Source organism: Halorussus caseinilyticus (assembly GCF_029338395.1).
Classification (GTDB): Archaea; Halobacteriota; Halobacteria; order Halobacteriales; family Haladaptataceae; genus Halorussus; species Halorussus caseinilyticus.
The window spans coordinates 1,227,825-1,334,651 of the sequence record NZ_CP119809.1 but is presented as its reverse complement, the minus strand read 5'-3'; the positions used below and the strand labels follow the sequence as shown (position 1 = coordinate 1,334,651).

Here is a 106,827-nt window from a genome sequence, read left to right as displayed (position 1 = left end):
TTCGCTCGGTCGTTCGCGTTCGGTGTCGAAAGAAGCGGACGATTTCAGTCCGTCGGGGACTCCATCTGCGACTGCAGGTGTTCGCCAATCCGTTCGGTCTCGGCCTTGAACGTGTCGAGGTCGTACTCTTGGGCGTGAATCATCGCGCTCCACCGGGAGGTCATACTCGACAGCGCGACGAGTTCTTCGAGTTCTTCGTCGGTCGCGCCGTGGAGTTTGGCCGCGGCCCGGTGGAAATGGACGCAGTACGGGCATTTGATGTTCGACGCCACTGCCAAGCCGATTAGCTCCCGGTACTTGGCGGGAATCACGCTCTCGTCGAGGGTGTACCGCTTGAAGGTCGGCCACTCGGCGACGAGAGTCTCGTCCGGTATCCCCTCGAAGAACCCCGGCATCGTCCCGAGCGTCGCTTCGATTTCCTCCTGTATTTCCGCGTATGTCGTGTTCGTTGCCATCTTCAGTTACCTCTCGGTGCCGGTGCGTCTCGAACCACGACCCAGAACAACATAATTATTCATTATATAAGTCCGGGACGTATTCATCAACTCTATTACCTCTTTCGGAAGAATCACCGGACGAGGCGAGCCTCACTCCTCGCGTTTCATCTCGGTGTCGCCCCGGCCCACCCAGTCGGCGAACGTGCCGTCGATGAGCGTCTCGGCCTGCTGTTCGACGTACTCGCGTTGCATCCCGTACACCGCCTCCTCGAAGCTCTCGCCGCCGTCGAGTCGGTCCCGGACGCGTTCGCGCTTCCAACTCGCGGGAGTCAACCGGTGGCGGGCGCGCTGGCGGAGCGGATAGAGATACTTGGCGGCTTGCTCGTCGCTGAGACCGCGGGACTGGAGTCCGTCTTTCGCGTGGGCGAAGATGTCCTCGTACACCGCCTCGTGGTCGGTGGTCTCCTCGCCCGCGTTCGTAATCCAGTAGAGGTCGGCGTCGAGTCCCTCGCGCATCGCGTCGTAGAAGTTGTCCTTGGCGACCACCCAGTCGAGGTGCCGGACCGGGTGTTCGCGCCGGAACATCGACTCCACGAGTCCGGCGAACGCGGCCTGAAACGCGATGGAGTCCCGGACCGTCGGTTGGGCCGCGATGGGTCGGAACTCGATGCGCGCGTTGGCGTCCGACCGGGTGGCCCCGCCGAAGACGGGTCGGACCCATCGCCAGTACGTGCCGTGTTTGAGCCTGAAGTGGGCGAACTCGTCGTCGAAGCGGTCGCTCGTCTCGACCGGCATCGGGACGATGGTGCGGTCGGCGGCGATTCGCTCTACGGCCTCCTCGACGCTCGCCACGTCGCGGGGAAATCGCACCTTGTCGGCGTCGTCGCCGTCCCGGTTCAGGACCGTCTCGAAGACGCTGATGCGGTGTTCGTCCCACCCGTCGGCCAGAATCTCCTCGGGGTCGGCGTCGTCGGCGTAGAGGTCCGGCGGGAAGAACGGCGAGTTGACCCCGAGCGCCAGCAGGGGACCCGCGATGCGAATCGCGTACTGGAAGTAGGTCGGCAGGTCCCGCGCGTGGGGCACCTGATAGTGAGGCTGAATCGAAGTGATGAGGCTCTCGGGCATCACGGTGTCGGCTTCGAGGTCGATGTGGGGAGCCTCCAGTTTCATCCCGGCCTGCGCGTCGGAGTTCGCCATCGCGTGGTAGCGCACCGAGTCGCTCATGTTCGAGGCGATTCGGATGCCGCGGTCGGCCACGCTATCGGTCAGATACTCCCGAGCGGTCTCGCCTTCGGGCGGGATGGTCCACATGGCATCACTGACCAGTCGCATCCCCTCGGCACCGGTTCGCTCCTCGGCGGCCGAGAGTCGGGCTTTCACCTCGGCTTCTTGGGCCGCCAACCCGTGCTGGTTCAGCGGTTGGGGACTGGTGGACATCTCGGCGTTGTGCAGGCCCAACTCCTTCTCGAAGCCGATGAGTTCGAGGAGTCGCCGGGGAACGCGCTTCAACGCCGTCGTCTCGTCGTCTACCGCGTAGAATTCGTACTCGAAACCGATGATTGCCTGCGGGTTGTCGAAGGTCCCGTCGTCGATTTCCTCGACGATTACGTCGGCTTCTGCTTCGACCTGCGATTGAAACTCGTCGGGGTCCACGGAAAGCACGTCTTCGACCTGCACCGCGAGGTCGGACTCGGGCATACCCGATAGGTCTCACGGGGTTCCCTTGAATCCACGGGCCATCGGTCCGTCAGGGCGTCTCGTCCGTCTCTCGGCGTCCCGGCGCGGCACCCGGCGAGAGACTGCTCGCGACCCGGAACAGCGCGAGGTCGAAGGCGACGAACGCCACGCCGACGATGCCGCCGACGCCGAGCGCGAGAAGCGACCCGATTCCGGCGAAGACGAGGAAGTAGAAGACTGCTCCGAGAGTCGGGTCGGCCACCGGAACCGCGACGACGACCAACAGCGCCCAGAGGAAGAGGACGCCGTTGACGCCGCCCCACTTTCCGCCGACCCCGACGACGGTGAACGCCGAGGCGTCGGTGTCGTCGGCCACTTCCCGGAGGGCCCGCCGAGTCGTCCACCACGTACTCGCCCAGAGCGCGAGGTAGAGCGCGAGACCGACGAGGGTGTCCAGACCCCCGAGCAGGTCGCCGAGCGGTCCGGCGAGGTAGAGGGCCGCGACGAGGACGGCGACCAGCGCCGCGGTGTGGAACGACGCGAGCGCCCAGACCACGAGGGGGTCGTCGGTGAACGGGTCCGAATCGGTCCCGACTGGGGTCCCTTCACCCATGCGCCAGCACCTCCGCCAGCGCGACGAGGACGGCGAGCGACACCGCGGTTCCGGCGTAGGCGACCCGGAGCGTCCGCGTCGGGTCCGTCTCCGGACCCGACGCCGTGGTCGCGTCGGCGGGGATGGCGGTCGGTTCGGTGGGGAGACACCGCCGGACGACGAGCGTCCGGACCAGCGAGAGCGCCAGCACGCCTATCAGGAGCAGTAGCTTCGCCGCGAAAATCGTCCCCCAGCGCGTCCCCGCGGAGGGGACGTAGGGTGCGAGACTCCCGAGGTTGCCGACGCCGGTCATCACGAGGACGCCCGTCGCGGCCCAGAAGCCTCGTTCGTAGGCCGCGGCGGTTCCCGCCGCGGCCGAACTCGATACGTCGTCGCGTCGGAACAGCCACCACGTCAGGGTCGCGCCGCCGAGGGCGAACGCCATGCCGAGGACGTGGAGCGTGCGGACTGGTAGCATCTAGCGTTCCCCCTGCGGGGTCTCGGGGGTGGACCGTCCCGTGGCGTCGGTGGTGGAGGGCATCGCCCGTGACTGGCACACGCAGGCGCGAAAAGTGTTGTCCCCGGCCCGGAGCGTCGAACCCGTCCGACGCCGAGAGTCGAACCGTTTAATCCGAGGTGCCGACTAGCTTCGGGCGATGGAGTTCGGGGAGTTCGCAGACACGGCCGCGGAAATCGAAGCGTTGAGCGCCGACACCGACATCGCCGAGCGAGTGACGGCCCTTTTCGGGAGCGCCGGAGGAGAATCCGCGAGCGACGGCGACCTCCCCGTGTTGGCCCGGTTCGTGCAGGGGCGGGTCTTCCCGGCGTGGTCGTCCCGAACCCTCGACATCGGCCCGAACTACTGCTACGAGGCCGTCGCGCGGGCCGCCGGGACCAACGTCTCGGCCGACGACGTGGAGGCGCGACTCGCCGACGTGGGCGACATCGGCGAGGTGGCCGCGAGTTACGACTTCGGCGGCCAGCAGGGTCTCGGAGCCTTCACCTCCGGCGGGCGAGCAGACGGGTCGGGCGACGACCTGACCGTCGCGGAAGTCGCCGCGGAACTGGACGCCCTCGCCGCCGCCGAGGGGTCGGGGAGCCGAGACAAGAAGATAGACATCCTGTTCGGCCTGTTCAACCGCGCGAGCGCCGAGGAAGCCCGGTACCTCGCTCGCCTCGTCCTCTCGGAGATGCGCATCGGTGTCGGCGAGGGCACGGTCCGGGACGCCACCGCGCGGGCGTTCGAGGTGCCCGTGGAAGCCGTCGAACGCGCCTTGCAGGTCTCGAACGACTACGGCGAGGTGGCGCGGGTCGCCCGCGAGGACGGCGAGTCGGGACTCGCGGCGATGGACCTCGAACTCGGCCGCCCGGTGCAGGCGATGCTCGCACAAGCCGGGACCGTCGGAGACGCCGTAGACGACTGGGACGAGACCGCGGTGGAGTGGAAGTACGACGGCGCTCGCGTCCAGATTCACCACGACCCCGCGGGTCTCGACTGGGCGGGCGAGGGCGAAAGCGCGGAGTCGAGAGCGGTCGCCATCTTCTCGCGGAACATGGAGGACGTGACCGACGCGCTCCCGGAAGTCGTCGAACACGTCGAGGCGAATCTGGACTCGCCCGCGATTCTGGACGGCGAAGTCGTCGCCACCGAGGACGGCGACCCACTCCCGTTTCAGGAGGTCCTGCGGCGGTTCCGCCGGAAGCACGACGTGGAGCGCGCCCGCGAGGAGGTGGCGCTGGACCTGTTCGCGTTCGACTGCCTCCACGCGGCGGGCGACGACCTGCTCCGGGAACCCCTCGCGGAGCGCCACGACCGCCTCGAATCGGTCCTCGACGCGGGCGTCTCGTCGCTGTGGGTCACGGACGACCCCGAGGAAATCGCCGACGTGGAGACCGAGGCGCTGGAGGCGGGCCACGAGGGAATCATGCTCAAGAATCCCGCTTCGACCTACTCGCCCGGACGCCGGGGGAAGAACTGGCTCAAGCGCAAGCCCGACGTGGAGACGCTGGACCTCGTGGTCACGGGCGCGGAGTGGGGCGAGGGCCGCCGGGCGAGTTTCCTCGGCACCTTCCTGCTGTCGGCGCGCGCCGACGACTCGGGCGAGTCCTTCGAGACGCTCGGCAAAGTGGCGACGGGCATCACCGACGAGGAACTCGCGGACCTGACGGACCTGCTGGAACCGCACGTTCGCAAGCAGGACGGCCAAACCGTCGAAATCGCGCCCGAAGTCGTCTTCGAGGTTGGCTACGAGGAAATTCAGGCGTCGCCGACCTACTCGTCGGGGTACGCCCTGCGCTTCCCGCGGTTCGTCGGCGTCCGCGAGGACAAAACTCCCGAGAGCGCGGACTCGCTGGCGCGCGTGGAGCGACTGGCCGACGAGCAGTGACCGGGTTTTCAGCGTGAACGCGCGCCGAGTCGGACAACGACCCCGGCGCGTGCGGGCGCGGCCCGCGAGTGGCCGCGCCCACCCGCGCGAGGTCGTCGGCGCTGTGCGCCGACTGCTCGGCAGACGCGGGTTGTCTGCCGGTGGATGAGCATCGCAGAGAGGAACGACCGAAGGGAGTGACGACCGAGACGCGCAATCGGTTGGGGAGGCGTGTGGCCTGCGGTCGCGGTGCGGTGCGGTTCTGATTGGCTCAAGCCCGAAGCTAGCTCTCTCGATTTCCCGGTCCACAGTAACGTATCGTCTCGACCGAAGCCCCCGAAAAGTCGTTCGCGTTCCGGAAACCCCCATCACGACGAGCTATTCCCCGCTCCGGACTGTCACCACGACGCGGACGTGACAATTACAGACCGTTGCGAAAGACGTGAAAACGTTTCTCTAAGAATTTGATAGCTATTCCTCTCCGCGCCAGTAGTCCACGTCGTCGTCGATGTCGTAGTAGCCGTGGACGCTCCGACGCCCGCGTCCGCCCGGCGGCGACCCGGCGAACACGCCGACTTTCCCCGAGTCGGGGTAGACGGTCACGTCCGGGTCGTCCATCGTGGAGACCATCAGGTAGCGCAGGGTGTCGTCGCCGTCGTTGACGACGCGGTGGGCACTGCTCTCGTCGGCGGGGAGCGCCACGTAGTCGCCCTCGGTCAGCGTCGTCGTCTCGCCGCCGAGTCGGAGCGTTCCCTCGCCCGCGAGAACGTACATCGCTTCCTCGTTCCCGGTGTGGTAGTGGTACGGCCACGAGCGTCGGCCCGGCGGAATCTCGTACAGACTGCACCCGAGTTCCTCGCCGCCCGCGGCGTCCCCCAACTGCTTTCGCCGAAACTCCGCCTCGCCTCGTTCGGTGGTTGACCAATCGAGTGATTCCTCGTTGATTTTTCCCATACCGGCCGCGACGGACCGAATCGTGATAATACCGTGTCGTCTATCCGGAGACTGTGACGGCAAGCGCCCCTACGCGCCGCCCGGCCGTCCCGTCGCGGTGACGTAGATACCCGCGAGGACGACTGCGCCGCCAGCGACGGTGAACGCGTCGGGTATCTCGGCGAGGAAGACGAGTGCCAGCAGGGTCGAACCGACCGGTTCGCCCAGCAAGGTGACGCTGACGACGCTCGACTCGACGTACTTCAGCGCCCAGTTGATGACCGTGTGACCGAAGATTCCCGGACCGACCGCCATGCCGACGAAGAGTAGCCACTCTTCGAGGGGGTAGGCCGTGAGCGCGACGGTAGTCCCGTCGGCGAGTGCGACCCCGAGCAGGACGACTGCGCACACCGAGTAGACGACGGTGACGTAGGGGACGAGCGCGACTCGCTGGCGGAGCGACCGACCGGCAAGCACGTAGCCCGCGGCCATCACCGCGCCGACGAGCGCGAGGGCGTTCCCGTAGAGCGGGCGCGCTCCGGCGAGTACGGCCCCCGAGACGAACCCGCCCAACGACATGAACGCGATTCCCGCGACGGCGACGAGGATGCCGCCGACCATCCGCCGGGTGATGGTCTCGTCGAGCAGGACCGCCGCGCCCAGCGCGACGAACAGCGGTTGGGACTGGACGAGCGTCACGCTGGCGGCGACGGTGGTCCACTCCAGACTCTCGAACCACGTGGCGAAGTGGGCCGCGAGCGCGACCCCGGTCACGACGGCGACGAGGGCGTCGCGGGCCGACAGCATCCGGAGGTCCTCGCGGTAGCGCGTGACCGCGAACGGCGCGAGCAGGAGCGTGGTGAAGACCACGCGATACAGCGCCTTGACGACGCTCGGGGCGTCGCTGAACCGGACGAGGATGGCGCTGGTGCTGATGGCGACGACGGAGACCATGAGTGCGGCCATCGGGGGAATTCGCTCTTCGAGCGTAACCAACCACGTCATCGTGCCGGAAGTCGGACGGTGACTGTTTAGTCGGACCGGTTTTACGTGCGCTCTCCAAAGCCGACGCATGGACCGCGTCGGTCTCGCGCTGGTGTTGGTGTCGGCCGCCGGATTCGGAACGCTCGGGGTACTCGGGGAGTTAGCCGCGGCCGCGGGACTGTCGATTCCGACCGTGCTGGCGTTCCGGTTCCTGCTCGCCACGCTGGTCGTGTGGCTCGTCCTCGGCGCGCGCGGCGACCTTCGCCCCCTTCGGGGTCGCGCGTTGGCGGCCGGAATCGCGCTCGGCGCGGTGGGATACGCGGCGATGAGCGGTCTCTTCTTCTGGGGCCTGACGTTCATGACCGCGGGACTCGTCGGTATCGTCCTCTACACCTACCCGGTGTTCGTCGTCGGCGCGGCGGCGGTGCGACTCGGCGAACCGGTGACCCGCCGGACGGTGGCGTCGCTCGGGGGCGCGCTCGCGGGCGTGGCGCTCGTGACGGGCGCGGACCCGGCCGGGGCGGACCCGCGCGGGGTCGCGGTGGTCCTCGCCGCCGCGGTGGTGTACGCCGCCTACATCACCGCGAGTCGGATGACGCTGGCGACGGTGGACCCGCAGGTCCTCACGGCCCACGTTCTCCCCGCCGCCGCGGTGTCGTTTTTCGTGTTCGGCACCGCGACGGGTCGGCTCTCGACCCCAGCGACCGGCTACGAGTGGGGGATAGTCGCCGCTATCGCCGTCGTCGCTACGGCGGTCCCCATCTTCGCGTTCTTCGCCGGACTCCGGCGAATCGGCGCGAGCGAGGCCAGCATCGTGAGTACCGTCGAACCGGTGGTGACGCTGTTGCTCGGCGCGGCGGTGCTGGGGGAACCGATTACGGCCGCGACGGTCGTCGGGGGTGCGCTCGTCCTCGGCGGGGTCCTGTTGGTCCAGACCGGTGCGGAGTCGTGACTCTCGGCTGTACGCCTTGGCTCAGCCGTTTCCGGGTAGTCGGGCTGGCGGTCCGCTCCGGCCCGCGAGCGACCGCGCGAAACGCCCGCGACGAGTTGGTCCCGCCTTCTGGTTTAAACGTTCGTGACCGGCGCTTCGCCGACCCTTCTGGTCCGGTGCTTCTCCGAACTTTCAGTCCCGGCGCGTGCGGGCGCGACCGCTTGCGTGTCGCGCCCATTCGCGCGAGGTCGTCGGGAGCGGAGCGAGTGAGCGAATCGGTTGGGGAGGCGTGTGGTCCGCGGTCGCGGCGCGGTGCCGTGCGGTTCTGGTTGGCTCAAGCCCGTAGCTAGCTTTACCGTCACTCGGACTCCCGTCGTTGTTCATCTCTGTTCACCGTCGTCGCCATCTCACCGCTGTTCTCTCGGTTCCTGATAGAAATATATATCTTTTCTAAAGGAGCCAGTATACAACCAAAGCAATTGAAATTGTTTTTGAAACAAACATAGAGACGTGTCGCTTTCGTCCTTCAGACGTATCCCGACTCCCGGAAGTACGCGACGAGAACCACCGTCACCGCGAGCATTCCGACCATCACCGCCGGGTAGCCGTAGGTCCACCCGAGTTCCGGCATGTTGTACGGCCCGCCCGAGAAGTTCATGCCGTAGACGCCCACGACGAACGTCAGCGGCAGGACGATGGTCGCCACGACGGTCAGTTTCTTCATCACTTCGTTGGTCGAGAGCGACAGCGAGTTGAGGTAGATGTCGCGCGCGCCGCCCGCCAAATCGCGGTAGGTCTCGGTCAGGTCCACGAGTTGGACGAGGTGGTCGTACACGTCCCGATAGTACTTTTCGGTCGTCTCCCGAATCTGGTCGGGGTCGCCGCGCGCGAGGTAGCCGATGGCCTCCCGCGAAGGCCACAGCAGTTTCCGAAAGGAGAGCAACTCCCGCCGGACGTTGTTGATGGTCTCCAGCGTCTCGATGTCGGTGGCGGTCGTCACGTCCTCTTCGACCTGTTCTATCTGGTCTTCGATGCGGTCCAGCACGTCGAAGTAGGCGTCCACGATACCGTCGGTGACTCGGTAGGTAGCGAAGTCCGGTCCCTGTCGGAGGATGCGGCCCTCTTCGCGCACGACCATCTCCCAGACGCGTTCGACCGCCTCGACGGACTCTGGTGACATCGTGACCAACCAGTCGTCGCCGACGAAGAAGCCGACCGACTGCTTTCGAATCTCCTCCCGAAACGTGGTCTCGCCGCGGCTCAGTGCGGCCGTCTTCAGCAGGACGAACGTGTGGTCTTCGAACTCCTCGGTCTTGGGTCGGACGCCGTTGCGAACGTCCTCGACCGAGAGCGCGTGGATGTCGAACGCCGCCGCGACCTGTTCCATCTCCGCGGCGCTCGCGTCCGACACCCGGACCCACGTCGTCCCGTCCGCCCCGCGCGCCGCCCCGAGGTCCTCGAACGTCGTCGTTCTCTCGGGAGTGTAGGTCACTGCTTCAATCGTCACGTCGAATCGCCTCCGTCACGCCGACTCACCTCCGTAGCCGATTGCCAGCAGGGTGATGCCGACCATCACGCCCGTCACGGAGAACGCCCGGCCGGGGTACGGCGACGTGAGACCGGCGACGTAGCCGACCAGTCCCGCGGCCGTGAGCGCGCCTCCGGCGACCAGCGCCGTATCCATACATTCGGTGACACGCCCGACCGAGAAAAGCGTTGTCGGATACGTTCGAAGTCGTGTTCGAGAGGGGATTTCGTCGGAGAAAGTCGTTTCTCGTTCGCTCTGCACCATTTACTGAGCCGTGACGACTGCGGGAACCACTGTGACGAACGTCTCGAAATCCCCCGCCTTGTCGGTTGATTCAGCGGGCGTACCCGTCGGTTGGTCGGCCGGTCGTCGCCGGTGGGTTGGTCGGCCGAGAGTCGTCGCCGGTGGGTTGGTCGGCCAAGCGCCGTCTCCGAAGTCAGATGCTCGTCGTCGGAAAATCCGGATTAGAAGCACGCTACTCGCCGTGTTCGACGCCGCGGAGGAGGCGATAAACCTTCTCTTCCTGTCCGGGGAGCTTCTGGGGGTAGACCGCGAGCGCGATTACGTAGTCGCCCTCGTGTTCGACCTTCGTGACGTGGACGGCGGCGTCGAACTGGATGCCGGTGGCCGTCGTCACCGTCGCCTCAAACTTCGTCACTTCGGTCGTCTTCCCGAGCATCGTGCGGTTCTGCGTGCTCACCTTCCGAACGTCCTCGACGCTCTTCAACTGCGAAGTGAACTGCTCGGCGAGTTGCCGGTTGTCGTACTTCCCGAGAGGGTTGAACGACTTTCCGAGGACTTCCACCTTCGGACTGGCGAAGGTAGCGAAGACGGCGACCTTCTGGTCGCCGACCCCCGGCAATCCGACTCGCTGGTGGTACTCCGAAATCCAGTTGGTCACTTCGACTTCCTTGCTCTGACCGGCCGCCGAGAAGGTCCGCGAGACTTCCATCTTCTCGGTGCTGTTGTGTTCGTATCCGGTCTCTTGGAGGGCGGCGTCGCCGACCGTCGCCTCGGACGCGGCGAACGTGACCGGTCCCGAGAGAACGCCGGTACATCCGCTGGCGAGAACCAGCGCGGCGACCAAGACGCCAGCGACTGCGCTGCGTGTCATGGTACTGGCGGGGTAGACAGTCCGAGATTATCAACCCAGTGGCTCCGTCTCGGTCCCGTCCTCCGAGCGAGTGCCGCCGAGTACCGTACAGTATTATCAATTGATATAATCGGTGGAGGTATACGAGTGGTTTTACATATCCAGCATATGCCCCTTCCGTCAGTATCTGCTGTCTCTCTTCGGAAGTCGCGGTACCGATGGGTCGTCTTCCTCGTCGGTGTCGTCCTCGTCGCTATTCCGAGTTCCTACCTCCTTCTCGTTGCGTTGGGTCCGGTCGAGTCGGACCTCCCGCCGTCCGGGTTCGTGCTGTTGGTTGTTCCGGGGGCGGTCCTCGCGTACCTCGGCTACTCGGTCCTCATGGGCGACATCGCCTCGGACCACTACCCGCTGGTCGCTCGCCACACCATCAGCGGCGTCCTCGCGTTCGACTTGCTGACGCTCCTGTTGATACTCTACCCCGGCATCGAAATCGGCGAGCGGTTCTTCTCGTTCGGTCTTGCCTCGTCGGTCGGGGGCATCGGCGGCGCGTTGCTCGGCATCCGGGACGCCCGCCTCATCGAGAACGTCCGGGAGGCCCAACGCGCCAAGACCGCCGCCCGGACCGCCGAGCGAGAGCGCCAGACCCTCTCGTTTCTGAACAACCTCCTGCGCCACGACGTGCTGAACGGCGCGAACGTCATCCTCGGCTACGCCCAACTCCTCGAAGACCAAGGCGACGGGACCGAACCGCGACACCTCGACACGATTCAGAACCGGAGTCGAGCCATCATCGAACTGGTCGAGAACGTCGGACTGCTCATCGACGCCCGCACGACCGAACCCGAGTTGACGCCCGTGGACCTCACCGAGGTACTCCGAGAGGAACTCGCCTCGGCCCGCCAGACCCACCCGGACGCCGAGTTCGACGCCTCCGTCCCGGAGGGTCTCCGGATTCGGGCCGACTCGCTCGTCTCGAACGTCTTCGAGAACCTGCTGAGCAACGCCGTCGAACACAACGACACCGAGACCCCGCAAGTCACCGTCGAAGCCGAGACCCGCGAAGGCGAGGTTCGGGTCCGCATCGCCGACGACGGACCCGGCATCCCCGACGAGGAGCGAGAAGACCTCTTCGAAGCCACCGAGCGAGGCACCCACGGGTTGGGTCTCCACTTGGTCGGGACGCTCGTGGACCGCTACGGCGGGAGCGTGACCGTGGCGGACAACGAACCGCGCGGGACCGCGTTCGTCCTGCGATTCCGCCGACCCACCGACGAGTAGTCGGGCGGGCGCTCACTCCAGTCGGAACTCGACTCCCGAGTCGGTGTCTTGGACCTCGACGCCCAGCGCTTCGAGGTCGTCGCGGAGTTCGTCGGCGCGTTCGTAGTTGCCGGACTCTCGTTCCTGTTCGCGCACCCCGAGGACGAGTTCGACTACTTCCTCCAGTAGTTCGACGTTGCCCTCGCCGTCGCCCGCCAGCGCGAACCCGAGGACGCCCTCGCCCAAGTCCTCGAAGGTCTCGACGGCCTCCCGGAGCGCCCGGTAGTCGTACTCCTCGCGGTCGCCGACGTGCTTGTTGACCGCGCTGACGAGTTCGAGGAGCGCGGTGATGGCCTCGCGGGTGTTGAAGTCGTCGTTCATCGCTGTCTCGAACTCCTCGCGGGTCGCGTCCACCGCCTCCCGGAGGTCGGCGTCCTCGACCTTCGTTCGGGCCTCGGTGCCGTCCACGGCTTCGACCGCTCGGTCGTAGCCTCGTTCCAGTCGCTCCCAGCGTTCGACCGCCTCGGCCAGCGTCTCCTCGCTGTAGGTCTGGCGGTTGTTGTACGCCGTCGAGAGCAGGAACATCCGGATTGCGTCGGAACCGAACTCGGAGACCGCGTTCCGGACCGTGAAGTAGTTCTGGAGGCTGGACGACATCTTCTCGCCGCCGGTCTCCAGCAGGCGGACGTGGAGCCAGTAGTTGACGAACTGCTCGCCGGTGGCGGCCTCGCTCTGGGCGATTTCGTTCTCGTGGTGGGGGAACACGAGGTCCTGCCCGCCGACGTGGAGGTCCAGCGTCTCGCCGAGGTGGGTCATGCTCATCGCCGAGCATTCGATGTGCCATCCCGGACGACCCTCGCCCCACGGCGACTCCCACGTCTGGCCGCCCGACTCGGCGTCGTCGGGGTGGGCCTTGCCAGCCTTCCAGAGCGCGAAGTCGGCGGGGTTGCGCTTCTCCGAGCGTTCGTCTTCCTCGCCTTGGGCCTCCATCTCCTCGACTTTCTGGTTCGAGAGTTTGCCGTAGTCCTCGAACTCCGTCACGTCGAAGTAGACCGACCCGTTGGACTCGTAGGCGTAGCCCTTCTCGACCAGCGTCTCCACGAGGTCGACGATTTCGGGGACGTGTTCGCTCACGCGGGGGTAGACCTCCGCGCGCTTGAGGTTGAGCGAGCGCATGTCCGCGATGACCTCCGAGACGAAGTGGCGGGCCACCTCGTCTTCGCTCTCGCCGAGTTCGTCCTCGCCGACGCGCGCGACGATTTTCTCGTTCACGTCGGTGAAGTTCTCGACGTGGCGCACGTCGTAGCCGAGGTGGTCTAGCCATCGGTGCATCACGTCCACGTGGACCCACGACCGGGCGTGCCCGAGGTGCGCGAAGTCCGAGACCGTCAGTCCGCAGTAGTAGAGAAGTACGGAGTCGGGGTCTTGGGGTTCGAACGGTTCCTGCTCACCTGTGAGAGTGTTCGTCACTTGGAGCGTCATTGGCGACTAGTAGCCAGAGCGACCGTTTTAAAGCGTCGGTAGGCGCACTACGCGCCGATTACCGGGCGTCGGGAGTGGCCGTCTCGGGCACCCGCTCTACCGCGTCCTCCACGACCCGAACCGCGTCCGGTCCGTCGCGGCGCTCTACGGCGACCAGTAGCGCGCCGTCGGCGACCCCCGCCGCCCGGACCTCCACGCCCGCCGCGTGCAGGCGAGCGAGCGCGTGCGCGAGCGTCAGCGCGTCCACGTCGCCCGACGCGAGGACGCCCGTGAGCGACCCCGCGCCGGGCGCGAGCGCGGTCCCGCCGACCGCGAGCAGGGGGTCGGCGTCGTTCGCGTCTTCCGCGCCGTCCGCATCGGCCACTTCTCCCAGTCCGCTCCGCATCGAGACCCGCGCGTCCCGCGCGTCGGTTTCGCGGTCGGGAAGCGACTCGGCGAACCGCCGGAGCGCGGTGGCAATCGACTCCGTGTCGCCCTCGACCTCCTCGGAGAGAAATCGCGCCGCCGCGGTGTAGTTGACGACGCCCGCCCGGAGCGCGGCCACGAGGAAGGGCCGACGCCGTGCCGCTTCACGGGTCTGTTCGGCGAGTGACATGCGCGAAGCGACGGAGGCGACGAGCAAAAGCGATGTGGTGCGTTCGGGGAGTCTAGACAGTCGTAACTACGAACGTCTCGAAAGCCTCCGTCTACTCGCTACGCATCGGTGGACGTGTGAGTGCGACCGCAAGAGTCGTAGCGAAGAACGCCTCGAAAGCCCCCGCCCCTTATCCACCCGACGGCGGGTGGTCGGCCGAGCGTTCGCTGGTGGTTGGTTCGGCCGGGCGCGTCCCACGGTTCGGTCGGCCGGTGGCGCGCTCCGTCGGAGCGCGCCACCGGGACATAGATTCACGTTGCTTTGAGAACTGTATAGGTATGTTTAGAAACGGATTTCGTTTTCCAAAGACTTCTCGAACGTTCCGAGCGCGCTACTCCAGCAGTAGATACCCCGCGGCCGCCACGCTCCCGAGGACCGCAAGCGCGCCGACGAGGACCGCCACGCTGTCCGAGAGCGTGGCCGACCCCGCGGCGACTGCGAGCGCGAGGACCCCGAGCGCGGCGACCGGCGCGTTCTCCCGGAGCGAGAGGTCCGGGAGTTCGACGCCGCCGCCCTCCGAGTCCGCGGACGAGTCGTCCACCGGAGCGGCGAGCATCTCGTCCACATCCACCGCGTCGTCGCTGTCTTCGGGTTCGACTATCGAGACGGCCACGTAGTCGGTCTCTGCGCCGTGGCCGGTCACGATTTTGAGTTGGCCCTCGACTGGCCGGGGACCGTCCTCGACTTCGACGCTGACCTGCCGGGTCGAGTCGGCGTCCACGAAGTGGTTGTTCGCGGGGATGGACGCCACCCGCGAGAGTTCGTCGTCCAGATGCAGGTGGACGTGGACCGGCGCGTCGCCGTTGTGGAGCAGTATCGGAAACGAGTCCGTCGCCTCGAACGACGCCCGCGTGTGGATGTCGTGGAGTCGGTCGTCGTTGAGATTGACGGGGAGACTAGCTGGCACGCTATCGGCACCTCCAACGGAGAGTAGAAAAAACTACGCCTCCACGTCGCGCATGTCCGGCGGCAGGAGGTTCGGAATCCCGTCCTCGACGGGGTAGGTCTCGCCGCACTCGGTGCAGGTCAGCGTCCCGTCGAGGACCTCTTCGCCGTCGGTCTCCGTCGCGTCGAGTTCGAGTTCCTGCTTGTCCAGCGGACAACAGATGATGTCCATCAGCGACTTCTTCATGCTACTGTCTGTGGGTGGGTAGGGCAAAAGCGTGACGGGTTCGGTGGCACACCTCGGCGACTCTTCCCGACGACTCCTCGGTCACGCCTCCGGAACTTCGACCTCTCGGTCTTCTCCGTCCGTTCGGTTCCCCGTAACTTCTTCGGCGAGTCGTTTCGCAAGCAGTCGGGTCGCCGCCTCGTGTTCTTCCTTCCGGCGCTGAATCTGGTACGGGCCGATTTCGTCCGCCTCGTACGCCTCGAACCGCTCCCGGAAGCCGTGACGCTCCGCGAGGTACTCGTGGGTCTGTGCGAGCAGTGCGTGAAGGTAGATGAGTTCGACTTTGCGCATGGTTGCGCGACGGGCGTAACCGGCGAGTTCGACGGAGATAGTTCTCCGGTCGGGTCCGTACATCCCCCGGAATGCCCTTCGGTACCAGTGTACGCACTCACGGTCTTAAGCCTAACCGCCGACGCCGCGAGAGCTATCTAGAAGTAGAAAGAAGCGCGCTCGTTCCGTCTATTCGAGCGGGTTCTCCAGCACGACGGTCTCCTCGCGGCCCGGTCCGACGCCGACCGCGTAGAGGTCGGCGTCGAGTTCGTCGCTGAGGTATTCGAGGTAGGTCCGAGCGTTCTCCGGGATAGCGTCGTAACCCTCGTCGGCGACGGTGCTCCAGTCTACGTCGTCCCACCCGTCGAAGGTCCGGTAGTTGGGTTCGCAGTCGGCCCATCGCTCGGTCGTGGCGGGCACGGTGAATCGTTCCTCGCCGTCGAGGTCGTAGCTGTGACCCACCTTCACCTCGTCGAGACCCGCGAGTACGTCGATGTGGTTGACGGCCAGACCCGTGAAGCCGTTTGCCCGCGCGGAGTGGCGGAGCATCGGCACGTCGAGCCATCCCACCCGGCGCGGGCGACCCGTGACGGTGCCGTACTCGCCGCCCTCCTCGCGGATGTACGTCGCCAACTCTTCGTTCTCGCCCTCGCCTTGCTCGTCGTATCCGGGCGTGTCACCTTCGACGCCGCCGAGTTCGGTCGGGAGCGGGCCGCTCCCGACGCGCGTGAGGTAGGCCTTCACGATGCCGACGATTTCGCCGCCGCCGACGACGCCGGGACTGAGACCGGTTCCCGTGGCGGCCCCGCCCGCGGTCGGATTCGAGGAGGTGACGTAGGGGTAGTTGCCGTGGTCGATGTCGATGAGAGTGCCCTGCGCTCCCTCGAACATCACTTCGTCGCCGTCGTCCAGACGCTCGGCGAGGAACTCCCCGGAATCGACGGCCATGTCGTTCTCCGCGAGTCGCTCGCCGTAGCCTTTGTACTCGTCGTAGAGGCTTGCGATGTCGAACTCCTCGCCGGTCTCGACGCCGAACACCTCCTCGGCGAGTTGCTGTTTCTGAGGCACGACGTACTCCAGTTTCTCGCGGAGACCTTCGGGGTCCAGCAGGTCGCCGATGCGGATACCCCGTCGGCCCATCTTGTCCTCGTAGGTCGGCCCGATGCCTCGGCCGGTGGTCCCGACTTCGCTGTCGGAGTCGCTCTTGGCCTCCTCCTCGATGCCGTCCAGCACGCGGTGGTACGGGAAGATGACGTGCGCGCGCCGGGCGACCCGAACGTCGGGGTCGAGTCCGCGCTCGCGCAAGTCGTCTATCTCCTCGAACAGCGTCGAGGGATTGACGACGCACCCGTTGCCGAGGACGCCGACCTTCCCGCGGACCGCGCCGCTGGGAACCAGCGATAACTTGTACTCCGTGCCGTCCTCGACGACGGTGTGGCCTGCGTTGTCCCCGCCCTGATAGCGGGCGACCACGTCGGCGGCGTCGCCCCAGAGGTCCACGACGCCACCTTTTCCCTCGTCGCCGAGTTGCGAACCGACGATGGTTACGGTCATTACGCGGATTGGTTCTCGCGCACTCCCTAAACCGATTACGGTCTTTTCGCCGACTTGATGCATATACGTGAATAGATATGCCGACTCGGAGCGGGAAAGCTACAGTAACGAGGATATGAGGTACCCGTTGTCAGACCGATAATGCTATATGCGACGACGCCACATCTGTTAACTACTCGCACCGAACGGCGGCGGGTTGGTCCTCCGTCGGCCCCCCGTCGGACAGCAACTTTTAAAAGTCTCTAAGACAAGTTAACACATGCCATGATAGATAGACTTGAGAAGGAAGTCGATATGTTGGAGCGCCATCTGCAGGTTCTGAAGATGGTCATCGAGAGCGAACCCATCGGCATCGTGAAGATGTCGAACGAGACAGGTTACCCGCACCACAAAGTTCGATACTCCCTCCGCGTCCTCGAAGAGGAGAACCTCATCGAGCCGTCGAGTCAGGGAGCTATCACGACCGAGCGAACCGAGGAGTTCGTCGCCGAACTCGACGACAAGATAGACGAAATCTCGGAAAAGCTCGAAGAGATGAAAATTAGCGAAACCGCCGAAGCCGAGAACTAGAGTTCCGGCACGTTCAGGTGGAAGCCACCGCTCCGTGACTCCACGAGACAGAGGTGGTATCCCCGCTTTCGGGAGAGTTTTACGAAGCTCTCTCTCTTTTCACGGCTTAGGAACCCGCCGGAAGTCGCGGACTCGGCGGTTTCGAGGGCCTCCGGTTCGAAGAAGCTCTCGGTGACTTGGAACGCCCCCGAGAGTTCGTCGTGGGCGTGGGCGACGCCCGACGAGGCGTCCACGAGCGACCCCATCATATCGCCGGTCGTGGGGTCGCGCGACCCGTTGAGGTCGGCGACGACGAGGGGGTTTCCCATCCGGTCGCGCATGATGATGTCGAACGACTCCTGTCGGTCGTCCTCGTCGGTGCCGGTAGCGCTGACCGACCCGTGGAGGTCCACCCGGTCGATTTTGGGAATCGACTCGTAGAGGTCTTTCAGACCCCCGCGATGTCCGGTCTCGCGGATTTCGTACAGGAGTTCCTCCACGACCCACGAGACGAACTGGTACTCGAACGACCCGGTGAGAAACTCCTCGAACGCCGCGCCTTCGACTTCAACGTCGTCGGTCTCGAACTGAGTGTGATGTTCGAGTCGGAGGTTGGCGTTCACCTCGTCGGCCTCTACTTTCCCTTCCGCGGCCTCGTCTAACGTGGCTTTGCCCTTCGACTCGTAGCGCACGAACAGGTTGGTGCCGTCGAACGCTTGGGACCGACTGAGCTGGCGGCCCGCGCTTCCGGAGGTTGGCGACTCGGTGTGTTCGAGTTTGGCTTCGAGTCGTTCGACCTCTTGGCGGAGGGCGTCGCGTTCGCGCTTGTACTCGTTGCGCTCGGACTCGACGTTCGAGAGTCGCTTCTTGAGTTGCTCGACCTGCTGTTTGCGCTGTTCGAGTTGCGACCGGAGTTTCTGGATGCGCTCGCGCGCTTCGTCTCCGGTCTCGCCCGACTGCCGTTCGCTACCGGACGCGCCCGACCCGACCTTCGACTCGGCGGGCGTCCGACCGGACGACCCGGTGCGCCCGGCCGACGTGCGGTCCGCGCCGTCGTCCGACCGAGGTCCGCCCGCTGGCGTCGTCTCGGTCGCAGGCGACTTGCTCCCCGTCCGGGACTGCCCGCTGGCCGAACCCGAACCCGTCGAGTCCGCCGACGCCGCGGCGTCGGCGGACTCCCGCTCTGGGACGCTCCGGTCCCGTTCGCGTCGGCCGGTCCCTCGCTCCGGTCGGGGTCCAGCGAGGGGATAGTCGTGGTTTCGCGCCACTCCGCTTCGTCCTCGAACACGTCTTCGTCGGCCACCCCTCGCCGTCGGCGTCCGACTCGCCGTCGGACGCCGAGTCGGGGGTCGCGTCGACGCTCGGCCCGGACTGCGGAGTCGCGGTGGATTCGACACCCTCCCCTGCGCTCGCGGCGTCAACGCCGGAGTCCGCGCTCGCGCCCCCGCTACGTCGCTCGTCCGCGCGGGCGGGGTCGTCCGCGCTCGGAGTCGTGCGCTCGCTCGCGCCCGCGTCGCTCGTTCGCGCGTCGGATTCCGACTTCGGCGCGGCGTCGCCGCGGTCGGTCTCGTCCGGTCGTTCGCCCGCGGGCGGCCGGGTCGCCGCGGACTGACCGCCGGGAGACTGGTCGGCCCGCCCGCCGGGACTCCCCGCCTCGGGCGGTGAGTCGGCAGGGCCAGCGCCGCCGGGAGTCGCGTCGGTTCCGCTCGACCCGGACGCGCCGCCGGACGGCGCACCTGCGCCCGTTCCACCGGTGGCCGCGTCCGTCCCGCCCGACGCCGCGCCCTCCGTCTCGTCGGGTTCGTCCGGTTCCTCGGGTTCGGGTACGTCGGTGACTTCGATTTCCACGTCCCGAACTTCGTAGATGCCCACCTCGTCGTTGGCGCGTTCGAAGGCGTCGTCGCCGGTCACGACCTGTTCGCTCGCGCCGACGAACGCCACGCTCATCGAGCGTCCGCCGTAGTAGGCCACGTAGTAGTCCCCGCTCAGGACGTTCTCGCTGAGTTCGACGTATCCCGTGAACTTCCCGCTGGTGAGCGTCGAATCGACTTCCGACAGCGGCGTGTCGTTCGTGTAGTACTTTGCTTGCGTCTGGCCGCCTCGCTCCTGCATGCTGAACACGAGCGGAAGCGACGGGTGAGGCGCGGCGTAGGCGGTGCCGTCGGCGTCCTCGAAGTCGTCGAGACTCCCCTCGAAGACGCCGATTATCCTGCCGTTGAGCATGAATAGCCACGCGCCACCGGCCCTGACTGCCCCCGAGAACTCCCCGTCGGAGAGTTCGCGCAGGCCAGCGAACCCGTCCGTGAACGGACGGGTCTGCCAACTTTCGACCTGCTCGACCGTGCGCGTTTCCATATTACGAGGAAGCCACAAGCCTCTCAAATATCTTGCGGCCCGGACTTCTACCGCGAACGCGACACGAGCGCCGGAACGTCGTCCGTTCGAGGCGCTCTCGCTCGTCGCTGGCGCGACTCGCTCGCGGGCGACCGACGGCGCTCGGAGCCAACACTCGACGGCAAAGAGCAATACGTAATTATCTCAGAGAAATATAAATAGTGTTTTAGCGTGTATTTCTATTTCTTTCGAGTCGTCGGCCTTCGGAGACTCCGGCGGCCGAGACCCGGCGAACGGCCGTCAGTAGTGCCAGTCGAACTCGTGGAAGTCGGGGTCGCGGCCCTCCACGAAGGCGTCCCGGCCCTCCTTCGCCTCGTCGGTCATGTAGGCGAGTCGGGTCGCCTCGCCCGCGAACACCTGTTGGCCGACCATCCCGTCGTCGGTGGCGTTGAACGCGTACTTGAGCATCCGCATTGCCGTCGGACTCTTCTCGTTCATGGTCTCGGCCCAGTCCAAGGCCACGTCCTCCAACTCGTCGTGGGGGACCACCTCGTTGACCATGCCCATCTCCGCGGCTTCCTCGGCGTCGTAGTTCTTCCCGAGGAAGAAGACTTCGCGGGCCTTCTTCTGGCCGACCTGTTTGGCGAGGTACGCCGACCCGAACCCGCCGTCGAACGACGCCACGTCGGGGTCGGTCTGCTTGAACAGGGCGTGTTCCTCACTGGCGATGGTCATGTCGCAGACGACGTGGAGACTGTGGCCGCCGCCGACGGCCCATCCGGGCACGACGCAGAGGACGGGTTTCGGAATGTGGCGAATCAGGCGCTGGACTTCGAGGATGTGGAGTCGGCCGCCCTTCGCGGCTTGGTCCGTTTGGCCGTCCTCGCCCCGGTATTCGTACCCCTCGTCACCGCGGACCGTCTGGTCGCCGCCCGAACAGAACGCCCACCCGCCGTCCTTGGGCGACGGCCCGTTGCCCGTCAGGAGGACACACCCCACGTCGGTCTGGCGTTTCGCGTGGTCGAGCGCGTCGTAGAGTTCGTCCACCGTCTTGGGTCGGAAGGCGTTGCGGACCTCCGGCCGGTCGAACGCGATGCGGACCGTGCCCGAATCGACCGCGCGGTGGTAGGTGATGTCGTCGAACTCCGGTCCCGCGGACTCCCACGCCTCGGGGTCGAAAATCTCGGATACCATGTGTCGGCGTCGGTCCGGGACGCCCAAATAGGTTCCTCGTTTCCGCGCCGACCGCACGACGAGAGTGAGAACTGGTAACGTCCACGTCGGGTCTTGGTGGCGGATAATAATTTCATCTGCTTTCGTTATATAGGTTTAAATTGATTTTCATCAGACGTTATAAATTTTCTTCCGAAGTCCGGCCATTACGTCCGGTTGCAACATGTCAGAACGCACCCGCCGTTCCGCGCTGAAGGTGATGGGTTCGACAATTGCACTCGCGGCCGTTCCCGGCACGGTGAACGCCGCGAGCGGATGGGCCTCCGCGTCGTCTCCCGTCCAGACGACCCTCCACGACGTGGAGTACGCCGACACCGGAGCGTACGCCGTCGGCGGCGGCGGCGACGTGGTCGAACGAACTAGCAACGGATGGCAGAAGATACTCGACGGCGGTGCCAGCGGCGGCGGCAACGACCTGTTGGGTTCGGACGTGACCGACGACGGCGAACGCCTCTGGTTCGTCGGCAAGAGCGGCGAAGTCGGCGAGTACGACGTGAGTACCGGGTCGCTCACGGACCGCTCGAACCCCCTCGATTCGGGTAACAACTTCTCCGATGTCGCCGTGACCGGAAACGCGGGGTCGGCCAACGTCTTCGCAACCGACCAGTCGGGCAAAATCTTCTACAACTTCGACAACGGGACGGCGGGCAAGTGGCACTCGGTCACGCCCGGAAGCGGTGCCGCGCTCCCGGCCATCGACTTCTTCGACCTGAAGGACGGCCACGCCATCGACACGAACCAGAAGGTGTTCGAGACCACCGACGGCGCGTCGTGGCAGGCTATCGGCAACAACGACGCTGGCGTCACCTTCTACGGCGTGGACTCCGACGGCTTCGACGACGTGTGGGTCTGTGGCGGCAACGGCACGGTGTTCCACTACGACGGCGCGAACTGGACCCCGACCGGTCTCGGCAACCCCGCGCTCCGGGACATCGAAGTCACGACCGACGACGGAGACGGCTACGCGGTCGGTGACGGCGGCGCGGTCTTCGACCTCACCAGCGGAACGTGGTCCCAAGACGACACCCCGACGGGCGCGAACCTGAAGGGCGTCGTCCGCGGTAGCACCGACATCGCGGTCGGCGCTGGCGGGACGATTATCGAGAACTGAGGTCTCTCGATTTCCGGGGAGCGAACTTACTTCACGCCCGGCGCGTGACCTACCGTCATGACCGACGCCAGCGAGCGCGAGACCGCCGCCCGACTCGCCGACCGGACCCGGAGCCTCGAACGCTCCAAGATTCGCGTGATGTTCGGACTCGCCGAAGAGGTCCGACGCGAGTCCGACCGCGAACTCGTCCGCCTCGAAGTCGGCGAACCCGACTTCGGCACGCCAGACCACGTTATCGGCTCCGCGGCCGACGCCGCGCGCGAGGGCGCGACCCACTACACCGAGAACGCGGGCATTCCGCCGCTCCGGGAGGCAATCGCCGACACGATGGCCCGCGAGAGCGGCGTCGAGTACGCGCCCGAGCAGGTGACGGTCAAGAACGGCGCGATGGAAGCCCTCTCGCTCTCGATGCTGGCGCTGGCGGGACCCGGCGACGAGGTGGTCGTCCCGACTCCGGCGTGGCCCAACTACGTGAATCAGGTCCAGTTGGCGGGCGCGACCCCGGTGACGGTTCCCCTGTCTGCCGACTCCGGATTCGACCTCGACCCCGAGCGAGTCGCGGCCGAAATCACCGACGACACCGCGGCCGTGATTCTGACCAGTCCCTCGAACCCGACCGGGCGGGTCTACGACGAGGACGCCGTGGCGGAAGTCGCGGCCGTCGCCGCGGCCCACGACGCCTACCTCGTCGCAGACGAGGTGTACGGCCGCCTGACCTACGACCGGGAGTTCCGCGGCGCGGCGTCCTACGTCGAGAACCCCGAGAACGTCGTGACTATCGACTCGTGTTCGAAGACCTACGCGATGACGGGGTGGCGACTCGGATGGCTCGCGGGACCCGAGCCGGTGGTCGATGCCGTCACCAGCGTCGGCGAGAGTACCACGGCCTGCCCGTCGAGCGTGAGCCAACAGGCCGCGCTCGCCGCCCTGACCGGGCCACAGGAACCAGTCGCCGAGATGAAGGCGGCGTTCGAGGAGCGCCGGGACTACGTGGTCGAGCGCGTGGCCGAGATGCCGGTGGTCTCGTGCCCCCGGCCGGAAGGCGCGTTCTACGCCTTCCTCGACGTGAGCGATTTATCCGGCGGGAGCTTCGAAGTCGCCGAGCGTCTCCTCTCGGAGTACGGCGTCGTCACGGCCCCCGGCGACGGGTTCGGTGACGCCGGGGAGGGGTACGTCCGGGTGAGTTTCGCCAACAGTCTCGACCGCATCGAAGAGGGATTCGACCGCATCGAGCGGATGGTCCGGGACGAGCGTTAGTCGTCCATCGCGTCCATGCACTGGCCGATGAAGGTGCCGTGGATGGCGAACACCTCGCCGTCGAGTGCGACTGCGGTACCGCTGGTCTCGTCGTGAGGGAAGTGCATCTCCACGGCGTCGTCGAACGACCGGACCGTGCAGTTGAGCGGGCCGTGTTCGTAGAGGCTCTCCTGATGCGGTTTCTCGACGGCCTCCAGTCGAACGTCGCGGACGACTTGGTCTATGTCGTCGTCGGTGTACTGGTCGGCAACGTCTTCGCGGACGTACAGCACTTCGCCGCCGTCGTCGTCGTAGTAGATGACGCTCCGCAGGTGGTCGCCGACGCGGTTTCGCAGGAACTCAGTCAGGGCTTCGGAAGAGGTCACTGACATACCAATCACTCGAAATTACAGGCTGTGTCGTATTAATCTTGCCGCGGTTTTCACTACGTAGAATCCGTCGTGGGATTCAGGGAAGGCGGTCGGCGACCCGCGCCTCCAGCGTCTCGCGGAACCGATGGCTCGCCTCGGCGTCGGTCGTGACCTCGATTACTCGGGTTCCCCCGCTCCCGACCGACTCGCGGAACGCCGACCGGAACGCGCCGAGCGTTTCGACGCGTTCGAAATCGAGGTCGTAGAGGTCGCCCGTCGCCTCGAAGTCCAGACCGTGGGGCGTCCGGAACTGCTCGGTAAAGGGTGGGTCGAAGTCCTCGATGGGGAGCATGTGGAAGATGCCGCCGCCGTCGTTGTTGATTTCCACGATGGTCGCGTCCACCCCGCACCGCGCGATTGCGAGCAAGCCGTTCAGGTCGTGGTAGTACGCCAAGTCGCCCGTGACGACGACGAGGGGGTCGTCGGTCGCACTTCCCGCGCCGAGTCCGGTGCTGGTGATGCCGTCGATACCGCTCGCGCCCCGGTTCCCGAGGACCGAGAGGTCGGCCGGTCGGGGTTGGCCGAACCGGTCCAAATCTCGGACCGGCATGCTGTTCGAGACCATCACGGTGGCCGGGTCGGGCGCGTATTGGGCCACCGCAGAGAGGACGCCGCCCTCGAAGAGTCGCTCGTCGCGGGCGTCGGCCACCAGCGACCAGTAGTCGCGCTCGGCGTCCGCGAATCGGTCGCGCCACGCCTCGTCACCCTCCGAACCGACCGCTTCGGCCAGTCTCCGGGCGAGTCGCGTCGGGTCGGCCGCGAGCAGGTCGGTGGCCGTAAAGGTCGCCTCGCGCCACCCGCCCGCGGGGTCCACGAGGAACTGGCGGGCGTCGGCGGCCTCCAGATACTGCCGGAGGACCTTCGAGGTGGGCGAGGCACCGAACCGCACGACCACCTCGGGGTCGGGCCACGAGTCGCCGACCGCGCCGAGGTAGCCGTCGTACCCGCCCGCGACGAGCGCCCGCGACCGGTCGCCGTCGGCGACCGGTCGCTCGCCGCTCGCAAGGAGGGCGGCGTCGTGGCCGAACCGGTGTCCAGAGAGCGTGTCGGCCAGAATCGGGAACCCGGTCGCCTCGGCGAGTTCGGCGAGCGCATCGCGGTCCGGCGCGGGGAGACCGGAGTCGGTCGCGGGCGCGTCCGCGGGACCGACGACGAGCAGACCCCGGTCGGCCGCCTCGACTGCTCGCCGGACCTCCCGGAGGTCGGTCCCGGCCAACTCCGGGTGGCCCCGCGCGGTCCGGACGAACGGCCGATTCCCGTCGCTCCCTGCCCGACCTTCGGCCGCGAGGGGTGCCTCGTCAGCGAAGTCCTCGGGCACGTCGCCGGGGACTTCGACCGGTTCGAGGGGCTTGCGGAACGGGACGTTGAGATGGACCGGACCCGGCGGGACGGCGGTCGATTCGGCAACTGCGCGGGCCGCCGTCGTCCGCAGGGACCGGAGCTTTCGGGTCTCGGGTTCGGGTTCGGGCAGGTCGGCGTACCACCGCACGGCGTCGCCGTAGAGCTTCTGCTGGTCGATGGTCTGGTTCGCGCCCGAGTCCCGGAGTTCCGGCGGGCGGTCGGCGGTCAGGACCAGCATCGGGACGCGGGCCTGATTCGCTTCGATGACCGCCGGGTGGAAGTTCGCGGCGGCAGTGCCCGAGGTGCAGACCAGCGGCGTCGGTTTCCCGGTTCGCTTGGCCCGGCCGAGCGCGAAGAAGGCCGCCGACCGCTCGTCCAGATGCGAGAACACCTCGATGTCGGGGTGGCGAGCGAACGCGACGGTCAGGGGCGTCGAGCGACTGCCGGGCGCGAGACACGCGGCGTCGATTCCGGCGGCGGCGAGTTCCGCGACGAGCGTTCGCGCCCAGAGCGTGTTTCGGTTCGGGGCGTCGGTCGAGTCGTCGCGGTCGCTCATCGTTCGAGTTCGTCCAGAATCGGCCGGTACTTCAGTTGGACCTCCTCGTACTCCTCGTCGGGGTCGCTGTCGCCGACGATGCCGTTTCCGGCGAAGAGGGTCGCCGAGTCGCCGTCGGTCACGGCCGACCGGATGCCGACCGCGAAGGTGCCGTCGCCCTCCGCGTCGAACCACCCGACGGGAGCGGCGTACCACCCGCGGTCGAACGTCTCGGTCTCGCGGATGGTCGTGAGGGCTTTCGCGGGCGGGAGACCGCCGACAGCAGGGGTCGGGTGGAGCGCCTCCACGATGGAGAGAACGTGGTCGCTGTCGGTCAGGTCGGCCTCGATGGGGGTCCAGAGGTGCTGGATGGTCGCCAGCTTTCGGACCCGGCGGTCGGCGACTCGGACCTCGCCCGAGACCGGCGACAACTGGTCGCGGATGGTCTCGACCACGAGACCGTGTTCGTGGGCCATCTTCTCGCTGTTCTCGATGCTAGCTTCGAGTTCGGCGTCCTCTTCGGGGGTGTCGCCGCGGCCGACCGACCCCGCGAGGGCGTCGGTCTCGACGGTTCGGCCCCGGAGAGTCGCCAGTCGCTCGGGGGTCGCGCCGAAGAACGCGCCTTCGGTCGTCGGTTCGAAGCAGAACCGGAAGCAGTCGGGGTACGACTCGCCGAGGCGTGCCAGCGCCGCGGGCACCGACACCTCGTCGGCGAGTTCGACCGCGAGGGCTTGGGCCAGCGTGACCTTCCGCAGGTCGCCCGCCTCGATGCGGGAGACGGCGGCGCTGACCTGCGCGGCCCACTCCTCGCGGGTCGTGGTGGGTTCGGCGGCGACGACGCCCGGCGGGTCGGAGTTCGTCCCCTCGGGCGCGTCGGTCAGCGTCTCGCGGACCTCGGCGAGTTCGCGCTCGACCGCCTCCGGGGTCGTGTCGCGGTCCGAGACCGTCAGCCACGTCTCGCCGTTCGCGCGGGTCAACTGGGTTCGCGGCAGGACGAACTCGGCGGCCCCGAACCCCTGCCACGGCGGGGACGGGTCGTGGTCCTCGTGGAACGAGAACCCGCCGAAGAGTCGGGGGCGCGCTCGGTCGGGTCCGTTGTAGTCGAGTTCGGCGAAGAGGTCGTCTGCGTCCTCGCGGACCTCCTCGAACCGGTCGGTTCCACTGGCCGTGACGCGGGCGGCGGTGCCGCCGCCTGCGAACTCCGGGCCGTAGGGACTGGTCCAGTACGTCCGGGGTGCGTCCCGCCCGGCGAGAAACGGTCGGGGGTCGCAGTCCGATAGCTCGCAAGCCCGGCTCACGAGGGCGGAGCCGGTCGGTTCGGCCGACACCTGTCCGTCGCGGGGCGGAGACTCCATTCAGTCGAACTCAGGAGGCGGGAGCCTTTAGTCTAACTGAATCGCTCGTGAGGGGTTCGGTTCCGGCGACAAATAACTATGTTTCTCTGCGCGTGCGAGAGCGAAGCGACGAACGAGCGAAACGGACGGCGACCGAGCGACCGGAGGGAGCGAGGGAGCGACGATACCCGCACTCGGCCGACCAGACCACACGACGCGCCCGGCCGACCAAACCACGGGACGCGTCCGGCCGACCAGACCACACGACGCGCCCGGCCGACCACCTGCCGTCGGGTGGATAAAGGGGCCGCCCGCTCGCGGCCGAAGGCCGTGGTCGTCTCAGTGACCCCTCTCGAAGGTGAGCGAAGCGAACCGGAGAGATGTCACTGAGCGACCGCGAGCGGGCGGGGGCTTTCGAGACCTTCTTCATCGGGGTTTCTGCGGTCTCACTCCCGTTTCAGACGACGTGTAGCGAGCGGGAGGTCGAAACGCGACGACCACCGAGAGAGAACAATACGAACAACCCTTTAAGAACCCTATATATTTCTAATAGAAAGGAAAATATTTCTCAAAGCCCGCTCTACCAGTCTATTCCGACGAAAGAGAATCCCCCGTTTCTAGCTGTACCGCTCTTCGTTCCACGGGTTCGCGGAGTTCGAGTACCCGCGTTTCTCCCAGTACCCTCGCTCGGGTTCGGTCAGGAACTCGACGCGGTTCACCCACTTCGCGCCCTTGTAGGCGTACTTGTGGGGCGTGACGACTCGGAGCGGACCGCCGTGTTCGCGCGGCAGTCGGTCGCCGTCGAACTCGTAGGTGAACAGGACTTCCTCGCGCATGCAGTCGTCGAGCGGTAGGTTCGTCGTGTAGTCGTCCATCGCCGAGAACATGACGTGAACCGCGTCGTCGTGAACACCGGCCATCTCCGCGAGGGCCGGGAACGTGACGCCCGTGAACTCGCAGTCGAACTTGCTCCACCCGGTCACGCAGTGGAAGTCCTGACTCTGCGTCTCGGTCGGCAGGTCGCAAAACTCGTCCCACGAAAACGACAGTTCCTCTTCGACTGCGCCCGTGACCGTGAACTCCCACGTCTCGGGGTCCCAGTCGGGCGTTCCGCCCTTCGAGAGGACCGGAAACTTGCTCGTCTTTCGCTGACCCGGCGGGAGACGTTCGCCGTCGAACTCCTCGTGGAGGTCGGTTACGTCCGTGACGCTCATGTGGGCCACTGGGCGTCGGACGCAGGTAGATGTATCGACTACGTACGGACGAGAGCCGACCCCGACGCAGAGACCGCAACGCGCCAATCCAACGCGACGTTTCTACAGTATAGGCCCGACCTATTTCGAGTTGCCAGTGCTGTTCGGCAGTATCGACTCAATAACAAAGGCCCGCCTGTCCCAAAACGTAGTCCGCATGGCAACAAAAGAACGACGCACGGCTGGTCAGGACCAGACCGTACAGACCGCCGAGGAGACCGCGACCGACGTGACGGTCCTCGCGGCGGCGACTTCGACGCTACTCGCACTCCACCAGTTCTTCGTGCGAGGTAACCGGATGCAGGGTCTGTTCATCGGTCTCTGGCCGCCGACGATTCTGGCCTTCGCCAGTTACTACAACCAGAAGCGAATCGAGAAAGCGGTCACGGCGCTCGGTCCGAACCGCATCATCAACTCCATCGAGCAGATGCTCGGCAACCGCTGAAACCGCGACTGACGCCATTTTTCGGTTTTCCTAATCCACGGTTGAGTATCGAATAGAGCAACATATATTCGGGAATATGGAGCATACGTTTCGATACCCTCAACCTTTCTTTCACTTACGACCGAAATGGTTCGTCGTGACCCGTTCTCGTCCCCGTCAGACTTAAGAACACCCCTCCCGAAGCCACCAATGTTCCAATGCCGAAGGTAGAGATAACTATTCCGGAACATCTCGAAATGCAGATCGCCCAGATGGTAGAACAGGGCGAGTTCGTCAACCGCGAGGAAGCCATCGAGGACCTCCTCTCGACGGGTCTCAAGGCCTACAAGACGAGTGGACCGATGGACGACGATGACCGCGAACCCGGCCTCGAAGACGAAGGTATGATGGGCCACGAGGACGAGTACGTCTTCTAACCATCTCTTCTCGGAGCGTGCGAAGCGTTCTCAGAAACCCTTAAATCAGATACTTCCTTATCCACGGACATGCACAAGGACGAACTTCTCGAACTCCACGAGGAGATGGTACTCATCATGGAGTACTTCCAAGACCAAGAGCGCGTGACCGACGGCCTGTTCGACCCCTACGAGGAACTCGACGTGGACCCCTCGCACGTCCACAAGTCCAAGAGCGAACACAAGCACGCCGTCTTCGTCCTCGGGAACGCCCTCGCCACCGCGATGAGCGACGACGAGTTCAGCGAGGCGGGGCGCATCGGCAAGCGCATGCAGGAACTCGCCGACGACGCCGAGTCGAAAATCTGAGCGCCGACGCTCTTCGACCGCCGCCACGAGGCGCACTGCACTCCTTTACTCGCTACTCTTCTCGGATTCTTCTCCGTCCGCTCGTCCGAAGGTTTACGTACCGGACCGGGACCACCTCGGGGTACGCCTCTCGGCGTTCCAGCTTCCTTCGCCCGCCGATTTAAGCCTCTCAGGGACGAACTCGGAACGATGACCGACAACGTTCGGGAGTACGAGGTGGCCGTGGTCGGGGGCGGACCGGCCGGTCTCACGACTGCGCTGTACACGACGCGGTTGGGTCACGACACCGTGGTCGTCAATCGCGGCGGTGGTCGGGCCGCCATGATGACCGAGACTCACAACGTCATCGGCGTCACCGAAGACGTGTCCGGAAACGAACTTCTCCGGACCGCCCGCGAGCAGATTCGACACTACGGGGCCGACTACCTCAGGGAATTCGTGTCGTCGGCCGAGCGCACCGACGACGGTCGTTTCCGCCTCTCGACCGGGGACGAGAGCGACGGTGACGTACCCGATTTCCTCGCAGAGCGCGTGGTGCTTGCGACCGGATTCACCGACGAGCGACCCGACCCCCCTCTGCCGCCGACCGGTCGGGGCCTCCACTGGTGTCTCCACTGCGACGCCTACCTGTTCGTGGACGAACCGGTGTACGTGATGGGGACCGGCGAGTCGGCCGCGCACGTCGCGATGATTATGCTCAACTTCACCGACGAGGTGGACCTGTTGACCCGCGGGGGCGACCACGAGTGGAGCGACGAGACCGACCGCCAGTTGCGCGCCCACCCCGTCGAAATCGTGGACGCGGGAATCGTCGGGATGGAGAAAGACGACGACGGGTGGCTGGCCGGGTTTGAGTTCGAGGACGGCCAGTTCCGGAAGTATCGCGGCGGCTTTCCGATGTACGGGTCGAACTACAACGCCGAACTCGCTGACCGACTCGGGTGCGAGCGAAACGACGACGGCACCGTGGCGGTCGGCGACGCTGGCGAGACCAGCGTCGCCGGAGTCTACGCCGTCGGCGACCTCACGCCCGGCCACAACCAGATTCCGGTGGCGATGGGCGAGGGCGCGAACGCGGGCATCGACATCCACTACGGACTCCGGGAGTTTCCGAAGTCCGTCGAGGAAATCCAGACCGAGGGCGACGTGTCGCCCGACGAGGTGCCGGGAATCTCCGAGAAGTTGCGCGAGGCGGCCCGCGAGTTCCGGGCGTCGGGCGACGACTGACGCGCCCGGACGCGCTCCGGCTTTAAGTGATTCCCGCGACAAGGAGTAGATACGAGCGAGGTGCGGTTCTCCGGGGAGTTTCTATCCGCCAGCCTCCGGCCCGTCGAAAACCGTAGGTGCTATTGTTCGCTCGTCGTAACCGTCCACTAATGAGCGACATGGCTACCGAACACTCACGACGCGAGGCGTGGCTGATGGCCGCCCGGCCCCACACGCTCCCGGCGGCCGCCGCGCCGGTCGTCGTCGGGGTCGGTCTCGCCGTTCACGAGGGTCTGTTCGCGCCGCTCCCGGCGCTGGCGGCCTTCCTCGGCGCGGCCCTCATCCAAATCGGCACCAACTTCGCCAACGACTACTACGACGCCGTGAAGGGCGTCGACACCGACGAGCGCGAGGGGTTCACCCGCGTCACCCAGTCGGGTCTCATCCCGCCGAACGAGGTCAAGCGCGCGATGTACGCCACCTTCGCGCTGGCGATACTGGTCGGGGTCTATCTGGTCTGGGTCGGTGGCCTGCCAATCCTCGTCATCGGACTCGCCAGCGTCGTCTCGGGCATCGCCTACGCCGGGGGTCCCTACCCCCTCGGGTCGCACGGACTCGGCGACCTGTTCGTCTTCGTCTTCTTCGGCGTCGTCGCGGTCACGGGCACCTTCTACGTGCAGGCGGCCAGCGTGTTGTCCGGGGCCTTCCCGACGGGGATTCCCGAGGGGACGGTGACGTTCGCGGCGTTCGTCGCCAGTCTTCCGGTCGCGGCCATCTCCACGGACATCCTCGTCGTCAACAACGTCCGGGACCTCGAAACTGACCGCGAGGCGGGCAAGAAGACCCTCGCGGTCCTCGTCGGGTACACGGCCAGTCGCGCCGAGTTCGTCGGCCTGCTGGCGCTCTCGTACGCCGTGCCGGTCTGGTTCTGGCTCGCGCGAGGGTTCTCCCCGGCGGTCCTCTTGCCCCTGCTCACGCTTCCCTACGCCGCCTCCATCGGGCGGACGATGCTGACCGACACCTCCGGCGAGGCGCTGAACCCCGCGCTGGAGCGAACCGGAAAACTGCTCGCGGGCCACTCGGTGCTGTTCGCCCTCGGGTTGCTCGCCTAATCATGCACGCCGAACTCCGCCCCTTCTCGCTCCCGCTTGCCGACCCCCTCGACACGGCGCGAGGGACCATCGAGCGCCGCGACGGCGTGCTGGTCAGACTGGAGACCGAGGAGGGCGCGGTCGGCGTCGGCGAGGCCGCGCCGCTTCCGGGGTGGACCGAACACTACGACGAGTGCGAGTCGGTCCTCGCCGACGCGACCACGGCAATCGAGCGGGCCGACGACCCCCAGTCCGTCGTCGCCGACCTGCTGGCCGACCTCGATTCGACCCCGGCCGCGCGCCACGCGCTCGACCTCGCGCTCGCGGACCTGCGCGCCTCGCGCGAGGGCGTCCCGCTCTACCGATTTCTCGGTTCGGAGACGCGCGTCGAGAGCGTGCCGGTCAACGCGACGGTGGGTGACGCGCCAGCGGACGAGACGGTCGCCGAGGCCGAGTGCGCGGCCGACGCCGGATTCGAGTGCCTGAAGCTGAAGGTCGGCGCGCGTCCGCTGTCGGCCGACATCGAGCGAGTCGAGGCCGTGAGCGAGGCGCTCCCCGAAGTCGAACTCCGGGCCGACGCCAACGCCGCGTGGACCCGCCAGCAGGCCCAGCAGTTTTTCGACGCCGCGGGCGACCGACTCGCCTACGTCGAGCAACCACTGCCAGCGACCGACATCGCGGGGTTGGCGGCGCTCTCCGGGCCGGTCGCGCTGGACGAGACGCTCGCCGAGGTCGGATTCGCGGACGCCCTCGACGCGAATCCCGAGGCGGTCGTCCTGAAGCCGATGGCGCTTGGCGGTCCCCGGCGGGCGGTCGAAATCGCCGAGCGCGCCCTCGTGGAGGGGATTGCGCCGGTCGTGACGACCACCATCGACGGCGCGGTGGCCCGGACCGCCGCGGTCCACGTCGCGGCGGCGATTCCGGAGGTTCCGGCGTGCGGACTGGCGACGGCCAAGTTACTGGCGACGGACCTCGGTCCGGACATCGCGCCGGTCGCCGACGGCCGGGCAATCGTCCCGCAGGGCGAGGGCAACGGCACCGCGGACACGTGGAGGTACGATGACTGACGGGAGCGGCGCGGGAACTGCCGCGCCGACCCGCGACTGGTTGGCCCACCGCGCTCGGGTCTCTCCAGAGGCGACGGCGCTCGTCGAGGCGGACGACGGTGAGCAGACCGACGGACGACGGTGGACCTACGCCGAGTTGGACGCGGCGGTCGAGGGGACCGCGGGCCGACTCGCCGCCCTCGGCGTCGGGGCGGGCGACCACCTCGGCGTGCTGATGGAGACGCGGGTCGCGTTCGTCCGACTGGTCCACGCCGCGATGCGCCTCGGCGCGGTTCTGGTCCCGCTGAACGCCAGACTCGCCCGGCCGGAGTTGGCGCGGCAGGCAGAAGTCGCGGACCTGCATCTGGTCGTCTGCGAGCGAGCGACCGAGGCGGACGCGGTGGCGACTGCGGACGCCACCGCGTCCGCGACGGGGACCGCGGTCCCCGTCGCGTCGGTCGATTCGCCGGAGACCGAGGGGGTCGCCGCGCTCGCGGAGCGAACTCCCGCCGACTTCGACCCGGCGTCGTGGTCGTGGGCGGACGCCCAAGCGATGCTGTTCACCTCCGGGACCACGGGCGACCCGAAGGCCGTCGAGTTGGCGACGGGCAACTTCCTGTCGAGCGCCGTGGCGTCTGCGTTCCGACTCGGCGTGACGCCCGACGACAGGTGGTTGCTCTGCCTGTCGATGTACCACATGGGCGGGTTGTCCGTGGTCCTCCGGTCGGCGCTCTACGGGTCCACGGTGGTCCTCCGAGAGGGCTTCGACGCCGCGGACGCGGCGGACGCCATCGCCGAGTACGAGGCGACGGGCGTCTCGCTGGTGCCGACGATGCTCCGCCGGATGCTGGACGCCCGAGGTTCGCTGGCCGACTCGCTCCGGTTCGTCCTGTTGGGCGGCGCGCCCGCCTCGGAGGAACTGCTCGCGCGGTGCGAGGACCGCGGCGTGCCGGTCCACCCGACCTACGGCATGACCGAAACCGCCTCCCAAATCGCCACGGCCCGGTCCCGCGAGGCGTTCGCCCACCGCGGGACCGTCGGGCGGCCACTGCTCTGGACCGACCTGACCGTGGTCGGCGACGGCGGCGACCCGCTTCCGGCGGGCGAGGCGGGCGAACTCGTCGTCTCCGGGCCGACGGTCACGCGGGGTTACTACGGAGATTCGGCGGCCACGTCCGACGCTTTCGGCGAGTACGGCTTCCACACCGGCGACGTGGGCTACCGCGACGAGGCGGGTCGGGTGTGGGTGCTGAACCGCCGCGAGGACCGCATCGTCACCGGCGGCGAGAACGTCCACCCCGGCGAGGTGGTCGAGGTGCTTCGGGACCATCCCGACGTTCGCGACGCCGCCGTCGTGGGACTGGACGACGACGAGTGGGGCGAGCGAGTCGCGGCGCTGGTGGTTCCGGCGGGCGGTGCGGACCTCTCCGCGGACGACGTGACGGCCCACTGCCGGGACCGACTCGCGGGGTACAAGCGACCCCGGACGGTCGGGTTCGCCGACGCACTCCCGCGGACTGCCTCGGGGACGGTAGAGCGCGAGGCAGTTCGGGAACGGCTTCGGGGCGTGGATTGCGGAAACGGAAGGTAGACGAGCTGAAGTAGGTGTTTTTCGTGTTCTGGTGACGCAAGGGTGTCAGTTGGGTTGCGGTGTCGTGCGATGCGGTCCTCATCGGTTCGAGCCTGAAGCTAGCTTTCTGCCGTCGTGATGCTGTTTCCGTGTGCCGTCGTGACGACTCCAGTTCGGAGAAGCTAGCTACTGCCGACTCCTATCAAACCGCACCCGCACCGCAACCGCGGGCCACGTCCTCCCCAACCGACTCCTTCACTCCCTTCGGTCGTTCAGTCGTCCCTCGCGCGGTCGGCGCGACACGCTTCGCGGTCGCGCCGGCGCGCGCCGGTCGAGAGGCAAACACATCTGAATGTTAGAAAAATAAATACATTTCCTAAGAAAATGATTTTATTTCTCCGTTCGAAACCCAGACGAACACCTCACACGACCCACTCACGACCACCGACAGAATCGACCGCGCCCGCGACATTTTAGCCCGACAAGCGCGTAATCTCGGACGTGTGTACCCTCATCCTCGCGTGGCAGGTGTTCGACGGGACGCCGATAGCCGCCGCCGCTAACCGCGACGAAGCGCTCGGCCGACCCTCGCGGCCGCCGAGAGTCCTCGACCGGGACCCGACCGTCGTCGCGCCGCAGGACGAAGAGGCCGGAGGAACGTGGATAGGCTACAACGACGCGGGCCTGTTCGTCGGCGTGACGAATCGGCGGTCGGACCTCGCGGGCGAGCGTTCGCGCGGCCTGCTGGTGCGCGACGCGCTGGCGCGGGAGTCGGCGAACGACGCGATTTCGTTCGTCCGGAACGAACTCGCCGACCGCGAGTACGCCGGGTTCAACCTCGTCGTCGCCGACGCCGAGGAAGCCGAACTGCTGGAGTGGGACGGCGTGCTTCGCTCGACCCACTTCGACCCCGGCGTCCACGTCGTGGTCAACGAGGGCTACAACGGCGAGGCCGCCAAGTCCGCCCGCGTTCGCGAGGCGGCCCGACCCGACGGCGAGATGACAGTCGAGACGTGGTTCGACGGCGTGACCGGCGTCCTCCGCGACCACGACTTGGAGACCTGCGTCCACGGCGAGGGGTACGGCACCCGGTCGTCATCGCTGGTCGCCGTCGAGGAGTCGGGCGACGGCCGTTACTGGTTCGCCGACGGCACGCCCTGCGAGACCGACTACGAGGTCGTCGCCGCGCCCGACGAGGACGGTCAGTTTTAAACCGCTCGGGGTCCGTGGTTGGGGTATGGCAGTATCCGAGGAGGACCTCACCGACGCGGAACGCGCGGGGCTGGAACTCGTCCGGGAGTCCGGCGGTATCCACCAGAGCGACTTCTGGAAGGAGTTGGACGTGGACTCCCGGAAGGGCAGTCGCATCGTGGAATCGCTGTTCGAGAAGGGACTCGTCCAGCGCGAGGAGACCATCTACGAGGGACACAACACCTACCTCATCACGCCCGCGGCCCGTGACCTCGATTTCTCGCTTCTGATGGCGGGCGACATGCTCTCGCCGTTCATCGGCGAGGAGGAAGTGGACGCCGAGAGCGACGCCTTCTCGCAGTGGATTATGAACCTCGCGTACAGCGAGTGAGGTTCGGCGGTTCTTCTTAGCGGTTCTTGGCGTTTTTGTGGTCGAGTGCCGACAGCGACGACCGAATCGTCGGTCCCTTCGGCAGAGTCGAACGATTGGGTTCGGACAGAAAACATTTATCGAGTCGGTCTGACGCCCCAAGTGCATGTCCCGAAACCAAGCAATCGAAGCCCTCAGCGAACGGCCTCGTCTGGTCGGCGCACTGTTCACTGCATCCATTCTGCTGATGAACGTCGGGAACGTCCTCGCGGTCGGCGGCGGCGGCAAGGCCGGACCGTAAGTCGCCGTCCGCCGACTCACGCCCCGCAGTCGATTACTCCGTTTTTCCGCCGTCTCCATCGTCCGCCGCCTCCACCGCTGGCAGTCGCCGCACCACCAGCGCGGGCGTCACCGATTGGGTCGAGACCTGCTCGGACACCTCGCCGAAGAACCGCTCCTGAATCGACGGCTTGCTCTCGCCCATCACCACGAGGTCGGTTTCGCTCGCGGCCTCGGCGAGCGTCTTCACGGGCGTCTCGGAGACGACGATTTGCTCGGTCAGGCGCGCCCGCGGGACCCCGGCGGCGACCAGCGACTCGACTGCGGCGTCGATGAGCGCCCGTCCCGCCGCTCGCTCGTCCTCGGCGTCGGCGACGTGGTAGAGGGTCGCGGTCGCGTCGGTCGCTTCGAGGAGTCGGGCGACGAGCGCGACGACGCGCTCGACGTTGACCTCGCCCCGGAGCGGAACCAGCACGTCCTCGACCACCGGTGCGGGGTTGTTCAGCAGAACGGCGTCGCAGGACTCCTCGACGGCGACTCGCTCGAACGTCTGCTCGGGTTCGTGGGTGAACACGATGCGGGTCTCGACGGTACCGCCGACTTCCTCGAAGGCCGCCACGAGGTCGGCCAGTTCCTGTTCCATCCGTTCTTCGAACTGCATCCGGGCCTGTCCCGGCGGCGTCTGCTCGGGCAGGGCGTGGTAGCCGACCAGTTCGACCGGAACCGTCGAGAGCGCCGCCACGAGCGCGGGCGCGAGGCTCTCGCCGTCGAGGACCGCGAGCGGGACCAGCACCTTGGGTTCGTCGGGGACGTTCATAAGGCACCTCGGAGTCGCACGTCTGCCGCGTACAGGCGGTACCATACGCCCGCGCCGACCATGATACTGACGCCGACGACCTGCGAGAGCGGTTGCATGAACGCGACCAGTCCGAAACTCGCCACCGCGCCGAGAACCGGGACGAGAGGGTAGCCCGGCACGGTAAACGACGGGTCGTACCAGTCGGGGTCCGACCGTCGGAGTCGGACCAGCGCCACGCACATCAACCCGTACATCACGAGGTGGAGGAACGACGCGACTTCCGCCAGCACCTCGACCCGGCCGACCGCCACGAGCAGGAGAACCGGCCCGCCAGCCAGCAACAGCGCGACGTGCGGGGTCCCCCACCGGAGGTTGACCTCGCTCGCGCGCCGGGGGACCAGCGCGTCCCGACTCAGGGCGTAGAGGGCGCGCGACGAACTCAGAATCGAGGCGTTCGCGCTAGACACCGTGGCGAGCAGTCCCGCCACGAGGATGGCGACGGCACCCCCGGCCCCGAGCAGGTCGCGGGCAACCGCGACGATGGCCGTCTCGCCGAACGCCGAGAGTTGCGCGCTCCCGAGTGCGCTCGTCGCCACGAAGATAGTCACGACGTAGAGCGTCCCGACGGCGAGGACCGACCCGACCATCGCCAACGGAAGGTTCCGTGAGGGGTCTTTGATTTCGCCAGCGACGGTCGCCACTTGCGCGAACCCGAGGTACGACGTGAACACCAGCGCCGCCGTCGTCACCACCGGGAACGGGCCGAACGGCAGGAACGTCTCGGGTGCCGTCTCGCGGCCGAACACGCCGAGCGCGTCGAAGGTGCCGTAGGTCAGGAAGCCGACGAGGACGACGACCAGCAGGCCGACCACCGCATTCTGGAACTTGGCGGCGTTCTCGGTCCCGGTGACGCTGATGGCGGTCAACAGGACGCCGAACGCCAGCGCCAGCGGCGTGACCGGACCGACGCCGCCGACCGGAACCCCCACCTCGACCAGCGCGGCCACCGCGTACTGGCCGAACCCGACGAGGTAGAACGCCGAGGCGAACACGAGTCCGAGCCAGATGCTCAGGCCCACGACGGCCCCGAACGCGGTCCCCATCGCCCGCGAGACGAAGTAGTAGCCCCCGCCGCTCCGGGGCATCGCCGTCGCCAACTCCGCGGTCGGCAGGGCCACGAGCAACGCGATTGCCGCGCCGATGGCAAAGGAGAGCGCCGCCGCGGGACCGGCCTCTCCGGCCGCGAGACCGGGGAAGACGAAGATGCCCGCGCCGACCATCGTCCCGACGCCGATGGCGATTCCCCCGCCGAGACCGATGGTGCGCTCCAGTTCCACGCCGCCCTCGTGGACCGTTGCTTCGGGCGTCGTCTCGCCTTCTTCGGGGTGAACGCCTTCCTTCTCGGGGTTCGGCGGTGGGGAGGATTCTGCGGTCTCGCTATCGGTCATACGGTCTCTCCGACGCCGACCGACTAATTTCTGTGGCCGGAAGACCGGATAGTTGCTGGCGTCGAGTAGACTGAAACAGCTTTTCAGCAACAAAAATTATGCGAAAGTAGCAACGGGATTTCAGATATGCCACCTCGTGACATCACGAACGCCTTAAGCGAACGGCCCCGTTTGGTCGGAACCCACTACAACACTTTTTATATAACAAGTTGCCCTTCGGTCCCGACAGACTCAGTTCTCCACCGCGCTCCCGACCCGGATAATCTCCTCCTCACCGAACGCGGGACCGATGAACTGAATCCCGACCGGAAGCCCGTCGGTCTCGCCCGCGGGCACCGAAATCGCGGGCAGGTCCGCGAGGTTCACCGGGACCGTGTTGGCGTCCGCGAGGTACATCTGGAGGGGGTCGTCCAGACTGTCGCCGACCTCGAACGGCGGGGTCGGCATCGTCGGACTCGCAAGCACGTCCACCGACTCGAAGGCCTCGTCGAAGTCCTGCTTGACCCACGCTCGGGCGTCTTGGGCCTGCTTGTAGTACTTGTCGTGGTACCCCGCCGAGAGCGCGTAGGTGCCCAGCAGGATGCGCCGTTTGACCTCCTCGCCGAAGCCTTCCTCGCGGGCCTTCGAGAACGTCTCGTTCCAGTTGCCGTCGAAGCCTCCGGAGTGGCCGTAGCGCACGCCGTCGAAGCGCGCGAGGTTCGAGGACGCCTCGGACATGGCGATGACGTAGTAGGCTTCCACCGCGTGTTCGACCGAGGGGAGCGAGACTTCTTCGACGGTCGCGCCCTGCGCTCGGAGGTCGTCCAGCGTCTCCTCGAATCGGTCTTTGACGCCCTCGTCCGCCCCCTCCACGAGTTCGGTGGGGACGCCGATGGTAGTGCCCTCAACGTCGCCCGTCGCGGCGCTGGCGTAGTCCGAATCCTCGCCCTCCTCGCGGGTCGTCGCGTCGTTTCCGTCCGGGCCGCTGATTACGTCCAGAAGCGCGGCGGCCTCTTCGACGGTGGGCGCGAGCGGACCGATTTGTTCGAGGCTGTTGGCGTAGGCGACGAGTCCGTAGCGCGAGACGAGTCCGTAGGTGGGCTTGATGCCGACGACGCCGCAGAAGGCGGCCGGGTTCCGGATGGACCCGCCGGTGTCGCTCCCGAGCGCGAGGTCGGCCTCGCCCGCGGCGACGGCGGCGGCGCTTCCCCCCGAGGACCCGCCGGGGACGCGGCCCGGTGCGACCGGGTTCTCTGCCGCGCCGAACGCCGAAGTTTCGGTGGTCGAACCCATGCCGAACTCGTCCATGTTGGCCTTGCCGACGATGGTCGCGCCCGCCTCCTTGAGTCGGCGGACGACGGTTGCGTCGTAGGGGGGCACGTAGTCGGCCAGCATCTCGGAGGCGCAGGTCGTCCGGACGCCCTCGGTGCTGATGTTGTCCTTGACCGCGACGGTGCTGTCGGCGAGGGGACCGTCGGACTCGCCTTCGATGGTCTCCTCGGTGATGAAGATGTTGTGGTCTGCGCTCATGGTTAGTAGACTGGTAGTCGGTGGTTACGAGACGTTCGGTCCCTTGAAGTAGCCGTCTTCGGTCTCGGGGGCGTTCGCCAGCGCCTCGTCCTGACTCAGGCACTCGCGGGCTTCGTCCTCGCGCATGACGTTCACGAGTTCTGTCTCGCGTTCGACCTCGGGTACCTCGTCCAGCGTCTCGAAGTAGTCGAGGATGTCCGCGAACTGGTCGGTGAACCGCTCGACCTCCTCGTCGTCGAGTCCGACGCGCGCGAGGTCGGCGACGTGACGGACCTCCTCGGGACCGGGAGACGTATCGCTCATGTTCGTCACAACCCGTGGCGCGTCGGTAAGGGTTTCGATACCGACCCCTCGAACCAAGTATTAAAGATTGGTGAATCGAGGGGGCGGAAGAAAACTCGGAGACACGAGAGTGAAGGCCCGAGAACCGCCGATACGCGCCGGACGCGAAATCGGAAGAACCGGTCGTTGCCACAGTCTTTAAGTACGAACGGCTACAACTAGGGAACGTCTTCTGAATCCCGTCGTCCAGCCGTCCCGTCTGTGGAGTACCGGCGCATCTACCGATGGCTGTCCCATTTAACTTCCAACATGACCGAAACACGCACCCGAAATCGAACCGACGAGCGAGCCACCGAAGAGATTGACCACGAACGCGAGCAGAACCGCTGTCCGGAGTGTAGCGGGAAGCTCGTCTCCGACGACGAACGCGGTGAGACGGTGTGCGGTGAGTGCGGTCTCGTCGTGGACGAGGACCAAATCGACCCCGGTCCGGAGTGGCGGGCGTTCGACGCCAAGGAGAAAGACCAGAAGAGTCGGGTCGGCGCGCCGACGACGAACACGATGCACGACAAGGGTCTCTCGACCAACATCGGCTGGCAGGACAAGGACGCCTACGGCAACTCGCTGGGGTCACGCCAGCGCGAGAAGATGCAACGCCTGCGCAAGTGGAACGAGCGGTTCCGCACCCGCGACTCCAAGGAGCGCAACCTCAAGCAGGCGCTCGGCGAAATCGACCGCATGGCCTCCGCACTCGGCCTGCCGGACAACGTTCGAGAGACCGCTTCGGTCATCTATCGGCGGGCGCTCGACGAGGACCTCCTGCCGGGCCGGTCCATCGAAGGGGTCGCAACCAGCGCGCTCTACGCGGCGGCCCGCAAAGCGGGCACGCCGCGGAGTCTGGACGAGATTACCAACGTCTCGCGCGTAGAAAAGGACGAAATCGCCCGGACGTACCGCTACGTCGTCCGGGAGCTGAACCTCCAGATTCAGCCCGCCGACCCCAAGAGCTACGTCCCGCGGTTCGTCTCGGACCTCGGGGTCAGCGACGAGGTAGAGCGCCGCGCCCGTGACCTGCTCGACACCGCGACGGAGAAGGGCATCCACAGCGGGAAGTCGCCGGTGGGTCTCGCGGCCGCCGCCGTCTACGCCGCCGCACTGCTCAGCAACGAGAAAGTGACCCAGAGCGAGGTCAGCGACGTATCCGACATCAGCGAGGTCACGATTCGCAACCGCTATCACGAACTGCTCGAAGCGAAAGAAGACGCCATCGCGCCCTAGATAACTGTTTTACGGCGAGCGGTCCGGTTCGAGTCGCACGTCGAGTAGCTTCGGCTCCGCGCTTCGAGGGGTGTTCGTCTTCTTCTCGACCGAGTAGAAGTATAAAATTGTTTGTTTAAGAAATATAAACCCATGCTAAGAAAACGTGTAGTTGTCCGAAAGCAGGCGCGCTCGGCCGACCAACCCATCGGAACGCGCTCGGCCGACCAACCGACAGGGGTGGATAAAGGGGCCGCCCGCTCGCGTGCAGTTTAGTCGCCTCCGCGGGCCACTATTCGAGCGAGCGAAGCGAGCGAGAATATCCCGCGGAGCGACCGCGAGCGGGCGGGGGCTTTCTGGGCGTTCTTCCTCGCAGTGACTGTGGTCGCGGTTGCAGTGCTGTTGCGGAGCGAGTATTTCTGAATCCCCTCCGCGACGAGACCAGCGACGACAGGAACGACTCCGACGACGCCGACGACCGCACGAACAGCAGAGACGATGCCGACGAAAACAGCAGAGACGACGACCGTACCGACGACAAAAATCACAACGACAACGACAAAGACCGCAGAGACGACAACAGCCACAGCAACGGTCGAGACGCTGACTCCGACGACCCCCCGAAGCCGAGAACCATCACTTAATCCATCCGAGCGACAACCCGCGACCACGAATGACGACGCCGAGCGAGACCCTGACCGTCGAACTCACGTTCTACGCCACGTTCCGCGAGGCGGTGGGCCGGAAGTCTCTCACCCGCGAACTCCCGGCCAGCGCGACCCTCGGGGACGCGCTGGCCGACGCCGCCGAGGAGTACCCGGACCTCGACGGCGAGATACTGGACGAGTCCGGAGAACTCCGCCACGGCGTCCGTGCGCTCAAGAACGGCCGGGAGAGTGCCGACGCCGACACCCGCCTCGAAGACGGCGACGAGGTGAGTTTCGTGACGCCGATTCACGGCGGGTAGCCCGACGGGGGACCACGCGCTCGTGCGTCGGGACCACGCGCTCGTGCGTCGGGACCACGCGCTCGTGCGTGGTGCGGCCGTCCGCGCGACCCTCCGACCCTGCTCAGTCCGCGTTCGCCGCGCCCTCGTCGCCGGAAATCCGGCTCTCGGGAACCGTGCCGTCGTCGTTCCAGCCCCGGACCTCGTAGTAGTCGTCCAGCGCCGACTCGAACTCCGGTAGGTCGTAGGGCAAGTCGTCGTCGCCCCGGTCGAACCCCCGCCGGTTGTTGAAGTGGCGTTCGAGTTCCACGACTCGCGCGCCGATTGCGAGCAGGTCGTCGTGGTCCGCGCCGAAGAGGGCTTCGAGGCGCTCTTCGCCGACGTAACTGCTGGAGAACGCACAGACGATGCCGCTGTCCTTGAACGCCGCGGCGTTCTCGGACTCCGCGAGGAACGAGGCTTTCCCCTCCAGACCCTCGGGGTCGAGTTCGCCCGCGTACTCCGCGCCGAGAATCTCCGAGTACATGTGGTCGGCCCCGCTGTTGGACGTGGCGTAGGAGAGACCTTGCCCGTTGATGGCCCGGCCGTCGTGGGCCGCGAACTCCAACCCCTTCGAGGTCCAGTTTTCGACGCCCAACTCGTCGTGACACCGGTCCACGCCCTCCGCGAGCAAATCGCCGACGCCCTCTCTGCGGGCGATTTTCTCCACGAGTTCGTGGACCAACTCGGCGTTGCCGAACTCGTCTTCGCTGGCGAGGTACGCCGAGACGGTGACGCCCGCCGAGATGGTGTCGAGACCGAGTTCGTCGCACAACTCGTTGGACTTCATCACGTCCACGATGTCGCCGACGCCCGCGTTCGACCCGAACGCGAAGACCGTCTCGAACTCCGGTCCCTCGGTTTCGAGACCGGTCTCCTCGTCTCTGGTCGGAAGCTTGCACCCGAACGCGCACTGCGAGCAGGTGCCGCGCTTGTACTTCTTTTCCTCTACGGCGTCGCCGCCGATGTTCTCGGCGTCCTCGAACTCCATCTCCGAGAAGTAGCGCGTCGGGAGCGAGAACTCGTCGTTGATGAACTCGGTGCCGCCGGTCGTCCCCTGTCGCTTCATCGAGTCGTCGGCGGTCGCGGCGTCCCGGTGGATTTCGGCCTGCACGTCGGGCACCTCGATTTCGGGCGCGGAGTCGCCGTCGAAGCTGACGCACTTGAGATTCTTCGCACCCATCACCGCGCCGAGACCGCCGCGACCGAACGCCCGCGTATCGGAGGTCATGACGGCCGCGAACCGGACTTCGTTCTCGCCCGCCGGTCCCGCGGTCACGAGGTGTTCGGACCCGAGTCCGCAAGACGCCTCGACGTACTCGCTGGTGGCCGAGACTTCCGCCCCTTCGAGTTCGGGCACTGCCTCGAACTCGACGCCCTCGTCGGTGACGTGGACCGCCAGCAACTCGTCGCTCTCGCCGACGAACTCCACGACGGGGTGGCCCGTCTCCACGAAGTTCCGTGAGAGGAACCCGCCCGCGTTGGTCGAGCGAATCCCGTCGGTCAGCGGTGAAATCGCCGTGGCGTTCATCCGCCCGGTGAAACTCATCCGGGACTGTTGGAGCGGTCCCGACGAGAAGTAGAGGCGGTTGTCCGGGCCGAGTGGGTCGGCGTCGAACGGAATCCGGTCGTGGGCCAGTTTGGTTGCGACGCCGCGACCCCCGACGAACGATTCCAGTACGTCCTCGACGTTCTCTTCGCGGGTCTCACGCTCGCTCAGGTCGATGGTCAGGAGCGTCCCTTTGGCGCGTAACATCTCTACCGGGGGTTCGGACGGAAGCACGTAAATCCGGGGATTGCGGTAGCCGACTCGACTCGGGGAAGTCTGAAAGGTGCGGACCGCCTACGTCCGAGCATGGGGGAAGACAAAGACATCAGCGACGTGGCGGGGCTTCCGGACGAACTCGGAATCGACGAGGACCTCGGTCGAGCGGAGCAACAGCTCTCGGTCAGAGTCGAAGAGCGAACCTACGGGAAAGCGATGACCATCGTGGAGGGGTTCGACCGGTCGTCGGTGGACGTGGGCGAACTGGCCTCGACGCTCAAGAGCAATCTCGCCACCGGCGGGACCGTGGACGACGACCGCATCGAACTACAGGGCGACCACCGCGAGCGCGTCGACGAGATTCTGCGCGACGAAGGCTTTCGGGTCGAGTAGTCGGACCCGGTGTCGGCAAACGCGCGCGATTCCGTAAGTTCTTGGACTCGTCGGACGCGAGTAGGCGTATGCTCCCGCGAGTTCACGTCGTCGCGACCGGCGGAACGATTGCAAGCACGCCAGACGAGGGCGGCGCGGCCCCGAGTCTCGACGGCGAGGACCTCCTCGTCTCGGTTCCGGACCTCTCGGCCTACGCCGACCTGAGCGTCGAATCGGTCTCGCAGGTGCCCGGATTCGACGTGGACTTCGGAATCATGGCGGAAGTCGGCGAGCGCGCACGCGCCGCGGTCGAGGACGGTGCCGACGCTATCGTCGTGACCCACGGCACCGACACGATGGCCGAGACCGCCTACTTCCTCGATTTGACTCGCTCGCTCCCGGTTCCGGTGGTCGTCACGGGCGCACAGCGCCGACTGGACGAACCGAGTTCCGACGCGCCCGCGAACCTGCTGGCGGCCGTGCGCGCCGCGACCCACGGGCGGGTCGAGGAGGGAGTCTACCTCGCGTTCGACGACGAACTCCACGCCGCCCGCGACGTGCGGAAGGTCCACTCGCACAAACTCGCGGCGTTCGCCTCGCCGAACGACGGGCCGGTCGCCACGCTGACCCGCGACGGCGTTCGGTTCCACCGCGACCCCGAGAGCGAGTCGGTCTACCTTCCGACGACGGAAACCGACGCCCGCGTCGAGATGGTAGTCTCGGCCGCAGGCGTGGACGGAGCGCAGGTCACGCGCGCGGCGGAATCCGGTGCGGACGGTATCGTCGTCGCCGGGACCGGACTCGGGAACGCGACGACCGACCTCGGCGAGGCGATTGTCGAGGCGATGGACGCGGGCGTTCCGGTCGTGGTGACCTCGCGGTGCGGTGCGGGCGCGACCGGCGCAGTCTACGGGACGGCGGGCGGCGGCCAGACGTTGCAGGACGCGGGCGCGATTCCGGGCGGGGACCTCGCGCCGTGGAAGGCCCGCGTGAAACTCGCGCTGGCGCTGGAAGCGGTGGACCAAGAAGATGTGGACGACGAGGTGGCGGACTACTTCGCAGAATCGTCGGCGTGACCGTCCGCGGTCGCTGACTCGGCTATCGGGAGTTCGACGGTGAAGACGCTCCCGTCGGGTCCAGTCTCGGCCAACTCGACGGACCCGCCGTAGCGTTCGACCAGCGTCCGGACGAGATAGAGACCGAGACCGTGTTTGGCCCCGGTGTTGTCGCCGCGTTCGAAGAGCGTCGTGTGTTGGTTCGCCGGAATCCCCGGCCCGTTGTCGGCGACTCGGACGACGGCCGAGTCGCCGACTCGTTCGACGCTCAGACGAACCTCCGGCGAGTCGGCGTCGTTGTGTTCGACCGCGTTCCGCAGGAGGTTCGAGAACGTTCGCGGGAGGAGTTCGTCGGCCAACACGAACACGTCGTCCGGTATCGACGCCTCGACCGTCACGGACTCGTACGTGTCCCGAAGTTGGTCCAGTTCGGCGTCGAGTATCTCCGAGAGGTTCGTCGGGTCCAACTGGGCAACGTCAGACGTGGCGTCTAACAACACCTGCACGTCCCTGATGACCTTCGTCATGTCTTTGCCCTGCCTGTGAATCGTTTCGAGTTGCGCTCTGGTGGCGTCGTCGAGGCTCTCGTCTTCGAGCAGTAGCGACGCGTAACCCACGATGACGTTCGCGGTGTTCAGCACCTCGTGGCGGAGGACGCCGTTGAGGTAGTCGAGCCACTGGCGCTGGTTTTCGGCCTCTTCAGCCCGTATCGCGGCGCGTTGGGCTTCGAGTTCGCGCTGGATGGCCCGCGCCTCGATGTAGCCGACCAGCAGGCCGGTCGTTCCGCCGACGCTCGCCGCCCATCGTCCCCACGAGACCCGGAGCGCGAAGGTGTCGAACGACGAAATCGCCATCATGATGCTGTTGATGAAGAAGAAGAAGGCTAGCCCGCCGAAGACCCACTTCACGATTCGCGGGTAGCGACTCGGTGGAAGGTCGCTCCGGGCGAGGTGATAGCCGCCAGCTACGAGCGGCAGGATGAAGGTCACGGCGATGAGCAGGTCCGCGAGAAAGCCGTTCGAGTGAAAGTTTTGACCCTCGTAGAGAATGAGACGTTCCCCGACGTAGACGAGGAACAAGACGCTACCGAGACCGGCGACGAGCGTCGGTAGTAACTTCTCGCTCCTCCGCCGGAGCCAGTTACGTTTCAAGTTCATATTCTCGTAATTTATATCCGTCTGTGATAGGTCTTGTTGATTGTCACCATACTAGACAGAGACACGCGAACGAACGTCACGTCAGGTATCGGCGTCTCTGTCCGGTGAATGTCCCGATTCGTGTCGGTAGCGACTGTCGAGCGGCGTCGGTTTTCGAAGACGTATAATCGAAACTAGATATATTACTCGCCGAACTTTTGGCGTTCCTCCTCTCGAAGCTCGATGCGTCGAATCTTCCCGCTGGAAGTCGTCGGGAGTTCCTCGACGTACTCGATGCGGCGCGGATACTTGTACGGGGCCGTCTCCTCTTTCATGTACGTTTGGAGTTGGTCGGTCAACTCGTCGTCGCCCTCGTAGCCGTCGGCGAGGACGACGTAGGCTTTGACGACGTTCCCGCGTTCGTCGTGGGGGCTTGCGACCGCCGCGGCCTCCGCGACCGCTTCGTGTCCCACGAGGGCGTCTTCGACCTCGAACGGGCCGATGCGGTAGCCCGACGAGATGATGATGTCGTCGGCCCGGCCCTCGAAGAAGAAGTAGCCGTCCTCGTCCATCCGGGCGAGGTCCCCGGTCCGGTAGTAGTCGCCGTGGAAGGTTTCGGCGTCGAGGTCTGGTTTCTCGTAGTAGCCGTCGAAGATGGCGGGACTGTCCACGGGGACGCCGATTTCGCCGGTCTCGCCGGGTTCGACCTCCTCCTCGTCTTGGGTGTCGAGCAGGGTCACGTCGATACCGGGCACCGGCTTGCCCATGCTTCCGGGTTTCACGTCGATGCCGGGGTAGTTGGTGACGAGGGCGACGGTTTCGGTCTGGCCGTAGCCGTCGCGGGGGGTGACGCCGAAGGCGTCCTCGAACTCCTGAATCGGTTCGCGGTTGAGCGGTTCGCCCGCCGAGACCGCCTCTTCGAGCGCGAGGTCGTAGCCCGCGAGGTCGTCCACCTGCGTGAACATCCGGTACTGGGTCGGCACCGCACAGAGGCGGGTGACCCCCTCCTCGTCCATCAGGTCGAGGAACGTCTCGGGGTCGAAGTCGCCCTCGTAGACGAACTGGGGCGCGCCGGTCGTCAGCGCCACGCCGACCGGACTCCAGAACCACTTGGCCCACCCGGTGCCGGTGGTCGCCCAGAGCAGTTCCTCGGAGAAGTCGGTCTCGCTGGTGACGCCCCACCAGTACGGGCCGTTCACGAGTTCGAAGCACCGAAGCCACCGGTGGCGGTGGAGGACGGGTTTGGGTTGGCCGGTCGTTCCGCTGGTGTAGTTGATGGACATCGGGTCCTCGGCGGCGAGGGCCGGTCCCTCGTGGTCGGCGTCGTGTTCCGCTACGAGGTCCTCGAAGGCGTGCCAGTCCTCGCGCTCGACGGTCTCGCCCTCGGCGGAGAGGACGACCACGCGCGAAATCGGCGTCTCGGAAAGAATCGGTTCGACCATCTCGGTCAGGTCCTCGTGGACGACGACGGTCTCGGCCTCGCAGTCGTTCGCGCGGAAGGCGAGGTCTTTCGGCTTGAGCATGGCCGAACAGGGGACCAGAAGCGCGCCGCGGGCCAGCGCGCCGACTTGGATGGCGAAGGCGTCGGGGTGGCGCGGGAACAGGTGCATCACCCGGTCGCCCTCGCCGACGCCGAGGTCGGCCAGCGCGTTGGCGAACCGGTTGGCGTCGTCCCGAATCTCGGCGTAGGTTCGCTCGGCCTCGCCGCCCTCGTCGTCGCGGAACCGGACCGCGAGTCGGTCGCCGAACGACTCGGCGTGGTCCTCGACCACCGCCGGTACGTTGTAGTCGTCCGGGATGTCCCACTCGAATGTCTCGCGTTCGCGCTCGTAGTCGAGAGGCATATCCTGAATCCTCGACAGACGGATATTTCATTGTATCGCTCGTTCCCGAATCGCGGGAGTGCGCCGCGACGGAAACCGTCGCGGCGCAGAGACGAGACCGACCGGCGCGACGACTTCAGACGGCGCGTCCGCGCCTCGACAGGCCGACCAGAAGCGCACCCGCCGCGAGGACGAGGACGGCGACTGCGAGCAACAGCGACGTGTACTGCAGGGTGAGTATCTGCGGCGCGAACAGAATCAGCGCACCGAGAAAGAGGAGGACTGCCCCGCCCCAGAGTTGCGTGTTGTCGTCCATGCAACCGGTCTCGACGCCCGGCCACTTAGCTTCGGGTGCCGAAACTCGTCTACGGCCGTCACGGTCGGGAGTGCGTCTAGACAAATGTATCTCGTTCCGAAACAAATAGTTTAGTTTCTTAAATAACGATTTACATTTCTCGCCGTCGCGCTCACACCGGACGCCCGTCGCCCGCGGTGCCGACCAGCACGGCACCGGCGGCCAGACCCAACACGGCAACCGCGCCCGCCGTCCCCGCGAACGGCAGGCCGAGCGCGACGGGTCCGAAAAGCAGGACGGTCCCGAGCGCGACGAGTGCGATTCCACCCCGGAGACGTGTGTGGTCGTCTACCATGCTCGACGGTACGACGGCGCGGGGTTTGGTTCCGACTCCGGACACGTTCGGCCGACCGGTCCGACATGGCAACCCCTAAGTTTTAGGCCGACCTAACTCGTCCCGAATGGAACTGACTCGTCGGGACGCGCTGGCCGCACTCGCGGCGGGCGGCGTCGCCGTCGGCACCGGCGCGGTGCTGACGGGCAATCCCTTCGCCGACGACCCCTCGCCCGAAGACCGGATGGCGTCCCTGCTGTCGCTCGCGGAAGTCGTCTACCCCTCGCCGGTCTCGGGCGTCGAGGAGTTCGTCCGGACCTACGCGCTCGGCCGAGTCGAGGACCGACCCGAGTACCGCGAGGGGGTGGTGGCCGCGCTCTCGACGCTCGACGAGTACGCCCGGACGTGGCACGACGACGACTTCCGGGAGTTGGACGCCGAGACCCGCGAGTCCGTGCTGGACCAGATGGGCGTCGATACCGCGAGTCCCGACCCAGAGGGGAGCGACCCGGCCCGGGTCCGGTACTTCCTCGTCAACGAACTGCTGTACGCCCTCTACACCTCGCCGACCGGCGGGAGACTCGTCGGCATCGAGAACCCGCAGGGACACCCCGGCGGGACCGGAAGCTATCGGCGGGGGCCGAACTCCGACGGAGGCCGAGGATGACCGACCGAACCCCGTCGCCCCGTGCGGACGTGTGCGTGGTCGGGGCCGGACCCGCGGGCGCGCTCGTCGCCCACCGACTCGCCGACCGGGGCCGCGACGTGGTGGTTCTGGAAGCGGGCGAACGCTTCGACTTCGCCGACCGAAAAGAGCGCATGGAACGGGCGATTCGACCCGCCCACGGCCCGCTCTCGGTGTGGGAGATGGGCGGTCCCCGAGACCGGTTCACCTCCGGCGGCGAGTGGTTCTACCCGCTGAACGCCGCCCGCGTGAAGGGCGTCGGCGGCACGACGCTTCACTGGCAGGGGATGGTGATGCGCCTCCACGAGTCGGACTTCGAGCAGTGGCCCATCGACTACGACGACCTGCGGCCCTACTACGCCGAGGCGGAGCGAGCGCTGGGCGTCTCGGGCGCGGACGACAACCCCTACGCCCCGCCCCGAGAGGAACCGTACCCGATGTCCGCCTTCCCGCCCTCCTACAGCGACTCCATCTTCGCCGAGACCTGCGAGCGACTGGGGGTGACGATGCACTCGGTGCCCAACGCGCGAAACAGCGAGGGCTACGACGGACGGAGTTCGTGCGTCGGGTACGGCACCTGCAAGCCGGTGTGTCCCTCCGGCGCGAAGTACTCGGCCGACCACCACGTCGAGAAGGCGGAGGCGGAAGGCGCGCGAGTCGTAGACCAAGCCCCGGTCCAGCGCCTCGAACACGACGACTCGGGCGAGCGCGTGACCGCGGCGGTCTACGCCACGCCCGACGGCGAGACCCACCGACAGGCGGCCCGCGAGTTCGTCCTCGCGGCGGGCGGCGTCGAGATTCCGCGCCTCCTGCTCCTGTCCGAATCCGGTCAGTACCCCGACGGTCTCGCCAACTCCTCGGGCGCGGTCGGCCGGTACTTCATGGACCACCTCTTCGCGGGGATGGGCGGGACGATAGACCGCGAGACCCGCCAGAACCACGTCGGGTTCATCACCAGCGAGTGCCACCAGTTCTACGACGACCCGACGAGAGGGACCGAGGGGTCGGCGGGCGGGATTCCCGAGTGGTCCAACGAGAGCGGCGAGAAGGCCCCCGACAGCATCAAACTGGAGTTCTTGAACTACGCCGGTCCCTCGCCGGTCGAGATGGCGCTCTCGGGCGAGGAGTTCGGCGACGACCTGTTGGACACTCTCCGGGAGAGCTACGGCAACTCGATTGCGATGGGCGGGTTGGTCGGCCAGCGTCCGCGCAAGGAGAACCGCATCACGCTCGACCGCTCGACGACCGACGACCACGGGAATCCGGTGCCCGAAATCCACTGGCGGGTGGACGACCGGACGGAGGCCAGCATCCGGCGGGCCAACGAGATTCAGCGCGCGATTCTGGACGAGTTGGGCGTCGAAGTCTCGTGGTCGGTCGGCCCGTCGAACACCGGCCCGGCGTGCCACCACATGGGCACGACCCGGATGGGTACCGACCCCGACGAGAGCGTGGTGAACCCGCGACTCCGGACTCACGACCTGCGGAATCTGTCGGTTGCGTCGAGTAGCGTCTTCGTGACCGGCGGCGCGCTGAACCCGACGCTGACAATCGCGGCCCTCGCGCTGAAGGCCGCCGACCACGTGGACGACCGGTTGTGAGGTGCCGCTCCCGCCCTGTCGCTTAAGAGGTTCGACGGCTTACTTCGCTCCGATGCCCAAAGTTCAACTGGACGAGGAGACGATAGAGCGCCTCGACAGCCTCCGGGTCGAAGACGAGTCCTACGACGAAATCGTCGAGGAACTCATCAACATCTACGAGGCCGAGGAGCGCACGCTGTTCCACGGCGGAGACTACAGCGGCGACTGAGTGTCCGCGAGTACCGTCTCGCCCGCCCGCACCTTCTGGCCGCGCTCGACGGCCACGTCCCCGAGACCGACCGATTCGGGGAGCAGAACGTCGGCGCGACTGCCGAACGAGACGTGGCCGAGTCGCTCGCCGCGGCCGAGTTCGTCGCCGGACTCGACGTAGGGGTGGATGCGGCGCGCGAACGCTCCGGCGATGAGCGTCACGTCGTGGTCGGCGAAGCGGACGTGGAGTTTCTCGTTTTTGTCCGACTCCTTCGAGAACGCCGGGCGGTGCTTGCCGGGTTCGTGTTCGACCGCCTCGACACGCCCGCCTAGCGGCGCGCGGTTGACGTGAACGTCGGTGACGTTCATGAACACGCCGACCCGAACCCGGTCGCCCTCCTCGCGGACGACCGAGACCCGGCCGTCGGCGGGCGCGAGGACGCCCGAGTCGGGCGGCGTCCGGTCGGGGTCGCGGTGGAACAGCAGGGCACCGACGCCCAACAGGGCGAATCCGAGACCCCACGCCCGCGACCGGTCGCGGAGTCGAGCGAGTATCGCGGCCGGAACCGCGAGCGCGAACCCCGCGAGGGCGTAGCGCCACGCGCCCGGCGCGAACCGGTCGGAATCGGGGTTCGGCGGCCGCTGTTCGGGGGACTTCTCTCCGGCCATCAGTTGCCCGCGGCCTCGCGGACCTTCGCCCACTTGCCCTGCGATTCGAGTCGTTGCTGGAGTTCGCTCGCGTACTCCTGAGCGAGGCGACTCGCGGCGTCCACCCGGTCTTGGTCCACGCCGCCACCGCCGCCGCCGAGACCGAGGGCGTCTTTCACGGAGTCGAAGACGCCGCCACCGCCGCCCTGCTCGCCGCCACCGCCGCCAGCGCCCGCCATGGAGTTCATCTGGTTCCGGATGTTCTCCAGTTCGGGCATCACCTGCTCTACTTTCGAGGTGTCGGCGACGATGCGCGCCTGCTCGTCGTCCGACGGGTTCTCGATTTCGAACTCCACCGCGGTCATGATGAGACCCCACTCCTGCCGGGAGAACTGCGAGTCCGTGACTTGCTGTGCGAACTCCTTATCGACGGCCATCCGGTCGCCGACAACGAGGTCCTGCCACGCGCGTTCGGTCATACCCGACCTATTCGGTTGGGGAGGGTATGAGGGTTTTCCTACTCGCCGCGTCTGCGTCCCGGCCTTCGCCGAGACTGAAAAGAGAGCCGAGTTCGCGGTCCGGTCCGGTCTCAGAACGCGCCGCTCTCGACCGCGATACTGGCTTTCAGTTCGGACTTCAGCGCGTCGTGGACTTTACACAGTTCGTTCGCCCGCGCGACCACCTCGTCGGCTTGCTCGTCGTCCATCTCCGTCTCGGTCCGAATCGTGAACTCGACGGCCTCCAGTTTGTCGTCGTCGTTCAGGTCCCCGCTTACGTCGATTTCGATGCGACCGAGGTCGCCAACGTCGCGCTGTTCGGCCCCGACGCGGAGCGCGGGTACGTAGCACGACCCGTAGGCCGCGAGCAGGATTTCGAGCGTGTCCGGGGCCTCCTCGCCGGTCGCGTCGATGGTGAGGTCGAAGTCCCGGATGTCGTTGTCGGCCTTGTACCCCTCTTTCGAAATCGTGATGACGTTCTTCGACATGCGTCCCGAACGTCGCCCGCCAGACCCCTAAGGTTTGCTCTCAGGGCGAAAACGAGCGCGACCGGCGAGAGACCCGCTCAGCGGGGACGCCATCCGCGAAGGAACGCCGCGGAGAGACCGCCCGCCGAGAGACCGAACGGGATGCTGACGGTTCGGACGACCACCACCGCGGCGGCAGTCGCGGGTGCCGGTGCGCCCGTGACGACGGCGAGCGCGCCACCGAGGAGTACGTCGTACGCGCCGACGCTTGCCGGGACCGGGACGACGCTGGCGACCTGCGGGAGCGGAATCAGCGCGACGATTGGGAGCAGACCGACGGGGGTTCCGGTCCCGGCGAGCGCGACCCAGAGCGCCGCCGCGGTCAGCAGTTGTTCGAGGACCCCGCCGAGACCCACCAGCGCGACCAGTTCCGGTTCGTCGCGGAACCGGACGACCCGCGACCAGAACCGGTCGAGGGCGCTCGCCACGACCGACCGGTCGTGAGGCGTCTCCCGGTACAGCGACGAAAGCCGGGCGACGACCGGGCCGAGGAGAGCGACGAGGACCCCGGAAATCCGGTCGCGCGACCGGACCGCGAGACCGCCCACCGCGACCAGACCCACCAGCGACCCGCCGAGCGTGACCGCGACGAACCGCGCGGAGGGCGTGCCGACGAGGAGAACGACCGCGAGGACCGTCGAGACGAGCAGTTGGCTCCCCGACTTGACGTACTTGGCGACGCCCCGGACCCCGAGCGCCTCGCTGTAGGTCGTCCCGGTCGTGACGCCGATGAACCGGGCCATGATTGGTTCGGAACTCACCGGACCCGCGGGACTCAGCGTGTCGAAGAAGTCCCCGGCGAGCGCGAACTGGACGGCTTGGCCGGGAGAGAGACCGTCTCCGAGGGGGTTCACCGAGGCCCAGACGCCGATACCGTCGGCCAGACCCTCGGCGACGACCAACGCGACGACGACCGGGACCGCCCACGGCGCGATTGCGGTCGCTCGCGTTACCACGCTGTCCACGCCGACGAACCGGAGGTAGGCGACGAAGGCACTGCCGCCGAGCGTGACTCCGACGAGAAATCGGACTACTCGCCGCATCGTGGCACCATACGCGAGGGAGTTCCCGACGGACCGTTTACAGTTTCTATGAGTTATATATACGTCTAAATACGGATATTTATCCGTTGGTCGGGAAAAAGCGACGAGCGGCGAACGAACCGCCGCCGGAGTCAGTAGTCCAGTTCCTCTCCGAGGTCGAACGTCTCGTCGCCGTCGAGAATCCGGACTTCGGCGTCGCTACCCGTCCCTTTGACCTCCTTGCGGAAGTCCTCGGGGTCCTGTTCGATGGGCGGGAAGGTGTCGTAGTGCATCGGGAGGGCGTAGTCGGCGTCCACCCAATCGACGGCGATGGCGGCCTGCATCGGTCCCATGGTGAAGTGGTCGCCGATGGGCACCGCGGCCACGTCGGGTTCGAGGTACGGGCCGACGACTTCACGCATCTCGGTCTGGAGCGAGGTGTCCCCGGCGTGGTAGAACGACTGGCTCTCCGCGTCGGAAATCTGAGTCGGCTTGGTGTCGCTGACGACGAACCCGGCGGGCATGCCGCCCGACGCGCCGTAACTCGTGTCCATGCCGTTGGTGTGGTCGGCACGGACCATCGTGACGAAGGCGTCGTCGCACTCGACGGTGCCGCCGAGGTTCATCCCCATGCCGCCGACGGCCTCGAAGTCGCCGTACTCGTCGCGGCAGTACTCCACGACCTCGGGCGTGGCGACCAGTTTCGTGCCCTCGTAGCGGTCCACGTCGCCGATGTGGTCGGCGTGGCCGTGAGTCAACAGGAGGTAGTCCGGGTCGAGTTCCTCGGGGTCGGTGTCGGTCTTCGGATTGTCGAAGAAGGGGTCTACGAGCAGGTCGGTCTCGCCGACTTCGACGTGGAACGTCGAGTGGCCGTACCAAGTGATTTTCATGTGCGGGCGAAACTACACCCGTTTCACACTTAAAAGATGTTGGCGCGGGGCGTCGTTCGAGGAGAATCGCACCGAACGTCCGGCGACTTCCGCGGCCCGCCGCCAACCACTTTGCGCTCGGCGGCGAACTCCTCGGCGTGCAAGTAACCGCCCACCGAGGCTTCGGCGACCAGCATCCCGAGAACACGGTTCGGGCCGTCCGACGCGCCTCCCAGTTCGCGGGTGCGGTCGAAATCGACGCGCGGCGGTGCGCCACCGGCGAACTCGTGGTCTGCCACTGGGACGACGTGGCGTTCGTCACCGACGGGACGGGCGAGGTGGACGACCTCTCGGCGTCGAAACTCGCGGACCTCCGCGTCGAGGAGTCCGACGCGGGCGTCCCCCTGCTGACCGAAGCGTTGGCGGCGATTCCGCCGAGCGTCGGTCTCAACGTCGAGGTGAAGGAGACTGGCATCGTGGCCGACCTGCTGGCCGCGCTGTCGGGCGTCGAGAACGACATCGTGGTCTCGTCGCTCCACCCCGACCCGCTCTGGCGGACCCGGATGCTGGACGAGTCGATGCCGCTGGCGTTCAACTTCGACGTTCGACCCGAGGCCAACTTCCGGACCGCCGAGGCGCTCGACTGCGAGTACGTCAACCCACACTGGACGCTGTGTCTGGCGACCGACCTCGTGGACCGCGCCCACGACGCGGACATGGCCGTCCACGCGTGGCCGGTCGGGTCACGGACGCTCGCGTGGGCGCTGGTCCGGCGGGGAGTAGACGGCGTGATAGCGACGCAACCGCTGTGAGTGCCGGTCCGGAGATAGAAAAACCATTGTTAGATAAATAAATAAAATTGCGAGAGAACGGAAAACATTGCTCGACGACTGACCGGTCCCGATTGGGACCGGTCAGTCGTCGAGCAACCGCTCGTTCCCGTTCACGCTGTCGAGAATCACGTCGCCGTCGGGTCGCTCCGCCAACCAGAACAACTTGTAGGCGTCGGCGACCCGAGCGAACTCCACGTCCGGCACGTCGCCGAGAATCGACGTGCGGAGCGTCCACTTGAACACGGCGTCTCGGGCCTTCTCGTCGGCCTGTTCGGGCGAGAGTTCGCTGGGCAACACCAGCGCGTCCTCGACCGTCCGGGTCTCGAACTCCGGCACGGTGTCGGCCCGAAGCGCGAGCCGCCGCGAGCAGTCCACGCTGACGACCCGCCGGTCGCGCCGGGGCGACAGCAGGGGTCGGTCAACTTCGACTTCGGTCTCGTACACCCGGTAAGGGTAGGCCACCGCACCGACTCGGCCGGTCGATTCGACTTCCTCGCGGACGATTGCGGGCGGGAAGACGGGGAGTTCGGCCTCGTCGTGTCGCTGACCGACCATCGGGTGGTCGCTCGCGTCCGGGCGCTCGCGCCCGGACGCTCGCTCGGGGTCGGACGCCGAGTCAGCGCCGTCGCTGGAGTCGGCGGCGTCAGCGCTCATCGTCGTCCCAGTATCCGGAGGCGGCGACGTGGCCGCGGATGTTGTCGCCCTCGGTCACGACCTTCGGCGAGGTGTCGGTGGCGCTCCCGCCGTCGGTGGCGTAGTCGGGAACGCCGTCGCCCTCCGACGAGGAGATGACCGCCGACAGGGGCTTGTCGAACACGTCGAAGTGGTCGTCCACGTCGCCCGGCGGCGTAGTGAACAGCGAGACGACGACCAGCGTGGTCGCCGACAGCACGAACGCCGGGAACAGGCCGTAGACGGTGACGAGACCGTACCAGAACGCCGCGGACTCCGGCGGCATCATGCCGACGGCCTCCAGCACGGTCGGGAGTTGGGTCCACAGAATCATCGTTGACGTGCCGACCACCATGCTGGCGGCCGACCCCTTCGCGGTCACGCGCTTCCACCAGAGCGTGGCGATGACCGTCGGGCCGATGGCCGCGCCCAGACCGCCCCACGCGTAGTCGAGGACCAGCGTGTAGATGGGCGTGTCCTTGGCGAGGTAGGCGAACGCGACGCTCGCGGCACCTAGACCGAAGGTGACGTACCGCGAGTACTTCACCAGTTCCTGCTCGGAGGCGTCCTCGTTGACGAAGCCGTGGTACACGTCCTCAACGACTGCGCTCGTCGCGACGAGCAACTGGGAGTCGGCACTGGACATCATCGCCGCGAGCGCCGCCGCGAGGACGATACCCGCGACAGCGCCGGGCAGGAGGTCCAGCGTCAGGCGCGGCATCGCGTTGTCGGGGTTGGCGAGCGCACCCTCACCGAACATGGCGATGGCGTACAGGCCGACCAGCGCCGCGCCCACGTACGCGACGAACATGAACAACTGGGCCACCAGCGCCGCGAGGCGGACGTTCTTCACCCGGTCGATGCCCATGAACCGGACCATGATGTGGGGGTTACCGGGCACGCCGAGACCGATGGCCGCGTAACTGATGACGCCGAAGACGGCGGCCCATCCCGCGGTTCCGGCCGTGATGCTGGTCATCGACGACCCCGCGGTGGCCGCGACATCGGCGAACGGCAGGCCCATGTCGGTGAACGCGATGACGGGCAGGAGGATGAACGCCGCGAGGATGATGGCCCCTTGGAAGTAGTCCGACCACGCCACGGCGAAGTAGCCGCCGAGGAAGGTGTAGCCGATGACGATGACGCCGCCGACCACGATGCCGACCCACGGTTGGATGCCGGTCAGAATCTGAAGCAGGGTCCCGGCCGCGACGATTTGGGCACCCACGTACCCGCCCTCGAACAGCATGAGGACGATTGCCGAGATGCCTTTGACCGCGCCGGTGTCGTCGCCGAGTCGGGTGGCGAAGAAGGTGGGGAGCGTCACCGACTGGACGAGTTCGGTGTACTTGCGCAGACGCTTGGCGATGCCCGCCCACGCGAACAGGTCGGCGGGAATCATCCCGAGACCGTTGAGGAACGCCATGATGCCGGTGCCGTAGGCGTCCGCGGGCACCCCAAGAGTCAGCCATCCGCTCATCTCGGAGGCGCGCTCGGAGAACCCGGTCACGACGGGACCGATTTCCCGGCCACCGATAACGTAGTCGCCGACCGAATCCATGAACTGCGAGGAGTAGAGTCCGATGCCCAACAGGGCCAGTAGGTAGACGCCGAAGGTGCCGAGGACCCATATCCCGGCGTCCCCCGCGATGCCGCCGCTACTCTGCATGGTCCACCTCGTCGTAGCGCTCGCGGAGTTGTTGCTCGCGCTTCCCCTCCCAGACATAGTAAACTATCAACATCACGAAAAATACGGCGTACGGTCCGACTAAACCGAGCCAGTCAATCGTACTCATGGCAGGCATTATCGGTGAAACCGTAATCAAACATCCTATTTTTGTCTTTCGGTGTGACTGGAAACTTCGGCGTCACGGCGTTCGAGAGGGCATTTTTTGCATCAAAACACTCATTTTTATATTATCACGTCGGCGAAACAACGCCGGACAACTCGAGACCCGTGGAACAGCGGTTTTACGTGAGAGACCCGACAGAGCGGTATGGACATCGATACCACGCGACGTGCGCTCGTCGCCGCCATCGTCGGCGGCGGGGCCGTCGGGGGTTCGCTCTCGCCGGTTCGGGGTTATCTCGACCGGTTCGCGCCGTTCTCGGGGTCGGCGTGGCGGGACGCGACCGACCGGACGAACCGGCAGGTCGAGAGTCCCTACGGTCGGGCGACGGTGCGCTACGACGATTACGGGACTGCGCAGATTGAGGCCGACGGCGAGCAGGCGCTCTACTTCGCGGTGGGGTACGCACAGGCCGCCGACCGACTCTTCCAGATGGACCTCCAGCGACGGGTGATGGCGGGCCGACTCTCGGAGGTGGTCGGTGAGCGCGCGCTCGACTCCGACGAGTTCCACGTGCGGATGGACTTCGCGGGCGGTGCGGAGGCCAACCTCGAACTCCTCGACGGGACCCCGACCGGCGCGGCGCTCGAAGCCTACTGCGAGGGCGTCAACGCCTGCCGCGAGCAGGAGGCCCTTCCCCTCGAATTCGGCCTGCTCGACTACGAACCCGACCCGTGGACCCCCGCCGACACGATGCTGATGGAACAACAGATTTCGTGGGGGCTGACCGGGAGTTTCTGGACGCTCCGGCGCGAACTGCTGGCCCGAAAACTCGGTGAGGAGACGGTCGAAGAACTCTACCCCTTCCGGATGGACCACGACGCGCCAATCATCCGAGACGGGAGCGGTCCGGCGACTGCGACTCGCAGTCGCCGGACCGCTCCCGTCTCGGGGAACACCGTCGAACCCTCGGGGGAGTTCGCCGACGCAGACCTGCTCGACTGGCTTGGAGACTTCGAGTCGCCGCCCGGCGTCGGGTCGAACAGTTGGGTGGTCTCGGGGAGTCAGACCGAGAGCGGCAAGCCCATCGTCGCCAACGACCCCCACCTCACGCTGATGGCCCCGCCGGTGTGGTACGAGATGAACCTTCGGACCGACGACGTGAGCGTCCGGGGGGTCACTTTCCCCGGCGTCCCGTTCGTCGTCATCGGCGAGAACGACGCCGGAGCGTGGGGGTTCACCAACTCCGGCGCGGACGTAATCGACTTCTACAGCTACGAGACCGACGACGCGGGCGACCGGTATCGCTACCGCGGCGAGTGGCGCGAGTTCGAGGCCGAGGACCGGACGATTCCGGTCGCCGACGGCGAGGACCGAACCGTCACGGTCCGGAAGACGGTCCACGGTCCGGTCCTCGAACGCGAGGGCCAGCGAGTCGGCGTCTCGTGGACCGGCCACACCGCGACCCGGACCTCGCTGGCGGTCCACGAGTACAGCGAGACCGAGGGGGTCGAGGACTTCCTCGCGGCGACCCGGAAGATGGACCTGCCCACTCAGAACGTCGTCTACGCCGACCGGGAGGGAAGCACCCTCTACTACGTGACGGGCAAGATTCCGATTCGCACGGTAAACGGCGAAGAGGTCTGGGGCACCCGCGTCTTCGACGGGTCGGCGGGCGAGGCCGAGTGGGAGGGCTTCGAACCCTTCGGTGTCTCGTCGTGGGAGGGGTTCGTCCCGTTCGAGGAGAAACCCCACGTCCTCAACCCCGACTACCTCGGCACCGCGAACCAGCGAGTCGAGGACGACCCCGAACACTACGTCGGCGAGCGGTACGCCGCACCCTACCGGGGTCGGCGACTCTACGAACTGCTCGACGGGCGGGCCGACTCCGAGAAGCCGATGGACCCGCAGTTCATGCGCAGACTCCAGCGAGACGCGAAGTCCGCGCGGGCCGAGCAGTTGCGCGAGGAACTCGTCGCGGCCGCCGAGAGTCGAGGACTCGGTGACGTTGCCGAGACACTCCGCGATTGGGACGCCCGGATGACCCGCGACTCGCGCGCGGCGCTCGTCTTCGTGAAGTGGTTCGAGCAGTTCCGCCGGGAGACGTTCGCCGACGAGTTCGACGCGAAGGACCTCGGCGAGGAGTACTACCCGAACGACTGGGTGCTGGCGGCCCTGCCCGACGACAGTCGATGGTTCGGAGACGAGGGCAGGCAGGCGGTGATGGGCCGGGCGCTCGAAGCGGCCATCGAAGGAATCGAGGACGGCGCGACCTACGGCGACTACAACACCACCGCGTCCATCACCCACCCGTTCGACCAGTCGTTTCTGAACTATCCCGAGTACCCGACCGACGGGTCTGCCTACACGCTGAACAACTACCGGAAGGAGTCGGCGGTCGGGAGCAGTTGGCGGATGGTGTGTCCGATGGCCGACCGCGAGCAGTCGGTGTGTATCCTGCCGGGGGGCAACTCCGGCGAGTACTTCTCGGACCACTACGACGACCAGTTGCGACTGTGGGCCGACGGGAAGTACAAGTCGATGCGCCGAGAGATGGCGGGCGAGCGCGCAATCTCCTTCCAGAAGTCGGAGGGAAGCGATACGCGGGAGGGCGACGAATGAGCGTCGCTCGGGCGTGGTTGCGGGAAGTTCGGTCCGACGCCAGAGCGCGGTGGGCCGGACTGCTCGCCGGAACTGTCGTCGGACTCGCCGCGGCGTGGGTCCACTGGTACGGGTTCCTCGTCGGCGGCGCGCTGGTCGGTCTGGTCTCTGCGGACGCCAAGCGCGGCCTGCTGGCCGGAGTCGGGTTCGGCTTGGTCGCGTGGGCCGTCTTCGCGGGACTCGTGGCCGCGAACGGCGGACTCGTCGCGTACGCCGGGATGGGCCGACTGCTCTACCTGAGCGTCGGGATTCCGGTCGGGTTGGCGGCGCTCGGGTCGCTGGTCCGCGGCGTCGTCTGAGAACCAGCAAAATCTTCTTATTTTTCGGACCGGGCGTCACGAGTAGTGGCGGTTCGCGCCGGAACGCGACGTGTCAAACTCCGCGAGGTGGAACCGTCGCGGTATGAGCGACAGCGAGTCACCCGACCACTGCGACCACGGACACGACCACGAGGGGCCGGGGTACGCGACCCCACAGGCCGCCATCGAGGAAGCCGAACGAGAGCGAACCGCCTACGTCATGGGTATCTACACCGGCACGGGCGTAGACGCCCCGGACTTCGTGGGCGTCGTGGACCTCGACCCCGAGTCCGACACCTACGGCGAAGTCGTCAACCGCGTCGAGATGCCCAACGTCGGCGACGAACTCCACCACTTCGGTTGGAACGCCTGTTCATCGTCGTGTCACGTCGATGGACTCGAACGCCGACACCTCGTCGTGCCGGGCCAGCGGTCGTCGCGCATCCACGTTCTGGACACCAAAGACCGGCGCGACCCGGAGATTACGACGGTCATCGAACCCGAGGAGGTCTTCGAACACGACCTCTCGGCACCCCACACGGTCCACTGCATCCCGGACGGCCAGATTCTCGTTTCGATGCTCGGGGACGCCGACGGCGAACTGCCGGGCGGGTTCCTCGAACTCGACGAGAACTTCGAGGTTGACGGCCGGTGGGACCCGCCGGGCGAAATCGAGATGAACTACGACTACTGGTACCAACCGCGACACAACGTCATGGTCTCGACGGAGTGGGCCGCGCCAGAGACCTACTACCCCGGGTTCGACCTCGAAGACGTGGAGGCGGGCAAGTACGGCCGGAAGATTCACTTCTGGGACTGGGCGGAAGGCACGGTCGAGCAGACCATCGACTTGGGCGAGGAGGGCCAGATTCCGCTGGAAGTCCGGTTCCTCCACACCCCGGAGGCGGCCCACGGCTACGTCGGGACGGCGCTCTCCTCGAACGTGTTCCACTTCTCGAAGGACGGCGGAGACGGCGACGGCGCGTGGAGCGCCGAGAAGGTCATCGACGTGGAGGCCCGCGAACACGACGACTGGGACATGCCGGTTCCGGGTCTCGTGACCGACCTGCTGGTCTCGATGGACGACCGCTATCTGTTCTTCTCGAACTGGCTCCACGGCGACGTTCGGATGTACGACGTGAGCGACCCCGCGAACCCCCGACTCGCCGACCGCATCTGGGCGGGCGGCACCTTCGGCCCGAGTCACCCGACCGGCGAGGACGACCGCGAAGTCGTCGGCGGACCCCAGATGCTCCAGTTGTCGCTCGACGGCGAACGCCTCTACTGGACCACCTCGCTGTTCTCGTCGTGGGACGACCAGTTCTACCCCGAGGAAGCCGAGAAGGGGTCGGTCATGCTGAAGGCCGACGTGAACCCGCGGAAGGGGACGATGGAACTCGACGAGGACTTCCTCGTGGACTTCGGCGACCTGCCGGACGGTCCGGCCCGCGCCCACGAGATTCGGTGGCCCGACGGCGACTGCACCAGCGACGTGTGGCAGTGACCGCGTACGAAGTCGAACTCGTCGGGCGCGACACCGACGCCGACGCCGCGGCGTCGGCGTCGGGAGCAGGGTCCGAATCAGCGTCGGAAGCGGAGTCGGGTTCGGAAGCGGGGCCAGCGTCGGCGTCGGTGGTCCTGACCGCCGACGCCGACGAGACGGTGCTGGCCGCGGCCCGACGCGAAGGCGCGGGTCTCCCGTTCGGGTGTCGGACCGGCGCGTGCGCGACCTGCACCGGGCGCGTCCTCGACGGCGACCTCGAACACGTCCGCCCGCCGCGCGGTCTCAAGGCGCGCCACCTCGAAGACGGGTACGCCCTGCTCTGTATCGCCGAACCGCGGTCGGACTGCCGCATCGAAGTCGGCGCGGCGGTGGCGAACGACTTGGTGTCGAACCCGTGGAAGTGATGGAGCAGTATCCTCCGTCCTTTGAGCTGTATATAAATTTGTTTTAGCAATTTATAGACGTGTTTAGCGTTGATATACGTTCCTCGGAGCGGTGATTCGTCACGACCACGAAATTCCCGATTTTCGAAGACATCGGTCGCTCCGCTACCGAGTTAGAGCAAGAGTCGAAGAACACCGGCAGTACCAAGCGTGAAAACCGCGAGTACGGTTAAAATCCGGTCGCCCCTCAGAACGTCGAGAGTTCGCCGTCGATGACGCGCTGAGTGATGGAGGTCACGTCGGCGAGTTCGCTGTCGATGATGTCGGTCACGTCGTCCTCGATGTCCGCGATGGTCACGCCGTCCTCGGTGACGATTTCGGCGTCGGCGACGTGCGGTTGGTCGATTGGCCGACCGATTTGGCTGAGCAGGCGAATCCGGAGGTCCCGGATGCCCTCGACTTCGGCGACGACCGACTCGGCGATTTCGGTCCCGAGCAGGTTGTAAATCTTCCCGATGTGGTTGACGGGGTTCTTGCCGGAAGTGGCTTCCATCGACATCGAGCGGTTGGGCGTGATGAGACCGTTCGAGCGGTTGCCCCGGCCGACCGATCCGTCGTCGCCCATCTCGGCGCTGGTGCCGGTGGTCGTCAGATAGATGTTCTCCTCGCCCTCGCCGTCGCCGTCGGCGGTGTTGACGTAGACGCTCACGTCGCGGTCGGTGTACTCGTGGGCCACCTCGCGGACGAACTCCCGGACGGCCTCCACCTTGTCGTCGTAGTCGGCGCGGTCCTCCACGTATCGGTCTATCATGGCGGCGGCGACGGTGATGTCGATGTCGTCGCCCTCGCGCTTGCCCATGATTTTCACGTCCTGTCCGAGCGCAGGGTGGTCGTCGGCGAACTCGCCGTTGAGACGGTGCTCGGCGTTCAGCACGATTTGTTCGGTCTCGGTCAGGGGCGCGTGGCCGACGCCGAAACTCGTGTCGTTTGCCATCGGGACGGTCACGCCGTCCTCGCCGAAGACCTCCTTGAGGTCGCCGCTGCCCTCGCCCAACTTCACGTCCACCACGATGTCGGTGCCGAACTCCAGTTCGGGGAAGTTCTCGCCGAGGTAGTCGCGGGCCGCTTCGAGCGCGATGGTCTCGGTGGGGATGGTCTCGCCGTCGTACTCCTTGGTCGCGCGCCCGACGATGAGGAGGTAGATGGGTTCGAGCATCTCGCCGCCGCCGAACTCGGGGTCCGACCGTCCGGCGACGAGTTGGGTCTCGTCGGTGTTGTAGTGGAGGACCTTCCCCACCCGGTCGAGGTAGGCGTTCGCCAGCGCCTGCGAGACGCTCTCGGCGATGCCGTCGCAGATGGAGTCGGGGTGTCCGAGACCCTTTCGCTCGACGATTTCTATCTCTTGGTCTTCTACTGCGGGACGGTCGATGGGTTCGACCTGAATGTTCCGGTCAGTCATTGCTCGTTCATATCCGGTCACGGATTCTATAACTTGCGGAAACGAAGAGGGGTATCGGCGATTACTTCCGGTTATCACGCGATTTGGCAACAATTGCCGAAAAACGGGACAGCCGCCAGTCTCGGCGCTTCGTTGGCGGGTTCTCGGGTCTCGGGCGTCCGTCCCCTTCGGCGACCGGTGGACGACCCCTACGCGGACGACCAAACGGACGGCGTTCGAGACTACTCGTCGCCCTCCAACAGCAGACCGAGGTAGGAGGTCCGAATCTGGTCGTCGGGGTCGAGTCCGAGGTCCCGCAACACTCCGAACGCCTTCTCGCGGGCCGACTCGACCGACGCCTCGCCCTCGACTTCCGTCTCGACTTCCACGAACTCGCCGAGTCCGTCCACCGCGTCGAGCGTGACCGTGTAGCCGTCGAGGGCGAACCGCTCGCGGTCCTTGCGGACCGTCGCGGCGGGGTCGAACCCGAGCGACGCGAGGATGTCGTCGGCCGCCGCGCCGTCCTCGACTTCGGTCTCGACTTCGCGGCGGGTCTTCGACTCGGCTTCCACGAGCGGCCCCTTGTAAGTAAGTTCGGCGAAGGAGTCGCTATCGGTGGGACTCTCCCGGCGGACGCGCAGAGCCTCGTCGGTCTCGGCGAACTCGCGGTGGGGCGCGTCGTAGTAGGTGTCTACCTGCGTGACTTCGTTCACCGGTTCGGCCCCGAGTTCGGCGAGGCGTTCGCGGACGGTGGCGTGGTCGGCCGGGACCTTCAGTTCGACCTCGTACATTCGTACCTCGGCGTTGGCCGCGGCGCGGTTTCGGGGTTGCGCTTTCGCCGACGAATATTTATTACAACGGAATGACGAGTGAACGCCATGACAACCTCCGATTCGATTTTCCGCTCGGACTCCGACGACCACCCGTTGGTGACGGAGTTCGCCTTCGTCGTCGGTGCGGCGGCCGTGTTCTCCGTCGCGTTCCGCGCCGTCGCCGTCGTCTCGTACAGACTCCGGGAACTCGTCGCCCCGCCCGGCAGACTGCTGGCCGATGGTCTCTTCCACGGAACAGTGATGCTCGTCGTACTCGGACTGGTCGTCGGCGCGTACGCGACGTGGCGGGGTATCGACGTTCGTCTGACGCGACCGACCCGCGAGGACCTGCCAGCAGTCGTCGCGGCGCTCGCAGTCCCGGCCCTCCTCGTCGCGCTCACCGCGCTGGTCGGCGGTGCGACCGGCGCGTCGTACAGTTCGCTGGCGCGGACGAGTTACGCCGCGGACGTGGCGCTTCGGCCCGTTCTCGTCGTCACCGGTCTCGGCCTGTTCGTCGGCGTGCCGAGCTATCTGTTGCTCTGTCAGGTCGTCGTGCAGGGGAGTTTCGGGCGGGTCGTCGGCGGTGACGCCGCCGCGGTCCTGACGACGGCGACGGCCGGGTTCCTGCTGGTCGGAACCGGCGGCGGGACCGGTCTGTCGGCGTTCCCCGACCGGGGACGACTCGTCGGCGCGGCCCTGTTCACCGTCGCCGTCGGGGTCGCGGCGTACGCGATTGGTCGGACCGAGCGTCCGTGGGTCCGGTACCTCGCGGCGGTGCCAGCGTTGGCGCTCGCCGCCACAGTCGTCGTCTCGGCCGTCGCCGCGGTCGAGTCTCCGGCGGGTGCGCTGTTCGCGGGCACGCAACTCGTCGTCCTCGGACTCGCGGCGTTCACCTACGAGCGGACCGACTCGCTGGCGGTGCCCGCGCTGGCGTACCTCGGCATCTCGCTGGCCCACGACGCCGCCGTGTTCGCCGCCGAGACGGGAGTTCTCGGATAATTCCACATTTCCTATAAAGATAGCTGCGTTTTCCTACACCTTCGAAAAGAGGCTATAAGATGGATTTAGATTTCTCCCAGCGCGGCGGCGAGGCGGCGAGGCGGCTGAGGCCGCCTCGCCGCCGCGCTCGCTCGACTACTCGAGTTGAATCGCGCGCTGTTGTTCGTGGGACCGGTAGATGGCGTCGATGACGCGCTGGACCTCTAGCGCTTGGTCCACGGTGTTGCGGGTCGGGGCCACGCCGTCGCGGACCGCCTCGAAGAAGATGCGCTGTTCGGCCTTGTGGGGGTCCTCGTGGCGGGTCTGTATCTCGGAGTCCGAGAAGTGGTCGGTCCCCTGTCGGCCCGACTCGTAGATGGTCAGCGAGTCGTCGGCCTTGTCAAAGTTCGCGCCCGCTTCCGTCCCGCGGACGATGAACTCCTCGTTGGGCGAGCGATTCGCGGCCCACGCCACCTCCAGCGAGAACGTCTTGCCGCCCTCGCACCGCACGAACGCGCTCACGGAGTCGTCCACCGAGAACTCGCCGGTCTGGGCGTCTTCGCCCCACATTTCGAGGTAGGCGTAGTCGTCGCGGGACCCGAACTGCGACCGGATGGTGCCGCTGACCTCTCGGACCGTCGGGAAGTCGTGGAAGTGAAGCGCGAGGTCGATTGCGTGGACGCCGATGTCGATGAGCGCGCCGCCGCCCGCGATGTCGCGGTTGGTGAACCACGACCCGCGGCCGGGAATCCCGCGGCGGCGGATGAAGTTGGCTTCGACGTGGCGGGTCCGTCCGAACCGGCCTTCCTCCTGATAGGACTTCACGACTTCGACCGGGTTCCGGAAGCGGTTGTGGAACCCGACCATGCAGAATCCGTCGGCGTTGCGGGCCGCCTCCGCGATGCGCTCGGCGCTTTCGAGCGAGTGGGCCAGCGGTTTTTCGAGGAGTACGTCGAGTCCGCTCCGGAGCGCCGACACCGCGTACTCCTCGTGGAACTTGTTGGGCGTCGTGACGATAACTGCGTCCACCTCCGCGCTGTAGAGGTCCTCGTGGCTCTCGAACGACTCCACCCCGTACTTCTCGGCGAATCGAGCGCGAGCGTCGGGGTTGATGTCCACTCCGCCCACGATGTCCACCCGTTCGAGGTCAGAGAGACGGTCGGCGTGATAGTGTCCGATGTTCCCCAGACCGACGAACCCGACTCGAACCGGCTCGTTCGTTCTAGACATAGTTACTAGTGGTAGCCAACCGTGAATCGTTGTTAGGCTTTTCTGTTCGGCCGTCTATCAGTTCGTGGGAAGCTAAACCCGGTTGATTGGTCGAACGCCGTCCGCGGGTCGGTTCTGCCGTGTTCGTCGTCACCGGGTCATCGCCTCCTGTCAGTACAACTGTCGTTCGGTCTCTTCGCGTTCGCTCTCGCGTTCGGCCTCTCGCTTCCGATTTCGGCGGGCCGCCACCCACGTCCGAATCGCCGGGAGGAACTTGTTCTTGCAGTCCAGCACGAACGAGACGATACCGTACGCCCAGAAGAAGAACAACAGCGTCCCGGCGAACAGGTAGAACCATCCCAGCGTCGTGACCATCAGTCGTCGCCCTCCGCTTCGGTCTCGGTGGCGCTCGGTTCGGCCGCCGCGAATTCGAGGCTGTGACTGATGGCGTCGCCCGTCTCGGTGTCGAAGAGGTGGACGCGCTCGCGGTCTAAGACCACCTCCACGTCTTGGTCGGCTTCGATGTCCGAGGAGGGGTCTACGCTCATCAGGAGTTGGTTCTGCGGTGCCTCGGCCTCCGGGTCGGTCTCTATCTGCGGTTCGGAGGCGTTCCCCGTGAGGAGGTAGACGAATATCTCGTCGCCCATCGGTTCCAGCACGTCGGTCTGAGCGGGGATGGGTTGAGTCGGATTGGCGACTCCCTCGCTGGCCTCGCGGAGGTACACGTCTTCGGGTCGGACCCCGAGCGTCAGGTGGTCGCCCTGCGCGACCCCCGAGAGTTGGCCGGGGTCGAACGCCACGTCGAAGTCCGGCGTCGAGAGACCGCCGGACGTGACTTCTCCCTCCACGAAGTTCATGCTCGGCGACCCGATGAATCCCGCGACGAAGAGGTTGGCGGGTTCGTTGTAGCAGGTCAGTGGCGGCGCGATTTGCTGGAGTTCGCCGCCGTCGATGATGGCGATGCGGTCGGACATGGTCATCGCCTCGGCTTGGTCGTGGGTGACGTAGATGATGGTAGTGTCCAACTCCTTGTGGAGTCGCTGGAGTTCCGTCCGCATGTGGACCCGGAGTTTCGCGTCCAAGTTCGCCAGCGGTTCGTCCATCAGGAACACCTCGGGTTCCCGGACGATGGCCCGCGCAATCGCCACGCGCTGGCGCTGGCCGCCCGACATCTCGTCGGGCATCCGTTCCAACATTCCCTCCAACTGCACGATGTCCGACGCGCGTTCGACCCGCCGGTCGATTTCCTCCTTCGGGTAGTCGCGCAACCGCAGGCCGAAGCTGATGTTGTCGTACACGTCCATGTGGGGGAACAGCGCGATGTTCTGGAACACCATCGCTATCCCGCGGTCCTTCGGCGGGAGGTTCGTCACGTCCCGTTCCGCGATAGTGATGGTCCCCTCGCTGGGGATAGTCAGTCCGGCGATGGTCTCCAGCGTCGTGGACTTGCCACACCCCGACGGGCCGACGAGCGTGACGAACTCGCCGTCCTCGATTTCGAGGTTCATGTCGTCTACTGCCGTTACGTCCGCGTAGCGTTTGGTAACGCCGTCCAAGATAACTTTACCCATTGTGAATCACTCCTTGAGCGCTCCTGCGGTGAGTCCGCTGACAATCTTCTCCTGTGCGACGACCACGAGGATGGCGACGGGCAGGACTCCGACGATGCTCGCGGCGGCCATGAGATTGTACAACTGCGTGTACTGTCCCTGATAGCTCAGGATGCCCCACACTATCGGTGCCCAGTTCTGCGCCTCGCCCGATGTCATCAGGAACGAGAAGAAGAACTCGTTGTACACCGAGATGAACGTCAGCACGCCCGCCGTCGCCACGCCCGGCGCGGACAGGGGCATGATGACCCGGAACAGCGCGCCGAGTCGCGTCGTCCCCTCGATGCGCGCGGCGTCCTCCAGCCCGTCCGGAATCTGGCCGTAGAACGTCGAGAGGATGAAGATGGACAGGGGCATGAACAGCGCGCTGAACGGGAGCATCATCGCGAACGGCGTGTTGAACAGGCTGGGACTCGACACGCCCAACACCGAGACGTTCCCGGTGAACAACCGGAACAGCGGGATGATGAACGCCGCTGGCGGGAAGTACGACACCGCGAGGATGAGCAACATCAGCGGACCCTTCCCCGGAAAGTCGAGTCGGCCGAACACGTAGCCCGCGAGACTCGCCAGCACCAACACGACTGCTGTCGTGGCGATGCCGAGGACGAAGCTGTTGAACATGTAGAGGTGGAACGGAACCGTCGTGAACACCTCCACGAACGCGCCGGGGTTGAAGCCGTTGGGAACCGGCGGGAAGCCGAAACTCGTGATGGCCTCGTTGGGCGTCAGCGCCAGCACGACCAGCCAGTAGAACGGGAACAGCGTCGTGAACAGGAAGAATATCATGGCGACGTAGAACATCGCCCGATACACCTTCTGGGGGTTCTGTATCGCCGAGTCTGCCCACCGCGAGAACGCGCCTTCGTTGGAATCTGTTTCCGTAGCCATCGTTAGCCTCCTGTCTCCGTATCCGCGTACTTGACGATGTACACCGAGACCACCAGACCGATGAGACCCGCCGTGATGAACGCGACGGCCGCGGACGTGCCGTACATCCGCGACCCGCGGAACGTCGTGACCACGAGACACGACAGCGACGGCACGGTGTTACACCCGACGACGGTCTCGATGAGACCGTAGATGCGCATCGCGCCGATGGTCCGGAACAGCATCGCCACCAGCACCGACGGCAGGACCAGCGGCAGGGTTATCATCCGGAACTGCTGGAACTTCGACGCCCCGGCGACCCGACCCACGTCGTAGAGACTTCGGTCCACGCTCTGGAGTCCCGCGAGGATGATGAGCGCCATGAACGCCGAAGTCTTCCACACGTCCGCGACGATAAGGATGATGAGCGAATCCACCGAGTTCGACAGCGGCGTCTGGGTGAAGATGCCCCACTGCTGGAGCGGGTCCACGAGGAAGCCGATGTTCGGTTGGAACAGCAGGAAGAAAATCATCCCCTGAATCACGATTGGCACCGCCCACGGGATGATAATCGCAACCCGAACCCACCGCCGACCTCGGAAGTCTTGGTCCAGCACCAGCGCCTGTGCGAACCCGACCAGCGTCTCGAAGAAGACGCTGACCAGCGTGAAGATGAGCGTCACGGTGAGCGCGCTCTGGAACGGCGTGGCCGGGTCGAAAAACGGCCGGACCAACAGCGCGTCCCGTTCACCGGTCAACAGTGCGACGTAGTTCTCTAGTCCGACGAACTCGCCGAGCGCCTCGCTCCCCACCAGATTGTCCGCGAACAGCGACATCCGGAAGGTACTCAACAGCGGCCAAAACGCGATGAGACCGAGCAACAACAGCACTGGCGTCAACAGCAGGTACGCGAACTGGGTGTCGCTCAGGTTCTCCATCCACCGAACTGCCGCGACGTACGGGCCCGACCGTTCGGAGTCCCGAATCCCCTCTTCAGATGTTGCCATGAAGATTTTGATGTTTTCGTGGATTGCTTACGCGCTCGATTCGATGGCTTCGAGTTGGGCCTTGAGTTGGGTCATCGCCTGCTGGGGCCTACCGCCCTGACCAAACGCCCCGTTGACCTGCTGGGAAATCTTCGACGACTGAGAGGGCCACACCGCGGTAACTGGCCGCGGGATGGCGTTCTCGCCAGCGACCCGCAGTTGGTCCACGTACCGGCCCATGACCGGCACCTGCCTCGCGCGGTCGGAGTCGAGCAGTTTCGGCTCCGGCGGGAGGAACCCGAGGACCTCGAAGAGTTTGTACTTGAACTCGTCGCCCATCATCGCCTTCAGCACCTCGACTGCCGCCTCCGTGTTGTTGGAGTTGGGATTGACCGCGTTGTGCCACCCACCCAGCGCCGCGACCGGTCCTCCGGTCATCGGGTACTTGGCTTCCTGTTCGGTCTTGGCGTAGGGAATCGGCATCACGCCGAGGTTCTGGCCGAGGGCGTCTTCCGCGCCGCTGATGTTAATGGCGTAGGGCCAGTTGCGGTGCATAACCGCGTCCTTGTTGGTGAACGGCTTACGCGAGGGTTCCTCGGTCCACTGCATCACTGCGGCCGGAGCAATCTGGCCCTGATAGTTGTTCAGTGTGTTGTTGGCGTTCGACCCGTGGATGAACGTCCGAACCATCTTGATGGCGTTGACCACCTGCGGTTCGTCCACGGTGATGGGTCGATTGCCCACCGGACCGAACAGGTTCTCCGCGGGGTTGCCGAAGTACGCGCCGCCCCAACTCGACATGAACTCGTTGAAGTCACAGCACGACAGTCCCTCGTAGGCGTTGCCTTGGAAGGTGAAGCCGTACTGAACCTCGTTGTTGTTCATCGCTTCCTTGGTCACCTGCGAGAACTTCTGCCACGTCATCGAGTTCTGCGCCCACGTGTCGAAGTCCGACTGCCCGTACCCGGCGTTCTTCAGGTACTGCTTGTTGTACTGCATCGTCGGGAAGTCGGGGAACAGCGGAACGGCGTACAGGTCGCCGTTCGGTCCCTTCGCAGTGGAGACGCTGGCCTCGAAGTACTGGTTTTCGAGTTCCTGCATGCGCTCTTGCGGGAAGGCCCCGGACTTGCTCAGGTTGAGAAGCTGATTCCGGACGATGAACGGAATCGTCCATCCGCTGTCCACGTACAGAATGTCGGGCTTGGACCGGCCCGCCGACAACCACTGCTGGTACTGCGCTCGGCGGTTGTCGGTCACCGATGGTCCCGAGAGAATTTTCACCTCGATGTCCTTCGAGAGACCGTTTTCGTACAAAATCGGCTGTAGCTCCTGATTCCACGTCTCTCCTTTAAAATCGGGGTCGGTGGCCCACTGGAGCGTCGTCTTCTGACCCTGATTCTCGACGTTGCCGACCGTGGCTCCACCGTCGTTTGCCGTGTTGCTCTCTCTGTCTTGTGGCTGGTCGCTACCGGTGCAACCAGCGATGCCCGCCGCGACACCCGATGCACCCACTGCCCGAACGAACTTTCGACGCGAGACTCCCCCGTCTCGGTTACTGTCGTCGGGTCCATGTGAACTACTGTCAACCATTCCACTACGTATCACGGCGTTTTCCCATATATACCCTAGTGATAGTAACTACATCTGTTGTTACAAATCGCACATCGGTAATGTGTGGTTTCCGAACCGGGTTGTGTGGTTGTGTAGTGCCTAAAGTTCGAGGTCCGGTATCCGACGGTCGAAAACCCCCACCTCAACTCGTCCGGCGTAACGGCGTCGAAACGGCGGCCTACGTCGGGACGAAACAGTCGCAACTGTTGTCGATGCGCCAAACGAGGCTTACAAGTCGGCTATCTTCCGCGACCATACCGGGTCTTTCGGCCCTTCGAGCCGGTCTCGTTCGTCGTCCGACAGGGATACGTCGAGCGCCGCGACGTTCTCTTCGAGGTGGTCTACGCTCCGCGGACCGACGATGGGTGCGTCCACGACTTCCTTGTGGAGAAGCCACGCGAGACTGACCTGCGCGGGCGTGACGCCCTTCTCGTCGGCGATTTCCCGCGCCGCGTCGAGTACGGCCCAGTTCTCGTCGGTGAATCGCTCGTAGGTGTGTTCGTCGGTCGCGGCCCGGCCCGCGTCGGGTTCGGAACCGCGGTCGTACTTGCCAGTCAGGAACCCGCCGCCGAGGGGACTCCACGGGATGACGCCGACACCCTCCTCGGCGCACACCGGCAGGACGTTCTCCTCCTCTTGGCGGTCCGCGAGGTTGTACTGGGGTTGCATACAGGTGAACCGGGCGTAATCGTTCACGTCGCTCTCGTAGAGCGCCTTCGTGAACTGCCACGCCGCCATCGTGGACGCGCCGATGTACCGGACTTTGCCGGTCTCCACGAGGTGGTCCAGCGCGTGGAGGGTCTCTTCGACCGGGGTGGTCTCGTCCCACCGGTGAATCTGATAGAGGTCGATGTAGTCGGTGCCGAGGCGTTCGAGGCTTCCCTCCACTTGGTCGAGGACGTGCTTGCGCGAGAGACCTTGCTTGTTCGGTCCCTCGCCCATCGACCCGTACACTTTCGTGGCGACGACCAACTCCTCGCGGTCGTACTCTTCGATGGCGTTTCCGACGATTCGCTCGCTCTCTCCGTGAGAGTAGACGTTCGCGGTGTCGAGGAAGTTGATTCCGAGGTCGATTGCCCGGTCGATGATTTCGTGGCTCTCGTCCTCGTCGGCTATCATCCACTCGCGGTCGCTCCCGAAGTTCATGCACCCGAGGCAGAACCGCGAGACTTCGAGTCCGGTGTCGCCGAGGTTCGTGTACTCCATTTCGGCCATGCCCCGGCGTACGACGAGGCCCGGTAAAACGCTACGGGGCCGCGGGGACGCTCACGCGTTCGACCGCGGACCGACTGCTACGCGCGCTCTCGGAAAGCCTCAAGCCACGGGAACCCGATAGCCCGGACATGCCGTCTCTCTACGAACGACTTCGGAACGACGACTACACGGGCGAGCGCCGGTGCTGGCCCTGCACTGCGGTCAACGCCGCGATACTGCTCGCCGCGTGCGCAGGGGTCGCGCGCCGCCGCTCGCGGTCGCTCGCGGCCGCGGCCGGTCTCGGTGGCGCGGCGGTCATCGCGCTTCGAGGGTATCTTGTCCCCTACACGCCGCGGTTCGCGCCGCGACTCGCCTCTCGGCTACCGGGCGAGTTCTTCGACCACGGCGACACCGCTCCGACCAGTCCACCGGGCGCGCCCGAGTCGTCGGCGTCACTCGGTGACGCCGACGACGATGACGACGAAGGTGAGGCGGGCGAAGAAGTTCTCGCGGCGCTCCTCGACGCTGGCGTGGTACTCGCCGACGAGCAACGGGTGTCTCTCGACGACGACTTCCGAGCGGCGTGGCGCGACGAGATGCGAGACCTCCGAAACCGGGACGACGAGGCTCTCGCGGCCGCGCTCCGCGCGGCCGCACCCACGGGGCAGGAAGTAGATGTGGTGACTCCGAGCGGATGGCTCCGTCAGGACGACACCCGCTGGTTCGTCGTCTCCGACGGGAGCCACGACCCCGCGAACGAGAACTGGCTCTCTCGGCCCGTCGCGCTCTCGGAGGCCGCCGCCGTGCGGACGCTGGCCGACGACACTGACCTGTCCGAGGGCCGCCGAGCGCAGGCCGCCGGACCGCTCCGGACCTTCCTCGAACGCTGTCCGGCGTGCGACGGAGCGGTCGAAGAGACGACCGAAGTCGATTGCTGTGGCGGTCCGGGCGGGGCCAGCGCCGACGCGCCCGACGAGGTGCTGGCCTGCGGCGACTGCGGCGCGCGACTCTACACCTTCGAGTAGTCGGCGTCGGGCGTCGCGGGTAACTGTTGCTCACCGCGCGGGCGGACTGTTCCGACCGATTCGAATCTCGTGGGCCTCCACGTCTTCTAGCGCCGCGACCTGACCGCCGACCGTGACCACGCCGCTGTCGGTCTGAACCTTCATCCCGGCGACTCGCTCGCCCGCCTCGAACGAGAAGCCGACGACTTCGCCCTCCACGATGCGGGTCTCACCGGTCTCGATGTCCCGGCCCTCGATGTTGGCGTAGAAGTCGCCGTCGAGTTCCTGCAACTCTTTCACGCACCGCCGGATGGAGGCGTAGCGGCGGGGGAACGGGCGGTCCTCGCCGTCGGCCGCGAGGGTTCGCTCGGCGGTGGTCCAGAGGACGGTGCCGAAGAATCCGGAGACGAGGAAGCCGAGCGCCGACCGGTTGAAGATGACTCCGTAGCGGTCCTCGTCGTCGCGCAGGGCGTCTTGGGTGGCGTAGATGGAGTACTCGCCGTCGGCGACGGCGATGACCGGCGTGGTGATGCCCCGGCGGGCGCGGGCAGTCGTCGCAACGTCGAGGTAGTCGAACTCGTCGGGGTCGGGCGCTTCCGAGGCGGGCGTGACCAACAACTCGACGCTGACGCCCGAGTCGATGGCGTCGCTGAGGTCGTCTTCGAACCGCTCCAGCAGGTCGGGGGTCAGCGAGAGCGCGACTTCGAACTCGGCGGCGGCAATCACGTCTTCGAGGTAGCGGAGGATGGTCGAGCGCGACTTGACCAGCGAGACGGCCTCGGTGTCGCGGGCGGGCGCAGTGTAGCGCGCTTCCAGTTCCGAGACCATCTCCATCAGCGACGACTGGACGCCCGAGAACGCCTCTTCGGGGTCCACCGCGATGACTTTCATCGGCCGGGATTCGCGCAGTTCCACGAGTCCGCGGTCGCTGAGGCTCCGAACCGTGTCGTAGACGCGGGGTTGGGGGATGTCCGTCCGGTCGGCGATTTGGCTCGCGGTCAAGTCGCCGTGTTCGAGAACGGTGAGATAGGCGTCGATTTCGTACTCGCCGAGGTCGAATCGGTCGCCGACTTGCTCTATCGTCACACGCAGGTCGTCGGAGGTCATGTATCTGGAGACACACGCGAGGGGTAAATGATTTATCCGGTTTCGAGTAGCACTCGTTTCCGAAAACGCGTTTCATCCTCCGCGTATATTCTCCGCGAGCGAGAGACACGAGAAGATGGCCGAGAGAATCGCGAAGATGTCTCAAGAAAGTACAGATGTTTCTAAGGAGAATTAAAAGCAGTCTTTCGTGGTCGAACTGACGCGGAGTCGGCACGCCACGAGTTCGTCCCGGCTTCGCTTATAAACCCTCGGGGCGCGCCCGCGGGAAGGTTCTACATGTACATCCGGCCTTCCGGTCCCTCGGTCTCCGCACGCTCCGAGAGTCGCTCGGCGAGGTCCTCGTAGTAGCCCTGCACCTCGGTAGCGAACTCCTCCAGCGGTCCCGTGTCGATTTCGAGGTCGTAGATGGACTGCACCGCGTCGAGCAGTCGAATCGCCGCTTCCACGTCGGGCGCTTGGGCGTGGACCGGCGTGACCAACACCGCGGTCCGGAGGTCCGACTCCATCCCGCGGGCCACCAACTCGGCGTTCATCCCGTCGAGGAACCCTTTCCCCATCGCGGGAATCTCGGCGTCGGCGAGGCGGTGGTCCCGGTAGTCGTCGGTGGCGACGTAGAACACCTGATGCTCCTCGGGCGCGTGGAGAATCGTGACGCCGTGGAGGACCGCAATCTCGTCGATTCCGCCGGTCTCGGTCCACTCCAGCACCGCCTCGCTGAACTGTTGGGCTGCCCACGCCGGGACGAACAACTCGCCGACGAGAACCGACAACCCGGCCTCCTCGTGGGAGAAGACCCGCGTGTGGTGTCGTGGCCGGCCGTTCTCGAACGGCGTAATCGCCGGGAGTTGGTCGGCGGTGATGTGGCCGACCTGCTCGAATTCGAGGCGGTCAACGAGGTAGTCCACCGCCGTCAGTCCGGCGAGTCCGAACTGCGAGAACCCCGCGACGACCGTCTCCTGCGGGTTCTCGGCCGTGATTTCGAACGAAGCCCCTGCCGAACGCGGTTCCCCACTCATGCGAACGAATACGGCGAAATGGGCCTTAGCTCTTTGCAGGCGCACGGTCGCGGTTCTGCGCGGAGGCGCGCTACGCGCGCCGGAGCGGAGTCGCCGAGCCGGACTGTCCTATCAGCCTGCGCCCACAGCCTTCTTGCCCCGCCGTGTTGCGGGTAGGGCCGTGAATCGACCACTCAGCGAGGACGACGAGGGCAAGCGAGTCGTCGGACCCGACGGCGAGGAAATCGGCACGGTCGAGAAAGTGGACGCTGGCGTGGCGCACGTCCACCCCGAGTCGTCGGTGTCCGAGTCGGTCCGCGAGCGACTCGACTGGAGCGACCGAGGCGACTACACGTTTCAGGAGACCCACGTCGAATCGGTGACGGCCGACGAAGTGGTGTTGAGCGAGTAGGTCGGCGGTCTTCCTCTCGCGCCGAGGCGGAAACCCGTCTCAGACGAACGAGAAGCCCAACAGCGCCCACACCGCCAGCGCGAAGCACGGGAGTCCGAAGCCCAGAAACGCCGCGAAGCTCCACTTCTTGACGGTGTTGCCGTCGAGTGGACCGAACGGAATCATGTTGAACCCCGCGAGGAGGAAGTTGATGCGGACGCCGAGACCCGCCACGTCGCCGAGCATCCCGCCGAGGAGCAACTCCAGCGGGAAGAACGCCATCCCGAGCGCCACGTTGGTCAGCGGTCCGGCGACGGCGATGAGACCGTGTTCCCGGAGCGTGGCCTGCCCGCGGTGGTAGACCGCACCCGGCGCGGCGAAGAGGAACCCCGCGAGCGCGCCCGCGACGGCCAGAAACAGCATGCCGTAGTCGGCCCGGAACTCCGCGACCTGTCCGTACCGAATCGCCGTCACCTTGTGGGCCATCTCGTGGAGCAGGAAGCCGAGTCCCGCGGTGACGAGACTCGCCGGGAGCAGGCCGAACAGAATCGCGGGTTGGTAGAGAAGTGCCTGTCCGCCGCCACCGAAAAAGAGCGCGAAGGCCACGCTCAGGGCCGCCCACGCGATGGCGATGTCCAGCAACTCGCGCGTGCTGAACCGGATGGTTCCGACCTTCATGACAGCGTATCTACGATGAGGTCGGCGCTGTTCTGTGCGCCCTGTATCATCAGGTTCGTAATCTCGCCGACGCCGCCGATTTGGGACCCCAGAAGCGGCAGGACCACGAACGGGAACGCGAAACTCGCAATCATGCTCCCGACGTTGGTCATCGCAACGATGGCGATGAGTCGGAACAGCGGCACGTCGAGCATCTGGCCGAGGAGGTCGCGGAGCGGCGTCTCCTCGTCTTTCATGAGTTCGTTGAGCGTGGCGATGTCGCCGACGTTGACCGAGGTGTACTTCAACTCGACGTACCCGGCGAACCACCCCGGCGCGAGCAGTGGGTTGACGCTGGTGAGCCACGCGACGGCGCCGCCGACGCCCGCGGAAGTCCAGCGCGCGCCCGCAAGCTTCGCCAGTCCGAACGCGAAGACGCCGTTGAACAGGAACCACGCCGCGAACACCTTCAGGAGGAAGCCGTCGCGGACGCCCGCCATGAACAGCAGGAAGAAGAACGCGAGGAAGCCGACGGTCATCAGGTAGCCGAAAATCTTGAACAGCGAGAATCGGCTTCCCGACTCGGTACCCACGAGGTCCTCCATCGGCGGCAGGCGCTCGGGGTGGTCGAGGTACTCCTCGATGCCCGCGCGGTGGCCCGCGCCGACGATTGCGACGACTTCGTGGCCCGCGTCCCGGAGTTGGACGAGGTTGTGGGCGATGAAGGCGTCGCGCTCGTCGATGAGGGCCTCGGCCCCGCCGGGGGAGAACTGGCGGAACTCCTCCATCATCGCCGTCACCACGTCGCCGTCGGTCAGTTCCTCGATGTCGAACTCCTCTTCGTCCTCGGGGTCGCCGATGCCGACCATCGCCAGACAGAGTTCCCACACCATCCGGAGTTTCTCGAAGAAGGACATCCGCGCCCAGAACCGCTGGATGGTCGTCTGGATGTCGCGGTCCACCAGCGCCACTTCGCTTCCGACGCCCTCGGCGGCGTCGATGGCCGCCTGCATGTCCGCGCCGGGTTCGATGTCGAAGCGGTCGCCCATCCGGGCCTGCACGTACGACAGCATCCAGTAGGCGATGAACTGGAAGACGGTGTTGCCTTTGAGCAGGTCGGAGGGTTCGAGGTCTTGGGCCACTTCGCCCTGCATCTGGCGGTACCGGCCCTCGTCGAGTTCGACCGCGACCACGTCGGGGCGCTCTGCGTCGATGGTCTCGCGGACCTCCTCGACGCTGTCTGCGGAGACGTGGGCGGTCCCGACGACGTGGACGCTACCACCGCCGTCTCCGGCGTCCAACTCGGCTGAATCGCTCATCGTTCGCCTTACACGCTATCCCTTTTTACCGTTGTCGGTGCCCGAAGAATTACCAACCGGCCGAGAGTTACGGCGGTTCTCGGGACGGCGTAGCACGGCCCGCTCGCTGAGAACGACGCGTTACTCGGGAGAAATCGTGCAATAACAATTGCCCGCGTTCCACGAGTACACGAACGTCTCATGAACCGGCGACGATTCCTCGGGTGGGCGACCGTGGGCGCGACAGTCTCGCTCGCGGGGTGTCCGGCCCTCGCGGTCCGGAACGTCCGTGTCCGGGGCCGGTACCCGGCCGACGCCAGCGGGTTCCATCTCGCGGTGGAGTCCGAGGACGCCGCGGGACTGGTCGAGAACGTCTCGGTCCCCGGCGGCGGTCCGCAGGGCGGGATGTCAATCGGCGCGTTCGTGGACTGGCGGCACGCGGGCGAACTCACACTTCCGCAACTGCGTCTTCGAGGGGTTCCCGAACAACGGACTCTACGCCTCCGCGCCCGGCGGCGACGGGAGTCTGCGGGGGTTCGGCGGCGTGGTCCGGGTCCTCGGGGGTCGCTACCGGAACAACAACATCGCCAACGTCCGCCTCGGCGGACGCGGCGCAGTCGCACGCGGCGTGACCATCGTGGTGGACGAGGTGCCGCCGTACAACGAACTCAACGCCAGAGGGTTGCTCTTCCGGAACGGGCGCGACCACCGGGTCGAGAACTGCCGCGTCGTCCTCGGCGAAGACGCGGGCGAAAGCCTCGGCGCAATCGTCTTCAACCCCGACGCGGGCCGGGTCTCGGTCCGGAACAGCGACGTGGAGATGGACCGCGACGGGATTCCGGCGGTGTACGCCCCGCCGCCCTCCGCGAAGGCCCCCGACGAGACCGGCCCGGTGTTCGAGAACGTCTCGATTCGGGGCACCGCGGGCAGGGACCGAACCGTGGACGTGGCGGGCAGGGACCGGACCGAACTCCGGGACTGCCGAGTCGTCCAGTCGGGCGACGACCGGGGCGGCGTTCGGTTCGCCCGGTCGGACCGGTGTCTCGTCGCCGGGACGACCATCGACGTGACGGGCGACGCGATACTCGACAGGCGGTCGTCGGTGAACCGGCGCGGCGTCGAGGTGGTGAGCGCGTGATGTTCGAGAACGAAAATTCGTTCCGAAGCAATCGAAAACAATTTCGAGATGAACAAAATCCTGTCCGAAACGACGCGTCGCTTCCCTCGCTGTCGGTCGTCGTCATCGCCCGCAACGAGGCCGACCGCATCGACCGGTGTCTGCGCGTGGTCCGGTCGGCGACCGAGGCGTTCGACAGCGAACTCGTCGTGGTGGACTCTAACTCGTCGGACCGGACCGTCGAGCGGGCGACCGACCACCCGGCGTCGGTCCTGCGAATCCCGACCGACGACCTCTCGACGCCCGCGGCGGGCCGGTACGTCGGCGGCGCGTTCGCGGCGGGCGAGCAGGTGCTGTTCGTGGACAGCGACGTGGTGGTGGCGGACGGATGGCTCGAAGCGGCGTCCCGGCGACTCGCGGCGGACCCGGACTCGCGGGCGTCGGCGGGCACCTCGGCGAGACCGGTGAGGCCAGCGAACCGGCGACCTACCGCGAACCGCTCCGGCGCTGGCGTCGGGGCTTCTTCCACGGAGTCGCGGACGCGCTCTTCCGGTCGGCGTCGTCGCCGGGCCTGCTCGTCGCCCACCTCCGACACCTCCGCCACTCGGTGGTTTCGAGTTGCTGGCTCGCGGTCGGACTGGCGGCGCTGGTCGCGCCGCCGGTCCTCGCGACGTGGATTGCGGCCTCGGCTCTCGGCGTCGTCGCGCTGGCGCGGACGCAGGGTCTCGCTCGCGCCTACCACCTCGTCTCGTTCTGGGTCCTGCTGTCGGCCGCGGTCGTGAGCCACGACTGGCGCGCGCCGCCCGGCCGCGAGCGGTACCCGCTCGACCGAATCGAGGCGGTCCGGCGCGGGCCGGAACTCGCGGTCGGCCGCGAGTTCCGGCCCGAGGCGCGGTGCGGTGGCGGTCTGCGGTGCCGTGCGGTGGCGGTGCGGTCTCCCTGTCGTCGGCTTCAGTAGCGGTCGCAGTCTGCGGTGCTGTGCGGTCCAGTTGGTTCGAGCAGTCACTAACGTCTCGCGGCCGACTCCGCCCGACCGCGGCCGATTCCTCCCGCCACGTCGCCGCCGCCTTCGTCGCGCCGCCGTCATAAGCCACGACTAAAGAAACGTAGTTCGATGCGAGACGAAGGAAAAGGTTTCTTAGAGAATTACGTAGTTGTCCGAGGTCGCACCTTCGACATCCCGAACGACGAGGCGGAAGGCGAAAACGGGATGACGCGCGAGCGAGACGGTTCGACCGATGTCCGACACCGCGACGCTGATGGACTCCTACACGGAGATGACGGAACTACTGTTGCCCAACGACACCAACAACCTCGGGCGGGCGCTCGGGGGCGCGGTCCTCCACTGGATGGACATCTGCGGGGCCATCGCCGCGATGCGGTTCTCGAACTACCAGTGCGTGACCGCCTCGATGGACCACGTAGATTTCATCTCGCCGATAGACCGCGGCGAAGTCGCTATCGTGGAGGCGTTCGTCTTCGCTACCGGTCGGACTAGCATCGACGTGAAGGTAGACGTGCGCGCCGAAGACCCCCGCGAAGGCGAGGAACGCGAGACGACCACCTCCTTCTTCACCTTCGTCGCGTTGGACGAAGAGGGAACGCCGACCGAAGTTCCTGACCTCGACTGCCCGACAGAGAACCAGCAGGCGCTCCGGGACGCCGCGCGCGAACAGCGCCGCGAGCAGTTGGCCGCGGTCGCGGAAAAAATCGACGACGAGGGATAGCTACGCTTCGGTGGTCGTCTCTTCTTCCTCGCCGTCCATCTCCACCGTGGTCGTCTCTTCGACCATTTCGGTGGTCTCTGCGGCCTGTTCGGTGCCGTTCACGTCAATTTCGAGGAAGAGGCTCAGCGACTCGTTCGCTGGCGCGTCCTCCGGGCTGGCGTACCCGGCGACGAATCCGGTGTACGCGTTCCCTTCGAGGAGACTTTCGTTGAACGTGGCGACGACGGTACCGTTATTGTCCTCGGCCGCGGGTCGCACTTCGAAGGTGTACACGCCGTCCTCGACGGTCGTGTAGTCGGTCGCGTTGCCGAACGTCGCGTTGTCGGCCACCGCGTCACCCGACTGCTGGAAGGTCACGTCGACCGGACCCGCGTCGGGCGAGGCGTGGACGAGACGCACCGACGACTGGTTGCCAGTCGGCGCTTCGGTGGCGTCCGAGAGTACGGTGACTTGGAACTCTTCGGTCGCGTTCTCGGAGACCTCTCCGGCCGCCATGACGGTGTACTTCTCGTTCGCCTCGACCGAGACTTGCCCTTCGAAGACCGCGGTCTCGTTCTCGGCCGTGACGATGGTCACGTCGTGGTCGCCCGCCGAGAGGTCGAGGTACTCGGTCACGTCACTGTACTCGAGGTCCTCGACCGCCGTCTCGCCATCGACCTGTACGTTCACCGCCGGTGCGTCCGGCGACATGTGTGCGACCCGAACCTGCGCGTTTCCTTCGTCTTGGGTCAGCGACGCGACCGTCCCTGCGCCCAAACTGGCGACGACCAGAAGCGCGACGCCGACCGCGACTGCCCGTTTCAATGTCGTTCTGTTCGCTGTCATGCTCCGGAACAGTTCGCAATTCGACACGCTATAAAGCGCGACGACCGTCCAAGCACGTAATCTCCGACGAAGCGGCACAACGGAACGATTCCCGTCGTTAGGCCCGATACAGGTCGCTCGAAATCTCCCTTACCTCGAAAAATTCGGCGTCTGCCGACGTTCGGTCCCGTCGCGTGCCGTCGCTCCCCGTCGTCCGGTCTACGATTCGGCCGTCGTCTCGTTCATCATCGCCCCGCCGCTATCGACTGCTACGAGGAGGTCGAAGGGCACGTCCGCCGGTGCCTCGTCGGGCGAGAGATACCCGGCGGCGACTGCCGAGTACGTCGTCCCGCCCTCCACCGAAACGTCGAAGGTGGTCACGACTTCGCCGTCGTTGTCCTCGGTCGCGGGACGGACTTCCAGCGTGTAGTCGCCAGCGGGCACTTCCACGTAGTCGGTCGCGTTGCTGAACGACACGTTGTCGTAGAGGACCGCTCCCGACTCCTCTACGGTCACGTCCACGGCGGGCGCGTCCGGCGAGGCGTGAATTAGTCTGACCGAGGCGTTCTCGTCGCTCGGCGTCTCGAAGTCGTCCACGTAAATCTCGGGTCGGAACGTCTCTTCGCTGACCTCGCCGACGGCCGCGACGGTGTACATCGTCCCGGCCTCGACGCTGACGGTCCCTTCGAAGACGACCGTCTCGTCCTCGCTAGTCTGAATCGTCACCGTTCGTTCGCCCGCGGGCACCTGCAAGTAGTCGCTGACAGTGCCGAACTCGACGCCTTCGAGAACGGGGTCGCCGTCCACGAGAACGTCCACGGCGGGCGCGTCAGGCGAGAGGTGGGCCACCCGCACCTGTGCCGCGCCCGAGTCGGTCGCTCCGACGGTCGCTACCCCTACCCCCACGAATCCCGTCAACACCAGCAAGACGACGCCGACCGTCGCCATTCGTCGTGTCGTGTGTGTCTCTATCTCGCACATACTGCGGACGGTTCTCAGGACGAATCTATCATAAATCGACGGGACCATTCACGGCGTAACGGGCCGTAGAGGGCGTCGAAATCCGGATTACGCTGGTCGGGCAGACCCCGACGATTTCGGCGTCGTCGTGCGGAAATCGCCCGCGAACTCGGTGCTGATTCGTCCGGGAAGGAACGCTTATCGGCGTCGCTCCCGTATCCGGCCAGCATGGGACTCGACGTGGCGCCACCGGACCCGCCCGAACTTGCCGAAGAGACCGACATGCAGGAGTACGAGGACGTGGAGGTGCGCGGCGACACCGAGTATCGCCGACCCGAACTCGAGGAGTTCCTGCGCGAGGGCGCGTGGAACGAGGCGTTCGGCGAGTGGTCCGAACACACCGACCTCGAAGCGTCGGAGTTCGAAATCGCCCGCGAACTCGACCTGTTCCGCGAGTTCGACTTCTTCTGGGACGACTTCGCCGACCGGGTGGGCTACCACGCGCCCGGTATTCCCGAAGACTGGAAGGAACGCGACTACCACCCGGACCTCGACTCGTGGAATTCGGTCTCGGGCATCAACGCCGCGATGACCGAACTCGGCCAAATCGTCTGCGACGTGTTGGAATCCGATTACATCGACTGGGAAGCCGACTACGAAGCGCCCGAGGACCTGCCGGACTTCGAGACCTGACTACGCGTCCACCTTCTCCGGATACTTCTCCGGCACGCCGAATCCCGCCTCGCGTAGCGTCGCGTGCGCCGAGGCGAGCGCACGCACCCACTCGCGCCCCCGGCCGGTGCGCGCGCGGGCGGCGTAGCGAATCGGCGACCCGCGAATCGTCCGGTCGGGCAGGTCCGCGCTCGCGGCGGCGTACTCGTCGGCGAGTCCGGGATTCGAGAAGTCGATGCGGTCCGGTAGCGCGAGGTGGGGCAGGTCGTGTTCGACCGCCATGTTCCGGTAGGCGAAGGCGGCGTCGATGCCGCCCGCTTCGAGCGTCCGGAGGAGTCCGGTCTCGGGGAAGACGCTCGTCCGGGCGAGGACCGACTCGGTGTCGATGCCCTCGGCGAGGTCCAGCGCCATCACGGTCCGGTAGCCGAGGGGGTCTCGGGCGGGGTCGGTCCGGCCGAGCGCGAGGTCCGGGTCCGCCAGAAGCGCGCGCCAGTCGTCGTACTCTCCCGCCACCGACTCGCCGACGGCCACCACCAGCGCGTTCGTGGCGAAGCAAGTCACCCGGTCGGCCAGACCGGAGAAGAGTCGCGGGTCGGCGAGCGCAACCGCGTCCGGGTCGCGCAGGCCGTCTTCGAGCAGGCGACGGCAGGCCACGCTCCCGTGGGCCTCGACGCTCGCGTCACCGATTTCTCCGGCAATCTGTTGGAGGCTTCCGGCCACGAGGACGTTCGCCGGACGGGACTCGGAACCGGTCTCGTCGCCGTCCGACCGGACGGCGACGGTCCCGACGCCCGCGACACTCCCGACTGCGAGCAAGCCAGCACCCCGCCGGATGACTTCACGGCGACTCGACACGAAGGTAACGACAATACATCACTTGAAAAGGTTTGCGTAACTGGAAGCGGTTACTCTCGGCGGTACCGTGCGCTCGGCCGGTCCGACGAGCGAACGGTGGCAGTTCACCGAGAAAACGGTTTCAGTTGCTCTAAGCAATATTTCTCGTTCTCTAACTACGGTGTAGCTACCTGCGCCTCGCGCAGTCGCGCGCGACTGCGCGAGGCGTCTCGCCGACGAGTAGCGTAGACTCGTTCGCGTCTCGGTCTGAGACGACGGCAAAAGTAGAGACCGAACCGCCCGCCGGATTCGTCAGAATCCGGCTTCCAACCGCTCGATGAGTCCCTCGTTGCCCACGTAGACCGGCGTGCGCTGGTGAATCGCCTCGGCGTCGGCGTCGAGGAGCGACTCCTCGCCGTTCGAGGACGCGCCGCCCGCGGACTCCACGACGTACGCGATGGGGTTGCCCTCGAACTGGAGGCGGAGTTTGCCCTCGGGCCGAGACTCCAACTCGGGGTAGGCGAACACTCCGCCGTAGGTCAGCACCTGATTCACGTCGCCAATCATCGCGCCGCCGTACCGGAGTTTGAGTTCGTCCTCGATTTCGCGGGCGTAGTCGCCGAACCGGTCGGTCCAGTCGGGAACGCGCCCGCCGAACCCGTAGACGGTCGGGTCCTCGGGGAGCGTGAGGTCTTCGGTGACCGCCCTGCGCGTGCCGTCGTCCTCGACGACGTACTCGGTTACGTCGCCGTCGCGGGCGACGACCATCGTCGTGATGGGTCCGTAGAGGACGTACGCCGCGGCGACGAGGTTCCGGCCGCTGGCGGGGAGTTCGGCGTCGTAGACCCCGAGGACGGTCCCCATCGAGTTGTTGGGCTTGAGGTTCGAGGACCCGTCGAGGGGGTCCACCGTGACTCCGTACCCCTCCCCGCACTCGACGACTCCCTCGCGTTCCTCGCTGGCGAACTGGCCCACGCCGTCGATGGCGGTGAGTCGCTCGGCCAGCAGTTCGTCGGCCCACACGTCGGCGGCCAGTTGCGTCTCGCCGCTGGCGTTCTCGGCGTCGGTCTTCCGGCGGCGTCCCGCGAGTCCGTTCCGGATTTCGGGCGCTGACCGGGCGACGACCCCGATGGCTTCCGAAATCGCGTCACTCATTCGTCGAGTGCTTCGTCGGCGGTGGCGTCCTCGAAGATGACCTGTTCGAGCGCGTCGAGGATGCGCTCGGGTTCGTCGCGCTGCCAGACGTTCCGGCCGACGGCGAGACCGGACCCGCCCGCGTCCATCACGGCCTCGACGCTGGAGAGGAACTCGTAGTCGCTGACCTTCGACCCGCCGCTCATCACGACCGGCATGTCGCCCGCGGACTTGACGGCCCAGTCCATCGACTCCCGCGTGCCGGGGTACTTGACCTTCGCCATGTCCGCGCCGATTTCGAGCGCGATGCGGGTGGCGTAGGCGATGACGCTCTCTTTGGTGTCGTTCTTGAGACCCTGCCCGCGGGGGTACGACCACATGACGACCGGCAGGTCGTACTCGCTGTGGGCCTCCTCCTGCACGTCGCGGAAGTCCTCGTACATCTCCTTCTCGTGGTTCGACCCGGAGTAGACCGTGTAGCCCACCGCGTCGGCCCCGAGTTCGGCGGCGTACTCCACCGACCAGTTCTGCGGCGAGTGGGGTTCGCCCATCCAGAGGTTGCTCGTCCCGTTGAGTTTCGCCAGCAGGTTCACCGAGTCGTCGTAGGAGGGGTAGTACGTCTCGGCGACCCCCTTCTGGACTGCCAACGACGTAACCGCGTCGTGGGTGGCGATGTCGAAAATCTGCTCGGGGTCGAGCGTCTCCGGCACCGAACTGAAGTCCGCGGAGGGTCCGTGTTCGAGACCGTGGTCGTAAGCGAGGATGAGCGCCTTGCCGTCGCGCGTTACCGGGGAGTCTTCGAGTGGTATCATCCATTCCAATCTCCGGTAACATCACATAAGAGTCTAATGGTCAGCGCGCTCCCTGTGAGAACGTCGCAGAGCCAATAAAACGCCGGAAATGGCGACTTGAATACGTTTTGGGAATCTGGTGACTTACTACTCAGATAGTAAAAATCAGGCGAGGTCCCGAGCGTCGTCGCGCCACTGGGAGACGCGCTCGGTGTCGAGTCCCAACGAGTCGGCGACGTGTTCGGGGTCGGCGGTAGCGAGACTCCGGACCGACGTGACCCCGCCGTTGGCGAGTATCTCGGCGATTTCCTCGTCCACGCCGGGCACGTCGGTCACGGGGTCGGGTTTGCTCCGCTCGCGCCACGCCGCCTCCGCTTCCTCGGCGGCCCCGCTTCCGTCCGCGGTGGCCTCGCCGGTCGGCGTCCAGTCGCCGCTGGTGGTCTGGGTGGTCTCGGGTTCCGACGACTCCCAGTCGCCACTGCTCGCGGCGACCCATTCGCGTTCGTCGTCCTGAAGCCCTCGAATCTTCTCGGAACGCTGTTCGAGCGAGTCGTCGTCTTCGTCGCTCCCGCCGAACGACCAGTGCAGGGAGTGTATCTTTCGAAGGCGGGTGGCGACGCCGGGGTTCACGCCCGCGTCGATGAGCATCTCGTAGGAGACGGACTTGTCGGCGATGCCGGTCGCGTCGAAGTCGGCGTCGGCCAGCACTTCGGCCGTCGCCGGGCCGACGAAGTGGATGTCTGTCAACTCCGCCACGCCGTCGGGGGATTCGTCGTCGGAGGCGTCGTTTTGGCTCACGAGGGCGTCACCAGTTTGTTTCCGACTCACGCTGGCATGGCTTGAATGTTTTGCATAGAGCGAATCAAATTCCGAGCGTAGCCTCCGGAATGAGCTACGACATCGTGTAACGAAACGCATACTATCGGTGAATCGCAACTCACGGGTATGAACGAGTCCGGCCTGCACGTGCTGATGGACCAATCGACCGTCGAGCGCCGGGTCGAAACGGGGAAACTGCCCGACTGGGCGGTCGCCCACTACCGGAGCTTTCACGACGGGATACTCGGCGAGCGAAACGACACGCCGTTTCCCTGCTACTTCGGCGTCGAGTCCGAGCGCGAAGGGATGGGACTGTACACGTTCTGCGACTCGGCGACCGACGTGGACGCCCTCTTCGGCCTCGGCGAGACGCTACTGGAGTATCTCGACACCTACGAGGACCACAGCGAGCGGGCACCCCTGACCGTGTTCTTCCGACCGCCCGACGAGGAGTGGACCGAAGCGAAGTACCACGAGACGCTCTGGCACGTCCTCCAGTTCCTCCACGTCCACGACCCCGAACCGTGGCCCGACGAGGTACCGACCGACCCCGACGACGAGTACTGGGAGTTCTGCTTCGGCGGGACGCCGATGTTCCCGACCTCCCGCGCGCCGTTCTACGACGACCGCAAGAGCCGATACTGCCCGGTCGGACTCGAAATCACGTTCCAACCCCGCGACCTGTTCGAGGGCGTCACCGCCGACACCGAGGCGGGCCAACAGGCACGGGAAGTCATCCAGAACCGACTGGAGGAGTACGACGGGGTTTGTCCCCACGCGGACCTCGGCGACTGGGGCGTCGAGGGCGACCGGGAGTGGAAGCAGTACCTCTTCTCGTCGGACGAGAGCCAAGCCCCCGACGAGTGCCCGATTCGAGTGACCCGCGAACACCCGAAGGCCGACCCGGAACTGCTGGTGGGAGCGTGAGCCTCGACCTGCCCGAGGACGCGGTTCTCGTCCTCGTGGACTTCCAGCGCGGGTTCGACGACCCCCGATGGGGCGACCGGAACAACCCCGACGCCGAGGAGGTCGCGCGCGACCTCCTCGGCGCGTGGCGGCGGGAAGACCGGCCGGTGGTCCACGTCCGCCACGCCTCGCAGGAAGACGACTCGCCGCTCCGGAACGACCGGGAGGGGTTCGCATTCAAGTCCGGTCTCGCGCCCGCGTCACCCGCGTCGCGCGCGGGTGACGTGGGCGACGCGGACGAGAGCGCGGCGCGCGGGGACGCGCGCCGCGCGGGTGACGGTAACGAGGGGGAGAGCGCGACCGAACTCGAAGTCGTCAAGCGCGTCAACAGCGCGTTCGTCGGCACGGAACTGGAGTCGTGGCTCCGCGAGCGCGGTCTCGACACCCTCGTCGTCGCGGGCCTGACCACCGACCACTGCGTCTCGACCACGACGCGGATGGCCGAGAACCTCGGCTTTCGGCCGGTCGTCGTCTCGGACGCCACCGCGACGTTCGACCGCGAGGCACCCGACGGCGGGACGATTCCCGCCGAGCGGAACCACCGGGTCGCGCTGGCCCAGTTGTCCGGCGAGTTCGCCGAGATTGCGGACGCGGCGGGCGTGGTCGCCGCGTTCGAGTGAGCGGCATTCTTCGGTAGGCTTACGGCCCGACCGCAAGAATTGCCCGCTATGGCACGCAGTCTCGACAGCATCGAGCGTATCGGCGTCGTCGGCGCAGGCACGATGGGAAGCGGCATCGCGCAGGTCGCGGCCCAATCGGGCTACGACGTGGTGATGCGCGACATCGAGGAGGAGTTCGTCCAGAACGGGTTCGACTCCATCGAGAGCAGTCTCGACCGATTCGTCTCGAAGGACAAAATCGCCGAGGACGAGGCCGAGGCGACTCTCGACCGCATCGCGGGCACGACCGAACTCTCGGACCTCGCGGACTGCGACGTGGTAATCGAGGCCGCAGTCGAGGACATGGACATCAAGCAGGACATCTTCGCGGACTTGGACGAGGAGATTCCCGACGACGTGGTACTCGCCACGAACACCTCCACGCTCTCCATCACGACCATCGCCTCGGTCACGGACCGCGAGGAGAGCATCGTCGGACTCCACTTCATGAACCCCGTGCCGGTGATGAAAGGCGTCGAAGTCGTCGTCGGCGAGAAGACCGACGACGAGGTGGTAGAGTTCGCCCACGCTCTCGCCGAAGATTTGGGGAAAGAAACGTGGGAGTCCGACGACAAGCCCGGTTTCGTCACCAACCGCATCCTGATGCCGTGGCTCAACGAGGGCATCCGGGCCTACGACGAAGGGGTCGCCTCCAAGGAGGACATCGACAAGGGGATGAAACTCGGCACGAACGTCCCGATGGGTCCGCTCGAACTCGCCGACCACATCGGTCTCGACATCTGTCTCGACGCCAGCGAGACGCTCCACGAGGAACTGGGCGACCGGTACAAGCCCGCCTACCTCCTGAAGCGCAAGGTTGACGCCGGGGACCTCGGGAAGAAGACGGGGAAGGGCTTCTACGAATACTGAGTCCTCGATACGTCTGTCTCACTCGCTCTATCTCGCCCGCTCCGTCTCGCCCGCTCCGTCTCACTCGCTCCGTCTCGCCCGTCTTCTACACCGGCACGACACGGAACACGTAGTCAGGATAGGCGGCATCGAGGTTCACGGGACTCTCCTCGGCGGTATGTTCCTGACAGAGGAAGGCCTCGGCCTCGACGGCACCGTGGCCGGTCTCCTCCTGATACCGTTCGAGGACTGCGAACGCCGGTGGCTCGTCACAACCGCGCCGGTGGCACTCGCTCGGCGAGTCGGAGCGTTCCTCGCGTCGGGTTTCCGCACGCCGGATTTCGCCGGAGTCGGCGTCCGAGTCACCCGACTCGGCTTCGTCCGGCGGTTCGGCCTCGTCGGCGCGACGACGCGCCTCGTCGATTTCTCGCTCGCGCTGGCGTCGTTCCCGGTCGGCCGCTTTCTTCTCTCGACCGTCCTTCGTGTCTGGCATCCTCCTCATTAGGAGGGCGAACGGGATAATCCTGTGGTCGCTGGTACCGATACGCAGTCGAGTCAGCAAACGTCAGTCGTCAGCGAATCAATTACGTATCTTAGAGCAATAATATCGTTTCTAAAAGAAACAAAAATACGTCCGAACGCTCACGACGGCGAGAACGGTTCGTCTTCCAACTGCGACCGCAACTCGCCGATTCGCTCGCGCTCGACGTTGCCGGACTTGAACAACTGAATCAGGCCCATCACTTCGGCGCGCGAGACTTTCACGCCGCCCTCCTTCACCACGTCCTCGGGGCGCTTGAGCAGTTCGCGGCTGGTGCCGACCGCGAGGAGATACGGGATGGCCCACGCTTCGAGGGTGTTGCCCTGCGACTCGGGGAGAACTTCGAGGTACCGCTGGGCGTCGTCCATGTAGCCCCGCGCGTGGCGCGTGACCCGCCGGATGACGCCAGCGACCGCAGTCTCGTTCTCGGGAGCCGTGACGTTCGAGGGGTTGACGCCGTGTTCGCGCAACCACGTCGCCGGGAGGTAGACGTTGTTCTCCTCGCGGAAGTCGTCGGACACGTCCTTGGCGACGTTGACCAACTGGAGCAGGAGCGCGAACCCGCGGGCGTTCGCCCGGAGAATCTCGGCGCGCCGGTCGTCCACGTCTTGGGCGACCAGATTCGTGATGAGTTCGCCGACGGTCCCGGCGGCGTACCAGCAGTACTCTTCGAGTTCGTCTATCGTGCCGATTCGGAGACCTCCGTCGTCCTCGTAGCGCTCGACGAACTCCGCCATTCCGCAGACCAACTCGCTCACCGGCGGGTAGATGGCGGCTTGGGCGTCGTCGCCCAGCGACTGGAACGTGGCGACGATGCGCGGCGACCGGGCGACGACTTTCCAGTCCTCGTCCGTCTCTACCTCGTCGGTGTTGGCCGGAAGCCACGGCTCGACTGCCTCCCGGAACTCCTCGATGCTCGTCGGGTCGTCCGGGTCGAGCGCTCGGTCGTACAGGTGGAGAAGATGCGATTGGTCCTCCGGCGAGATGTGTCCGGCGTCCTCGACGGTGTCGGCGACACGGCAGAGCAAGTAGCCGACGCAGATGTAGGAGGCCATCGGCTCTTCCAACACGTCGATAGTGATGGCGAACGTCCGCGAGACGCCTTGTACGGCATCGAAGCACCACTCGATGTCGGCGTCCGCGAGACGTTCGGTGGGCGACTCCGTATCCATTGACTTTTGGAACCTAGGGACCCGAGATTGAAAAGCTTGAGCAAATGCCTTAGAATTTACCGCCAGCGAAGCGCGGCGGGTCCGGGCCGACGACGAACCGGACCGACGAGAACTCGCCGACACACCGCCCCGACGCCACCGGCCCAACGCTTATTCTCGCGGGTCACGACCGAGTAGATATGATTCCGACGCCCAAAGACGCCGCGAAGGTCCTCGTCGGCAAGCCCCTGAAACTCCAGAAGAACCGGCTCAACGCCGCGTCGTTCGTCGTGCAGGCCGCGCTCGCGCTCCGAAACGGGAAGCCAACCCGCGCGTTCCTCCTGCTCGGTGCGGCCAGTGTCGCGCCTCGGCATCCCGCCGCCTCGTGGCTCTTGCAGGGTGCGCTCGCCGCCGACGACGTGCGGCGAAAGCTGTTCTGAGTGACCGAAACGATGGTCGGCTTAGAGCGCGGAACGGTCGAAATCCGGTCGTATCGACCCGAGTGGGGACGCCACTACGAGGCGGAAGTCGAGCGACTGCAGTCCGTCGCCGGTGAGCGACTCCTCGACTTCGAGCATATCGGAAGCACGGCGGTCGAAGGACTCGCCGCCAAGCCCGTCATCGACCTCTACCGAGAGAAACTGGCGTTCCGGGACTACCTCCGTGACCACCCCGAAGTCGCCGCGGAGTACGAGGAACTGAAACGCGAGTTGGCCGACGGACACGCCGACGACCGGGACGCCTACACCGCGAAGAAGGGCGAGTTCGTAGAGCGCGTGCTGGCGGACGCGCTGGACCGCGAGTAGCTACCCGAACTGACCCGAAGAGACGCCGGTCGGCGGGCCGAACCGCCGGAGCGACGGGACGCCGAGCCGGTAGGCCGCCGCCAGCACCGACCCGAGGGCGCTGGCGAGCATCACCGTCCGACTTGCCGACTCGCGCGCCCGCCAGACCGCCCAGAAGCATCCCCGCCGGGAGGACCAGACTCAGCGCGCTCCCGACGACGGCGACCCACAGGAAACCGGACGCGGTGAGACCGACGATAGTCGTCGCGCCCAGCGGGAGTTCGTCCACCGCGGAGGTCGCGACCGACCCGATTCGGGACGCGCTCGGCCGACCAACCGACTGGGTGGATAAAGGGGCCGCCCGCTCGCGTGACCCGCGAGCGGGCGGGGGCTTTCGAGGACTTCTTCGCCGCGATTTCTGCGGTCGCTTTGGCGATTCGTGGCAACTGACCCGTCTCTCTCGAACACCGCCCGCGCCCGGAAGGGAAAACTAAAGGGTGACTCCTACCCAATTTTTGCGCATGGACTTCAGTCTCTCCGCCGAGCAGAAGCAGATACGGGATATGGTAGCGGAGTTCGCAGACGAGGAAATCAAGCCGCGCGCCGACGAGATAGACGAGACCGACGAGTTCCCCCAAGACCTCGTGGATGAGATGGCCGAGTTGGGTCTGATGGGGATGCCGTTCCCCGAGGAGTACGGCGGGGCCGGGCTCGACTACCACTCCTACGCCATCGGACTCGAGGAGATTTCCCGCGGGTCGGGCGGACTCGGCACCGTCGTCGCGGCCCACACCAGTCTGGCGGGCAACATGCTCTACGAGTTCGGCGACGAGAACCAGAAACAGGAGTACCTGACGCCACTGAATCAGGGCGAAGACATCGGCGCATTTGCCCTCTCGGAGGCGGGCGCGGGGTCGGACGTGCCCGCGATGGACACCACCGCCGAGAAGGACGGCGACGAGTACGTCGTCAACGGCGGCAAACTCTGGATTTCCAACGGTTCGGTGGCCGACACGGTGACGCTGTTCGCCAAGACCGACCCCGAGGCGGGCAACAAAGGCATCTCGTCGTTCGTCGTCCGGCCGGAGGAGGACGACGGCTTCCACGTCGAGGGCACCGAGGACAAACTCGGCGACAAGGGCTGTCCGACCGCAGAACTCCGGTTCGACGACATGCGCATCCCCGAGGACCGACGCCTCGGCGAGGAGGGCCGCGGGTTCGTCCACGCCTTGAAGACACTCAACGGCGGGCGAATCACCATCGCGGCGCGCTCGCTCGGCATCGCGCGCGCGGCGCTGGACGACGCCCTCGAATACTCCCAAGACCGCGAGCAGTTCGACCAACCCATCTCGGAGTTCCAGACCATCCAGCACAAACTCGCCGACATGGACACGAAGGTTCAGGCCGCCAAGATGCTGATGCACCGCGCGGCAGACCGGAAGATGCGGGGCGAGGACTACATCAAGCAGGCCGCGCAAGCGAAACTCTACGCCTCCGAAATCTCCCGCGAAGTCGCCAACGAGGGCATCCAGATTCACGGCGGCTACGGCTACACGAAGGACTTCCCCGCCGAGCGGTACTACCGGGACTCGAAACTGAACGAAATCTACGAGGGGACCAGCGAGGTCCTGCGGAACACGATTGCGAACGAGTTGCTGGACTGAGAGTCGAGCAGCTCCGTTGCGCTACGAGTCGAGTTCGGCGACGAAGCGGTCGATTGCTTCGATGTCCACCAGCATACAGTCGATGGAGTCCATCATCGCGTCCCAGTCCATCCGCCCGAAGTCCCACTTCTCGGCGACGACGACGGCTTTGGGCGCGGTGAAATCCCTGAAATCGCCCATCTCGGCGTAGGCCCGCCGCATGTGGTTGATGTAGGTACTCTTGTTCGAGGAGCGAGAGGTCTCTTTCACTTCGACGTAGCCCTTCCGAAGGTCGTGGTCGTCCAGTAGCACGCAGTCTACTTTCCACCGGTTGCCGGACTTGCCGACTTCGTACTGCTTCTCGCAGGTGTACCCCGTCGCGTCGGCTAAGGTCTCACGGACGTGGCGCTCGAAGTCGTCGTACCCGCCGTCGCGTGCCATGAATCGGGCTACTCGGGGTCGGGTGGTTAAATCTGTGCATCTCGTGACGCGTCTCGGCTACACCACTTTCTCTCGCATCCACTCGAAGTGGTCCTCGACCCGGCGCTCGCCCGCGTCGGTCAGTGCGTAGGCCTCGTGGATGCCGTCGGTGCGCTTCTCCACGAATCCCTTCTCTTCGAGCGACCGGAGCGCGGCGTAGAACGACTTCGAGTCGATGTGGGTGTTGTAGTGGTCTTCGAGGCGGGTCTTGAGACTCTGGCCGCGGAGCGTCTCGGCGTCGTACAACAGGACGCAGAGGTCGCGCCGTCGGCCGCTCTGGAGCCACTTGGTCATGGTCGAACGTTCGGCCGAGCGACTACGACGCTTGCGCTTCGGCGCGAAAAAATTGCTCGCCTCGGTGGCCCGTTCAGGTCGTCTCCATCATGTCCCGGGCCTCGTCCTCGGAGACGGACATGTCGTGCTGGGACCGAGCGTGAATCTGGATGAAATCAACCATCTCCGCTTCGTGTTCGTCGGTTATCTCGAAGTCGCAGTCCATTCCCTGCTCTCGACAGGCCATGTGCTTTGGCATCTGTGGTCAACCCCCGCCACAGAGGGACCACGCGGTTCGCTATAAATCTACTGCGGTCGTGGCCGACGGCGAGAGCGAGGCGAACGCTCGGCCGACCATCCGACAGGACGCGCTCGGCCGACCAAACCACGGTCTGGGTGGATGAAAGGGGCCGCCCGCTCGCGTTTATCATGGTCGTCTCTGCGGGCACTATTTGAGCGAGCGGAGCGAGCGAGAATATCCCGCAGAGCGGCCGCGAGCGGGCGGGGGCTTTCGAGGCGTTCATCACGACGATTCCGGCGGTTGCGGTGCTATCACGGAGAGAGAGAAGACGAAAGCGTTCCAGAGCCGACGACCGTCGCTGTCCGCAACGTCCACCCCTAGAGGCGAATCGGTACCTTCGACTGTCGCCGACACCAATCGCCGGGCATGACCGACCGAGAGACCACCGAGAACGGTATCACCGCCCGCTACTACGAGACGGACGACGAGCGCGTCCTCGAATTCGAGTCCGACCGCTCCACCGCCGCAGTCGCCCAGAACGTCGAGGGCTACGCCATGCTGAAAGTCCGGCCGAGCGCCGACGGCGACGAACTCGAACGCTACTACGGGTTCGACATGGCGCTGGACCACGCCGCGGAACTGCTCGGCGTCTCGCCGCACGACCTGCCGGTACCGGAGGACGCCGAGGACATGGGTATGTAGCTCTTTCGTTGCTTCAGCATGTTTTATGTGCTTTAGAGAATTCTATAGGTTGCTTAAAATGGTGTGTAAGTGTCTAGTCGGCGGTAGGGAGCGACAGACTTGAACCGATGAGGACCGCGACCGCACAGCACCGCCCCGCACCGCCACCGCGACCCACGTGCCTCCCCAACCGATTGCGTTGCCTGCGACCGAGGGTCGCAGGTCGGCGAGACGCGAAGCGTCTCGCAAGCCTCGGTCGTCGCTCCCTCCGGTCGCTCCTTCGTTGCGCTACTCATCCACCGTCGGAAGCGAGTTCCGACGAGCCGTCCGTCGCTTCGCTCCCGACGACACCGGCAGACAAACCGCGTCTGCCGAGCCTGCGCTCACGTTCGTTCGCGCAAACCTCGCGCGAACGGGCGCGGTCACGAGCGACCGCGCGCGCCGGACTCCTGTTCATGATAGCGCACATCGTCCCTGCCTCCGGACCCCGCGAATTCCTACCAGAGGACACAACACCTATCCCTCACGCGGTCCCACAGTGTCGCATGACCGAGTACACCACCGTCTCGATACCGAAGGACCTCGCCGACCGCGTGGACGAGACCATCGAGGGAACCAGTTTCTCCAGCACCTCCGACCTCGTGCGATTTCTGCTCCGGAGCATCGTCATCCAGCACCAGAAGGAGGGTCAACTCACCGAGTCGGAGTTCGAAGAGATAACGGGTCAGCTCCGGGAACTCGGCTATCTGGAGTAGCGGCCGGTCACGCCAGCGATTCGGTCGGCGGTTCGGCGTCTACGACCTCCAGCGGTTGCTTGCGCCCCGACCGGTCGAACGCCGCCAGCGACCCCTCGTCCCACGGCGGCACTGCGACCAGTATCGCCTCGTGGAGGTCGTCGGTCTTGGCGACTTCCAGATTCCCCTGCGGGTGGGAGACGAACCGGCCCTGCGTCTGTCCGGCCGGGACCGAGAGGTCCACGCCGAACACCGCGGTCAGCGACTTCCCGGCTTCCGGCGGGTAGAAGTGCGTGAACACGGGAACGTTCGGGGGAACGTCCCCGACGCCCTCCAACTCTCCGGCGGGCGTGACCGCGAGCGAAACCGTCACCTCGTCCGGTTCGGCCTCGGCCGCGAAGTCGAGTAGCACGCTCACCAGCCCCCGAGTTACGTAGACCACACGCCTCTTTGGGGCCGTCGATGTATAACGATACTGCCCACCGACTGTTCTTGCCCCCCGACGATTCCGTCTGCCGACGGCTTCCGTCTGCCGAGCGTCCGAACCGACGCGAACTGTTTTCACCGTCGGCGTCGTCTGACTTCCATCAGGCGCAGACGTGTCCTTAAAATATAGAATAGCTTATACTTAAATAGCTATTACTAGTTGGTACGATGTCAGAAACGAGCCTCACCACGTACCTCGCAGAGAACCCGCGGAAGATGGGCGTCCTGTTCACGATGCTGTTGTTACTCTCCCAGACTGGCAACGCCGCGGGAGCGGTGTTCTCGACTACTGCCGGGCCGTAAATTCAGGACCACGGGTTCAGAGTTCTGCCGGGTCGATGTCGCCGCTCCACGAGAACTCGCCGTTGAGGACTACCGGGACGTTCTCTCCCGTCAGAAACGTAACCAGTTCCGGCTTCGAGAGCGTGAACGGCCCGATGTCCCCGGACGCGAGGTAGAACTCGTTCCCCTCGCCGAAGATGGGCCTGCTAATCGACCCGAGACCCTTGTCGGCGGAGAGATACGTCGTCGCGGTCATCTCGTACTCGTCGCCCGCGGACTCTATCCGGCCGAGCAACGCGATACCGCTCTCGGTCTGGGCGATGTCCACGTTTCCGTCCCCGACCACGATGTACTGGTTGCCGACGACGCTCCGATTGCGAGCGATTGACAGCGCCGCCCGTAGCGGGAACCCGCGGTTCAGCAGACGGGCCATCGTCTTGCCGACTCTGACGGCACCGCTGTTGATTACGTCGCTGAGCGTGACGACGCCGCCGACGCTCCCCGCTTCGACCAGCGCCATGCCTTGGTCGTAGGACCGACACGCGTTCAACACGAACGCCTCGGCACCGACCGACTCGACCGCCGCCGCGTCGAGGTGGCCGTCCGCGCACTCGAATCCCCGACCGTCGATGTGGCCGATGTAGTGGAGAAACGCCGTCTCTTCGGTCAGTAGCGCCCGGAGTTGCTCGGCGGTCAAATCTCGGTGGACCGTCACGTCGAACGGGAGGGTCTCGCGGGACCCGTACACCTCGGCAGCGAGGTCACGCTCTTCGCCCATCGCGGTGTCGTTGCAGACGACTTCGATTTCGATGTCTCCGGCGTCTGGTCCCCGTTCGAGGCGGTTGCGAAACGCGGCTGGGGTCGCCTTGCTCGCGTCCACCGGCGCGTGGTCGCCAAGCCACGCCTGTTCGACCGAATCGGTCCGTCCCGGTTCGACCACCGGACGGACTTCGCCCGTCTCGGTCGTACTCCGGGTGAAGTCGTCGCCGTCGCCGACCCCTGCAGTCGGACGCCGGGCCGCCGTCCGCCGGGCGTCGGGCGTGCGGACGACCGCGAGGTCGTCCACGAGGAACGGTATCGACTCGACGTTCTCGGGCGCGGGTTCGACGTGCGTCGTCAGTTTCCACGTCGGGACGTGTTCGGCGGCGACATCGAAGGGAACCGAGAGGTAGGCGGCGAGACGTTCGGCCGGGGACCGGTCGTAGAGGTCGGCGAAGTTCAGGTTCACCACCGATTCGACCGCCCCCCGCTCGTGCAACTCGACCGGGTAGTAGCCCTCGGTCCGGGTCACGCAGTCGAAGAGGAACGTCTGTTTCAGTGTCCGGGCGACCGCCGTCTCGAACCCCTGCGGGCCGTCGAGGTCGTACTCGAAGCCCTCGTCGGTGACGAGGCGCGGCGTCCCGCCGGGCACCAGTTTCGCGCCGAGATAGAACGCCAGCGGTGCGGCGACGTAGGCGTGGCCCCGGTCGGGCGGTAGTTCGATTCGGACGCCGGTCTCGGGCGCGTCGATACCGTCGGGCACTCGAAGTTCGTCGCCCACCTCGATTAGCGGCGGGTGGCCCCGCAGGGTCGGAAAACTCCGTTCGGGACTGGTCGTCTTCAGCGCGGACCCGAGCGTCGAGAGGGCGGTCATCACGTCTCGGGAGTCTTCGGTCGTCGTGACCGTCGCGGCGGGACGCTCGTGGTGCGAGCGCGCGCCGACCCGGACCTCGGTGTCGGAGTCGAACGCGAACCGAATCCGGTCGTCGCTCGCGGTCACCGAAATCGGCCCTTCGACCGCGAAGTAGAGTTTCATCGGCGCACACGCCTCGACGCGGTACGCCGCGTCCGGAAGTCGCCGGTCTGTCTCGGGCCGGACTTCGAGACGCATCTCTCCGTCGGCGTCCCGGACGTAGGCCGCGACGAACGTCGGGAGCGTGACGGCATCGGTCGTTACGGACACCGCGGCGTCCACCGGAAACCGAAACTCGTCGGCGTCCGCGGGCGTCGGCGAGACGGCCGACGGCGTGTGCAGGGCGTACGTGCGGCGCTCGACGTGGTCTCGAATCTCGACGCCCGGCCGGTCGGACGTGGAGTCGAACGAGAGCGTCACGGCTACGCTCCCCCCGTTCTGCGCGTCGATTTCACCCCTCTCCAAAATCCCATGCCCTACAATTTATGTTAGAAGTCTAAAAATTTATTGGCAGTTCCGGCGTCTCACTCGGCGTCTGGGCCGCTACCGCTGTACCAACATCCGTAGATTCTCGGCGTAGAGTTTCGGAGTTCCGCGGCGCGAACCGGCGATGGCGTCGTCGAGTGCGCGCGCGGCGTCGTCTAACACGCCGCGTCCGTGGCCGACGACGACGCGTTCCGGTCTGAGGTCCCGGAGTTCCGACGGCGGGGTCAGTCGCATCATGGGGTGGACGCCGATTCGCTCGCCGGGCGTCGTGAAGTACGGCGCGTTGCCGACGCTCTCGGCGACGACGAGGGTTCCGGCGTCGGCGTCGTAGAGCGCCGCTTCCTCCCACCCGAACGAGTCGGTAATCTTCAGGAGTTCGTAGTCGGTTCCGGGGAGAGTGGTGTCGAACCGCCGGAGGTCGGCGTCCATCTCGGGAACCCGGTCGAACCACGAGGGGACGTAGACCGGAACGTCGTGACGGCGCGCGATTTCGTCGGCGTCCCGGTAGTGACGATTCAGGAGGACGACGACCCCGGCCACGTCGCCGAACTCGGCGAACAGGTCGTCGATTCCCTCGGCATCCACGGGGTCTACCACCCAGACGCCAGCGTCCGTGGCGAACGCGTGACTCGCCCGTAGCATCGTCTCGTCGGGGTGTGCTATCCACCCGACGCCCTTCTCCCAGCGGTCTATCTCCTCGTAGTCGGTCGCTGGCTGACTCTTTTTGAGCGGCATACCCGTCGCTACGGACCGAAGCCACAAAATCCCCACCGACAGCGGCGAGAACGCGAGGCTCTCGGAACGCCGCCACGCGGGGGTTTAAGCGCCGGGCGCGCGTACCCCGAAGCCATGCTCTCGGGGTTGCGATGGCTGGCACTCGAAGCGAAGTATCTAGACCGCGCCCGCGAGTTCTACGCGACGCACCTCGACCTGCCGGTGGTCCGCGAGGGCGGGGGCGAAGTCGTCTTCGACGCTGGCGGGACGAACCTCGTCGTTCGGGAACCCGGCGCGGTGCCCCGCGGCGGGGTCCACACCCACTACGCCTTCGCCGCGCCGCCGGACCGGTACGCGACGTGGTACGACCGACTCGCCGAATCGTTCGAACTCACGGAGTTCGACTTCGGCGGCGCGAAGTCGTTGTACTTCTACGACCCGGACGGCAACTGCGTCGAAATCGGGAGCGTCGGCGACGGCGACGACTCCATCACCGACATCTTCGAAATCGTGCTGGAAGTCGAGGACCTCGCGCGCGCCGAATCACTCTACCGGTCGCTCGGGTTCGAGGTGGTGGACCGCGGGAGCGAACGCCGGAGACTCCGCCTCGGCGGGCCGGTGGACCTCGAACTCTGGGAACCGCAGTTGGGGATAGCCGACGCTCGCGGCGGTCTCCACGTCGATGTCGGATTCGCGGCCGACGACCCGACGGCGGCGGTCGAGGCGGTCCGCGAGGACGTGTGCGCGGTCGAGGAGACCGACGACGGAATTCGGGTGCGCGACCCCGACGGCCACTATCTGACGTTCGAGTGACGCCGCTCGGCGTCGGTCCCCGGCGATTCGCGGTACTCGATGTGTCTGGCTCGGTCCTCTCGGATTAGTCGGACTGGCGGTCCCGCGGCGCGCGGGCAGTGCCCGCGCGCCGCCTCGCCCGGAACCGCGCGAAGCGTCCGGGGCGAGTTGGTCGCCCGCCGGTATTTAAATTCTCGGCGGCGTGGCTTTCGACCGATTAGAAATAAAAATATTTGTATTAGAAATAAAATTATTGCTTTCTAATGTAGATAGGATGCTAATAGATAGGAAAACATCTGCTATCAGTGTGGAGACTGGGTGTAGTCGAAGCTACCGCTCGAAACGATTTCGATTCGCGGTGCGGTCCCGAGTGACGCTCTCGCCAAAATCCGCCGTCTCAGAGCCGGTCCGCGTCCACACTCACGTCCGCGGGCGTCACGACGAGAAACTCCCGGAAGTGAATCAGACTGCCGCCGCGCTCTTTGACTCGCGGGGCGAGGTCCGACGCCAGTTCCGGCAGGTCGCCTTCGACGGCCAGCACGAGGACGTTGCCCCGGTCGATGACCTCGAACCAGTCGCGCTCGTCGGTCGTACCGTCCAGCTCACCGAGGACGATTCGTCGGTCGATTTGGTCGCCTCCGTCGCCGTCGTCTTCTATCTCCTGCTCGACCGCTTGGAGGTCGAGGTCGAAACCACTATCCATACGCGCTCGCTCACACTCCCCCGGCAAAATCCTTACCCCCTGACGTTCCGCTCGGCGGGAGCGTCCGGCGGTCCGCGAGCGCGGCGTCGAAGTCGCCGGTCGTCCGTCGGCTCTCGGCCGTACGACCCCGAACTCCTCATTTACCGAATATCTTAAATGCATTTACGAGCCTATTTTAATAATCTTTCTATTTTCATGCTTTAGATAGATTCAATTATGTGGGGTTCATTGTGACAATTGGTCATGGCACGGAATACCACACAGCGGAAGATGGCAGAGTACCTCGAAGCACACCCGCGGATGATGGGCGCGCTGTTCACGATTTGCCTCCTCCTGATGCAGGCAGGAAACGTGGCCGCGAACGGTGCGAGTACGAATGCAGGTCCCTGACTTAGAGTTCCTGCCGCCGTATCTCGTCGCTCCACCGTAGCTCGCCGTCTAATTCTACCGGCAGAACCTCTAAGCCGAAGAACGAGTCGAGTTCGTCGGCGCTCAGTTCGTACGTGTCGATTACTCCGGACGCCAAGTAGCGGGTGTTCACGCCAGCGATGTTCGGTTTCTGCATCGAACCGAGACCGTGACTCGGACTCGGATACGTCCGGAACTTCGTCCTGTATCGGCCCGACTCCAGCGATTCGATTTCCAAGTGGAGCGGCGTTCCGCTCTCGCTCTGACACAGGGTCAACCCGCCGTCGCCGACCGTCACGTACTGGTAGGCGGGCGCAGTCGTGTCTTTGACCACCGAGAGCGCGACCCGGAGCGAGAACCCGCAGTTGAGCAGGCGCGCCAGCGTCTGGCCGATTTCGGTGGCGACGCTGTTGGCGATTTCCGCCAGCGTCACGACGCCGCCGTAGCTTCCGGACTCGACCAGCGCCTCGCCTTGGGTGTAGGACCGACACGCGTTGAGGACGAACGCTTTGACGTTCACGTCCGAGAGCGTGCGGGCGTCGAGGTGACCGTCGGGACACCGCATCCCGTGGTCGTCCACGTGGCCGATGTAGTGGAGGAAGTCGGCGGGTTCGGCCAGCAACTCCCGGAGTTCGTCGGTCGTGAGTTCGTAGTGGACCGACACGTCGAACTGGAGCAGTTCCCGCAGGCCGTAGAACTCCTCGACCACGCCCTCCTCCATCATGCGCTCGTCGTTGCAGACGACGTGAATCTCGATGCTCGTCTTCTCGGGGGCCGACCGCTGGACCCGACGCCGGTAGGATTCGATTGATGCCTTGTTCGCGCCGAGGGGAAACCCGTCGCCGACCCACGCGTGTTCGACGGTATCGGCGGGTTCCGGGTTGAAAATCTCGCCCTGCGCGGGCGCGGCGGCGTTGGCGTCCATCGTACTCCGGGTGAAGTCGTCGGACGCGCACCCGGCGGTCACGGAGTCGCCGCCAGCGCCGCCGCGGAAGAACTCGTCGATTGGTTCGGGCGTGGGGTTCACCGACGCCGTGGTCGGGTCGCGGGGACACCGGACCAACGCGAGGTCACTGGCGACGAACGGCAACACCTCGGCGTTGTCCGGGGTCGCCATCACGTCGGTCGTCAGGTTCCACTCCGGGACGAACGCCGCGACGGTCTCGTAGGGGACCGAGAGGTAGGCCGCGAGGCGTTCGGCCGGGGACCGGTCGTAGAGGTCGGCGAAGTCGAGGTCCACGACGGATTCGACCGCCCGTCGCTCGTGGAGGTCCACCTGATAGTAGCCCTCGGTCCGGGTCACGCAGTCGAAGAAGAACGTCTGGCGGAGGACGCGCCCGACGGTCTTCTCGAAACCGAGGGGTCCGTCGAGGTCGTACTCGAAGCCTTCGTCGGTGACGAGGCGCGGGCGGTCGGCCGGGACGACTTCCGCGCCGAGGTAGTACGCCAGCGACGAGACGGGGTAGACGTACTCGTACTCGGCCGGAATCTCGATGCGGACGCCGGTATCCGGTCGCTCGATACCCTCCGGCGCGTCGAACTCCTCGCCGACTTCGATTAGCGGCGGGTGGCCCCGGAGAGTCGGAAACGAGCGCTCCGGACTCGTCGTCTTCAGCGCCGACCCCAGAAGCGAGACGGCTTTCATCGCGCCCGCGGGGTCGTCAGTCGTCGTGACGGTTCCGGCCGGTTGGTCGTGGAACGACCGCGCGCCGATTGCCACCTCGGTCGGGTCCCCGAAGGCGACGCGGACCGCCGTCTCGTCGTGGCGGAGTTCGAGCGCACTCTCGACGGAGAGGTAGAGTTTCATCGGCGCGGTACTCAGTTCGACGGTGTACGCGCCGGGCGCGAGCGACCGGTCCACGTGGTCGGCGTTGTCGGCGACGAGTTCGCCCGACTGCGTTCGGACGAGGACGTTCGCTAGTTTCGGCACGGCGACGGCGCTGGTCTCGACGGAGACGGCAGAATCGACGGGGAAGTGGAACTCGTGGGTCGGGACGGGAGTCGGGTCTACTGCTCTCGACGTGTACAACTCGAAGCGGGCGTTCTCGATGGGGTCTGCTATCTCGATGCCGGTTCGTTCAGTGGTTCTCGTGAACGTCGGGTCCATGAATCACCTCAAAGGCGTACCCAGTCGGTGGTCTGTTCGTACTTCGGGACGTGCCAGCGCTGTTCGGTCGGCAGTCCGTCGCGCTTTTGGAGTTCGATTCGGGCGTCGAACAGCGGCGAGAGTCGGTCCACCATCTCGTCGTCGTCGGGTCGCGGCAGGTGGTAGTGACCCATGCCGTGGACCCCGCGAACCATCGCAGAGACCGACCGGAGGAACCGCGACACCTCGTTCGCGCCGTGTTCGTGGGCCAGTCGGCCGAGCGACGACACCGACAGTCGAAGTTGTGACGGGGCGAGTCCGCCGTTGGCTTCCTCGAAGTAGTCGATGGCGACGACGATTTCCTCGCGCAAATCGGCCAGTACGTCCCGGTCCTCGCCCGGTCCGGGAAGGTCGAAGTCCGCGCTCTGGGCGGCCTTCGGAACCGACCGCTGGTGTGCGTGCTGGTCTACGACCCACACGTCCGGGTCGTCGGTATCGACGCCCGGCGGCAGTAGCTCGAAGACGCTCTCGTCTCGGGAGTCTGCCAAGGCGACGACGCGCTTGCGGTCGGCGGTCGGTGCGCCGAGAAGCGTCTGCGTCGCTTTTGCCGTTACGTCTTCGGAAACGGCGCCCGTAACGAGGAGGTTGCATCCTTCGTTTTTGAACCGTTTCAACACCTCCTGAAAGTCGTGGGTCGAGCAGTCCCCACGAAAGCTTGCCCGCTGGAGTGACATCTCGTCTCATACCAGAGACCGGGTGAAAATAAAATTTTGTATTCTTTTTAGAGAGGAATAGAATGATTGGCGAGATACGTCCGTCGATGGTCGCCGACTAATTGATTTCTCTCTACCCATAATATGGTACGCAGTACCAATCCTCTAAAGCGTATCGGCGCGGAGCGGACGAACGTAAGCGGACGTTGAACGAGCGAACGACCGGCGTAACGCTCAGTTCTCGTCGTACTCGCGTTTGAACCCGCGGAATTCGGTCCGATGGGCCTCCTCGTCGCTCAGGACGGTGACGGCGAGGTCCTCGGTCACGGGGTCGTCGGCGTCGCGCGCCGCCGAGACGAGTTCCCGGTAGGTCTCGATGGCGTCTTCTTCGGCGTCGAGGACGCCGTTTATCACCGACAGCACGTCCGTGCTGTTCTCCGGGGGTTGGAGGCTCTCCTGTCGGGCCTCGAAGTCGTAGGACGCGGGCGGTCGCTCGTCGAGTTGCTTGAGTCGCTGGCCGAGCATCTCGGCGTGGTTCAACTCTTCTTGGATGTCGGTTTCGAGGCTCTCGCGGACTTCTTCGGCGCTCACCCCCTCCAGCACGATGGAGTTGGTCAGGTAGTTCATCACGGTCTCGATTTCGTCGCCGTAGGCCTTCTTCAGCAGGTCCGTGACTTCTTGGGTAGTCATGCGGTCGTTTCTTCGTCGGCCAACCCCGTTACTGTTCTGGCGGAGAGTGCGGTCGAGTGGCGGACTCACCGCGCGGGACGGGTCTCACCTCTCTCGTGTCGAGCGACTCGACGGTGGTGACTTCTCCTGCGCCCGAGACGATTTCTCTCCGAATAATCAGAAATCAAGACCCGATTTTGGCGATGAAAATTCGTGTCGCCAGTTCGGATTTAAGGACGGTTAAGGTTCTACAGATAGTTACAGGACGTTTCAGTCGGGCGATTTCGGTGTCGCCCCCGACCGAACAGAAGTGTCATACGCTCTAAC

At 66.0% G+C, this 106,827-nt stretch carries 118 protein-coding genes; 47 read left to right on the top strand and 71 right to left on the bottom strand.

The window, feature by feature from the left end:
- Positions 1-44: 44 nt before the first annotated feature.
- From P2T60_RS06785 to P2T60_RS06770, 4 genes are all read right to left on the bottom strand, one after another.
- Positions 45-455 (bottom strand): carboxymuconolactone decarboxylase family protein, encoded by a 411-nt coding sequence (locus P2T60_RS06785; RefSeq protein WP_276281794.1) that lies wholly within the window; start codon positions 453-455, stop codon positions 45-47.
- 132 nt (positions 456-587) lie between these two features.
- Positions 588-2,135, bottom strand: coding sequence for a glutamate-cysteine ligase family protein (locus P2T60_RS06780; RefSeq protein WP_276281793.1), 1,548 nt, complete (start codon positions 2,133-2,135; stop codon positions 588-590).
- A gap of 49 nt (positions 2,136-2,184) precedes the next feature.
- A complete protein-coding gene (locus tag P2T60_RS06775; protein WP_276281792.1) occupies positions 2,185-2,727 on the bottom strand; it encodes a DUF7965 family protein in 543 nt (180 codons plus the stop codon).
- Entirely contained in the window at positions 2,720-3,184 is a 465-nt protein-coding gene (locus P2T60_RS06770) for a hypothetical protein (RefSeq protein ID WP_276281791.1), read from the bottom strand. The genes P2T60_RS06775 and P2T60_RS06770 overlap by 8 nt, the downstream gene beginning before the upstream one ends.
- Positions 3,185-3,362: 178 nt before the next feature.
- Here P2T60_RS06770 and ligA point away from each other — a divergent pair, with 178 nt between their 5' ends.
- Positions 3,363-5,093, top strand: coding sequence for an ATP-dependent DNA ligase LigA (gene ligA / locus P2T60_RS06765; RefSeq protein ID WP_276281790.1), 1,731 nt, complete (start codon positions 3,363-3,365; stop codon positions 5,091-5,093).
- A 450-nt stretch (positions 5,094-5,543) separates the two neighbouring features.
- On the opposite strand, the gene P2T60_RS06760 is transcribed toward ligA, so the two are convergent.
- Positions 5,544-6,026 carry a cupin domain-containing protein gene (locus P2T60_RS06760; protein ID WP_276281789.1) on the bottom strand — a complete coding sequence of 161 codons (483 nt, stop codon included), beginning with the start codon at positions 6,024-6,026 and terminating at the stop codon, positions 5,544-5,546.
- Between the two features lie 69 nt (positions 6,027-6,095).
- Positions 6,096-7,010 carry a DMT family transporter gene (locus tag P2T60_RS06755; RefSeq protein WP_276281788.1) on the bottom strand — a complete coding sequence of 305 codons (915 nt, stop codon included), beginning with the start codon at positions 7,008-7,010 and terminating at the stop codon, positions 6,096-6,098.
- 67 nt (positions 7,011-7,077) lie between these two features.
- On the opposite strand from P2T60_RS06755, the gene P2T60_RS06750 reads away from it, so the two are divergent.
- Positions 7,078-7,941, top strand: a complete 864-nt coding sequence (locus P2T60_RS06750; protein ID WP_276281787.1) for a DMT family transporter — start codon at positions 7,078-7,080, stop codon at positions 7,939-7,941.
- A gap of 505 nt (positions 7,942-8,446) precedes the next feature.
- Here P2T60_RS06750 and corA read toward each other — a convergent pair.
- The 3 genes from corA to P2T60_RS06735 form a co-directional block, all read right to left on the bottom strand.
- Positions 8,447-9,427, bottom strand: coding sequence for a magnesium/cobalt transporter CorA (corA, locus tag P2T60_RS06745; RefSeq protein ID WP_276281786.1), 981 nt, complete (start codon positions 9,425-9,427; stop codon positions 8,447-8,449).
- Between the two features lie 15 nt (positions 9,428-9,442).
- On the bottom strand, positions 9,443-9,604 hold the full coding sequence (locus P2T60_RS06740) for a hypothetical protein (RefSeq protein WP_276281785.1): 162 nt from the start codon (positions 9,602-9,604) through the stop codon (positions 9,443-9,445).
- 319 nt (positions 9,605-9,923) lie between these two features.
- Positions 9,924-10,562: a DUF6517 family protein gene (locus tag P2T60_RS06735; protein WP_276281784.1), complete on the bottom strand. Its 639-nt coding sequence runs from the start codon at positions 10,560-10,562 to the stop codon at positions 9,924-9,926.
- A 147-nt stretch (positions 10,563-10,709) separates the two neighbouring features.
- On the opposite strand from P2T60_RS06735, the gene P2T60_RS06730 reads away from it, so the two are divergent.
- Positions 10,710-11,819, top strand: a complete 1,110-nt coding sequence (locus P2T60_RS06730) for a sensor histidine kinase (RefSeq protein WP_276281783.1) — start codon at positions 10,710-10,712, stop codon at positions 11,817-11,819.
- Between the two features lie 12 nt (positions 11,820-11,831).
- On the opposite strand, the gene cysS is transcribed toward P2T60_RS06730, so the two are convergent.
- The 6 genes from cysS to P2T60_RS06700 form a co-directional block, all read right to left on the bottom strand.
- On the bottom strand, positions 11,832-13,280 hold the full coding sequence (gene cysS, locus P2T60_RS06725; protein WP_276281782.1) for a cysteine--tRNA ligase: 1,449 nt from the start codon (positions 13,278-13,280) through the stop codon (positions 11,832-11,834).
- Positions 13,281-13,338: 58 nt separating this feature from the next.
- Positions 13,339-13,875 carry a DUF7523 family protein gene (locus P2T60_RS06720; protein WP_276281781.1) on the bottom strand — a complete coding sequence of 179 codons (537 nt, stop codon included), beginning with the start codon at positions 13,873-13,875 and terminating at the stop codon, positions 13,339-13,341.
- A 370-nt stretch (positions 13,876-14,245) separates the two neighbouring features.
- Positions 14,246-14,821, bottom strand: a complete 576-nt coding sequence (locus P2T60_RS06715; RefSeq protein ID WP_276281780.1) for a DUF7524 family protein — start codon at positions 14,819-14,821, stop codon at positions 14,246-14,248.
- A gap of 33 nt (positions 14,822-14,854) precedes the next feature.
- Positions 14,855-15,046 carry a methytransferase partner Trm112 gene (locus tag P2T60_RS06710; RefSeq protein WP_276281779.1) on the bottom strand — a complete coding sequence of 64 codons (192 nt, stop codon included), beginning with the start codon at positions 15,044-15,046 and terminating at the stop codon, positions 14,855-14,857.
- An 81-nt stretch (positions 15,047-15,127) separates the two neighbouring features.
- A complete protein-coding gene (locus P2T60_RS06705; RefSeq protein WP_276281778.1) occupies positions 15,128-15,376 on the bottom strand; it encodes a UPF0058 family protein in 249 nt (82 codons plus the stop codon).
- Positions 15,377-15,544: 168 nt separating this feature from the next.
- Positions 15,545-16,909, bottom strand: a complete 1,365-nt coding sequence (locus P2T60_RS06700; protein ID WP_276281777.1) for an adenylosuccinate synthase — start codon at positions 16,907-16,909, stop codon at positions 15,545-15,547.
- Positions 16,910-17,173: 264 nt separating this feature from the next.
- Between P2T60_RS06700 and P2T60_RS06695 the strand changes: the two genes are divergently transcribed.
- Positions 17,174-17,479, top strand: coding sequence for a hypothetical protein (locus tag P2T60_RS06695; RefSeq protein ID WP_276281776.1), 306 nt, complete (start codon positions 17,174-17,176; stop codon positions 17,477-17,479).
- Here the strand turns inward: P2T60_RS06695 and P2T60_RS21850 are convergent.
- From P2T60_RS21850 to P2T60_RS06685, 3 genes are all read right to left on the bottom strand, one after another.
- Positions 17,476-18,381, bottom strand: coding sequence for a DUF7527 domain-containing protein (locus tag P2T60_RS21850; RefSeq protein WP_420028709.1), 906 nt, complete (start codon positions 18,379-18,381; stop codon positions 17,476-17,478). The two genes, P2T60_RS06695 and P2T60_RS21850, sit on opposite strands and share 4 nt — an antisense overlap.
- 43 nt (positions 18,382-18,424) lie before the next feature.
- Positions 18,425-19,813, bottom strand: a complete 1,389-nt coding sequence (locus tag P2T60_RS06690; RefSeq protein WP_276281775.1) for a hypothetical protein — start codon at positions 19,811-19,813, stop codon at positions 18,425-18,427.
- A gap of 279 nt (positions 19,814-20,092) precedes the next feature.
- A complete protein-coding gene (locus P2T60_RS06685; protein WP_276281774.1) occupies positions 20,093-20,986 on the bottom strand; it encodes a 1,4-dihydroxy-2-naphthoyl-CoA synthase in 894 nt (297 codons plus the stop codon).
- A 202-nt stretch (positions 20,987-21,188) separates the two neighbouring features.
- On the opposite strand from P2T60_RS06685, the gene P2T60_RS06680 reads away from it, so the two are divergent.
- Both P2T60_RS06680 and P2T60_RS06675 read left to right on the top strand, forming a co-directional pair.
- Positions 21,189-22,136, top strand: coding sequence for a WD40/YVTN/BNR-like repeat-containing protein (locus tag P2T60_RS06680; protein ID WP_276281773.1), 948 nt, complete (start codon positions 21,189-21,191; stop codon positions 22,134-22,136).
- A gap of 57 nt (positions 22,137-22,193) precedes the next feature.
- On the top strand, positions 22,194-23,393 hold the full coding sequence (locus P2T60_RS06675) for a pyridoxal phosphate-dependent aminotransferase (RefSeq protein WP_276281772.1): 1,200 nt from the start codon (positions 22,194-22,196) through the stop codon (positions 23,391-23,393).
- Here the strand turns inward: P2T60_RS06675 and P2T60_RS06670 are convergent.
- The 4 genes from P2T60_RS06670 to P2T60_RS06655 all read right to left on the bottom strand — a co-directional run bounded on the left by P2T60_RS06670 (position 23,390) and on the right by P2T60_RS06655 (position 28,227).
- Positions 23,390-23,764: a DUF7522 family protein gene (locus tag P2T60_RS06670; protein WP_276281771.1), complete on the bottom strand. Its 375-nt coding sequence runs from the start codon at positions 23,762-23,764 to the stop codon at positions 23,390-23,392. The genes P2T60_RS06675 and P2T60_RS06670 overlap by 4 nt on opposite strands.
- A 76-nt stretch (positions 23,765-23,840) precedes the next feature.
- Positions 23,841-25,700 carry a 2-succinyl-5-enolpyruvyl-6-hydroxy-3-cyclohexene-1-carboxylic-acid synthase gene (menD, locus tag P2T60_RS06665; RefSeq protein ID WP_276281770.1) on the bottom strand — a complete coding sequence of 620 codons (1,860 nt, stop codon included), beginning with the start codon at positions 25,698-25,700 and terminating at the stop codon, positions 23,841-23,843.
- Positions 25,697-27,034, bottom strand: a complete 1,338-nt coding sequence (locus P2T60_RS06660; RefSeq protein ID WP_276281769.1) for an isochorismate synthase — start codon at positions 27,032-27,034, stop codon at positions 25,697-25,699. Before P2T60_RS06660 ends, menD begins: the two co-directional genes overlap by 4 nt.
- Positions 27,035-27,630: 596 nt before the next feature.
- Entirely contained in the window at positions 27,631-28,227 is a 597-nt protein-coding gene (locus P2T60_RS06655) for a sulfite oxidase-like oxidoreductase (RefSeq protein ID WP_276281768.1), read from the bottom strand.
- A gap of 196 nt (positions 28,228-28,423) precedes the next feature.
- Between P2T60_RS06655 and P2T60_RS06650 the strand changes: the two genes are divergently transcribed.
- From P2T60_RS06650 to P2T60_RS06605, 10 genes are all read left to right on the top strand, one after another.
- Positions 28,424-28,711, top strand: a complete 288-nt coding sequence (locus P2T60_RS06650) for a hypothetical protein (RefSeq protein ID WP_276281767.1) — start codon at positions 28,424-28,426, stop codon at positions 28,709-28,711.
- Between the two features lie 197 nt (positions 28,712-28,908).
- A complete protein-coding gene (locus P2T60_RS06645; protein ID WP_115865556.1) occupies positions 28,909-29,127 on the top strand; it encodes a ribbon-helix-helix domain-containing protein in 219 nt (72 codons plus the stop codon).
- A 69-nt stretch (positions 29,128-29,196) separates the two neighbouring features.
- The gene (locus P2T60_RS06640) at positions 29,197-29,475 is read left to right on the top strand and encodes a UPF0058 family protein (RefSeq protein WP_128478264.1); all 279 of its coding nucleotides are present in this window, start codon (positions 29,197-29,199) and stop codon (positions 29,473-29,475) included.
- Between the two features lie 189 nt (positions 29,476-29,664).
- Entirely contained in the window at positions 29,665-30,702 is a 1,038-nt protein-coding gene (locus tag P2T60_RS06635; RefSeq protein ID WP_276281766.1) for an NAD(P)/FAD-dependent oxidoreductase, read from the top strand.
- A 149-nt stretch (positions 30,703-30,851) separates the two neighbouring features.
- Positions 30,852-31,793 carry a 1,4-dihydroxy-2-naphthoate polyprenyltransferase gene (locus P2T60_RS06630; protein WP_276281765.1) on the top strand — a complete coding sequence of 314 codons (942 nt, stop codon included), beginning with the start codon at positions 30,852-30,854 and terminating at the stop codon, positions 31,791-31,793.
- A gap of 2 nt (positions 31,794-31,795) precedes the next feature.
- On the top strand, positions 31,796-32,839 hold the full coding sequence (menC, locus tag P2T60_RS06625; protein WP_276281764.1) for an o-succinylbenzoate synthase: 1,044 nt from the start codon (positions 31,796-31,798) through the stop codon (positions 32,837-32,839).
- Positions 32,832-34,409 carry an o-succinylbenzoate--CoA ligase gene (gene menE / locus P2T60_RS06620; RefSeq protein WP_276281763.1) on the top strand — a complete coding sequence of 526 codons (1,578 nt, stop codon included), beginning with the start codon at positions 32,832-32,834 and terminating at the stop codon, positions 34,407-34,409. The genes menC and menE overlap by 8 nt, the downstream gene beginning before the upstream one ends.
- A gap of 480 nt (positions 34,410-34,889) precedes the next feature.
- A complete protein-coding gene (locus P2T60_RS06615) occupies positions 34,890-35,600 on the top strand; it encodes an NRDE family protein (protein ID WP_276281762.1) in 711 nt (236 codons plus the stop codon).
- A gap of 25 nt (positions 35,601-35,625) precedes the next feature.
- Positions 35,626-35,970, top strand: a complete 345-nt coding sequence (locus P2T60_RS06610) for a helix-turn-helix transcriptional regulator (RefSeq protein ID WP_276281761.1) — start codon at positions 35,626-35,628, stop codon at positions 35,968-35,970.
- Between the two features lie 145 nt (positions 35,971-36,115).
- On the top strand, positions 36,116-36,250 hold the full coding sequence (locus P2T60_RS06605) for a DUF7503 family protein (protein WP_276281760.1): 135 nt from the start codon (positions 36,116-36,118) through the stop codon (positions 36,248-36,250).
- 33 nt (positions 36,251-36,283) lie between these two features.
- Here the strand turns inward: P2T60_RS06605 and P2T60_RS06600 are convergent, their stop codons facing one another.
- The 4 genes from P2T60_RS06600 to gatC all read right to left on the bottom strand — a co-directional run bounded on the left by P2T60_RS06600 (position 36,284) and on the right by gatC (position 40,287).
- Complete coding sequence (locus P2T60_RS06600) at positions 36,284-37,045, bottom strand: universal stress protein (RefSeq protein WP_276281759.1); 762 nt, start codon at positions 37,043-37,045, stop codon at positions 36,284-36,286.
- Entirely contained in the window at positions 37,042-38,475 is a 1,434-nt protein-coding gene (locus P2T60_RS06595) for an APC family permease (protein WP_276281758.1), read from the bottom strand. Before P2T60_RS06595 ends, P2T60_RS06600 begins: the two co-directional genes overlap by 4 nt.
- 231 nt (positions 38,476-38,706) lie before the next feature.
- Positions 38,707-39,984, bottom strand: coding sequence for an Asp-tRNA(Asn)/Glu-tRNA(Gln) amidotransferase subunit GatA (gene gatA, locus P2T60_RS06590; RefSeq protein ID WP_276281757.1), 1,278 nt, complete (start codon positions 39,982-39,984; stop codon positions 38,707-38,709).
- 24 nt (positions 39,985-40,008) lie between these two features.
- Positions 40,009-40,287 (bottom strand): Asp-tRNA(Asn)/Glu-tRNA(Gln) amidotransferase subunit GatC, encoded by a 279-nt coding sequence (gene gatC, locus P2T60_RS06585; protein WP_276281756.1) that lies wholly within the window; start codon positions 40,285-40,287, stop codon positions 40,009-40,011.
- A 288-nt stretch (positions 40,288-40,575) separates the two neighbouring features.
- Here gatC and P2T60_RS06580 point away from each other — a divergent pair, with 288 nt between their 5' ends.
- On the top strand, positions 40,576-41,544 hold the full coding sequence (locus P2T60_RS06580) for a transcription initiation factor IIB (protein ID WP_276281755.1): 969 nt from the start codon (positions 40,576-40,578) through the stop codon (positions 41,542-41,544).
- Positions 41,545-41,795: 251 nt separating this feature from the next.
- Here the strand turns inward: P2T60_RS06580 and P2T60_RS06575 are convergent, their stop codons facing one another.
- Complete coding sequence (locus P2T60_RS06575) at positions 41,796-42,110, bottom strand: hypothetical protein (RefSeq protein WP_276281754.1); 315 nt, start codon at positions 42,108-42,110, stop codon at positions 41,796-41,798.
- A gap of 86 nt (positions 42,111-42,196) precedes the next feature.
- On the opposite strand from P2T60_RS06575, the gene P2T60_RS06570 reads away from it, so the two are divergent.
- The gene (locus P2T60_RS06570; RefSeq protein ID WP_276281753.1) at positions 42,197-42,490 is read left to right on the top strand and encodes a ubiquitin-like small modifier protein 1; all 294 of its coding nucleotides are present in this window, start codon (positions 42,197-42,199) and stop codon (positions 42,488-42,490) included.
- 103 nt (positions 42,491-42,593) lie between these two features.
- On the opposite strand, the gene P2T60_RS06565 is transcribed toward P2T60_RS06570, so the two are convergent.
- Complete coding sequence (locus tag P2T60_RS06565) at positions 42,594-44,264, bottom strand: aldehyde ferredoxin oxidoreductase family protein (RefSeq protein WP_276281752.1); 1,671 nt, start codon at positions 44,262-44,264, stop codon at positions 42,594-42,596.
- Positions 44,265-44,363: 99 nt separating this feature from the next.
- On the opposite strand from P2T60_RS06565, the gene yciH reads away from it, so the two are divergent.
- Both yciH and P2T60_RS06555 read left to right on the top strand, forming a co-directional pair.
- On the top strand, positions 44,364-44,666 hold the full coding sequence (gene yciH / locus P2T60_RS06560; protein WP_276281751.1) for a stress response translation initiation inhibitor YciH: 303 nt from the start codon (positions 44,364-44,366) through the stop codon (positions 44,664-44,666).
- A gap of 68 nt (positions 44,667-44,734) precedes the next feature.
- Positions 44,735-45,721: an asparaginase gene (locus tag P2T60_RS06555; RefSeq protein WP_276281750.1), complete on the top strand. Its 987-nt coding sequence runs from the start codon at positions 44,735-44,737 to the stop codon at positions 45,719-45,721.
- On the opposite strand, the gene P2T60_RS06550 is transcribed toward P2T60_RS06555, so the two are convergent.
- From P2T60_RS06550 to P2T60_RS06535, 4 genes are all read right to left on the bottom strand, one after another.
- A complete protein-coding gene (locus P2T60_RS06550; protein ID WP_276281749.1) occupies positions 45,697-46,857 on the bottom strand; it encodes a sensor histidine kinase in 1,161 nt (386 codons plus the stop codon). The two genes, P2T60_RS06555 and P2T60_RS06550, sit on opposite strands and share 25 nt — an antisense overlap.
- 182 nt (positions 46,858-47,039) lie before the next feature.
- The gene (locus P2T60_RS06545; RefSeq protein WP_276281748.1) at positions 47,040-48,680 is read right to left on the bottom strand and encodes an acetate--CoA ligase; all 1,641 of its coding nucleotides are present in this window, start codon (positions 48,678-48,680) and stop codon (positions 47,040-47,042) included.
- Positions 48,681-48,795: 115 nt separating this feature from the next.
- Complete coding sequence (locus P2T60_RS06540) at positions 48,796-48,975, bottom strand: hypothetical protein (RefSeq protein ID WP_276281747.1); 180 nt, start codon at positions 48,973-48,975, stop codon at positions 48,796-48,798.
- A 151-nt stretch (positions 48,976-49,126) separates the two neighbouring features.
- On the bottom strand, positions 49,127-49,309 hold the full coding sequence (locus P2T60_RS06535) for a hypothetical protein (protein ID WP_276281746.1): 183 nt from the start codon (positions 49,307-49,309) through the stop codon (positions 49,127-49,129).
- Between the two features lie 106 nt (positions 49,310-49,415).
- Between P2T60_RS06535 and P2T60_RS06530 the strand changes: the two genes are divergently transcribed.
- Genes P2T60_RS06530 through P2T60_RS06520 form a run of 3 tightly spaced genes read left to right on the top strand, consistent with a single transcriptional unit; the run spans position 49,416 to position 51,782 of the window.
- On the top strand, positions 49,416-49,955 hold the full coding sequence (locus P2T60_RS06530; RefSeq protein WP_276281745.1) for a gluconate 2-dehydrogenase subunit 3 family protein: 540 nt from the start codon (positions 49,416-49,418) through the stop codon (positions 49,953-49,955).
- Positions 49,952-51,574, top strand: coding sequence for a GMC family oxidoreductase (locus P2T60_RS06525; protein WP_276281744.1), 1,623 nt, complete (start codon positions 49,952-49,954; stop codon positions 51,572-51,574). The genes P2T60_RS06530 and P2T60_RS06525 overlap by 4 nt, the downstream gene beginning before the upstream one ends.
- Positions 51,575-51,626: 52 nt before the next feature.
- On the top strand, positions 51,627-51,782 hold the full coding sequence (locus P2T60_RS06520) for a DUF7557 family protein (protein WP_276281743.1): 156 nt from the start codon (positions 51,627-51,629) through the stop codon (positions 51,780-51,782).
- Here P2T60_RS06520 and P2T60_RS06515 read toward each other — a convergent pair.
- The 5 genes from P2T60_RS06515 to P2T60_RS06495 all read right to left on the bottom strand — a co-directional run bounded on the left by P2T60_RS06515 (position 51,767) and on the right by P2T60_RS06495 (position 55,347).
- Positions 51,767-52,432, bottom strand: coding sequence for a protein sorting system archaetidylserine decarboxylase (locus P2T60_RS06515; protein ID WP_276281742.1), 666 nt, complete (start codon positions 52,430-52,432; stop codon positions 51,767-51,769). The genes P2T60_RS06520 and P2T60_RS06515 overlap by 16 nt on opposite strands.
- Complete coding sequence (locus P2T60_RS06510) at positions 52,432-52,890, bottom strand: DUF5799 family protein (protein ID WP_276281741.1); 459 nt, start codon at positions 52,888-52,890, stop codon at positions 52,432-52,434. The genes P2T60_RS06515 and P2T60_RS06510 overlap by 1 nt, the downstream gene beginning before the upstream one ends.
- Positions 52,891-53,000: 110 nt before the next feature.
- Positions 53,001-53,396, bottom strand: coding sequence for an OsmC family protein (locus P2T60_RS06505; protein WP_276281740.1), 396 nt, complete (start codon positions 53,394-53,396; stop codon positions 53,001-53,003).
- A 77-nt stretch (positions 53,397-53,473) separates the two neighbouring features.
- Positions 53,474-54,478: a lysylphosphatidylglycerol synthase domain-containing protein gene (locus tag P2T60_RS06500; RefSeq protein ID WP_276281739.1), complete on the bottom strand. Its 1,005-nt coding sequence runs from the start codon at positions 54,476-54,478 to the stop codon at positions 53,474-53,476.
- A 131-nt stretch (positions 54,479-54,609) separates the two neighbouring features.
- Positions 54,610-55,347 (bottom strand): metal-dependent hydrolase, encoded by a 738-nt coding sequence (locus P2T60_RS06495; protein ID WP_276281738.1) that lies wholly within the window; start codon positions 55,345-55,347, stop codon positions 54,610-54,612.
- 137 nt (positions 55,348-55,484) lie between these two features.
- Between P2T60_RS06495 and P2T60_RS06490 the strand changes: the two genes are divergently transcribed.
- Complete coding sequence (locus P2T60_RS06490) at positions 55,485-56,138, top strand: glycerophosphodiester phosphodiesterase (RefSeq protein ID WP_276281737.1); 654 nt, start codon at positions 55,485-55,487, stop codon at positions 56,136-56,138.
- A gap of 102 nt (positions 56,139-56,240) precedes the next feature.
- Here the strand turns inward: P2T60_RS06490 and P2T60_RS06485 are convergent, their stop codons facing one another.
- The 3 genes from P2T60_RS06485 to P2T60_RS06475 form a co-directional block, all read right to left on the bottom strand.
- Positions 56,241-56,714 carry a hypothetical protein gene (locus tag P2T60_RS06485; protein ID WP_382210390.1) on the bottom strand — a complete coding sequence of 158 codons (474 nt, stop codon included), beginning with the start codon at positions 56,712-56,714 and terminating at the stop codon, positions 56,241-56,243.
- An 88-nt stretch (positions 56,715-56,802) separates the two neighbouring features.
- On the bottom strand, positions 56,803-58,500 hold the full coding sequence (locus P2T60_RS06480) for a sodium/proline symporter (RefSeq protein WP_276281735.1): 1,698 nt from the start codon (positions 58,498-58,500) through the stop codon (positions 56,803-56,805).
- Positions 58,490-58,627 (bottom strand): hypothetical protein, encoded by a 138-nt coding sequence (locus tag P2T60_RS06475; RefSeq protein ID WP_276281734.1) that lies wholly within the window; start codon positions 58,625-58,627, stop codon positions 58,490-58,492. Before P2T60_RS06475 ends, P2T60_RS06480 begins: the two co-directional genes overlap by 11 nt.
- Positions 58,628-58,828: 201 nt before the next feature.
- Here P2T60_RS06475 and P2T60_RS06470 point away from each other — a divergent pair, with 201 nt between their 5' ends.
- The 4 genes from P2T60_RS06470 to P2T60_RS06455 all read left to right on the top strand — a co-directional run bounded on the left by P2T60_RS06470 (position 58,829) and on the right by P2T60_RS06455 (position 63,489).
- Positions 58,829-61,243, top strand: a complete 2,415-nt coding sequence (locus P2T60_RS06470) for a penicillin acylase family protein (protein WP_276281733.1) — start codon at positions 58,829-58,831, stop codon at positions 61,241-61,243.
- Positions 61,240-61,581, top strand: coding sequence for a hypothetical protein (locus tag P2T60_RS06465; protein WP_276281732.1), 342 nt, complete (start codon positions 61,240-61,242; stop codon positions 61,579-61,581). Before P2T60_RS06470 ends, P2T60_RS06465 begins: the two co-directional genes overlap by 4 nt.
- Before the next feature lie 103 nt (positions 61,582-61,684).
- Entirely contained in the window at positions 61,685-63,085 is a 1,401-nt protein-coding gene (locus tag P2T60_RS06460; protein WP_276281731.1) for a selenium-binding family protein, read from the top strand.
- A gap of 128 nt (positions 63,086-63,213) precedes the next feature.
- The gene (locus P2T60_RS06455; protein ID WP_337250845.1) at positions 63,214-63,489 is read left to right on the top strand and encodes a 2Fe-2S iron-sulfur cluster-binding protein; all 276 of its coding nucleotides are present in this window, start codon (positions 63,214-63,216) and stop codon (positions 63,487-63,489) included.
- 226 nt (positions 63,490-63,715) lie between these two features.
- Here P2T60_RS06455 and P2T60_RS06450 read toward each other — a convergent pair whose 3' ends face one another.
- Positions 63,716-64,927, bottom strand: coding sequence for a methionine adenosyltransferase (locus P2T60_RS06450; protein ID WP_276281730.1), 1,212 nt, complete (start codon positions 64,925-64,927; stop codon positions 63,716-63,718).
- Between the two features lie 221 nt (positions 64,928-65,148).
- The gene (cyaB, locus tag P2T60_RS06445; protein WP_276281729.1) at positions 65,149-65,697 is read right to left on the bottom strand and encodes a class IV adenylate cyclase; all 549 of its coding nucleotides are present in this window, start codon (positions 65,695-65,697) and stop codon (positions 65,149-65,151) included.
- Positions 65,698-65,784: 87 nt separating this feature from the next.
- On the opposite strand from cyaB, the gene P2T60_RS06440 reads away from it, so the two are divergent.
- Positions 65,785-66,717, top strand: coding sequence for a hypothetical protein (locus P2T60_RS06440; protein ID WP_276281728.1), 933 nt, complete (start codon positions 65,785-65,787; stop codon positions 66,715-66,717).
- 135 nt (positions 66,718-66,852) lie between these two features.
- Here the strand turns inward: P2T60_RS06440 and P2T60_RS06435 are convergent, their stop codons facing one another.
- The 7 genes from P2T60_RS06435 to P2T60_RS06405 form a co-directional block, all read right to left on the bottom strand.
- Positions 66,853-67,926: a Gfo/Idh/MocA family protein gene (locus P2T60_RS06435; protein WP_276281727.1), complete on the bottom strand. Its 1,074-nt coding sequence runs from the start codon at positions 67,924-67,926 to the stop codon at positions 66,853-66,855.
- 150 nt (positions 67,927-68,076) lie between these two features.
- Positions 68,077-68,280, bottom strand: coding sequence for a DUF8005 family protein (locus P2T60_RS06430; protein WP_276281726.1), 204 nt, complete (start codon positions 68,278-68,280; stop codon positions 68,077-68,079).
- Complete coding sequence (locus tag P2T60_RS06425) at positions 68,280-69,476, bottom strand: ABC transporter ATP-binding protein (RefSeq protein WP_276281725.1); 1,197 nt, start codon at positions 69,474-69,476, stop codon at positions 68,280-68,282. The genes P2T60_RS06430 and P2T60_RS06425 overlap by 1 nt, the downstream gene beginning before the upstream one ends.
- 6 nt (positions 69,477-69,482) lie before the next feature.
- Positions 69,483-70,406 (bottom strand): carbohydrate ABC transporter permease, encoded by a 924-nt coding sequence (locus tag P2T60_RS06420; protein ID WP_276281724.1) that lies wholly within the window; start codon positions 70,404-70,406, stop codon positions 69,483-69,485.
- Positions 70,407-70,408: 2 nt separating this feature from the next.
- The gene (locus P2T60_RS06415) at positions 70,409-71,392 is read right to left on the bottom strand and encodes a carbohydrate ABC transporter permease (protein ID WP_276281723.1); all 984 of its coding nucleotides are present in this window, start codon (positions 71,390-71,392) and stop codon (positions 70,409-70,411) included.
- Positions 71,393-71,419: 27 nt separating this feature from the next.
- Positions 71,420-72,961, bottom strand: a complete 1,542-nt coding sequence (locus P2T60_RS06410) for a twin-arginine translocation signal domain-containing protein (RefSeq protein ID WP_276281722.1) — start codon at positions 72,959-72,961, stop codon at positions 71,420-71,422.
- A 249-nt stretch (positions 72,962-73,210) separates the two neighbouring features.
- The gene (locus P2T60_RS06405) at positions 73,211-74,197 is read right to left on the bottom strand and encodes an aldo/keto reductase (RefSeq protein ID WP_276281721.1); all 987 of its coding nucleotides are present in this window, start codon (positions 74,195-74,197) and stop codon (positions 73,211-73,213) included.
- 128 nt (positions 74,198-74,325) lie between these two features.
- On the opposite strand from P2T60_RS06405, the gene P2T60_RS06400 reads away from it, so the two are divergent.
- Entirely contained in the window at positions 74,326-75,201 is an 876-nt protein-coding gene (locus P2T60_RS06400) for a DUF8054 domain-containing protein (RefSeq protein WP_276281720.1), read from the top strand.
- Between the two features lie 30 nt (positions 75,202-75,231).
- On the opposite strand, the gene trmB is transcribed toward P2T60_RS06400, so the two are convergent.
- Positions 75,232-76,287 carry an HTH-type sugar sensing transcriptional regulator TrmB gene (gene trmB / locus P2T60_RS06395; protein WP_276281719.1) on the bottom strand — a complete coding sequence of 352 codons (1,056 nt, stop codon included), beginning with the start codon at positions 76,285-76,287 and terminating at the stop codon, positions 75,232-75,234.
- Between the two features lie 272 nt (positions 76,288-76,559).
- Entirely contained in the window at positions 76,560-77,303 is a 744-nt protein-coding gene (locus P2T60_RS06390) for a proteasome assembly chaperone family protein (RefSeq protein ID WP_276281718.1), read from the bottom strand.
- A gap of 160 nt (positions 77,304-77,463) precedes the next feature.
- Here P2T60_RS06390 and P2T60_RS06385 point away from each other — a divergent pair, with 160 nt between their 5' ends.
- Positions 77,464-77,694: a hypothetical protein gene (locus P2T60_RS06385; RefSeq protein WP_276281717.1), complete on the top strand. Its 231-nt coding sequence runs from the start codon at positions 77,464-77,466 to the stop codon at positions 77,692-77,694.
- 39 nt (positions 77,695-77,733) lie between these two features.
- Here the strand turns inward: P2T60_RS06385 and P2T60_RS06380 are convergent, their stop codons facing one another.
- Entirely contained in the window at positions 77,734-78,351 is a 618-nt protein-coding gene (locus P2T60_RS06380; RefSeq protein WP_276281716.1) for a metalloprotease, read from the bottom strand.
- Positions 78,348-79,649 (bottom strand): TraB/GumN family protein, encoded by a 1,302-nt coding sequence (locus P2T60_RS06375; RefSeq protein WP_276281715.1) that lies wholly within the window; start codon positions 79,647-79,649, stop codon positions 78,348-78,350. Before P2T60_RS06375 ends, P2T60_RS06380 begins: the two co-directional genes overlap by 4 nt.
- Before the next feature lie 268 nt (positions 79,650-79,917).
- On the opposite strand from P2T60_RS06375, the gene P2T60_RS06370 reads away from it, so the two are divergent.
- From P2T60_RS06370 to P2T60_RS06360, 4 genes are all read left to right on the top strand, one after another.
- On the top strand, positions 79,918-80,766 hold the full coding sequence (locus tag P2T60_RS06370) for a hypothetical protein (RefSeq protein ID WP_276281714.1): 849 nt from the start codon (positions 79,918-79,920) through the stop codon (positions 80,764-80,766).
- The gene (locus tag P2T60_RS21845; RefSeq protein WP_420028704.1) at positions 80,766-81,527 is read left to right on the top strand and encodes a glycosyltransferase family A protein; all 762 of its coding nucleotides are present in this window, start codon (positions 80,766-80,768) and stop codon (positions 81,525-81,527) included. Before P2T60_RS06370 ends, P2T60_RS21845 begins: the two co-directional genes overlap by 1 nt.
- Complete coding sequence (locus P2T60_RS21840; RefSeq protein ID WP_382209673.1) at positions 81,524-81,703, top strand: hypothetical protein; 180 nt, start codon at positions 81,524-81,526, stop codon at positions 81,701-81,703. The genes P2T60_RS21845 and P2T60_RS21840 overlap by 4 nt, the downstream gene beginning before the upstream one ends.
- Before the next feature lie 280 nt (positions 81,704-81,983).
- Positions 81,984-82,472, top strand: a complete 489-nt coding sequence (locus P2T60_RS06360; protein WP_276281712.1) for an acyl-CoA thioesterase — start codon at positions 81,984-81,986, stop codon at positions 82,470-82,472.
- On the opposite strand, the gene P2T60_RS06355 is transcribed toward P2T60_RS06360, so the two are convergent.
- Positions 82,473-83,297 carry a DUF4397 domain-containing protein gene (locus P2T60_RS06355; RefSeq protein ID WP_276281711.1) on the bottom strand — a complete coding sequence of 275 codons (825 nt, stop codon included), beginning with the start codon at positions 83,295-83,297 and terminating at the stop codon, positions 82,473-82,475.
- Positions 83,298-83,495: 198 nt separating this feature from the next.
- Positions 83,496-84,224: a DUF4397 domain-containing protein gene (locus tag P2T60_RS06350; RefSeq protein WP_276281710.1), complete on the bottom strand. Its 729-nt coding sequence runs from the start codon at positions 84,222-84,224 to the stop codon at positions 83,496-83,498.
- Positions 84,225-84,464: 240 nt separating this feature from the next.
- On the opposite strand from P2T60_RS06350, the gene P2T60_RS06345 reads away from it, so the two are divergent.
- A complete protein-coding gene (locus P2T60_RS06345) occupies positions 84,465-84,929 on the top strand; it encodes a DUF7992 family protein (protein ID WP_276281709.1) in 465 nt (154 codons plus the stop codon).
- Here the strand turns inward: P2T60_RS06345 and P2T60_RS06340 are convergent, their stop codons facing one another.
- From P2T60_RS06340 to P2T60_RS06325, 4 genes are all read right to left on the bottom strand, one after another.
- Entirely contained in the window at positions 84,930-85,763 is an 834-nt protein-coding gene (locus P2T60_RS06340) for a substrate-binding domain-containing protein (RefSeq protein ID WP_276281708.1), read from the bottom strand.
- 291 nt (positions 85,764-86,054) lie between these two features.
- On the bottom strand, positions 86,055-86,897 hold the full coding sequence (locus P2T60_RS06335; protein WP_276281707.1) for a class 1 fructose-bisphosphatase: 843 nt from the start codon (positions 86,895-86,897) through the stop codon (positions 86,055-86,057).
- Complete coding sequence (locus P2T60_RS06330; RefSeq protein WP_276281706.1) at positions 86,894-87,688, bottom strand: class I fructose-bisphosphate aldolase; 795 nt, start codon at positions 87,686-87,688, stop codon at positions 86,894-86,896. Before P2T60_RS06330 ends, P2T60_RS06335 begins: the two co-directional genes overlap by 4 nt.
- Before the next feature lie 144 nt (positions 87,689-87,832).
- The gene (locus P2T60_RS06325) at positions 87,833-88,495 is read right to left on the bottom strand and encodes a helix-hairpin-helix domain-containing protein (RefSeq protein ID WP_276281705.1); all 663 of its coding nucleotides are present in this window, start codon (positions 88,493-88,495) and stop codon (positions 87,833-87,835) included.
- Positions 88,496-88,612: 117 nt separating this feature from the next.
- Here P2T60_RS06325 and P2T60_RS06320 point away from each other — a divergent pair, with 117 nt between their 5' ends.
- Genes P2T60_RS06320 through P2T60_RS06310 form a run of 3 tightly spaced genes read left to right on the top strand, consistent with a single transcriptional unit; the run spans position 88,613 to position 90,981 of the window.
- Positions 88,613-89,413, top strand: coding sequence for a YqcI/YcgG family protein (locus P2T60_RS06320; protein ID WP_276281704.1), 801 nt, complete (start codon positions 88,613-88,615; stop codon positions 89,411-89,413).
- Positions 89,410-90,072 carry a cysteine hydrolase family protein gene (locus P2T60_RS06315; RefSeq protein WP_276281703.1) on the top strand — a complete coding sequence of 221 codons (663 nt, stop codon included), beginning with the start codon at positions 89,410-89,412 and terminating at the stop codon, positions 90,070-90,072. The genes P2T60_RS06320 and P2T60_RS06315 overlap by 4 nt, the downstream gene beginning before the upstream one ends.
- 48 nt (positions 90,073-90,120) lie before the next feature.
- Positions 90,121-90,981, top strand: a complete 861-nt coding sequence (locus P2T60_RS06310) for a 3-hydroxyacyl-CoA dehydrogenase family protein (protein WP_276281702.1) — start codon at positions 90,121-90,123, stop codon at positions 90,979-90,981.
- Between the two features lie 85 nt (positions 90,982-91,066).
- Here P2T60_RS06310 and P2T60_RS06305 read toward each other — a convergent pair whose 3' ends face one another.
- Positions 91,067-91,453, bottom strand: coding sequence for a hypothetical protein (locus P2T60_RS06305; RefSeq protein ID WP_276281701.1), 387 nt, complete (start codon positions 91,451-91,453; stop codon positions 91,067-91,069).
- 149 nt (positions 91,454-91,602) lie between these two features.
- The gene (locus tag P2T60_RS06300; protein ID WP_276281700.1) at positions 91,603-92,673 is read right to left on the bottom strand and encodes a phytoene/squalene synthase family protein; all 1,071 of its coding nucleotides are present in this window, start codon (positions 92,671-92,673) and stop codon (positions 91,603-91,605) included.
- Positions 92,674-92,852: 179 nt separating this feature from the next.
- On the opposite strand from P2T60_RS06300, the gene P2T60_RS06295 reads away from it, so the two are divergent.
- The 3 genes from P2T60_RS06295 (at position 92,853) to P2T60_RS06285 (ending at position 95,101) form a co-directional block, all read left to right on the top strand.
- A complete protein-coding gene (locus tag P2T60_RS06295; RefSeq protein WP_276281699.1) occupies positions 92,853-93,092 on the top strand; it encodes a hypothetical protein in 240 nt (79 codons plus the stop codon).
- Between the two features lie 12 nt (positions 93,093-93,104).
- Complete coding sequence (locus tag P2T60_RS06290) at positions 93,105-93,458, top strand: GrpB family protein (RefSeq protein ID WP_276282181.1); 354 nt, start codon at positions 93,105-93,107, stop codon at positions 93,456-93,458.
- Positions 93,459-93,958: 500 nt separating this feature from the next.
- Positions 93,959-95,101 (top strand): acyl-CoA dehydrogenase, encoded by a 1,143-nt coding sequence (locus P2T60_RS06285; protein ID WP_276281698.1) that lies wholly within the window; start codon positions 93,959-93,961, stop codon positions 95,099-95,101.
- A 21-nt stretch (positions 95,102-95,122) separates the two neighbouring features.
- On the opposite strand, the gene P2T60_RS06280 is transcribed toward P2T60_RS06285, so the two are convergent.
- The 3 genes from P2T60_RS06280 to P2T60_RS06270 all read right to left on the bottom strand — a co-directional run bounded on the left by P2T60_RS06280 (position 95,123) and on the right by P2T60_RS06270 (position 96,092).
- A complete protein-coding gene (locus P2T60_RS06280) occupies positions 95,123-95,521 on the bottom strand; it encodes a hypothetical protein (protein WP_276281697.1) in 399 nt (132 codons plus the stop codon).
- Positions 95,522-95,578: 57 nt separating this feature from the next.
- The gene (locus P2T60_RS06275; RefSeq protein WP_276281696.1) at positions 95,579-95,854 is read right to left on the bottom strand and encodes a PadR family transcriptional regulator; all 276 of its coding nucleotides are present in this window, start codon (positions 95,852-95,854) and stop codon (positions 95,579-95,581) included.
- A 73-nt stretch (positions 95,855-95,927) separates the two neighbouring features.
- A complete protein-coding gene (locus P2T60_RS06270; RefSeq protein WP_276281695.1) occupies positions 95,928-96,092 on the bottom strand; it encodes a DUF1059 domain-containing protein in 165 nt (54 codons plus the stop codon).
- Between the two features lie 408 nt (positions 96,093-96,500).
- Between P2T60_RS06270 and P2T60_RS06265 the strand changes: the two genes are divergently transcribed.
- Together P2T60_RS06265 and P2T60_RS06260 are read left to right on the top strand one after the other, a co-directional pair.
- Positions 96,501-96,776 (top strand): DUF7111 family protein, encoded by a 276-nt coding sequence (locus tag P2T60_RS06265; protein ID WP_276281694.1) that lies wholly within the window; start codon positions 96,501-96,503, stop codon positions 96,774-96,776.
- Between the two features lie 524 nt (positions 96,777-97,300).
- Entirely contained in the window at positions 97,301-97,510 is a 210-nt protein-coding gene (locus P2T60_RS06260) for a ribbon-helix-helix domain-containing protein (RefSeq protein WP_115796150.1), read from the top strand.
- Between the two features lie 7 nt (positions 97,511-97,517).
- Here P2T60_RS06260 and P2T60_RS06255 read toward each other — a convergent pair whose 3' ends face one another.
- Entirely contained in the window at positions 97,518-97,931 is a 414-nt protein-coding gene (locus tag P2T60_RS06255) for a JAB/MPN domain protein-containing protein (RefSeq protein ID WP_276281693.1), read from the bottom strand.
- Between the two features lie 212 nt (positions 97,932-98,143).
- Here P2T60_RS06255 and P2T60_RS06250 point away from each other — a divergent pair, with 212 nt between their 5' ends.
- Entirely contained in the window at positions 98,144-98,278 is a 135-nt protein-coding gene (locus tag P2T60_RS06250; protein ID WP_276281692.1) for a DUF7503 family protein, read from the top strand.
- 16 nt (positions 98,279-98,294) lie between these two features.
- On the opposite strand, the gene P2T60_RS06245 is transcribed toward P2T60_RS06250, so the two are convergent.
- A complete protein-coding gene (locus P2T60_RS06245) occupies positions 98,295-100,394 on the bottom strand; it encodes a hypothetical protein (protein ID WP_276281691.1) in 2,100 nt (699 codons plus the stop codon).
- Positions 100,395-100,472: 78 nt separating this feature from the next.
- A complete protein-coding gene (locus P2T60_RS06240; RefSeq protein ID WP_276281690.1) occupies positions 100,473-101,150 on the bottom strand; it encodes a hypothetical protein in 678 nt (225 codons plus the stop codon).
- A 114-nt stretch (positions 101,151-101,264) separates the two neighbouring features.
- On the opposite strand from P2T60_RS06240, the gene P2T60_RS06235 reads away from it, so the two are divergent.
- Positions 101,265-101,942: a VOC family protein gene (locus tag P2T60_RS06235; protein WP_276281689.1), complete on the top strand. Its 678-nt coding sequence runs from the start codon at positions 101,265-101,267 to the stop codon at positions 101,940-101,942.
- Between the two features lie 376 nt (positions 101,943-102,318).
- Here the strand turns inward: P2T60_RS06235 and P2T60_RS06230 are convergent, their stop codons facing one another.
- Entirely contained in the window at positions 102,319-102,624 is a 306-nt protein-coding gene (locus tag P2T60_RS06230; protein ID WP_276281688.1) for a DUF5779 family protein, read from the bottom strand.
- A gap of 243 nt (positions 102,625-102,867) precedes the next feature.
- Here P2T60_RS06230 and P2T60_RS06225 point away from each other — a divergent pair, with 243 nt between their 5' ends.
- A complete protein-coding gene (locus P2T60_RS06225) occupies positions 102,868-103,014 on the top strand; it encodes a DUF7503 family protein (RefSeq protein WP_276281687.1) in 147 nt (48 codons plus the stop codon).
- Between the two features lies 1 nt (position 103,015).
- On the opposite strand, the gene P2T60_RS06220 is transcribed toward P2T60_RS06225, so the two are convergent.
- The 3 genes from P2T60_RS06220 to P2T60_RS06210 form a co-directional block, all read right to left on the bottom strand.
- Positions 103,016-105,139, bottom strand: coding sequence for a hypothetical protein (locus P2T60_RS06220; RefSeq protein WP_276281686.1), 2,124 nt, complete (start codon positions 105,137-105,139; stop codon positions 103,016-103,018).
- A gap of 8 nt (positions 105,140-105,147) precedes the next feature.
- The gene (locus tag P2T60_RS06215; protein WP_276281685.1) at positions 105,148-105,852 is read right to left on the bottom strand and encodes a DUF7504 family protein; all 705 of its coding nucleotides are present in this window, start codon (positions 105,850-105,852) and stop codon (positions 105,148-105,150) included.
- Positions 105,853-106,065: 213 nt separating this feature from the next.
- Positions 106,066-106,521 carry a ferritin-like domain-containing protein gene (locus tag P2T60_RS06210; protein WP_276281684.1) on the bottom strand — a complete coding sequence of 152 codons (456 nt, stop codon included), beginning with the start codon at positions 106,519-106,521 and terminating at the stop codon, positions 106,066-106,068.
- Between the last annotated feature and the right edge of the window lie 306 nt (positions 106,522-106,827).

What these genes read in the sequence shown, in the direction of transcription:
- P2T60_RS06785 (WP_276281794.1), bottom strand. Translation starts at nt 455, where the DNA reads ATGGCAACGAACACGACATACGCGGAAATACAGGAGGAAATCGAAGCG.
- P2T60_RS06780 (WP_276281793.1), bottom strand. Translation starts at nt 2,135, where the DNA reads ATGCCCGAGTCCGACCTCGCGGTGCAGGTCGAAGACGTGCTTTCCGTG.
- P2T60_RS06775 (WP_276281792.1), bottom strand. Translation starts at nt 2,727, where the DNA reads ATGGGTGAAGGGACCCCAGTCGGGACCGATTCGGACCCGTTCACCGAC.
- P2T60_RS06770 (WP_276281791.1), bottom strand. Translation starts at nt 3,184, where the DNA reads ATGCTACCAGTCCGCACGCTCCACGTCCTCGGCATGGCGTTCGCCCTC.
- ligA (WP_276281790.1), top strand. Translation starts at nt 3,363, where the DNA reads ATGGAGTTCGGGGAGTTCGCAGACACGGCCGCGGAAATCGAAGCGTTG.
- P2T60_RS06760 (WP_276281789.1), bottom strand. Translation starts at nt 6,026, where the DNA reads ATGGGAAAAATCAACGAGGAATCACTCGATTGGTCAACCACCGAACGA.
- P2T60_RS06755 (WP_276281788.1), bottom strand. Translation starts at nt 7,010, where the DNA reads ATGACGTGGTTGGTTACGCTCGAAGAGCGAATTCCCCCGATGGCCGCA.
- P2T60_RS06750 (WP_276281787.1), top strand. Translation starts at nt 7,078, where the DNA reads ATGGACCGCGTCGGTCTCGCGCTGGTGTTGGTGTCGGCCGCCGGATTC.
- P2T60_RS06740 (WP_276281785.1), bottom strand. Translation starts at nt 9,604, where the DNA reads ATGGATACGGCGCTGGTCGCCGGAGGCGCGCTCACGGCCGCGGGACTG.
- P2T60_RS06735 (WP_276281784.1), bottom strand. Translation starts at nt 10,562, where the DNA reads ATGACACGCAGCGCAGTCGCTGGCGTCTTGGTCGCCGCGCTGGTTCTC.
- P2T60_RS06730 (WP_276281783.1), top strand. Translation starts at nt 10,710, where the DNA reads ATGCCCCTTCCGTCAGTATCTGCTGTCTCTCTTCGGAAGTCGCGGTAC.
- cysS (WP_276281782.1), bottom strand. Translation starts at nt 13,280, where the DNA reads ATGACGCTCCAAGTGACGAACACTCTCACAGGTGAGCAGGAACCGTTC.
- P2T60_RS06720 (WP_276281781.1), bottom strand. Translation starts at nt 13,875, where the DNA reads ATGTCACTCGCCGAACAGACCCGTGAAGCGGCACGGCGTCGGCCCTTC.
- P2T60_RS06710 (WP_276281779.1), bottom strand. Translation starts at nt 15,046, where the DNA reads ATGAAGAAGTCGCTGATGGACATCATCTGTTGTCCGCTGGACAAGCAG.
- P2T60_RS06705 (WP_276281778.1), bottom strand. Translation starts at nt 15,376, where the DNA reads ATGCGCAAAGTCGAACTCATCTACCTTCACGCACTGCTCGCACAGACC.
- P2T60_RS06700 (WP_276281777.1), bottom strand. Translation starts at nt 16,909, where the DNA reads ATGACCGTAACCATCGTCGGTTCGCAACTCGGCGACGAGGGAAAAGGT.
- P2T60_RS06695 (WP_276281776.1), top strand. Translation starts at nt 17,174, where the DNA reads ATGATAGATAGACTTGAGAAGGAAGTCGATATGTTGGAGCGCCATCTG.
- P2T60_RS06690 (WP_276281775.1), bottom strand. Translation starts at nt 19,813, where the DNA reads ATGGAAACGCGCACGGTCGAGCAGGTCGAAAGTTGGCAGACCCGTCCG.
- P2T60_RS06685 (WP_276281774.1), bottom strand. Translation starts at nt 20,986, where the DNA reads ATGGTATCCGAGATTTTCGACCCCGAGGCGTGGGAGTCCGCGGGACCG.
- P2T60_RS06680 (WP_276281773.1), top strand. Translation starts at nt 21,189, where the DNA reads ATGTCAGAACGCACCCGCCGTTCCGCGCTGAAGGTGATGGGTTCGACA.
- P2T60_RS06675 (WP_276281772.1), top strand. Translation starts at nt 22,194, where the DNA reads ATGACCGACGCCAGCGAGCGCGAGACCGCCGCCCGACTCGCCGACCGG.
- P2T60_RS06670 (WP_276281771.1), bottom strand. Translation starts at nt 23,764, where the DNA reads ATGTCAGTGACCTCTTCCGAAGCCCTGACTGAGTTCCTGCGAAACCGC.
- menD (WP_276281770.1), bottom strand. Translation starts at nt 25,700, where the DNA reads ATGAGCGACCGCGACGACTCGACCGACGCCCCGAACCGAAACACGCTC.
- P2T60_RS06660 (WP_276281769.1), bottom strand. Translation starts at nt 27,034, where the DNA reads ATGGAGTCTCCGCCCCGCGACGGACAGGTGTCGGCCGAACCGACCGGC.
- P2T60_RS06655 (WP_276281768.1), bottom strand. Translation starts at nt 28,227, where the DNA reads ATGAGCGTCACGGACGTAACCGACCTCCACGAGGAGTTCGACGGCGAA.
- P2T60_RS06650 (WP_276281767.1), top strand. Translation starts at nt 28,424, where the DNA reads ATGGCAACAAAAGAACGACGCACGGCTGGTCAGGACCAGACCGTACAG.
- P2T60_RS06645 (WP_115865556.1), top strand. Translation starts at nt 28,909, where the DNA reads ATGCCGAAGGTAGAGATAACTATTCCGGAACATCTCGAAATGCAGATC.
- P2T60_RS06640 (WP_128478264.1), top strand. Translation starts at nt 29,197, where the DNA reads ATGCACAAGGACGAACTTCTCGAACTCCACGAGGAGATGGTACTCATC.
- P2T60_RS06635 (WP_276281766.1), top strand. Translation starts at nt 29,665, where the DNA reads ATGACCGACAACGTTCGGGAGTACGAGGTGGCCGTGGTCGGGGGCGGA.
- P2T60_RS06630 (WP_276281765.1), top strand. Translation starts at nt 30,852, where the DNA reads ATGAGCGACATGGCTACCGAACACTCACGACGCGAGGCGTGGCTGATG.
- menC (WP_276281764.1), top strand. Translation starts at nt 31,796, where the DNA reads ATGCACGCCGAACTCCGCCCCTTCTCGCTCCCGCTTGCCGACCCCCTC.
- menE (WP_276281763.1), top strand. Translation starts at nt 32,832, where the DNA reads ATGACTGACGGGAGCGGCGCGGGAACTGCCGCGCCGACCCGCGACTGG.
- P2T60_RS06610 (WP_276281761.1), top strand. Translation starts at nt 35,626, where the DNA reads ATGGCAGTATCCGAGGAGGACCTCACCGACGCGGAACGCGCGGGGCTG.
- P2T60_RS06605 (WP_276281760.1), top strand. Translation starts at nt 36,116, where the DNA reads ATGTCCCGAAACCAAGCAATCGAAGCCCTCAGCGAACGGCCTCGTCTG.
- P2T60_RS06600 (WP_276281759.1), bottom strand. Translation starts at nt 37,045, where the DNA reads ATGAACGTCCCCGACGAACCCAAGGTGCTGGTCCCGCTCGCGGTCCTC.
- P2T60_RS06595 (WP_276281758.1), bottom strand. Translation starts at nt 38,475, where the DNA reads ATGACCGATAGCGAGACCGCAGAATCCTCCCCACCGCCGAACCCCGAG.
- gatA (WP_276281757.1), bottom strand. Translation starts at nt 39,984, where the DNA reads ATGAGCGCAGACCACAACATCTTCATCACCGAGGAGACCATCGAAGGC.
- gatC (WP_276281756.1), bottom strand. Translation starts at nt 40,287, where the DNA reads ATGAGCGATACGTCTCCCGGTCCCGAGGAGGTCCGTCACGTCGCCGAC.
- P2T60_RS06580 (WP_276281755.1), top strand. Translation starts at nt 40,576, where the DNA reads ATGACCGAAACACGCACCCGAAATCGAACCGACGAGCGAGCCACCGAA.
- P2T60_RS06570 (WP_276281753.1), top strand. Translation starts at nt 42,197, where the DNA reads ATGACGACGCCGAGCGAGACCCTGACCGTCGAACTCACGTTCTACGCC.
- P2T60_RS06565 (WP_276281752.1), bottom strand. Translation starts at nt 44,264, where the DNA reads ATGTTACGCGCCAAAGGGACGCTCCTGACCATCGACCTGAGCGAGCGT.
- yciH (WP_276281751.1), top strand. Translation starts at nt 44,364, where the DNA reads ATGGGGGAAGACAAAGACATCAGCGACGTGGCGGGGCTTCCGGACGAA.
- P2T60_RS06555 (WP_276281750.1), top strand. Translation starts at nt 44,735, where the DNA reads ATGCTCCCGCGAGTTCACGTCGTCGCGACCGGCGGAACGATTGCAAGC.
- P2T60_RS06550 (WP_276281749.1), bottom strand. Translation starts at nt 46,857, where the DNA reads ATGAACTTGAAACGTAACTGGCTCCGGCGGAGGAGCGAGAAGTTACTA.
- P2T60_RS06545 (WP_276281748.1), bottom strand. Translation starts at nt 48,680, where the DNA reads ATGCCTCTCGACTACGAGCGCGAACGCGAGACATTCGAGTGGGACATC.
- P2T60_RS06540 (WP_276281747.1), bottom strand. Translation starts at nt 48,975, where the DNA reads ATGGACGACAACACGCAACTCTGGGGCGGGGCAGTCCTCCTCTTTCTC.
- P2T60_RS06535 (WP_276281746.1), bottom strand. Translation starts at nt 49,309, where the DNA reads ATGGTAGACGACCACACACGTCTCCGGGGTGGAATCGCACTCGTCGCG.
- P2T60_RS06530 (WP_276281745.1), top strand. Translation starts at nt 49,416, where the DNA reads ATGGAACTGACTCGTCGGGACGCGCTGGCCGCACTCGCGGCGGGCGGC.
- P2T60_RS06525 (WP_276281744.1), top strand. Translation starts at nt 49,952, where the DNA reads ATGACCGACCGAACCCCGTCGCCCCGTGCGGACGTGTGCGTGGTCGGG.
- P2T60_RS06520 (WP_276281743.1), top strand. Translation starts at nt 51,627, where the DNA reads ATGCCCAAAGTTCAACTGGACGAGGAGACGATAGAGCGCCTCGACAGC.
- P2T60_RS06515 (WP_276281742.1), bottom strand. Translation starts at nt 52,432, where the DNA reads ATGGCCGGAGAGAAGTCCCCCGAACAGCGGCCGCCGAACCCCGATTCC.
- P2T60_RS06510 (WP_276281741.1), bottom strand. Translation starts at nt 52,890, where the DNA reads ATGACCGAACGCGCGTGGCAGGACCTCGTTGTCGGCGACCGGATGGCC.
- P2T60_RS06505 (WP_276281740.1), bottom strand. Translation starts at nt 53,396, where the DNA reads ATGTCGAAGAACGTCATCACGATTTCGAAAGAGGGGTACAAGGCCGAC.
- P2T60_RS06500 (WP_276281739.1), bottom strand. Translation starts at nt 54,478, where the DNA reads ATGCGGCGAGTAGTCCGATTTCTCGTCGGAGTCACGCTCGGCGGCAGT.
- P2T60_RS06495 (WP_276281738.1), bottom strand. Translation starts at nt 55,347, where the DNA reads ATGAAAATCACTTGGTACGGCCACTCGACGTTCCACGTCGAAGTCGGC.
- P2T60_RS06485 (WP_382210390.1), bottom strand. Translation starts at nt 56,714, where the DNA reads ATGGTCGGTCAGCGACACGACGAGGCCGAACTCCCCGTCTTCCCGCCC.
- P2T60_RS06480 (WP_276281735.1), bottom strand. Translation starts at nt 58,500, where the DNA reads ATGCAGAGTAGCGGCGGCATCGCGGGGGACGCCGGGATATGGGTCCTC.
- P2T60_RS06475 (WP_276281734.1), bottom strand. Translation starts at nt 58,627, where the DNA reads ATGAGTACGATTGACTGGCTCGGTTTAGTCGGACCGTACGCCGTATTT.
- P2T60_RS06470 (WP_276281733.1), top strand. Translation starts at nt 58,829, where the DNA reads ATGGACATCGATACCACGCGACGTGCGCTCGTCGCCGCCATCGTCGGC.
- P2T60_RS06465 (WP_276281732.1), top strand. Translation starts at nt 61,240, where the DNA reads ATGAGCGTCGCTCGGGCGTGGTTGCGGGAAGTTCGGTCCGACGCCAGA.
- P2T60_RS06460 (WP_276281731.1), top strand. Translation starts at nt 61,685, where the DNA reads ATGAGCGACAGCGAGTCACCCGACCACTGCGACCACGGACACGACCAC.
- P2T60_RS06450 (WP_276281730.1), bottom strand. Translation starts at nt 64,927, where the DNA reads ATGACTGACCGGAACATTCAGGTCGAACCCATCGACCGTCCCGCAGTA.
- cyaB (WP_276281729.1), bottom strand. Translation starts at nt 65,697, where the DNA reads ATGTACGAGGTCGAACTGAAGGTCCCGGCCGACCACGCCACCGTCCGC.
- P2T60_RS06440 (WP_276281728.1), top strand. Translation starts at nt 65,785, where the DNA reads ATGACAACCTCCGATTCGATTTTCCGCTCGGACTCCGACGACCACCCG.
- P2T60_RS06435 (WP_276281727.1), bottom strand. Translation starts at nt 67,926, where the DNA reads ATGTCTAGAACGAACGAGCCGGTTCGAGTCGGGTTCGTCGGTCTGGGG.
- P2T60_RS06430 (WP_276281726.1), bottom strand. Translation starts at nt 68,280, where the DNA reads ATGGTCACGACGCTGGGATGGTTCTACCTGTTCGCCGGGACGCTGTTG.
- P2T60_RS06425 (WP_276281725.1), bottom strand. Translation starts at nt 69,476, where the DNA reads ATGGGTAAAGTTATCTTGGACGGCGTTACCAAACGCTACGCGGACGTA.
- P2T60_RS06420 (WP_276281724.1), bottom strand. Translation starts at nt 70,406, where the DNA reads ATGGCTACGGAAACAGATTCCAACGAAGGCGCGTTCTCGCGGTGGGCA.
- P2T60_RS06415 (WP_276281723.1), bottom strand. Translation starts at nt 71,392, where the DNA reads ATGGCAACATCTGAAGAGGGGATTCGGGACTCCGAACGGTCGGGCCCG.
- P2T60_RS06410 (WP_276281722.1), bottom strand. Translation starts at nt 72,961, where the DNA reads ATGGTTGACAGTAGTTCACATGGACCCGACGACAGTAACCGAGACGGG.
- P2T60_RS06405 (WP_276281721.1), bottom strand. Translation starts at nt 74,197, where the DNA reads ATGGCCGAAATGGAGTACACGAACCTCGGCGACACCGGACTCGAAGTC.
- P2T60_RS06400 (WP_276281720.1), top strand. Translation starts at nt 74,326, where the DNA reads ATGCCGTCTCTCTACGAACGACTTCGGAACGACGACTACACGGGCGAG.
- trmB (WP_276281719.1), bottom strand. Translation starts at nt 76,287, where the DNA reads ATGACCTCCGACGACCTGCGTGTGACGATAGAGCAAGTCGGCGACCGA.
- P2T60_RS06390 (WP_276281718.1), bottom strand. Translation starts at nt 77,303, where the DNA reads ATGAGTGGGGAACCGCGTTCGGCAGGGGCTTCGTTCGAAATCACGGCC.
- P2T60_RS06380 (WP_276281716.1), bottom strand. Translation starts at nt 78,351, where the DNA reads ATGAAGGTCGGAACCATCCGGTTCAGCACGCGCGAGTTGCTGGACATC.
- P2T60_RS06375 (WP_276281715.1), bottom strand. Translation starts at nt 79,649, where the DNA reads ATGAGCGATTCAGCCGAGTTGGACGCCGGAGACGGCGGTGGTAGCGTC.
- P2T60_RS21845 (WP_420028704.1), top strand. Translation starts at nt 80,766, where the DNA reads ATGTTCGAGAACGAAAATTCGTTCCGAAGCAATCGAAAACAATTTCGA.
- P2T60_RS06360 (WP_276281712.1), top strand. Translation starts at nt 81,984, where the DNA reads ATGTCCGACACCGCGACGCTGATGGACTCCTACACGGAGATGACGGAA.
- P2T60_RS06355 (WP_276281711.1), bottom strand. Translation starts at nt 83,297, where the DNA reads ATGACAGCGAACAGAACGACATTGAAACGGGCAGTCGCGGTCGGCGTC.
- P2T60_RS06350 (WP_276281710.1), bottom strand. Translation starts at nt 84,224, where the DNA reads ATGGCGACGGTCGGCGTCGTCTTGCTGGTGTTGACGGGATTCGTGGGG.
- P2T60_RS06345 (WP_276281709.1), top strand. Translation starts at nt 84,465, where the DNA reads ATGGGACTCGACGTGGCGCCACCGGACCCGCCCGAACTTGCCGAAGAG.
- P2T60_RS06335 (WP_276281707.1), bottom strand. Translation starts at nt 86,897, where the DNA reads ATGAGTGACGCGATTTCGGAAGCCATCGGGGTCGTCGCCCGGTCAGCG.
- P2T60_RS06330 (WP_276281706.1), bottom strand. Translation starts at nt 87,688, where the DNA reads ATGATACCACTCGAAGACTCCCCGGTAACGCGCGACGGCAAGGCGCTC.
- P2T60_RS06320 (WP_276281704.1), top strand. Translation starts at nt 88,613, where the DNA reads ATGAACGAGTCCGGCCTGCACGTGCTGATGGACCAATCGACCGTCGAG.
- P2T60_RS06310 (WP_276281702.1), top strand. Translation starts at nt 90,121, where the DNA reads ATGGCACGCAGTCTCGACAGCATCGAGCGTATCGGCGTCGTCGGCGCA.
- P2T60_RS06305 (WP_276281701.1), bottom strand. Translation starts at nt 91,453, where the DNA reads ATGCCAGACACGAAGGACGGTCGAGAGAAGAAAGCGGCCGACCGGGAA.
- P2T60_RS06300 (WP_276281700.1), bottom strand. Translation starts at nt 92,673, where the DNA reads ATGGATACGGAGTCGCCCACCGAACGTCTCGCGGACGCCGACATCGAG.
- P2T60_RS06295 (WP_276281699.1), top strand. Translation starts at nt 92,853, where the DNA reads ATGATTCCGACGCCCAAAGACGCCGCGAAGGTCCTCGTCGGCAAGCCC.
- P2T60_RS06290 (WP_276282181.1), top strand. Translation starts at nt 93,105, where the DNA reads ATGGTCGGCTTAGAGCGCGGAACGGTCGAAATCCGGTCGTATCGACCC.
- P2T60_RS06285 (WP_276281698.1), top strand. Translation starts at nt 93,959, where the DNA reads ATGGACTTCAGTCTCTCCGCCGAGCAGAAGCAGATACGGGATATGGTA.
- P2T60_RS06280 (WP_276281697.1), bottom strand. Translation starts at nt 95,521, where the DNA reads ATGGCACGCGACGGCGGGTACGACGACTTCGAGCGCCACGTCCGTGAG.
- P2T60_RS06275 (WP_276281696.1), bottom strand. Translation starts at nt 95,854, where the DNA reads ATGACCAAGTGGCTCCAGAGCGGCCGACGGCGCGACCTCTGCGTCCTG.
- P2T60_RS06270 (WP_276281695.1), bottom strand. Translation starts at nt 96,092, where the DNA reads ATGCCAAAGCACATGGCCTGTCGAGAGCAGGGAATGGACTGCGACTTC.
- P2T60_RS06265 (WP_276281694.1), top strand. Translation starts at nt 96,501, where the DNA reads ATGACCGACCGAGAGACCACCGAGAACGGTATCACCGCCCGCTACTAC.
- P2T60_RS06260 (WP_115796150.1), top strand. Translation starts at nt 97,301, where the DNA reads ATGACCGAGTACACCACCGTCTCGATACCGAAGGACCTCGCCGACCGC.
- P2T60_RS06250 (WP_276281692.1), top strand. Translation starts at nt 98,144, where the DNA reads ATGTCAGAAACGAGCCTCACCACGTACCTCGCAGAGAACCCGCGGAAG.
- P2T60_RS06240 (WP_276281690.1), bottom strand. Translation starts at nt 101,150, where the DNA reads ATGCCGCTCAAAAAGAGTCAGCCAGCGACCGACTACGAGGAGATAGAC.
- P2T60_RS06235 (WP_276281689.1), top strand. Translation starts at nt 101,265, where the DNA reads ATGCTCTCGGGGTTGCGATGGCTGGCACTCGAAGCGAAGTATCTAGAC.
- P2T60_RS06230 (WP_276281688.1), bottom strand. Translation starts at nt 102,624, where the DNA reads ATGGATAGTGGTTTCGACCTCGACCTCCAAGCGGTCGAGCAGGAGATA.
- P2T60_RS06225 (WP_276281687.1), top strand. Translation starts at nt 102,868, where the DNA reads ATGGCACGGAATACCACACAGCGGAAGATGGCAGAGTACCTCGAAGCA.
- P2T60_RS06220 (WP_276281686.1), bottom strand. Translation starts at nt 105,139, where the DNA reads ATGGACCCGACGTTCACGAGAACCACTGAACGAACCGGCATCGAGATA.
- P2T60_RS06215 (WP_276281685.1), bottom strand. Translation starts at nt 105,852, where the DNA reads ATGTCACTCCAGCGGGCAAGCTTTCGTGGGGACTGCTCGACCCACGAC.
- P2T60_RS06210 (WP_276281684.1), bottom strand. Translation starts at nt 106,521, where the DNA reads ATGACTACCCAAGAAGTCACGGACCTGCTGAAGAAGGCCTACGGCGAC.